This window comes from Halomonas sp. AOP12-B1-6, from assembly GCF_052379225.1.
Classification (GTDB): Bacteria; Pseudomonadota; Gammaproteobacteria; order Pseudomonadales; family Halomonadaceae; genus Vreelandella; species Vreelandella casei.
Map to the genome: position 1 here is coordinate 115,344 of NZ_JBQSYK010000004.1, position 113,417 is coordinate 228,760.

Annotated in this window: 104 protein-coding genes, 7 tRNA genes, 1 other RNA gene and 2 pseudogenes (2 of these 114 cut by a window edge); 59 read left to right on the forward strand and 55 right to left on the reverse strand. The window is 52.4% G+C overall.

Annotated elements, in window-relative coordinates; all coding sequences use genetic code 11:
- From ACT3TR_RS13115 to ACT3TR_RS13130, 4 genes are all read left to right on the forward strand, one after another.
- Positions 1-854: the 3' portion of a choline ABC transporter substrate-binding protein gene (locus ACT3TR_RS13115; protein ID WP_444625502.1), read on the forward strand. It extends 82 nt beyond the left edge of the window; the window shows 854 of its 936 coding nt (coding positions 83-936); its start codon lies off the left edge, out of view; the stop codon is at positions 852-854.
- 87 nt (positions 855-941) lie between these two features.
- Positions 942-1,018: transfer RNA gene (locus ACT3TR_RS13120), tRNA-Met, on the forward strand.
- A gap of 51 nt (positions 1,019-1,069) precedes the next feature.
- Positions 1,070-1,166: signal recognition particle sRNA small type (gene ffs, locus ACT3TR_RS13125), an RNA gene on the forward strand.
- A gap of 137 nt (positions 1,167-1,303) precedes the next feature.
- A complete protein-coding gene (locus tag ACT3TR_RS13130; RefSeq protein WP_096280298.1) occupies positions 1,304-2,068 on the forward strand; it encodes a DUF3750 domain-containing protein in 765 nt (254 codons plus the stop codon).
- Between the two features lie 3 nt (positions 2,069-2,071).
- On the opposite strand, the gene mntR is transcribed toward ACT3TR_RS13130, so the two are convergent.
- Positions 2,072-2,548, reverse strand: a complete 477-nt coding sequence (gene mntR / locus ACT3TR_RS13135) for a manganese-binding transcriptional regulator MntR (protein WP_096280296.1) — start codon at positions 2,546-2,548, stop codon at positions 2,072-2,074.
- 205 nt (positions 2,549-2,753) lie between these two features.
- On the opposite strand from mntR, the gene ACT3TR_RS13140 reads away from it, so the two are divergent.
- Positions 2,754-4,100 (forward strand): Na+/H+ antiporter family protein, encoded by a 1,347-nt coding sequence (locus ACT3TR_RS13140; protein ID WP_096280294.1) that lies wholly within the window; start codon positions 2,754-2,756, stop codon positions 4,098-4,100.
- Positions 4,101-4,163: 63 nt separating this feature from the next.
- Here ACT3TR_RS13140 and ACT3TR_RS13145 read toward each other — a convergent pair whose 3' ends face one another.
- The 4 genes from ACT3TR_RS13145 to ACT3TR_RS13160 all read right to left on the reverse strand — a co-directional run bounded on the left by ACT3TR_RS13145 (position 4,164) and on the right by ACT3TR_RS13160 (position 7,847).
- The gene (locus ACT3TR_RS13145) at positions 4,164-4,898 is read right to left on the reverse strand and encodes an RNA methyltransferase (protein WP_441684434.1); all 735 of its coding nucleotides are present in this window, start codon (positions 4,896-4,898) and stop codon (positions 4,164-4,166) included.
- Between the two features lie 188 nt (positions 4,899-5,086).
- Positions 5,087-6,730, reverse strand: coding sequence for a chaperonin GroEL (groL, locus tag ACT3TR_RS13150; RefSeq protein WP_096280290.1), 1,644 nt, complete (start codon positions 6,728-6,730; stop codon positions 5,087-5,089).
- A gap of 57 nt (positions 6,731-6,787) precedes the next feature.
- Positions 6,788-7,081, reverse strand: coding sequence for a co-chaperone GroES (locus tag ACT3TR_RS13155; RefSeq protein WP_096280288.1), 294 nt, complete (start codon positions 7,079-7,081; stop codon positions 6,788-6,790).
- A gap of 235 nt (positions 7,082-7,316) precedes the next feature.
- Positions 7,317-7,847, reverse strand: a complete 531-nt coding sequence (locus tag ACT3TR_RS13160) for an FxsA family protein (RefSeq protein WP_444625501.1) — start codon at positions 7,845-7,847, stop codon at positions 7,317-7,319.
- Between the two features lie 182 nt (positions 7,848-8,029).
- On the opposite strand from ACT3TR_RS13160, the gene ACT3TR_RS13165 reads away from it, so the two are divergent.
- The gene (locus ACT3TR_RS13165; protein WP_096280284.1) at positions 8,030-8,791 is read left to right on the forward strand and encodes an SDR family oxidoreductase; all 762 of its coding nucleotides are present in this window, start codon (positions 8,030-8,032) and stop codon (positions 8,789-8,791) included.
- Between the two features lie 334 nt (positions 8,792-9,125).
- Here the strand turns inward: ACT3TR_RS13165 and ACT3TR_RS13170 are convergent.
- Positions 9,126-9,210, reverse strand: a tRNA-Leu gene (locus tag ACT3TR_RS13170).
- Between the two features lie 148 nt (positions 9,211-9,358).
- On the opposite strand from ACT3TR_RS13170, the pseudogene ACT3TR_RS13175 reads away from it, so the two are divergent.
- The 5 genes and pseudogenes from ACT3TR_RS13175 to ACT3TR_RS13195 all read left to right on the forward strand — a co-directional run.
- Positions 9,359-9,499 (forward strand): annotated as a pseudogene (locus ACT3TR_RS13175) (double zinc ribbon domain-containing protein); the annotation flags it as partial.
- Positions 9,500-9,640: 141 nt separating this feature from the next.
- Positions 9,641-10,012: a ComF family protein gene (locus ACT3TR_RS13180; protein WP_444625574.1), complete on the forward strand. Its 372-nt coding sequence runs from the start codon at positions 9,641-9,643 to the stop codon at positions 10,010-10,012.
- Positions 10,013-10,047: 35 nt separating this feature from the next.
- On the forward strand, positions 10,048-11,022 hold the full coding sequence (locus ACT3TR_RS13185; RefSeq protein WP_444625499.1) for a serine/threonine protein kinase: 975 nt from the start codon (positions 10,048-10,050) through the stop codon (positions 11,020-11,022).
- Positions 11,023-11,304: 282 nt separating this feature from the next.
- Entirely contained in the window at positions 11,305-11,856 is a 552-nt protein-coding gene (gene folE / locus ACT3TR_RS13190) for a GTP cyclohydrolase I FolE (RefSeq protein ID WP_096280280.1), read from the forward strand.
- Positions 11,857-11,973: 117 nt separating this feature from the next.
- Entirely contained in the window at positions 11,974-13,431 is a 1,458-nt protein-coding gene (locus ACT3TR_RS13195; protein WP_441684430.1) for an NAD-dependent succinate-semialdehyde dehydrogenase, read from the forward strand.
- 115 nt (positions 13,432-13,546) lie between these two features.
- Here the strand turns inward: ACT3TR_RS13195 and purH are convergent, their stop codons facing one another.
- The 8 genes from purH to ppa form a co-directional block, all read right to left on the reverse strand.
- Positions 13,547-15,145 carry a bifunctional phosphoribosylaminoimidazolecarboxamide formyltransferase/IMP cyclohydrolase gene (gene purH, locus ACT3TR_RS13200; RefSeq protein ID WP_176483398.1) on the reverse strand — a complete coding sequence of 533 codons (1,599 nt, stop codon included), beginning with the start codon at positions 15,143-15,145 and terminating at the stop codon, positions 13,547-13,549.
- A gap of 64 nt (positions 15,146-15,209) precedes the next feature.
- Entirely contained in the window at positions 15,210-15,533 is a 324-nt protein-coding gene (gene fis / locus ACT3TR_RS13205) for a DNA-binding transcriptional regulator Fis (protein ID WP_096280275.1), read from the reverse strand.
- On the reverse strand, positions 15,530-16,567 hold the full coding sequence (gene dusB / locus ACT3TR_RS13210) for a tRNA dihydrouridine synthase DusB (RefSeq protein WP_096280273.1): 1,038 nt from the start codon (positions 16,565-16,567) through the stop codon (positions 15,530-15,532). Before dusB ends, fis begins: the two co-directional genes overlap by 4 nt.
- 99 nt (positions 16,568-16,666) lie before the next feature.
- A complete protein-coding gene (prmA, locus tag ACT3TR_RS13215) occupies positions 16,667-17,581 on the reverse strand; it encodes a 50S ribosomal protein L11 methyltransferase (RefSeq protein WP_444625498.1) in 915 nt (304 codons plus the stop codon).
- Between the two features lie 131 nt (positions 17,582-17,712).
- Positions 17,713-19,053: an acetyl-CoA carboxylase biotin carboxylase subunit gene (accC, locus tag ACT3TR_RS13220; protein ID WP_096280268.1), complete on the reverse strand. Its 1,341-nt coding sequence runs from the start codon at positions 19,051-19,053 to the stop codon at positions 17,713-17,715.
- A 31-nt stretch (positions 19,054-19,084) separates the two neighbouring features.
- Positions 19,085-19,537, reverse strand: coding sequence for an acetyl-CoA carboxylase biotin carboxyl carrier protein (gene accB, locus ACT3TR_RS13225; RefSeq protein ID WP_096280266.1), 453 nt, complete (start codon positions 19,535-19,537; stop codon positions 19,085-19,087).
- A 303-nt stretch (positions 19,538-19,840) separates the two neighbouring features.
- Entirely contained in the window at positions 19,841-21,724 is a 1,884-nt protein-coding gene (gene dsbD, locus ACT3TR_RS13230; protein ID WP_226938589.1) for a protein-disulfide reductase DsbD, read from the reverse strand.
- A gap of 199 nt (positions 21,725-21,923) precedes the next feature.
- Complete coding sequence (gene ppa / locus ACT3TR_RS13235; RefSeq protein ID WP_096280264.1) at positions 21,924-22,454, reverse strand: inorganic diphosphatase; 531 nt, start codon at positions 22,452-22,454, stop codon at positions 21,924-21,926.
- 269 nt (positions 22,455-22,723) lie between these two features.
- Here ppa and ACT3TR_RS13240 point away from each other — a divergent pair, with 269 nt between their 5' ends.
- Positions 22,724-24,439, forward strand: a complete 1,716-nt coding sequence (locus ACT3TR_RS13240; protein WP_193063195.1) for a bifunctional protein-serine/threonine kinase/phosphatase — start codon at positions 22,724-22,726, stop codon at positions 24,437-24,439.
- A 112-nt stretch (positions 24,440-24,551) separates the two neighbouring features.
- Here ACT3TR_RS13240 and ACT3TR_RS13245 read toward each other — a convergent pair whose 3' ends face one another.
- Both ACT3TR_RS13245 and rnt read right to left on the reverse strand, forming a co-directional pair.
- Complete coding sequence (locus ACT3TR_RS13245; RefSeq protein WP_096280260.1) at positions 24,552-25,811, reverse strand: 6-phosphofructokinase; 1,260 nt, start codon at positions 25,809-25,811, stop codon at positions 24,552-24,554.
- A gap of 153 nt (positions 25,812-25,964) precedes the next feature.
- Positions 25,965-26,633, reverse strand: coding sequence for a ribonuclease T (gene rnt, locus ACT3TR_RS13250; protein WP_096280258.1), 669 nt, complete (start codon positions 26,631-26,633; stop codon positions 25,965-25,967).
- 226 nt (positions 26,634-26,859) lie between these two features.
- On the opposite strand from rnt, the gene ACT3TR_RS13255 reads away from it, so the two are divergent.
- Together ACT3TR_RS13255 and ACT3TR_RS13260 are read left to right on the forward strand one after the other, a co-directional pair.
- The gene (locus tag ACT3TR_RS13255) at positions 26,860-28,080 is read left to right on the forward strand and encodes an argininosuccinate synthase (RefSeq protein WP_444625497.1); all 1,221 of its coding nucleotides are present in this window, start codon (positions 26,860-26,862) and stop codon (positions 28,078-28,080) included.
- Between the two features lie 78 nt (positions 28,081-28,158).
- Positions 28,159-28,515, forward strand: a complete 357-nt coding sequence (locus tag ACT3TR_RS13260) for an HlyU family transcriptional regulator (protein ID WP_444625496.1) — start codon at positions 28,159-28,161, stop codon at positions 28,513-28,515.
- Between the two features lie 48 nt (positions 28,516-28,563).
- Here ACT3TR_RS13260 and ACT3TR_RS13265 read toward each other — a convergent pair whose 3' ends face one another.
- Genes ACT3TR_RS13265 through ACT3TR_RS13280 form a run of 4 tightly spaced genes read right to left on the reverse strand, consistent with a single transcriptional unit; the run spans position 28,564 to position 33,939 of the window.
- On the reverse strand, positions 28,564-31,296 hold the full coding sequence (locus ACT3TR_RS13265; protein WP_444625495.1) for an ATP-binding protein: 2,733 nt from the start codon (positions 31,294-31,296) through the stop codon (positions 28,564-28,566).
- Positions 31,297-31,298: 2 nt separating this feature from the next.
- Positions 31,299-31,508 carry a hypothetical protein gene (locus ACT3TR_RS13270; protein ID WP_096280249.1) on the reverse strand — a complete coding sequence of 70 codons (210 nt, stop codon included), beginning with the start codon at positions 31,506-31,508 and terminating at the stop codon, positions 31,299-31,301.
- Positions 31,505-33,568: an exonuclease domain-containing protein gene (locus ACT3TR_RS13275; RefSeq protein ID WP_444625494.1), complete on the reverse strand. Its 2,064-nt coding sequence runs from the start codon at positions 33,566-33,568 to the stop codon at positions 31,505-31,507. Before ACT3TR_RS13275 ends, ACT3TR_RS13270 begins: the two co-directional genes overlap by 4 nt.
- Positions 33,565-33,939: a response regulator transcription factor gene (locus tag ACT3TR_RS13280; protein WP_444625493.1), complete on the reverse strand. Its 375-nt coding sequence runs from the start codon at positions 33,937-33,939 to the stop codon at positions 33,565-33,567. Before ACT3TR_RS13280 ends, ACT3TR_RS13275 begins: the two co-directional genes overlap by 4 nt.
- A 349-nt stretch (positions 33,940-34,288) precedes the next feature.
- Here ACT3TR_RS13280 and ACT3TR_RS13285 point away from each other — a divergent pair, with 349 nt between their 5' ends.
- Genes ACT3TR_RS13285 through ACT3TR_RS13300 form a run of 4 tightly spaced genes read left to right on the forward strand, consistent with a single transcriptional unit; the run spans position 34,289 to position 38,421 of the window.
- On the forward strand, positions 34,289-35,965 hold the full coding sequence (locus ACT3TR_RS13285; RefSeq protein ID WP_441684421.1) for a carbon starvation CstA family protein: 1,677 nt from the start codon (positions 34,289-34,291) through the stop codon (positions 35,963-35,965).
- Between the two features lie 30 nt (positions 35,966-35,995).
- On the forward strand, positions 35,996-36,298 hold the full coding sequence (locus ACT3TR_RS13290; protein WP_176483397.1) for a cory-CC-star protein: 303 nt from the start codon (positions 35,996-35,998) through the stop codon (positions 36,296-36,298).
- A 51-nt stretch (positions 36,299-36,349) separates the two neighbouring features.
- Positions 36,350-37,357: an ArsA family ATPase gene (locus ACT3TR_RS13295; protein WP_444625492.1), complete on the forward strand. Its 1,008-nt coding sequence runs from the start codon at positions 36,350-36,352 to the stop codon at positions 37,355-37,357.
- Positions 37,357-38,421: a tRNA-queuosine alpha-mannosyltransferase domain-containing protein gene (locus ACT3TR_RS13300; RefSeq protein ID WP_096280238.1), complete on the forward strand. Its 1,065-nt coding sequence runs from the start codon at positions 37,357-37,359 to the stop codon at positions 38,419-38,421. The genes ACT3TR_RS13295 and ACT3TR_RS13300 overlap by 1 nt, the downstream gene beginning before the upstream one ends.
- A 63-nt stretch (positions 38,422-38,484) precedes the next feature.
- Here the strand turns inward: ACT3TR_RS13300 and nth are convergent, their stop codons facing one another.
- The 11 genes from nth to ACT3TR_RS13355 form a co-directional block, all read right to left on the reverse strand.
- On the reverse strand, positions 38,485-39,123 hold the full coding sequence (gene nth, locus ACT3TR_RS13305; protein WP_096280236.1) for an endonuclease III: 639 nt from the start codon (positions 39,121-39,123) through the stop codon (positions 38,485-38,487).
- A 66-nt stretch (positions 39,124-39,189) separates the two neighbouring features.
- Positions 39,190-39,888, reverse strand: coding sequence for an electron transport complex subunit E (locus tag ACT3TR_RS13310; protein ID WP_444625570.1), 699 nt, complete (start codon positions 39,886-39,888; stop codon positions 39,190-39,192).
- An 11-nt stretch (positions 39,889-39,899) separates the two neighbouring features.
- Positions 39,900-40,535: an electron transport complex subunit RsxG gene (rsxG, locus tag ACT3TR_RS13315; protein WP_441684419.1), complete on the reverse strand. Its 636-nt coding sequence runs from the start codon at positions 40,533-40,535 to the stop codon at positions 39,900-39,902.
- Positions 40,532-41,566: an RnfABCDGE type electron transport complex subunit D gene (locus ACT3TR_RS13320; RefSeq protein WP_444625491.1), complete on the reverse strand. Its 1,035-nt coding sequence runs from the start codon at positions 41,564-41,566 to the stop codon at positions 40,532-40,534. The genes rsxG and ACT3TR_RS13320 overlap by 4 nt, the downstream gene beginning before the upstream one ends.
- A complete protein-coding gene (gene rsxC, locus ACT3TR_RS13325) occupies positions 41,563-43,251 on the reverse strand; it encodes an electron transport complex subunit RsxC (RefSeq protein WP_444625490.1) in 1,689 nt (562 codons plus the stop codon). The genes ACT3TR_RS13320 and rsxC overlap by 4 nt, the downstream gene beginning before the upstream one ends.
- Positions 43,235-43,846, reverse strand: a complete 612-nt coding sequence (rsxB, locus tag ACT3TR_RS13330) for an electron transport complex subunit RsxB (protein ID WP_444625489.1) — start codon at positions 43,844-43,846, stop codon at positions 43,235-43,237. Before rsxB ends, rsxC begins: the two co-directional genes overlap by 17 nt.
- Before the next feature lie 12 nt (positions 43,847-43,858).
- Positions 43,859-44,440: an electron transport complex subunit RsxA gene (gene rsxA / locus ACT3TR_RS13335; RefSeq protein WP_096280226.1), complete on the reverse strand. Its 582-nt coding sequence runs from the start codon at positions 44,438-44,440 to the stop codon at positions 43,859-43,861.
- A 180-nt stretch (positions 44,441-44,620) separates the two neighbouring features.
- Positions 44,621-46,657: a methionine--tRNA ligase gene (gene metG, locus ACT3TR_RS13340; protein ID WP_444625488.1), complete on the reverse strand. Its 2,037-nt coding sequence runs from the start codon at positions 46,655-46,657 to the stop codon at positions 44,621-44,623.
- Between the two features lie 103 nt (positions 46,658-46,760).
- Positions 46,761-47,042 (reverse strand): hypothetical protein, encoded by a 282-nt coding sequence (locus ACT3TR_RS13345; RefSeq protein ID WP_096280222.1) that lies wholly within the window; start codon positions 47,040-47,042, stop codon positions 46,761-46,763.
- Between the two features lie 115 nt (positions 47,043-47,157).
- Entirely contained in the window at positions 47,158-48,339 is a 1,182-nt protein-coding gene (locus ACT3TR_RS13350) for a 1-acyl-sn-glycerol-3-phosphate acyltransferase (RefSeq protein ID WP_441684415.1), read from the reverse strand.
- 105 nt (positions 48,340-48,444) lie between these two features.
- A complete protein-coding gene (locus ACT3TR_RS13355) occupies positions 48,445-49,374 on the reverse strand; it encodes a recombination-associated protein RdgC (protein WP_096280217.1) in 930 nt (309 codons plus the stop codon).
- A 175-nt stretch (positions 49,375-49,549) separates the two neighbouring features.
- On the opposite strand from ACT3TR_RS13355, the gene ACT3TR_RS13360 reads away from it, so the two are divergent.
- The 9 genes from ACT3TR_RS13360 to ACT3TR_RS13400 all read left to right on the forward strand — a co-directional run bounded on the left by ACT3TR_RS13360 (position 49,550) and on the right by ACT3TR_RS13400 (position 61,535).
- Positions 49,550-49,984, forward strand: coding sequence for an acyl-CoA thioesterase (locus ACT3TR_RS13360; RefSeq protein ID WP_096282364.1), 435 nt, complete (start codon positions 49,550-49,552; stop codon positions 49,982-49,984).
- Between the two features lie 141 nt (positions 49,985-50,125).
- The gene (gene gyrA / locus ACT3TR_RS13365) at positions 50,126-52,885 is read left to right on the forward strand and encodes a DNA gyrase subunit A (RefSeq protein WP_444625487.1); all 2,760 of its coding nucleotides are present in this window, start codon (positions 50,126-50,128) and stop codon (positions 52,883-52,885) included.
- Positions 52,869-53,972 (forward strand): 3-phosphoserine/phosphohydroxythreonine transaminase, encoded by a 1,104-nt coding sequence (serC, locus tag ACT3TR_RS13370; RefSeq protein WP_444625486.1) that lies wholly within the window; start codon positions 52,869-52,871, stop codon positions 53,970-53,972. The genes gyrA and serC overlap by 17 nt, the downstream gene beginning before the upstream one ends.
- A gap of 6 nt (positions 53,973-53,978) precedes the next feature.
- Entirely contained in the window at positions 53,979-55,070 is a 1,092-nt protein-coding gene (gene pheA / locus ACT3TR_RS13375; protein WP_096280211.1) for a prephenate dehydratase, read from the forward strand.
- A gap of 5 nt (positions 55,071-55,075) precedes the next feature.
- Positions 55,076-57,355 carry a bifunctional prephenate dehydrogenase/3-phosphoshikimate 1-carboxyvinyltransferase gene (locus ACT3TR_RS13380; RefSeq protein ID WP_444625485.1) on the forward strand — a complete coding sequence of 760 codons (2,280 nt, stop codon included), beginning with the start codon at positions 55,076-55,078 and terminating at the stop codon, positions 57,353-57,355.
- A complete protein-coding gene (gene cmk / locus ACT3TR_RS13385) occupies positions 57,348-58,037 on the forward strand; it encodes a (d)CMP kinase (protein WP_441684412.1) in 690 nt (229 codons plus the stop codon). Before ACT3TR_RS13380 ends, cmk begins: the two co-directional genes overlap by 8 nt.
- Before the next feature lie 183 nt (positions 58,038-58,220).
- Complete coding sequence (gene rpsA, locus ACT3TR_RS13390; RefSeq protein ID WP_235042212.1) at positions 58,221-59,900, forward strand: 30S ribosomal protein S1; 1,680 nt, start codon at positions 58,221-58,223, stop codon at positions 59,898-59,900.
- A 298-nt stretch (positions 59,901-60,198) separates the two neighbouring features.
- A complete protein-coding gene (locus ACT3TR_RS13395) occupies positions 60,199-60,576 on the forward strand; it encodes a histone-like nucleoid-structuring protein, MvaT/MvaU family (RefSeq protein ID WP_235042213.1) in 378 nt (125 codons plus the stop codon).
- A gap of 608 nt (positions 60,577-61,184) precedes the next feature.
- Positions 61,185-61,535 carry a hypothetical protein gene (locus ACT3TR_RS13400; protein WP_441684411.1) on the forward strand — a complete coding sequence of 117 codons (351 nt, stop codon included), beginning with the start codon at positions 61,185-61,187 and terminating at the stop codon, positions 61,533-61,535.
- 25 nt (positions 61,536-61,560) lie between these two features.
- Here ACT3TR_RS13400 and ACT3TR_RS13405 read toward each other — a convergent pair whose 3' ends face one another.
- The 6 genes from ACT3TR_RS13405 to pilB are packed head-to-tail and all read right to left on the reverse strand — an operon-like array spanning position 61,561 to position 67,301.
- Positions 61,561-62,448 (reverse strand): DNA replication terminus site-binding protein, encoded by an 888-nt coding sequence (locus tag ACT3TR_RS13405; protein ID WP_441684410.1) that lies wholly within the window; start codon positions 62,446-62,448, stop codon positions 61,561-61,563.
- A gap of 46 nt (positions 62,449-62,494) precedes the next feature.
- A complete protein-coding gene (gene yacG, locus ACT3TR_RS13410; protein ID WP_096280201.1) occupies positions 62,495-62,728 on the reverse strand; it encodes a DNA gyrase inhibitor YacG in 234 nt (77 codons plus the stop codon).
- Between the two features lie 33 nt (positions 62,729-62,761).
- Positions 62,762-63,367, reverse strand: coding sequence for a dephospho-CoA kinase (coaE, locus tag ACT3TR_RS13415; protein WP_444625484.1), 606 nt, complete (start codon positions 63,365-63,367; stop codon positions 62,762-62,764).
- 52 nt (positions 63,368-63,419) lie between these two features.
- Positions 63,420-64,265, reverse strand: a complete 846-nt coding sequence (locus ACT3TR_RS13420) for a prepilin peptidase (RefSeq protein WP_444625483.1) — start codon at positions 64,263-64,265, stop codon at positions 63,420-63,422.
- Positions 64,266-64,298: 33 nt separating this feature from the next.
- Positions 64,299-65,531, reverse strand: a complete 1,233-nt coding sequence (locus ACT3TR_RS13425) for a type II secretion system F family protein (RefSeq protein ID WP_444625482.1) — start codon at positions 65,529-65,531, stop codon at positions 64,299-64,301.
- 3 nt (positions 65,532-65,534) lie between these two features.
- Positions 65,535-67,301, reverse strand: coding sequence for a type IV-A pilus assembly ATPase PilB (pilB, locus tag ACT3TR_RS13430; RefSeq protein ID WP_444625481.1), 1,767 nt, complete (start codon positions 67,299-67,301; stop codon positions 65,535-65,537).
- A 227-nt stretch (positions 67,302-67,528) separates the two neighbouring features.
- Here pilB and ACT3TR_RS13435 point away from each other — a divergent pair, with 227 nt between their 5' ends.
- The 3 genes from ACT3TR_RS13435 (at position 67,529) to ACT3TR_RS13445 (ending at position 69,205) form a co-directional block, all read left to right on the forward strand.
- A complete protein-coding gene (locus ACT3TR_RS13435; RefSeq protein WP_444625480.1) occupies positions 67,529-68,011 on the forward strand; it encodes a pilin in 483 nt (160 codons plus the stop codon).
- A gap of 165 nt (positions 68,012-68,176) precedes the next feature.
- Complete coding sequence (locus ACT3TR_RS13440; RefSeq protein ID WP_444625479.1) at positions 68,177-68,995, forward strand: inositol monophosphatase family protein; 819 nt, start codon at positions 68,177-68,179, stop codon at positions 68,993-68,995.
- Between the two features lie 133 nt (positions 68,996-69,128).
- Positions 69,129-69,205: transfer RNA gene (locus ACT3TR_RS13445), tRNA-Pro, on the forward strand.
- A gap of 94 nt (positions 69,206-69,299) precedes the next feature.
- Here the strand turns inward: ACT3TR_RS13445 and ACT3TR_RS13450 are convergent.
- On the reverse strand, positions 69,300-69,749 hold the full coding sequence (locus tag ACT3TR_RS13450; protein ID WP_444625478.1) for an RrF2 family transcriptional regulator: 450 nt from the start codon (positions 69,747-69,749) through the stop codon (positions 69,300-69,302).
- A 138-nt stretch (positions 69,750-69,887) separates the two neighbouring features.
- Here ACT3TR_RS13450 and hmpA point away from each other — a divergent pair, with 138 nt between their 5' ends.
- Positions 69,888-71,057, forward strand: coding sequence for an NO-inducible flavohemoprotein (gene hmpA, locus ACT3TR_RS13455; RefSeq protein WP_444625477.1), 1,170 nt, complete (start codon positions 69,888-69,890; stop codon positions 71,055-71,057).
- 290 nt (positions 71,058-71,347) lie between these two features.
- The gene (locus ACT3TR_RS13460; RefSeq protein WP_444625476.1) at positions 71,348-72,181 is read left to right on the forward strand and encodes a DUF6694 family lipoprotein; all 834 of its coding nucleotides are present in this window, start codon (positions 71,348-71,350) and stop codon (positions 72,179-72,181) included.
- 86 nt (positions 72,182-72,267) lie between these two features.
- Here the strand turns inward: ACT3TR_RS13460 and ACT3TR_RS13465 are convergent, their stop codons facing one another.
- The 3 genes from ACT3TR_RS13465 to ppnN all read right to left on the reverse strand — a co-directional run bounded on the left by ACT3TR_RS13465 (position 72,268) and on the right by ppnN (position 74,781).
- Positions 72,268-72,468, reverse strand: coding sequence for a hypothetical protein (locus ACT3TR_RS13465; protein WP_235042223.1), 201 nt, complete (start codon positions 72,466-72,468; stop codon positions 72,268-72,270).
- A gap of 112 nt (positions 72,469-72,580) precedes the next feature.
- Positions 72,581-73,312 carry a sulfite exporter TauE/SafE family protein gene (locus ACT3TR_RS13470; protein ID WP_444625475.1) on the reverse strand — a complete coding sequence of 244 codons (732 nt, stop codon included), beginning with the start codon at positions 73,310-73,312 and terminating at the stop codon, positions 72,581-72,583.
- 86 nt (positions 73,313-73,398) lie between these two features.
- Positions 73,399-74,781 (reverse strand): nucleotide 5'-monophosphate nucleosidase PpnN, encoded by a 1,383-nt coding sequence (gene ppnN, locus ACT3TR_RS13475; protein WP_444625474.1) that lies wholly within the window; start codon positions 74,779-74,781, stop codon positions 73,399-73,401.
- Between the two features lie 267 nt (positions 74,782-75,048).
- Between ppnN and ACT3TR_RS13480 the strand changes: the two genes are divergently transcribed.
- Positions 75,049-75,975 (forward strand): LysR family transcriptional regulator, encoded by a 927-nt coding sequence (locus ACT3TR_RS13480; RefSeq protein WP_441683736.1) that lies wholly within the window; start codon positions 75,049-75,051, stop codon positions 75,973-75,975.
- Between the two features lie 10 nt (positions 75,976-75,985).
- On the opposite strand, the gene gcvP is transcribed toward ACT3TR_RS13480, so the two are convergent.
- Both gcvP and gcvH read right to left on the reverse strand, forming a co-directional pair.
- A complete protein-coding gene (gene gcvP / locus ACT3TR_RS13485) occupies positions 75,986-78,883 on the reverse strand; it encodes an aminomethyl-transferring glycine dehydrogenase (protein WP_444625473.1) in 2,898 nt (965 codons plus the stop codon).
- A gap of 84 nt (positions 78,884-78,967) precedes the next feature.
- Positions 78,968-79,357: a glycine cleavage system protein GcvH gene (gene gcvH / locus ACT3TR_RS13490; protein WP_096280173.1), complete on the reverse strand. Its 390-nt coding sequence runs from the start codon at positions 79,355-79,357 to the stop codon at positions 78,968-78,970.
- A gap of 454 nt (positions 79,358-79,811) precedes the next feature.
- Between gcvH and ACT3TR_RS13495 the strand changes: the two genes are divergently transcribed.
- From ACT3TR_RS13495 to ACT3TR_RS13515, 5 genes are all read left to right on the forward strand, one after another.
- Complete coding sequence (locus ACT3TR_RS13495) at positions 79,812-81,215, forward strand: alanine/glycine:cation symporter family protein (RefSeq protein WP_441683730.1); 1,404 nt, start codon at positions 79,812-79,814, stop codon at positions 81,213-81,215.
- A 119-nt stretch (positions 81,216-81,334) separates the two neighbouring features.
- Positions 81,335-82,447 (forward strand): glycine cleavage system aminomethyltransferase GcvT, encoded by a 1,113-nt coding sequence (gcvT, locus tag ACT3TR_RS13500; protein ID WP_096280169.1) that lies wholly within the window; start codon positions 81,335-81,337, stop codon positions 82,445-82,447.
- Between the two features lie 211 nt (positions 82,448-82,658).
- Positions 82,659-83,375 carry a CDP-alcohol phosphatidyltransferase family protein gene (locus ACT3TR_RS13505; protein ID WP_444625472.1) on the forward strand — a complete coding sequence of 239 codons (717 nt, stop codon included), beginning with the start codon at positions 82,659-82,661 and terminating at the stop codon, positions 83,373-83,375.
- On the forward strand, positions 83,368-84,300 hold the full coding sequence (locus tag ACT3TR_RS13510; RefSeq protein ID WP_096280165.1) for a phosphatidate cytidylyltransferase: 933 nt from the start codon (positions 83,368-83,370) through the stop codon (positions 84,298-84,300). Before ACT3TR_RS13505 ends, ACT3TR_RS13510 begins: the two co-directional genes overlap by 8 nt.
- 10 nt (positions 84,301-84,310) lie before the next feature.
- Positions 84,311-84,964 carry a lysophospholipid acyltransferase family protein gene (locus tag ACT3TR_RS13515; RefSeq protein ID WP_096280163.1) on the forward strand — a complete coding sequence of 218 codons (654 nt, stop codon included), beginning with the start codon at positions 84,311-84,313 and terminating at the stop codon, positions 84,962-84,964.
- A gap of 41 nt (positions 84,965-85,005) precedes the next feature.
- On the opposite strand, the gene ACT3TR_RS13520 is transcribed toward ACT3TR_RS13515, so the two are convergent.
- The 3 genes and pseudogenes from ACT3TR_RS13520 to ACT3TR_RS13530 form a co-directional block, all read right to left on the reverse strand.
- Positions 85,006-85,866, reverse strand: a complete 861-nt coding sequence (locus ACT3TR_RS13520; RefSeq protein ID WP_096280161.1) for a M23 family metallopeptidase — start codon at positions 85,864-85,866, stop codon at positions 85,006-85,008.
- Between the two features lie 32 nt (positions 85,867-85,898).
- Positions 85,899-86,780, reverse strand: a complete 882-nt coding sequence (locus ACT3TR_RS13525; RefSeq protein WP_444625471.1) for an acetyltransferase — start codon at positions 86,778-86,780, stop codon at positions 85,899-85,901.
- A 240-nt stretch (positions 86,781-87,020) separates the two neighbouring features.
- Positions 87,021-87,248: pseudogene (locus tag ACT3TR_RS13530) on the reverse strand (LysR substrate-binding domain-containing protein); the annotation flags it as partial.
- 65 nt (positions 87,249-87,313) lie between these two features.
- Here ACT3TR_RS13530 and ACT3TR_RS13535 point away from each other — a divergent pair.
- On the forward strand, positions 87,314-88,012 hold the full coding sequence (locus ACT3TR_RS13535) for a CoA transferase subunit A (protein WP_444625470.1): 699 nt from the start codon (positions 87,314-87,316) through the stop codon (positions 88,010-88,012).
- An 80-nt stretch (positions 88,013-88,092) separates the two neighbouring features.
- The gene (locus ACT3TR_RS13540) at positions 88,093-88,758 is read left to right on the forward strand and encodes a CoA transferase subunit B (RefSeq protein WP_444625469.1); all 666 of its coding nucleotides are present in this window, start codon (positions 88,093-88,095) and stop codon (positions 88,756-88,758) included.
- Positions 88,759-88,815: 57 nt separating this feature from the next.
- Here ACT3TR_RS13540 and ACT3TR_RS13545 read toward each other — a convergent pair whose 3' ends face one another.
- Together ACT3TR_RS13545 and ACT3TR_RS13550 are read right to left on the reverse strand one after the other, a co-directional pair.
- Positions 88,816-89,583, reverse strand: a complete 768-nt coding sequence (locus tag ACT3TR_RS13545) for a DUF1338 domain-containing protein (RefSeq protein ID WP_444625468.1) — start codon at positions 89,581-89,583, stop codon at positions 88,816-88,818.
- Positions 89,584-89,838: 255 nt separating this feature from the next.
- Positions 89,839-90,102: a GrxA family glutaredoxin gene (locus ACT3TR_RS13550; RefSeq protein WP_096280151.1), complete on the reverse strand. Its 264-nt coding sequence runs from the start codon at positions 90,100-90,102 to the stop codon at positions 89,839-89,841.
- 224 nt (positions 90,103-90,326) lie between these two features.
- On the opposite strand from ACT3TR_RS13550, the gene ACT3TR_RS13555 reads away from it, so the two are divergent.
- Positions 90,327-91,100 (forward strand): 3-hydroxybutyrate dehydrogenase, encoded by a 774-nt coding sequence (locus ACT3TR_RS13555; RefSeq protein WP_441683714.1) that lies wholly within the window; start codon positions 90,327-90,329, stop codon positions 91,098-91,100.
- Between the two features lie 53 nt (positions 91,101-91,153).
- Here the strand turns inward: ACT3TR_RS13555 and ACT3TR_RS13560 are convergent, their stop codons facing one another.
- Genes ACT3TR_RS13560 through ACT3TR_RS13570 form a run of 3 tightly spaced genes read right to left on the reverse strand, consistent with a single transcriptional unit; the run spans position 91,154 to position 93,433 of the window.
- The gene (locus ACT3TR_RS13560; protein WP_444625467.1) at positions 91,154-91,693 is read right to left on the reverse strand and encodes a response regulator transcription factor; all 540 of its coding nucleotides are present in this window, start codon (positions 91,691-91,693) and stop codon (positions 91,154-91,156) included.
- 44 nt (positions 91,694-91,737) lie between these two features.
- The gene (locus tag ACT3TR_RS13565; protein ID WP_444625466.1) at positions 91,738-93,009 is read right to left on the reverse strand and encodes an ATP-binding protein; all 1,272 of its coding nucleotides are present in this window, start codon (positions 93,007-93,009) and stop codon (positions 91,738-91,740) included.
- Between the two features lie 7 nt (positions 93,010-93,016).
- Entirely contained in the window at positions 93,017-93,433 is a 417-nt protein-coding gene (locus tag ACT3TR_RS13570; RefSeq protein WP_096280142.1) for a hypothetical protein, read from the reverse strand.
- Between the two features lie 179 nt (positions 93,434-93,612).
- On the opposite strand from ACT3TR_RS13570, the gene pyrC reads away from it, so the two are divergent.
- Positions 93,613-94,650 (forward strand): dihydroorotase, encoded by a 1,038-nt coding sequence (pyrC, locus tag ACT3TR_RS13575; protein WP_444625465.1) that lies wholly within the window; start codon positions 93,613-93,615, stop codon positions 94,648-94,650.
- A gap of 81 nt (positions 94,651-94,731) precedes the next feature.
- On the opposite strand, the gene mtnN is transcribed toward pyrC, so the two are convergent.
- Together mtnN and folD are read right to left on the reverse strand one after the other, a co-directional pair.
- A complete protein-coding gene (gene mtnN / locus ACT3TR_RS13580; RefSeq protein ID WP_096280138.1) occupies positions 94,732-95,442 on the reverse strand; it encodes a 5'-methylthioadenosine/S-adenosylhomocysteine nucleosidase in 711 nt (236 codons plus the stop codon).
- Positions 95,443-95,490: 48 nt separating this feature from the next.
- On the reverse strand, positions 95,491-96,351 hold the full coding sequence (gene folD, locus ACT3TR_RS13585) for a bifunctional methylenetetrahydrofolate dehydrogenase/methenyltetrahydrofolate cyclohydrolase FolD (RefSeq protein WP_096280136.1): 861 nt from the start codon (positions 96,349-96,351) through the stop codon (positions 95,491-95,493).
- Positions 96,352-96,575: 224 nt separating this feature from the next.
- Between folD and ACT3TR_RS13590 the strand changes: the two genes are divergently transcribed.
- The 7 genes from ACT3TR_RS13590 to ACT3TR_RS13620 all read left to right on the forward strand — a co-directional run bounded on the left by ACT3TR_RS13590 (position 96,576) and on the right by ACT3TR_RS13620 (position 101,254).
- Positions 96,576-96,652 (forward strand) — tRNA-Pro (locus tag ACT3TR_RS13590).
- An 89-nt stretch (positions 96,653-96,741) separates the two neighbouring features.
- Positions 96,742-96,818 (forward strand) — tRNA-Arg (locus tag ACT3TR_RS13595).
- Between the two features lie 71 nt (positions 96,819-96,889).
- Positions 96,890-96,964 (forward strand) — tRNA-His (locus ACT3TR_RS13600).
- Between the two features lie 28 nt (positions 96,965-96,992).
- A tRNA-His gene (locus ACT3TR_RS13605) sits at positions 96,993-97,067 on the forward strand.
- Positions 97,068-97,379: 312 nt separating this feature from the next.
- Positions 97,380-98,621: an NAD(P)/FAD-dependent oxidoreductase gene (locus tag ACT3TR_RS13610; RefSeq protein ID WP_444625464.1), complete on the forward strand. Its 1,242-nt coding sequence runs from the start codon at positions 97,380-97,382 to the stop codon at positions 98,619-98,621.
- Positions 98,622-98,866: 245 nt separating this feature from the next.
- Positions 98,867-100,456 carry a peptide chain release factor 3 gene (locus tag ACT3TR_RS13615; RefSeq protein WP_441683707.1) on the forward strand — a complete coding sequence of 530 codons (1,590 nt, stop codon included), beginning with the start codon at positions 98,867-98,869 and terminating at the stop codon, positions 100,454-100,456.
- Positions 100,457-100,480: 24 nt separating this feature from the next.
- Positions 100,481-101,254: a TatD family hydrolase gene (locus ACT3TR_RS13620; protein ID WP_444625463.1), complete on the forward strand. Its 774-nt coding sequence runs from the start codon at positions 100,481-100,483 to the stop codon at positions 101,252-101,254.
- On the opposite strand, the gene ygfZ is transcribed toward ACT3TR_RS13620, so the two are convergent.
- Positions 101,251-102,222 (reverse strand): CAF17-like 4Fe-4S cluster assembly/insertion protein YgfZ, encoded by a 972-nt coding sequence (gene ygfZ, locus ACT3TR_RS13625; protein ID WP_444625462.1) that lies wholly within the window; start codon positions 102,220-102,222, stop codon positions 101,251-101,253. The two genes, ACT3TR_RS13620 and ygfZ, sit on opposite strands and share 4 nt — an antisense overlap.
- 171 nt (positions 102,223-102,393) lie before the next feature.
- On the opposite strand from ygfZ, the gene ACT3TR_RS13630 reads away from it, so the two are divergent.
- The 8 genes from ACT3TR_RS13630 to ACT3TR_RS13665 all read left to right on the forward strand — a co-directional run bounded on the left by ACT3TR_RS13630 (position 102,394) and on the right by ACT3TR_RS13665 (position 111,111).
- The gene (locus ACT3TR_RS13630) at positions 102,394-102,591 is read left to right on the forward strand and encodes a hypothetical protein (RefSeq protein WP_096280124.1); all 198 of its coding nucleotides are present in this window, start codon (positions 102,394-102,396) and stop codon (positions 102,589-102,591) included.
- Positions 102,591-102,998 (forward strand): OsmC family protein, encoded by a 408-nt coding sequence (locus ACT3TR_RS13635; RefSeq protein ID WP_096280122.1) that lies wholly within the window; start codon positions 102,591-102,593, stop codon positions 102,996-102,998. The genes ACT3TR_RS13630 and ACT3TR_RS13635 overlap by 1 nt, the downstream gene beginning before the upstream one ends.
- Before the next feature lie 38 nt (positions 102,999-103,036).
- Positions 103,037-105,061 (forward strand): excinuclease ABC subunit UvrB, encoded by a 2,025-nt coding sequence (uvrB, locus tag ACT3TR_RS13640; protein ID WP_096280120.1) that lies wholly within the window; start codon positions 103,037-103,039, stop codon positions 105,059-105,061.
- A gap of 7 nt (positions 105,062-105,068) precedes the next feature.
- Positions 105,069-105,890, forward strand: a complete 822-nt coding sequence (nei, locus tag ACT3TR_RS13645) for an endonuclease VIII (protein ID WP_444625461.1) — start codon at positions 105,069-105,071, stop codon at positions 105,888-105,890.
- Positions 105,891-106,083: 193 nt separating this feature from the next.
- Positions 106,084-107,589: a fumarate hydratase gene (locus ACT3TR_RS13650; RefSeq protein ID WP_096280115.1), complete on the forward strand. Its 1,506-nt coding sequence runs from the start codon at positions 106,084-106,086 to the stop codon at positions 107,587-107,589.
- An 81-nt stretch (positions 107,590-107,670) separates the two neighbouring features.
- Positions 107,671-109,089 (forward strand): cardiolipin synthase, encoded by a 1,419-nt coding sequence (cls, locus tag ACT3TR_RS13655; protein WP_096280113.1) that lies wholly within the window; start codon positions 107,671-107,673, stop codon positions 109,087-109,089.
- A 63-nt stretch (positions 109,090-109,152) separates the two neighbouring features.
- Positions 109,153-110,070 (forward strand): LysR substrate-binding domain-containing protein, encoded by a 918-nt coding sequence (locus tag ACT3TR_RS13660; RefSeq protein ID WP_096280111.1) that lies wholly within the window; start codon positions 109,153-109,155, stop codon positions 110,068-110,070.
- A gap of 141 nt (positions 110,071-110,211) precedes the next feature.
- Complete coding sequence (locus ACT3TR_RS13665) at positions 110,212-111,111, forward strand: YihY/virulence factor BrkB family protein (protein ID WP_096280109.1); 900 nt, start codon at positions 110,212-110,214, stop codon at positions 111,109-111,111.
- Between the two features lie 131 nt (positions 111,112-111,242).
- Here the strand turns inward: ACT3TR_RS13665 and ACT3TR_RS13670 are convergent, their stop codons facing one another.
- On the reverse strand, positions 111,243-112,184 hold the full coding sequence (locus tag ACT3TR_RS13670; protein WP_444625460.1) for a D-2-hydroxyacid dehydrogenase: 942 nt from the start codon (positions 112,182-112,184) through the stop codon (positions 111,243-111,245).
- A gap of 218 nt (positions 112,185-112,402) precedes the next feature.
- Between ACT3TR_RS13670 and ACT3TR_RS13675 the strand changes: the two genes are divergently transcribed.
- Both ACT3TR_RS13675 and aspS read left to right on the forward strand, forming a co-directional pair.
- A complete protein-coding gene (locus tag ACT3TR_RS13675) occupies positions 112,403-112,702 on the forward strand; it encodes an FmdB family zinc ribbon protein (RefSeq protein ID WP_096280105.1) in 300 nt (99 codons plus the stop codon).
- A gap of 66 nt (positions 112,703-112,768) precedes the next feature.
- Positions 112,769-113,417: the 5' end (the start) of an aspartate--tRNA ligase gene (gene aspS / locus ACT3TR_RS13680; protein ID WP_444625459.1), read on the forward strand. The gene runs 1,133 nt beyond the window's last position; the window shows 649 of its 1,782 coding nt (coding positions 1-649); it begins with the start codon at positions 112,769-112,771; the stop codon falls past the right edge of the window.

A 113,417-nucleotide genomic window follows, 5' to 3' on the forward strand; every position in this document is an offset into this window, starting at 1 on the left:
GCAGCGTACGCTTTGCTGAAGTCGGCTGGACAGACATTACCGCGACCACCGCGCTGGCCAGTGAAGTGCTTGAAGGGCTCGGCTATGTATCAAGCATAGATACGGTCTCTGTGCCCATTGCCTACGCGGGGATGCGCAACAATGATTTTGATGTATTTCTGGGCAACTGGATGCCTTCAATGGCATCTATTAGCGACCCTTATATAGAGCGAGGGGAGGTCGAGCGCTTGGTAGCTAACCTGGAAGGGGCAAAGTACACACTGGCCGTGCCGCAATACGTTTATGATGCGGGTGTGACATCGGTCAATGACCTGGCGGCGCATGCAGATCAGTTTGACCGCAGCGTGCACGGCATTGAAGCAGGCAACGATGGCAACGAGCTAATCGAGCAAATGATTGATGATAACGCCTATGAGTTAGGCGACTGGCAGGTGGTTAACTCCAGCGAGGCAGGGATGTTGGCGGAGTTGCGTGCGCGCGTCCCGAATGAGCAGTGGATGGTGTTTTTAGGTTGGGAGCCACACCCCATGAACTCTAACTTTGAGATGGCCTATCTCTCAGGCGCCGATGATTATTTTGGCCCTGAGCTAGGGGGCGCGACGGTGCATACAAATACACGCGCGGGGTTTGTGGATGAGTGCCCAAATGTGGGGGTGTTATTACGCAATATGACCTTTACGCTGGAAATGGAGAACCAGCTGATGAGCGCGATTATGGATGATGGTGTCGCGCCCCGTGACGCCGCGCGTGACTACTTAAAAGCCAATGACAGTATCCTGGATGAGTGGTTAAACGGCGTGACAACGCGTAATGGCGAGCCTGGCGCAGAGGCCGTGCGCGCTGCCATTCAATAAGCTAATTTAGGTGGGGAAGGTGAGTCGGAATCCGGCTTGCCTTTCGCATTTAAGATAGGCATAATCTGCACCCGTTGATGAGGAAAAGGCTACGTAGCTCAGCTGGTTAGAGCACATCACTCATAATGATGGGGTCCCCTGTTCAAATCAGGGCGTAGCCACCACATCAGCATTAGCACACTTATTTCATACAGAGTGTGCCGTTATGGTGGCCCCTTAGGTCCTCCCGCAACGCTAAACTGCGAACCCCGCCAGGCCCGGAAGGGAGCAACGGTAGTGGTGGCTGCGTGTGCCGGGATGTGGCTTCTGGGGCTACCACCATTTCTAGCCTGCATTATTTTATTTCCCTCCTTTAAATACTGCTGACGCACAGACTCGTCAAGCAATACGCTTGCGTCTTGTAAGCTAGTGCGGTACTTACATTTAATATTAGCCTTACGGGTATTACGATGAAAACGCTACTGCGATGGCTGCTCAGCCTCGTGGCGCTTTTGGCGCTGCTGTTAGTGGGACCTGCATGGTTATTGGTGACGAATCAGGTGGTCACGGATGTTCATTGGTCATCGTTAGATCGCACCTCGACGGGTATTGCGCCTGACCCTGCAGCCTATTCTGAGGCTGTTGTGCAGGTCTATTCGGCCCGGGCATACAATTGGCGAGGGGCGTTTGGCGAGCATATTTGGATCGCAACCAAAGCGGAAAATGCTGACAGTTATCGGCTACATCAGGTATTGAGCTGGCGCCAGCCCACGGTGGTGTCCTCTATTGATACGCCTGACCGGACTTGGTTTGGAAATGCGCCTACGCTGTTGGCCGATTATCGCGGGGAAGCGGCTGGCCAGATGATTCCGAAAATAGAGGCCGCCGCCACGGATTATCCTCAAGCCGACCTTTACCGCGTGTGGCCCGGGCCTAATAGCAATAGCTTTATTGCCTGGGTAATACGTGAAGTACCAGGGTTTGAGGTAACGCTGCCTGTGACGGCTATCGGTAAGGATTATATTTTTAACGGCGTGTTTGCGCCTGCCCCCAGCGGCACTGGCTACCAGTTTTCACTAGGCGGCATGATCGGCATTATGTTCGCGCTGGAAGAGGGTCTTGAGATTAATTTTTTAGGGCTCAGCGTTGGTTTTGATGTTATGCGGCCTGCGTTAAAGCTGCCGGGTATCGGGAGGCTGGGAATGCCCGCCCGAGTATCAGGCAGTGGTGATTAGCTTTTAATTTTGCTGGTGGTCGGTAAAGCGTTGCATGATCGTGAGTGTTTCATCGCTTACGTGATGCTCCATGCCTTCAGCATCAATGCGGGCGGTGGCATCTTTAACACCCAGTGCACGCAGGAAGTGCAGCACGATGTCGTGGCGAGCACGCGACGTCTCGGCCATTTTTTGGCCAGCCTCGGTGAGGAACAGCGATCGGTAGGGCTTGCTAGTCACTAGCTCCAGCTCATTTAAACGCCGAATCATTTTCGATACAGTCGCTTGGCTAACCGCCATGCGATTGGCTATATCCGCTGCACGGGCTTCGCCACGGTGCATCAGCAAATCACCTATCAGCTCAACATAGTCTTCAATCAATTCGGTTTCGTGAGCGTTGCGCACCGTTGCGTATTGCAGGGCGTGCTGCTCCACGGGGGGCAGCGCATCGCCAGGAATGCTGGCGGCGGGCAATGAGGCGTTCGGATTAGATTCAGTCATCGGCAGATTATATCGGAGGCTGGTGTAACAATCATTGGATAGTCGCGTATTTTTACGCACAAAGCTTTCCAGTTGATAATACACAAAAGAGATCCGCTAAGAATCAGTACTTTTGCTGAGTCCCCCTGCTTAGGTTTGTTGTTTTATTCTGCTAAAATCCGCCACCTTCGCTGTAAATAGCCTTTCAATAGCTTTAGGGATCTTCATGAATGCAGTAATTCTGGCGGTGCTGGTGATGGTTGCGCTATCGCTGGCGCGTGTCTCGGTGGTTTTCGCGCTGGTGCTGGGTGCTTTAGTGGGCGGCTTGGTGGGTGGGTTGAGCCTTGAGCAAACCATGGATGCGTTTAATGCAGGCGTGGGTGGCGGTGCCCAAGTTGCATTGGCCTATGCCACTCTAGGCGCGTTTGCAGTGGCGATTTCCCGCTCTGGTTTGCCGGACATGCTGGCGAATCGTCTGATTACGTTACTGGGCAAACAAACCACGCCAGCACATCAAGCGCGCGTTAAAGTGCTGCTGCTAACGGCGGTTTTGCTGGTTGCCATCTCGTCACAAAACGCTATTCCTGTGCATATCGCTTTTATACCCGTGCTTATTCCGCCGCTCTTAATCGTGATGAATCGCTTGAGGCTAGATCGGCGCGCGGTGGCCTGTGCACTCACGTTTGGATTAACTGCGCCGTACATGCTGCTGCCAGTCGGTTTTGGGGCGATCTTCCTCAACGATATATTGCTCGCTAACTTAAATAGCGCCGGCGGGCCGTTAGGCTTAGAGATTACCCGTGGCATGGTGCCTATGGCCATGGCGATCCCGGTAGGCGGTATGGCGTTAGGGCTAATCGTCGCGCTATTTTGGAGCTATCGGCGCCCGCGTGACTATCAGGCTCAAGACATTGCTAACGCTAACGTGATGGAAGGGCATACGCCCGCCGAGCCTCACATGCTGGGGCTTATAATGTCGGGTGTTGCCATCGTCGCTGCGCTGGGGCTGCAGCTATATAGCGGCTCAATGATTTTAGGTGGCTTGGTAGGAATTGGTTTGCTCTCGCTTGGGGGAATATTCAAGTGGCGAGAAGCTGATGATCTCTTTACCAGCGGCATGCGAATGATGGCGCTGATTGGTTTTATCATGATTTCAGCGGCGGGCTTTGCCGAAGTGATGAAAACCACGGGTGAAATCGACACGCTGGTATCGGGTGCCTTTGCGGTACTGGGTGATAACCGAGGCTTAGCTGCGCTAGTAATGCTGCTGGTCGGGCTGTTTATAACGCTGGGGATTGGCTCTTCGTTCTCAACCATTCCCATTATTGCCGCTATTTTTGTGCCCTTAGCGGTGCAGTTTGGCTTTTCGCCCATGGCCACGGTAGTGCTGGTAGGTACGGCAGCGGCGCTGGGAGATGCGGGCTCACCTGCGTCTGATTCAACCCTGGGGCCGACCTCCGGTCTTAATGTGGATCGTCAGCATGATCACATTTGGGACAGCGTTGTGCCGACGTTTCTGCATTACAATATTCCACTAGTGGGCTTTGGCTGGCTGGCGGCAATGATGCTGTAAGCATGTGGCTTTGATATGCAAAGGGACAACAGGCGTTGTCCCTTTTTTATGAGTAATCATGCCTCACTGCTTAGGCAAATAAGACTCAAAAGCGCTTAGTAGGCCTCGCAGCAGAGAAAGCTCTTTGCGGCTAGGCTGCGCGCGAGCAAAGAGTGCTTGGAGCTGCTCTTCAGTGCGGGCGTGGGGTTGGGTTAAAAAGCCACTTTTTTGCATTAACTCCCCGAGATGCGCTTGGAAGTGTAGAAACTGTTCACGGCTAGGGGGTATCGCTTCCAGCGGCCGTTGATATGCGAAATCGTTATCTGCGCTTTTACGCCATGCACGGTGCACTTCGTACGCTAAAATTTGCACCGCTTGAGATAAATTCAGAATGCCGTAATCGGCATTGGCTGGGATGCTGACCTGGTGGGTGCAGCAGCGAATCTCATCGTTTGTAAGTCCTGAGCGCTCTCGTCCAAATACTAGTGCTACCGGTGCAGTTTGCGCATTCTGAATGACGTCTAAGGCCATATCGTCGGGTTCATCATAGTGGGGCAACGGTAGGCTGCGCAGGCGCGCGCTAGCCCCCACCACTTGAACACAGTCGATAACAGCGGCGTCTAGCGAGCTGACAATGCGGGCATTATCAAGCACATCGTTAGCGCCCGCGGAAAGGCGAGTGGCTTCTTCATCAGGGTATGAGCGTGGGTTAACCAGCACCAGCTCAGTCAAACCCATGGTTTTCATTGCCCGCGCCGCAGCCCCAATATTGCCTGGGTGAAAGGTCTGTACGAGCACGATACGGATATGCTGCAACATGCGTTATCGCTCTATAGCCTTAAAAAATCGGCCTGATAATAGCACGTTGGCTTAGCTGAATGGACGATAAGTTATGATGTAGCGTTAATGCCGTGCAGGTCTTTATAACGCAACAACCCCGCACAAGGCGGGGTTGTTGGTGATGACATTAACAGCTAGTCATCTTGAGCAAAGGGCTCAGGGTTGCGTTACATCATGCCGCCCATACCACCCATTCCACCCATGCCGCCCATATCAGGAGCGCCTTCTTTCTCTTCGGGGTCTTCTGCGATCATGCACTCAGTGGTGATCATCAGACCTGCAACAGAACCAGCGGACTGCAGCGCAGTACGGGTTACTTTAGCGGGGTCCAGAACGCCCATTTCGAACAGATCGCCGTATTCGCCGGTCTGTGCGTTGTAGCCGAAGTTGCCTACTTCATCTTTAACGCGATTAATTACGATGGCAGCTTCTTCACCAGCGTTAGTCACGATTTGACGAAGCGGTGACTGCATAGCGCGCAGCGCCATGTTGATACCGTGGTTTTGGTCTTCGTTTTCGCCAGTCAGGCCTTGTACTTTAGCCATAACGCGAACGAGTGCTGTACCGCCACCAGGTACCACGCCTTCTTCAACGGCTGCACGAGTAGAGTGCAGAGCGTCTTCAACGCGTGCTTTCTTCTCTTTCATTTCCACTTCGGTCGCAGCACCAACGCGGATAACAGCAACACCGCCTGCTAGTTTAGCAACACGCTCTTGCAGCTTCTCTTTGTCGTAATCAGAAGACGTATCTTCGATTTGCGCGCGGATCTGGTTAACGCGAGCTTCAATGTCGTTTTCTGCACCAGCGCCGTCGATGATCGTGGTGTTTTCTTTAGACATCGTCATGCGCTTAGCCGTACCCAGGTGATCCAGGGTAGCTTGCTCAAGCGTCAGGCCAACTTCTTCAGAAATGACCGTGCCGTTGGTCAGGATAGCAATGTCCTGCAGCATGGATTTACGACGGTCGCCGAAGCCAGGTGCTTTAGCAGCAGCGACTTTAACGATACCGCGCATGTTGTTAACCACCAACGTTGCAAGCGCTTCGCCTTCGATATCTTCAGCGATAATAGCTAGCGGCTTGCCTTGCTTAGCAACGGCTTCAAGAACCGGCAGCAGCTCACGGATGTTGGAGATCTTTTTATCCACTAATAGGATGTAAGGATCTTCCAGTTCAACCGTCATGGTGTCCTGGTTGGTAACGAAGTAGGGAGACAGGTAGCCGCGATCAAACTGCATACCTTCAACAACTTCTAGCTCATCTTCAAAGCCACGGCCTTCATCAACGGTGATGACGCCTTCTTTACCTACTTTTTCCATCGCTTCAGCGATGATTTCACCAATACGCTTGTCGCCGTTGGCAGAAATCGTGCCGACCTGAGCAATCGACTTGGTGTCGGTGCAAGGTACAGACATTGCTTTGATTTCTTTAACAGCGGCCGCAACGGCTTGATCGATGCCGCGCTTGAGGTCCATCGGGTTCATGCCGGCAGTCACGCCTTTCAGGCCTTCAGCAATGATTGCTTGGGCGAGAACGGTAGCGGTGGTGGTGCCGTCGCCAGCCGCATCAGAAGTCTGTGAAGCAACTTCTTTAACCATCTGGGCGCCCATGTTCTCGAACTTGTCTTTCAGTTCGATTTCTTTAGCGACAGAGACACCGTCTTTAGTAACGGTGGGGGAGCCGAAGGATTTTTCCAGCACCACGTTACGGCCTTTCGGGCCTAGCGTTACTTTTACTGCGTTGGCAAGAACATCAACGCCGCGCGCCATACGTTTGCGTGCGTCATCAGAAAATTTAACTTGTTTAGCTGACATAGTGGTTACTTCCTAAATTGAATTCAAAAACGTGAAAGTAAATAGCTGAAATGAGGATTAACCTTCAACAACGGCAAGGATATCGGTTTCACTCATAATCAGAACTTCTTCGCCGTCGACTTTTTGTTTCTCAACGCCGTAGCCATCTTTAAAGATCACGTTGTCGCCGACTTTAACGTCTAGCGGACGTACTTCGCCATTTTCAAGAATGCGACCATTGCCGACGGCTAATACTTCACCACGGGTAGGTTTTTCTTGTGCATTACCAGGAAGCACGATGCCACCAGCCGTTTTCTGTTCTTCTTCAACGCGACGGACGATGACACGATCATGTAAAGGACGGATGTTCATTCACGTTCTCCTAAGTAGGTTGAAGCCCTTATTGAGGGCAGCTAGCTAAAAAATGTTCTCGTGGGAGTCCCCGCGAGACGTGAAGACCTTGCGGTCTTCATTGTTAATGGCGGCTGCTACATTAAGCAGTCACCGAAATTATGTGCTGGCTAAAAAGTGGGGGCTGCAGGTGGCCTTTCAAGGGGGGAGAGCAATAAAAAATTGCTTTTGTGCAGATTTTCTTCCAAACGGTGCGTTATCGATGGCGTGACGACTCATCACGGCTAATGAAATCACCTTCAATGGGGCCTTTTTGATCCGATGAGGAAGTTGCGGAGTCTTTAGCTGGCCCATCAAACCATCCGTCATCGTTGTCGGCGCGCGTTGAGCGTGAGTGGGTAGACGATGTATGCGGGCCTTGCTGCTGTCCTGCAATGGTCTTAATGCCTAGCCACGTTAATGCTTTAAGCATTAAATGGCGTGCACTGGGAATCAGGCATGCAAGGCCAAGTGCGTCCGACAAGAAACCCGGTGCCATCAGTAAGGCGCCGCCAAAAATAAGTGCGGCGCCAGTCAGAAGCTCGCTAGAAGGAATTTCACCTGCCTGCATGCGCTGGCGTGCACGGGCGAAGGTTGAGACGCCTTCTTTACGAATAAGATGTAGCCCGGCAAAGCCTGTGCCAAGCACTAATAATAGGGTAGTAATCAAACCTATTTGGCTGCCAATTGAAAAAAGCACAATAAAATCTAGTAAAGTGAACAGCGATATAAAAATCAAAATAGGCATGGTTAACTCCAGAAATAAACGACTCAATAACCGTCGTAGCTGGCTAATATGGTGCCAGAAATACAAATAACAAGCAGCTAAAGATGTGCGTTTTAGCGTTAGTGCCGTGCGATTCGGGCTAGTAAATCCCTTGTTGTGCGGCGCACAATGAGGCGGCGTAAATCTTCTTAAAGGAGTCAGTGATGGTTATTACCGATAAAGTCATTGCTATAACCGGTGGCGCACGAGGATTGGGCTATGCCACGGCCCTGCGTTTGGGCAAGCAGGGCGCGCGCGTGGCGCTGCTGGATATGAGTAGTGAAGCATTGGCTCAGGCGGTATCACAGCTTTCTGCTGAAGGGGTTGATGCGCAGGCCTTTGTGGTAAACGTTGCGGAAGAGGCTTCCGTTATTCAGGCATTTGCCGATATTGCAAAACGCATGGCGCCGGTAAGCGGCTGCGTGAATAACGCAGGCATTACCCAGGACGCACTGCTGGTCAAGGCGAAAGATGGCCACGTTGAGAAGCGTATGTCGCTGGAAAGCTGGCAAAACGTCATCAATGTTAATTTAACCGGCGTTTTTCTGTGCGGGCGTGAAGCGGCTACTCAGATGATTGAGGCAGGGCATGAGGGGGTAATCGTCAATATCTCAAGCATTTCGCGTGCGGGCAATATGGGGCAGAGTAACTATGCGGCGGCCAAGGCGGGAGTGCATGCGTTAACGGTAACCTGGAGTAAGGAGCTGGCGCGCTATAGCATTCGTACAGGTACCGTTGCACCTGGATTTGTGGCCACTGAAATGACTGCTGGTATGCGCCCAGATATGTTGGAGCGCATTACCTCTAGCGTGCCGTTAAAACGTTTGGGGGATCCCGATAATATTGCCCAAAGTGTCGCTTTCATTGTTGAAAATGATTATTTCAGCGGGCGCATCATTGAGTGTGACGGCGGATTGAGGCTATAGTTTTTACTGAGTATAGCTTTTACTGAGTATAGCTTTTACTGAGTATAGTTTTTACACCAGCTCTGCCTGGGCGGCCTGTATGGCCGCTCTGCAAGCATCATTGATACGCCCGCAACATCAATTAGCAATTAAACAGCGCAACGGTTTTGCATTAAAAGTAGTCGCGGCTGATTTTGCCTTGCTCTCGGTTCAGCTTAAGCCGTTCACTTGGTTCTGCTTAAGTAAGTGCAGCTGTGTAACGAGCAGGCACAAAAAAAGCACCTCATGGGTGCCTGATATGCTGACTAATTCAGAGAAAATTTTAAAGCTAACTTCTTGAAAACTAACAAGTAATTGGTGCGGATGGGGAGACTCGAACTCCCACACCTTACGGCACTAGAACCTAAATCTAGCGTGTCTACCAATTCCACCACATCCGCGAAGACGAGGCGTATATTATCATTTTTGTGATACAAGTCAACGCCTAGTTTGATATTTGTTTAAATGGGTGAAGAGCGGTCTATGTTTTCTAAGAAATCGTTTTTGAAGCAAGGCCTGCAAAGAGGGAGTTGTTGGATAAAGCGAAACATGCCGGGCTATTGCGCTTTTTGCCTAGCTCCTACGGCGCAGGGGTGTGGGTGGTGTGATGCGTGTGCCGATGAGCTTCCATGGAATTTATATGCCTGCCGCCAATGCGGTGAGCCGGTAAAGCACGGCCAGCGATTATGCGGGCATTGCTTAACGGAGCCTCCGGCCTTTTTGGCGACTCAGGCGGGGTTGCTGTATCAGGGTGTCATTAAAGAGCTAATACATGATTTTAAATTCAACGCCTCACCGAGGGCTGGGGTATTGCTTTGCGAACTGATGTTAATGACGCAGCCCCAGCTAACTGGGCAAGCGTTCGTGTCAGTACCGATGCACCCTGCAAATGCCCGTGAGCGTGGATTTAACCAATCATATTGGCTGGCAAAACAGCTCAGCCACAGATTGACTGTTCCATTGCACACTGCTCAGCGAGTTAAGAGAAGCCGTTCCCAGCGCACGTTGAATCGCCGCGAGCGGGCATCCAATTTAGCCGATGCTTTTGCATTTCAGATGCCGCCACCGGAGCATTTGGTGATCATTGATGATGTGGTGACTACCGGTGCTACTGGGCATGCAATGGCGTGTGCCGCGCTGGAGGCAGGTGCTAAGCGCATCGATATTTGGGCAGTAGCGCGGACGCCCCTGGGCAAGGGTTGATAGAATAGGTTTTTTGCCGACCCCAGGAGTGACCTATGTCACACCCGTTTAGCTCTCTTTCGCCCGATTTAGTGATGTCTGCAGCCGAGTCGCTTGATATTTGGCCAGCGGGTGAGCCTTTCGCGCTAAATAGCTACGAAAACCGCGTGCTAATGTTTCGCGATGAGGATGGCAAAAACTGGATTATTAAGTTTTATCGGCCTGACCGCTGGTCAGAGGCGGTGATTCAGGAAGAGCATGATTTTTTACAAGAGCTAGCTGACAACGATGTGCCGGTCGTGGCGCCTTGGCGAAACACTCAGGGCCAGTCGCTACATAAGTTTAAAGTATTTAACTTTGTGTTATTTCCTCACTGTCCTGGTCAGGCCCCGGAGCTTGATAACCCTGCTCACTTATTTGCAATGGGCGAGGTGCTGGGGCGCTTACACAAAATCTCCGCTAAACAAGCTTTTCAACACCGCCCGCGATTAGAGATGGCGAGCGGTGTCCTTGATGCTCAGCAGCGTGTGCTGACAAGTGAGCGATTGAGTGGTCATCAGCGTCGAGCGTATGAAAACGTCATTACGAAAGTACATCAGCAGCTTTCAAAGCACTGCGTACCTGCTAGCAGCATGATTCGGTGTCATGGTGACTGTCATTTAGGCAATGTGCTCGGCCGCGATGAGCAGTTTACGCTGATCGATTTTGATGACTGCCTTATGGCGCCCGCGATTCAGGATATCTGGATGATGCTTCCCACCGACGACCCGCAGGGCTGGGGAGCACACTTGAATGAGATTACCGAAGGGTATGAGGAAGCGCTGCCGTTTCCGACGGAGCAGATATCGTTAATTGAACCGTTAAGAAGCTATCGGTTGATTCGTCATACTGCTTGGCTGGTATCGCGCTGGAATGACCCCGCTTTCCCACGGGCGTTTCCGTGGTTGGCGGATAGCGGTTACTGGGATCAGCATATCCGCCAGTTAGAGCAGCAGTGCCTGCAGTTAGAAACCCCGCGTTGGTTGGCATAGCGCGGGGAGGGGAATGGCCGCGTAATGTGTGGAGCTGAGCGGTGTCTTCGCATCGCCTTGTTAGCTACGACGCTGCCATAAATGAGAGGCTTACGTTAAAATAGGTTATTCCAGACAATAATGGTTCAGCAGTCTTTGTAGCTATTTTTTGTACCTTAACTGCTGGCCAATATGCTCGTAAATTTTATATTTAGACGGGTCTAATATTAATTCGCGTAAAGAAAGAATTGACGTAGGTGTCAGTCTTTTTGCATTTGTGCACCGTTTTTGATGAGGCTTAACATGTCCGATGATATTGCTCACCACTATCGCCAGATAATCACTGCTTTGGGAGAAGATCCCGATCGGGAAGGATTGCGGGATACGCCAAAGCGGGCAGCGAAAGCCATGCAGTTTTTGAATGCGGGCTATAATCAGTCGCTGGGAGAAATTATTAACGGTGCCGTGTTTGAGTCGCACACAGACGAAATGGTGCTGGTAAAAGACATTGAGCTTTATTCAATGTGTGAACACCATCTGCTGCCCTTTATTGGCAAGTGCCATATCGCCTATTTACCTAACGGCAAGGTGCTGGGGCTATCTAAATTTGCGCGCATTGTTGATATGTTTGCACGACGTATGCAGATCCAAGAAAATCTCACCCTACAAATCGCCGATGCCGTTCAAGAAGTCACGCAGGCAAAGGGCGTCGCAGTGGTCATTGAGGCTCGCCATCTTTGCATGATGATGCGTGGCGTCGAGAAGCAAAACTCCAGTATGACCTCATCCGTCATGCTAGGCAGGTTTCGCAGCGACCAGGCGACTCGGCAAGAATTCCTAATGCTGATTAATTGAATCTGGTGCCGCTAGCCGATAATCAAGGCACGCTAGAAACTTGGTTTATAGGGGTGTTTCGTCTTAGCATGAAGTGTTAACAAGCCTACACGGCCATCATTTGGTCAGGAGTCTGTCATGGAAGCGCTTAAAGAAACGCAGCTGTATTGTCCTTTTGCCTATATCGACGGCAGTTGGGTTGCAGCCGATAGCGGCGAGCAGATCACGGTCTTGAATCCGGCAACCGGTGAGGCTGTCGGCAATATTCCGCGGTTAGGTAAAGTTGAGACTGAGCGGGCCATCGATGCCGCCGACGCCGCTCTGCCTGCATGGCGTGCATTGACCGCTCAGGAACGCGCCGACTTATTATTAAAGTGGCACGACCTGATGCTTGAGCATCAGCAAGACTTAGCCATGCTGATGACCTACGAACAGGGCAAGCCGCTTAAAGAAGCCGCGGGCGAAATTGCCTATGCCGCAAGCTTTTTGCGCTGGTTTGCTGAAGAGGCCCGGCGCGTTTACGGTGAAACGATTCCCGCGGCAAACGCCAATCAGCGTATCGTCGTGACTAAGCAGCCAGTGGGCGTTGTGGGCGCGATTACCCCGTGGAACTTCCCGGCGGCGATGATCACCCGTAAGGCGGGCGCTGCACTGGCCGCTGGCTGTACGATTGTCGTCAAGCCTGCGAGCCAAACGCCGTTTTCAGCCACGGCATTAGCGCTATTAGCTGAGCGTGCGGGCATTCCGCGTGGGGTTTTTAACGTAGTGCCGGGGAGCGCCAGTGATATTGCGCAAGCGATGACGCACTCGCCGAAGGTGCGCAAAATCACCTTCACCGGTTCTACCGAAGTGGGTAGTAAACTGATGGCGCAGGCGGCTGAGCATATTCAGAAAATCTCGCTAGAGCTGGGTGGCAACGCGCCATTTATTGTCTTTGAAGATGCTGATTTAGATGCCGCAGTAGATGGTGCTATGGCGGCGAAGTTCCGCAATGCTGGGCAGACCTGCGTATGCACCAACCGCTTCTTAGTCCACTCCAGTGTCATCAACGCGTTTTGTGAAAAGCTGGCTGTGGCAATGAACAGTGAGTTGCGCGTTGGCGATGGCACCAAAGCGAATATTAATCTTGGCCCGTTAATCGATGAAAACGCGGTTAAGAAAGTCAGCGAGCACGTGCAGGATGCGATAGATAACGGCGCTGAGCTGCTGCTGGGTGGGCACCCCCATCCATTGGGCGGTAATTTCTTTACGCCGACGCTGATTAGCTTTGCCACCGATAAAATGAAAGTGGCTCACGAAGAGACGTTTGGCCCGCTTGCCGCTGTCTTCCCGTTTGACGATGAGCAAACCGCGATAGCAATGGCCAATGACACTCAGTATGGCCTGGCCGCGTATTTCTACTCGCGTGATCTGGCTCGCGTGTGGCGCGTCGCTGAAGCGCTAGAATATGGCATGGTAGGGATTAATACTGGCGCCATTTCTAACGCAGCGGCACCGTTTGGCGGGGTTAAAGCATCGGGCTTAGGTCGCGAGGGCGGTCATCAAGGGTTGGAAGAATACCTTGAAACAAAGTACCTATGCATTGACCTTGGCTAGCGCTTTGAAGCCTGTCTTTTAATCGGCAGCCACTGTCATTAACAAGCCCCCATTGGCAGAGTGCCAATGGGGGCTTGTTATGTGCTGGGTGGGCCAGCGGTGCTAGTGAAAAGGCTTAGTGGCGGAAGTGGCGCATGCCGGTAAATACCATGGCAATGCCTGCTTCATTGGCGGCGTCGATCACTTCCTGATCGCGCATTGAGCCACCGGGTTGAATGACCGCGGTAATACCCGCTGCTGCCGCGGCATCAATGCCATCACGGAACGGGAAGAAGGCATCAGATGCCATGACCGACCCAGGCACTGAAAGGCCTTCGTCTGCGGCTTTGATGCCCGCAATTTTGGCTGAGTAAACGCGGCTCATTTGTCCTGCGCCCACGCCCACTGTTTGCCCATCTTTGGCATACACAATGGCGTTGGACTTAACGAACTTAGCCACTCGCCAAGCAAAGGCTAGGTCGCGCAGTTCTTGCTCGCTGGGAGCGCGCTGGCTGACAACCGTCAAGTCCTCGCGTGCCACCATTCCCTCATCGCGCTCTTGTACTAATAGCCCACCGTTGACGCGCTTGAGATCAAATGCAGTCTGGTGTTCGCCTGACCAATGATCGCTGACATCCAGTAGGCGAACGTTCTGCTTGCTGGCCACAATGGCGGCAGCGTCATCGCTAATCCCGGGGGCGATAATTACTTCGACAAACTGGCGATCGATAATTGCCTGGGCGGTTTCAGCGTCCAGCGCTGTATTGAAGGCAATGATGCCGCCAAATGCGCTGGTAGGGTCGGTGGCGAAGGCTTTGTCATAAGCCGCTAGCGCTGTTGAACCAACGGCAACGCCGCAGGGGTTGGCATGTTTGACGATCACACAGGCGATCTCTTTAAAAGCCTTGACGCATTCAAACGCCGCATCGGTATCGGCAACGTTGTTATACGATAGCGGTTTGCCTTGCAGCATTTTTGCCGTGGCAACGCTTGGCTCGCTAGCCTGCGGGTCAACGTAGAACGCTGCCTGCTGATGGGGATTTTCGCCGTAACGCATATCCTGCTTTTTATGCAGCTGAAGATTAAAGGTGCGGGGAAATGCTTCGTCTGCAGCGTCAACCTTGCGGCCCAGGTAGTCGGCAATAGCGCCATCATAGCCGGCGGTGTGTTCGAATGCTTTGACCGCTAAATCGAACCGCGTTGCCGTGCTTACTTGACCATTTTGAGCGGCCAGCTCACCAAGCACGCGGGCGTAGTCAGCGGTATTCACGACGATTGTTGTATGCGCGTGGTTTTTAGCGCAGGCGCGTACCATGGTAGGGCCGCCAATATCGATATTCTCGATAGCATCTTCTAACGTGCAATCAGGCTTAGCGACAGTCGCGGCGAAGGGGTAGAGGTTAACGACGACCATATCAATAGGGGTAATGTCGTTTTCGGCCATGACCGCATCATCCTGGCCGCGCCGTGCCAAAATGCCGCCGTGAATTTTGGGATGAAGCGTTTTGACACGACCATCCATAATTTCGGGAAAGCCGGTATGTTCAGACACTTCTTTCACCGCAATGGCATTTTCTTGCAATAGCCGGAAAGTGCCACCGGTTGAAAGCAGTTCAACGCCATGCTCAGTTAGGCCGCGGGCGAATTCTACAATGCCAGTTTTATCAGAAACGCTCAGAAGGGCGCGGCGGACGGGAGTAGCGTTACTGTCAGTCAAAGTAGGGTTATCAGCCATGAGGATGCTCGTGTGCAGCGTTGTGAAGTCAACGTGGGTAAATAAAAACAACAACGCCCCAGTGTTATGGGGCGTCGCCTTCGATAAGACCGTAAAGCTTTAGCTTTTTACGCAGGGTGCCGCGGTTCAGGCCCAGTGCATCAGCGGCCCGGGTCTGGTTGCCGTCAGTGTGCTCCAAGACGCAGGCCAGTAAAGGAGCTTCTACTTCGGCCATCACCATGGCGTATAGGTCAGTTGCCTGGCTGCCATCGAGATGCTCGAAGTAGCGGCGCATCGCTGTTTCCACGGCCTCCCGCAGAGGCTGCGGTGGTGTGCTCACCGTTGGATTAGCCAGCATGCGGGTGAGGTGAGAAACAGTATCGCTAGAGAGAAGATCGCGTTCGGTCATGCAGCATAGCTTCCTTTGGCTAGCAAACGTGTGGCGGCATCGGGAGCCATCGCGTCGTTGATCCAATCAAATTGCGTTTCGGGTGATGCTAACGCATTGAACTGCTGCTTCAGCGCGTGCTGTTGAGGCGGCGTAAAGCGCGGGTCGTCGCTGAGGTACCAGCCGACATGCTTGCGCGCTATGCGTACGCCCATCGTGTCACCATAAAATTCATGCAGCGCGCCAACGTGCCCATTAAGCACCTGCTGGCGCTCGGCTAGGCTGGGTGGCGCCATTCGCGTGCCATGCTGGAAATAGTGGTTAATCTGTTGAAATATCCACGGATTTCCCTGCGCACCACGGCCTACCATGACAGCATCAGCACCGGTGTAAGCGAGCACTTCGGCGGCTTTTTCAGGGCTTGTTATGTCGCCGTTAGCAATCACTGGTATCGAGAGACGAGATTTGATGTCGGCAATCGTGTCGTACTCTGCCTGTCCAGTATAGCGCTGTTCGCGATGTCGGCCATGTACGGCTAGCGCTTGAATGCCTGCGGCCTCGGCCAACTGAGCAATGCGCAGGGCGTTGTTCGATGCCGCGCACCAGCCCGTGCGGATTTTAAGCGTCACGGGAATATCAACGGCGCCCACCACCGCCTGCAAAATGTCAGCGACCAAGGCTTCATCGCGAAGCAGGGCAGACCCTGCCGCTTTATTACACACCTTCTTAGCGGGGCAGCCCATATTAATATCAATAATTTGAGCACCTAGTTCAGCATTCAGGCGGGCTGCCTGGGCAAGCATATCAGCATCACCACCCGCAATTTGCACCACACGCGGGGCTGGCTCGCCCTGGTGGTCCATTCGCAGCTGTGATTTACGCGTATGCCATAGGCTAGGGTCTGACGTGACCATTTCGCCCACCACCCAGCCAGCACCCAGCTGTCGGCATAGCTGACGAAAGGGGCGGTCGGTAACGCCGGCCATTGGTGCCAGGATTACGCGATTTGATAATCGATAACGACCAATGCTGGGTAGGGTGTTCATTAACGTCATGGCGTAGGCTATGTGGATGCTGGTCTGGCGACGAGTAAGCGCTTTCAAGGGTGCGTATGATACGCCTACTCGCCGTTAGGTTGAAGGCCGCAGGGTGCTTTAATCTGGGCGCTGGCCTGAGAGCCTTACCCAGCCTTCACGAATCACCGGCTCTTGCATGATGATGCCCTGGGCCGTGTAGGCTTGCTGAACATCGTCGGCCTGATTGGCTAAAATACCCGATAGCGCAATGCGCCCACCTGGGGCCACGTGCCCCGCAATCATCGGCGCTAGCTCAACCAGTGGGCCCGCCAGTATGTTAGCGGTTACGACAGGATAACGAACGTCATCGCTTAACTGCTCAGGGTAATAAAGCGATAGCTGCTGTTCGGCAATGCTATTACGTTCTGCGTTATCACGACTAGCTTGCAATGCCTGGGGATCAATGTCGGTAGCGTCGGCATGGTGTGCGCCAAGCTTTAGGGCGGCGATAGCGAGAATGCCCGAGCCACAGCCTACATCAAGTACATGCTGCTGCGCTAAGTGCCCAGCCACTGCCAGTTCATCCAGCCACTCTAGGCACAGCGCGGTAGTCGGGTGCGTGCCGGTGCCAAACGCAAGGCCTGGATCTAGAATCAGGTTGACCGCGTCTGCCTCAGGCGGCTCGTGCCAGCTGGGCACAATCCATAGCCGCTGGCCCATGCGTAGAGGGGTGAAATCATCCATCCACTCACGCTCCCAGTCGCGGTCGGCAAGTAGCTCATACTCGATCGTGGGGCAGGGTTCGCTCGCCATGTGCTCCGACCAGGCCGCCTCAATGCGCGTAAGCATGTCGTCAACGCCTTCAAGGTCATCATAAAGCCCCGTCAGAATCGTATCTTGCCAAAGCGGAGTGGTGCCGCGCTCAGGCTCAAATACCGGGTCGTCGTGGGCATCTTGAAGGCCAATGGCAGTCGCGCCTTCTTCGAGCAGCAGCTCTTCCAGAAATTCTGCTTGCTCGGGTGCGACATGAGCTTTGAGTTGAAGCCAGGGCATGCAGGTTCTCCGCAAGGCGAATTTAAAAATAGAGACAGTAAAGACAACTACAGTAAAGACAGTACCGTAAAGACAACTACGGGGTGGACGTGGCCACCCCGTTGGGTATCGAACATAGCGCTGGAGTGGCGTTAGCCGCCGAGTTTCTTTTCCAGGTAGTGGATGTTGACACCGCCTTCGCGGAAGTGGCTGTCACGAACCAAATCTTTCTGCAGATCGATATTGGTTTTGATGCCTTCCACAAGTAGTTCATCAAGCGCATTGCGCATGCGCGTCAGCGCAATTTCGCGGTCTGCACCCCACGTGATCAGCTTGCCGATCAGGGAGTCGTAGTGGGGAGGCACGGTGTATCCCGTGTAAAGATGCGAGTCCATACGCACACCCAGGCCACCCGGCGAGTGAAATAACGTCACTTTCCCGGGCGAAGGCATAAAGGTACGGGCATCTTCGGCATTAATCCGGCACTCGAAAGAGTGGCCAGCGATCTTCACGTCTTCTTGACGAATAGACAGCGGAAGGCCAGAGGCTATACGCAGCTGTTCTTTGACGATATCCACGCCGGTAACCATTTCAGTAACCGGGTGTTCGACTTGAACGCGGGTATTCATCTCAATGAAGAAATACTTGCCGTCTTCGTACAAGAACTCAAAGGTGCCGGCGCCACGGTAATTGATTTTAATGCACGCCTGACGGCAGGCTTCAAGCACCTGCTCACGCGCTTTCTGATCAAGGCCTGGGGCTGGGGCTTCTTCAAGCACTTTTTGATGACGGCGCTGAAGAGAGCAGTCGCGATCATAAAGATGGATAGCGTTACCTTGGCCATCAGCCAGCACCTGCACTTCTACGTGACGCGGTTTCTCAAGGAATTTTTCCATGTAGACCGTGCCGTCACCAAACGCCGCCTGTGCTTCGGTACGCGTAACGGTAATCGCCGACAGCAGGTGGCCTTCAGTATGCACCACACGCATGCCACGCCCGCCGCCGCCAGAGGCTGCTTTGATGATGATCGGATAGCCGATACGCATAGCCGTCGCTAGATTGACAGCATCGTCATCGCCGAGTGGCCCATCGGAGCCTGGAACCGTAGGAACACCGGCTTCCTTCATCGATTGAATCGCGCTGACTTTATCACCCATCAGGCGAATCGTTTCTGCGCGGGGCCCTATGAAAGTAAAGCCTGAACGCTCTACCTGCTCGGCAAAGTTGGCGTTTTCCGACAGAAAGCCATAGCCCGGGTGAATGGCCGTTGAGTCAGTCACTTCGGCCGCGCTGATAAGGGCCGGTATATTCAGGTAAGACTGCGCTGACGATGCCGGTCCGATACAAACGGCTTCATCTGCCAAACGAACGTGCATGAGTTCACGATCAGCTTTGGAGTGTACCGCGACGGTTTTAATGCCCAGTTCTTTACAGGCCCGTAGGATACGAAGGGCAATCTCGCCGCGATTCGCGATTAATACCTTGTCCAGCATGGGAGAGTCCACCCGTGTTGAAAATGAAAGATTAAGCGATAACGATCATAGGCTGATCGAATTCCACCGGCTCGCCATCTTCCACCAGAATAGCTTCCACCACGCCGTCACGGTCAGCTTCAATCTGGTTCATCATCTTCATGGCTTCAATGATACATATGGTATCGCCTTGCTTAACGGTGTCGCCTACTTCCACAAAGGATTTAGCGCCCGGTGCTGGGCTGCGATAAAAGGTGCCAACCATCGGTGAGTTAACTGCTTCACCACGGTAGCTTACACCGGCAGATTCAATATCCGCAGGCGGTGCGCTTGCGACCGGCGCATAGGTTGGCTGCGCATACTGGGGCATTGGCTGCTGCTGCCAAGTCGCACCGTTCGGATGGCGGCTTATGCGGACTGATTCTTCGCCTTCTTGAATTTCAATCTCACTAATATTGGATTCTTCGAGAAGCTCAATCAGTTTCTTAACTTTGCGGATATCCATGGCATAGCCCCATCAATGTCATAAAAGGTAGTCACAGAGCAAACTCAGCCTCTAAGCGGAGGTGCTATGCGGCGCTGAACTAGCGCAGTAAACCAGATTTTAAAATGAAGAGAACGCGGCATGTTAGTGAACGTTACCTCGTTCTCACCCCTAAAAAGGAAGTTTTTAGCTAATATGGGAGCGGAGTTTGCCGAAAAAGTGCCACGATGTCCAGCAGCCGGCCCGGCAAGCGTTGACGTAGCCTTAGAGGATGCTGGGCAGTATCTGGCCGGCGATATCCACGATACGAGCCCTTTATGCATGTCACTGGGCCGCTATCCACTGGCTGACAGATTCAAGATGTTGCTGAAGCTGGTCGGCGGTTACTTCGCCCTGAATGCGGGCATCGCGCAGTTCCTGGCCTTGATTAAAAAATAGCAGGCTGGGCGGACCAAATAAATTGAACTGGTCTAGTAGCTCTCGGCTGTTGCTATCGGTGTGCGTGACATCGGCGGCAATCAGCTTATAGCCACTTAACGCTGCGGTAACGCGTGCATCTGGGTATACATCGCGTTCCATTAATTTGCATGAAATGCACCAGTCGGCAGTAAAGTGCACAAACACCGGCTGATGATTGCTTTTTGCGTTAGCAATTTCATCCTCAAGAGCGCTCAATGTGTCGACTTCAGTGAAGCTGAGTGCCTGTGCCTGTACAGCGTTTGCTGGATTGGGGGTTGCCGCGAGTGGGCGCAGCGGATTGTTGCCCCCTTGGGCGGCTCCGATCACCAGCAGTACGCCCCAAGTCAGTAGCATAAGCGCAAGCGTTTGGCGCGCGCGCGGCCAGCCCAGCGGCTGATTGACGTTTAAAGCGCCTAAAGCGAGCGCGCTTCCAATCGCTAGCGCAGCCCATAGCAGCAGCGCGACGGGCGCGGCGACCAAGCGCTCTACCATCCAAATAGCCACCCCCAGCAGCAGCAGGCCAAAGCCAATTTTTACGCCGTTCATCCAGGCACCGCTGCGTGGTAGCAAGGTGGCGCCGAACGTGCCGACTAAAAGAAGGGGCACACCCATTCCCAAGCCCAGCGCAAACAGCACTGCGCCGCCAAGTGCGGCATCCCCGGTAGACGAAATAAATACCAACGCGCCTGCTAACGGCGCCGTGACGCAGGGTGATACCACTAGCACTGAAAGGGCGCCCGCTACCGCTAAACCCGCAGGGCCGCTGCGCTGAGCGCGTGCCTGCCAAGCATCAATGCGGTTGGTTAAGCGCGGCGATAGATTGAGGTTAAACGCGCCAAACATTGCTAAAGCAAAGAGCGAGAAGAGTATCGCGAAGATGATTAAGACCGGTGCCGACTGCAAGCGCGCCTGAAGATTAAGTCCGGCGCCAAACAGCCCCATCAATACGCCCACAAGCGCATAAGTCACTGACATGCCTAATACATAGCTGGCAGAAAGCACAAATGCCCGAGAGCGAGTAGGGTTCTGGCCGACCACAATCGATGACAGAATAGGAATCATCGGCAGCACGCAGGGCGTAAAGGTAAGCCCTAAGCCAGCGATAAAAAATAGCCCCAGCGCCAATGGCAGGCTTGCGCTGCTAATCAAGCTGCTGAAGCGGCTGTCTTCACTTTGGGGGGCTGAAAAGTCACTCTGCGTTGCGGTGTCAGCTGTATCTTGTCCTGAGGCGTTGGCCGCTGCGTCGGAGCTGCTGTTATCGGCCTGCCAGTCAGCGAATTGGCTGGGTGGCTGTGTCTCACTGGCCTGAAGGTTAGCTTGTTCCGGGGGGTAGCAGAGCCCTGCGTCCGCGCAGCCTTGAAAGGTTAGGGTGATATCAAGCGGGCCTGAGTAGGGGGTGCTTAAGGGGACCTCAAAGACTAATTGATCCCTGAATACGTACACATCTCCCATGAATTCATCGTTAATAAACGTGCCCTGGGGGATGTTAGGCTCGCCTAGGTCGACGCTCTCGATTTGGCTGCTAACCGCAAACTGGTGGCGATAAAGGTAATATTCATCAGCAATGTCCACGCCGATATAAAGGGTGTCGTCATCATGCCAAGCAGTGGGTTCAAATGCCTCCATAACGGGCAAAAATGCGTCTTGATTACTGGAGGAAGAGAACCACTGGGCGTGAGCCATCAGCGGTAGTCCGATAAGTAGAAGGGTGAATAAAGCAAATCGGCTTAGGCGCTTAAAAGGTAACAAGGTATATCCTTAATTAATGGCATCGCAATGCAGGTAAACAGCATACCGCAAGCTTAAGCGTCTGACTTACTCGCTGCGGTGACATGACGCGGCCGCTCGTGCGCTAGCCCTTATCGCTAGGCTGATAACGCAAAAAACCGCCCGAAGGCGGCCTTTAGATGCATTAAGCGGGTATGAATTCCCGCTTAGGTGCTAATTATTACGCTTTTTGATAGGCGCTAACGGATTTTTCAATCGCTTTACGCGCCGCGTCGGCACCTTCCCAAGACTCTACTTTTACCCACTTGCCTTTTTCTAGATCTTTGTAATTCTCGAAAAAGTGAGCGATTTGCTGGCGCAGCAGTTCAGGTAGATCAGTGACTTCCTGAATGTTGTCGTACAGTGAGCTCAGCTTGGCATGGGGCACACATATCAGTTTGGCATCTTCACCGGCTTCATCGGTCATGTTCAGAATACCAACCGGGCGTGCACGGATAATGCTGCCAGGCTGAACGGGATGCGGTGTGACGACTAAGGCGTCAAGGGCATCGCCATCGTCGGCTAGGGTGTGGGGAATGAAGCCATAGTTGGCTGGGTAAAACATGGGGGTGGCCATGAAGCGGTCAACGACCAGCGCGCCCATATCCTTGTCAATTTCATATTTGATCGGGTCATGGTTAGCTGGAATTTCGATCACCACGTAAACGTCGTTGGGGAGATCCTTTCCGGCAGGGATATTATCGAAGTTCATCGTTGATTCCTTGATAGTACAGTGGCTGAGTCTTGCTGCGGCTAAGCAATCGATTCAGAGGCTTTGATAGCCGGAATTATACGAATATGGTTACACGATTGCCAATGTGACATAGCAGGAGGCCGAGAAAGGTTGGCGATTTTATAACATTTCAGCGCTTAAATAGGCGAGAGACACTTTGAATCGGCCGATAGAGACGTTTGGTGAGCATCGCTCCTGGTTCACAGTGTGTATCATAAGTGCTCGAGTCGACAGCCTAGGAGGATGCCTTGTCGCACGCCCAGTTGCTCATCAGTTATGGTCAAGCGTTTGTCGCCCCCGATCGATGCCTACATCGCAGTTCAATGTCAGTACGCTTTCCTGAGGCACCGCTACTGCGCGCCAAAGGCGGCTGTGCGGTGATTAGCGACTCGATTTCACGCAACACCATGGCCAAACAGGCCGGTGACCTAAGCGTACGCGGTTTTCTGGCTGACTATTTTTCAACGCCTGATCACTGGGATGTCAAAACATCTGCCACCCGCGTCCTGCGCGCACTGAATAGCTGGTGCTATAGCCAAAGCCAGCATGTTAAAGAGGGCAGCTTCGTTTCCTCTATGTCCGCCATGGTCTTTCGCGGCCGTGAAGCTCATCTATTTCATATGGGCGATACGCTGGTCTTTCGCTTGCGCGGCGCAGAGTTTGAGCAGCTAAGCCGCGACCACGTAACGGACGTGGGCGGCTACCGCTATCCTTCGCGGGCACTGGGCATGGACGGCAGTGTCGACATTGATTACACCCATATAGCGTTGAAACAGGGCGATTTATTTCTTTTCACTACCCAGGGTGTGCGCGGCACGTTACTGCCTTCAGACTACGTGCGCTTGATTCGCCAAGACGCGAGCGATTTAGACGCTGCCTGTGAGCGTTTAGCGGATGAGGCGAAGCAGCGCGCTCAGGAGCGTGGCTATGGAGGCGATCAATTTTGCTTCCAGCTAGTTCGCATAGATGAATTGCCGGAGGAAACAACCGAGCGCCCTGGGCAGCTTTATGGCGATTTGCCCATTCCGCCTGAGCTGGCGCCGGGCGATCGCTTAGATGGCCTTGAGGTGCTCGCGGTGCTGTCACGAACCGCGCAGTCTCGCGTTTATCGCGTTCGCGATGTGCACACCGAGCGTGAAATGGTGATGAAAGCACCAAGCCCCGAGCTTTCGTTGCGTAATGCCTACCTTGAGCATTTTCTGCTGCAGCAATGGGTCGTAGAGCGCGTTAATTCCCCCTTTGTCGTCAAAGTAATGGAGCGGTCTCGTTCGCGTCGCTACCTCTACTACCTTATGCAGCATATCGAGGGAGAAACGCTTCGCCAGTGGGCAGAACGCCATCCGCAGGCGAGCTTGGTGCAGCGGCTTGATATCGCCAATCAGCTCGGCAAGGCGGTGCAGGCTCTGCATCACCGAGATATTATTCATCAGCAAATTAGCCCTGATAATATTCTAATCGATCTACACGGTAAGCTGGTATTGACAGACTTTAGCGCTTGCCACATGCGGGATGGCGAAGGACATCGACATTCTGGCGAGCTGCTCAGTCAAGTTGGCCTCAACGAGCACACTGCGCCAGAGTATGCCCTAGGAGATGCCATCGGCCGTCGCAGCGATCAATATTCGTTAGCATCAACTGTCTATTGGCTGTTGACCGGGGCTCTGCCCTATACATTGACGCCAAATCGGCTGCGCAGCCATACCGACCTTGAAGAGCTGTCGTTTCGCAGCGCACGCACCACGAACCCTGAAATCTCCCCCGACTTAGACGATGCACTGCGCCGTGCGCTGGATCCACAGCGAGCGCTGCGCTTTAGGCGCATGTCAGAGTTTATGCATGCGATACGCGTGCCGCTTGGCCGTCGCTCTGCTCAAGATGAAAGCCGTCAGGAGCCACGACGTTTCTGGCAGGGCGTCGCGGGGATTTTACTGCTGCTGCTGGTGCTTTCCTGGCTATTGCGCTAAACGCAAAGCATAAAAAAACGGGGGATGATTGATGTCATCCCCCGTTTTTGATGGTGCGTTTTACCGCTAGGCTTTTTACTGCCGGGCTGTTTTACAGAACTAGGTTACTTGTTTACAGCGTAAAGACCGGCAGTTTGCGCTCGGCTTTGGCTAGCTTCAGCTTGGCTACTTTAGGCAGGCCGTTTTCAAACGGTGGGAAATCTTCACCTTGGATGAGCGGTGAAAGATAGTCGCGGCACGCCTGCGTAATGCCAAGTCCGTTTGCGCTAATAAAGTCGCGGGGCATGAACTTCTCTTGGTTAGCCACCTGAGACAGTGGGGCAGAAATCACATCCCACTGGTAAGGGTTCTGAGAAATGCGGCGAATGGCCGGCATCATGGCATTTTTGCCAGCAAGCGCCAGCGTTACCGCTTCGTAGCCGACCGCGTAGGCTTGCTCAACGTCGGTTTTAGACGCCAAGTGGCGCGCGGCACGCTGAAGGTAGTCTGCTACCGCCCAGTGATATTTGTAACCCAGGTCTTGTTTGATCATGCCGGCAAGCGTCGGTGCTACGCCGCCTAACTGGCGATGGCCAAAGGCATCGGTATTGCCCGCATCGGCTAAGAACGTGCCGTCTTCGTAACGGGCACCTTCTGACACCACTATCACGCAGTAACCGTACTGCTTAACGCATTCTTCAACCCGTGCCATTGCCACTCTACGGTTGAAGGGGATTTCCGGGAAGATGATTAGGTGCGGCGGCTCGCCTTCCTCTTGGCCTGCTAGCCCACCCGCGGCGGCAATCCAGCCGGCATGGCGACCCATCACTTCAAGCACGAACACCTTAGTGGACGTCGCGCACATAGAGGCGATGTCCAGCGACGCTTCAAGCGTTGAGGTAGCAATATACTTAGCAACGCTGCCAAAGCCAGGGCTGTTATCGGTGATCGGCAGATCGTTATCCACGGTTTTGGGCACATGGATGGCCGTGAGCGGATAGCCCAACTTTTCGGAAAGCTGCGAGACTTTTAAGCAGGTATCGGCGCTGTCGCCACCGCCGTTGTAGAAAAAGTAGCGAATATCGTGAGCTTTAAAGACTTCAATCAGGCGCTCGTACTGAGCACGATGCGTATCGATATCTTTCAGCTTATAGCGGCAGGAGCCGAAAGCGCCACCGGGCGTGTGGCGCAGTGCGGCAATCGCTTCGTCAGACTCTTGGGTGACATCGATGAGGTCTTCGGTTAGAGCGCCGATAATGCCGTTATGACCGGCGTACACCTTGCCAATTTTATCGGGCGCTTGGCGGCAGGCTTCAATAACGCCGCAGGCGCTGGCGTTAATTACGGCGGTGACGCCACCGGACTGGGCGTAAAAGGCATTATGCTGGGCCATGGAACGTCTCATCTCTTGAAAACGGATAGGGTAAATCGAAGTCATATACCATCGCTAGGAAAAATCGCTAGTGGTGGCAGGTTAAGCTTAGGTTATGCAGTGCGGCAAAGTTTAGTGCAAAGCTATGATGGCTGCATCAGCGGCTATCGCTGGTTAATCGGGGCCATCCATCTCTTGCTCGCGCTGGGCTAACTCCCAACCGCCAAGGTCTTTATAGCGGTTAACCATGGCGCAAAATAGCTCGGCGGTGCGCTCGGTGTCGTAGCGAGCGGAATGCGCGGCCTTATTGTCAAACTCAATGCCGGCAGCCCTGCAGGCACGCGCCAGAACCGTTTGGCCATATACCAAACCTGCCAGCGTTGCCGTGTCAAAGCTTGAAAACGGATGGAAAGGGTTACGCTTAATGCCGCAGCGATTAACCGCTGCATTCAAAAAACCTTGGTCAAATGCCGCGTTATGACCCACCAAAATAGCTCGCGTGCAGTCATGCGCTTTGAGCGACTTACGGATTGGGCGAAAAATCTCTCCCAACGCGTCAGCTTCGCTCAGCGCCACTTGGCGACGCAGCGGATCGTCCAGATTGATACCGGTAAAATCGAGCGCCGACTGCTCCACATTGGACCCTTCAAAGGGCTCAATATGGTAAGCATAGGTAGCATCAGGAAGCAGGTTGCCTTCCGGATCCATGGTTAGCGTGACGGCGGCTATCTCAAGCACAGCGTCGCCTTGGGCATTAAATCCCCCGGTTTCTAAGTCAATGACCACGGGTAGGTAACTACGAAAACGTTGGGCCATTAATTCGCGGGCAATTGCCTCGCTCATGCAGCTCTCCTTAGTAAAGCGAGTAATCAGTCAAGATAAGCGGTATGCCACCGCTTTGAATGGATTGATTCTAGCAGCTTTACCCCCCAAGCGTCGTTGGCGGTATTCGCTGGGCATTGAGAACGCTATACTCAAGGTCTGTTGCAAAGATATATCGCTTAGCCGTGTGCTAAATGATAGTGCCTTTTTCGCTAATGAATTTCGTATAGTCAATGAGGAGCAAAGAATGTCCGATGTCAAAAAGGTTGTACTGGCATATTCAGGCGGCCTGGACACATCCGTTATCGTTAAGTGGTTGCAAGAAACTTACAACTGCGAGGTAGTTACGTTTACTGCCGACATCGGTCAGGGCGAAGAGGTCGAGCCCGCCCGCACTAAGGCGCAAGCCCTTGGTGTAAAGGAAATCTACATCGAAGACCTGCGCGAAGAGTTTGTCCGCGACTACGTTTATCCCATGTTTCGCGCCAACACTGTTTATGAAGGCGAGTACTTGCTAGGCACGTCTATTGCTCGTCCGCTGATCGCTAAACGCTTGATTGAGATCGCTAACGAAACCGGTGCCGATGCCATTTCTCATGGCGCTACCGGTAAAGGCAACGATCAGGTTCGGTTTGAGCTTGGCGGCTATGCATTAAAGCCGGGCGTTAAAGTCATCGCCCCTTGGCGTGAGTGGGATTTGACCTCGCGTGAAAAATTGATGGCTTATTGTGAAGAACACAATATCCCCGTCGATTTTGCCAATAAGAAGAAAAAATCGCCTTACTCCATGGATGCCAACCTGCTGCATATTTCTTATGAAGGCGGCATTTTGGAAGACCCGTGGGCCGAAGCAGAAGACGATATGTGGCGCTGGAGCGTTTCTCCTGAAGCCGCGCCCGATCAGGCAACCTACGTTGAGCTAACGTTTGACAAGGGCGATATCGTAGCCATCGACGGTGAGCCGTTGAAAGCCCACGAAGTGCTGGAGAAGCTCAATAAAATGGGCGGCGATAACGGCATTGGCCGTTTAGATATTGTAGAAAACCGCTATGTGGGCATGAAGTCTCGCGGCTGTTACGAAACGCCAGGGGGCACCATTATGCTGCGTGCCCACCGCGCTATTGAGTCACTGACGCTAGACCGCGAAGAAGCTCACCTGAAAGATCAGCTGATGCCGAAATATGCAGAAGTGATCTATAACGGCTACTGGTGGAGCCCTGAGCGTCGCATGCTGCAAGCGGCTATCGACGAAACGCAGAAAAACGTCGCTGGCGTTGTGCGCATGAAGCTTTATAAAGGCAATGCAATCGTTGTTGGCCGTAAGTCTGACGAATCGCTCTTTGATGAGTCGATTGCGACCTTTGAAGATGACGCGGGCACCTACAATCAGAAAGATGCGGAAGGCTTTATTAAGCTTAACGCGCTACGTCTGCGTATTGCCGCTGGCAAAGGACGTAAACAAAGCTAATGAAGCGCTGATACAACGCTGCGTTTATCTTGTAGGGCGGCAGGCACGAACCGCCGTCCTACAAGCAAAGGAATAATGATGCTTAAAAAAATCTTATCCGGACTCTTTGGTAGTCATTCCCAAGCTGCCTCAGGTGCTACCACTGATGCCGCTGAGCCGGTGGAATACAAGGGCTACTGGATTGTGCCCCAGCCCGATAATAAGAGTGGCCAATACCGCGTGAGCGGTTGGATTCGCAAGCCCGGTACGTCAGAGGAAATGCTCGAACATCGCTTTGAACGTTCCGATCTGCTGCCTAGCCGTGAAGCGTGTGACGCCATGATGCTTACTAAAGCACAGCGCTATATTGATGAAGTGGGTGAGGCCATGTTCGAGCCAGACCCGCGTCGTGATACAGAAATGAATAGCACGGATATGAACAGCGCAGACCGCTAGTCATTGTGTAAAACGGCCGATGTGCCTCTCAACGTGATAAACCGCGCGTTAGCTGTTCGGCGCGGCGGGTAGCTCTAGTGTCAAGCAAGCGCCGCCTAAGTGTTTAGCATCCTCCACCCAGAGTCTCCCCCCCAGATGAACGATGATGCCCCGGCTGATCGGCAGACCTAGACCGCTGCCTCTTGGCCTGCCGCGGGGGATATCGCCGTCCTGCTGTAGTTGATGGAATTTTTCAAATACCCGCTCGCGCTCATCCATGCTGATACCCGCACCGTTATCTTCAACGCTCAAGCGATAATGGTCACGATGTCGATACAGCGCCAGGCGTACTGTTGGCTGTAGTCGATCAGAAAATTTACCTGCGTTATCAAGTAGATTGATGATGACTTGCTCTAGACGATCCTGATCGCCAACGATCATTGCAGGATCGACCTCTAAGCTGATGTCTAGAGCAACGCCACGTTCTTCATGCAGATGCGCAATAGCGTTAATGCTGTGCCGTGCTAGCGCTGTCAGGTCGAGTGGCACCGGGTTTAGCGTTAAACGGCCGCTTTCTAAGCGAGCAAGATCCAGTATCTCTTCAATTAGGCGTGATAGCCGCTGGCTTTCATGCACGATTACGCCAAGAAAATGCTGGCGCTTCTCGCTGGGTAGTTGCTTGCTATCTCTCAAGATTTCAGCAAAGGCGCGGATGGACGTTAGCGGTGTGCGCAGTTCGTGGCTGACCATGGCCACAAACTCATCTTTTAAGCGGTCTAACTCACGCAGACGCTCGTTGGCACTACGTAGCTCTTCGCCAATCTGCAGCAGCTCCTGAGATTTTTGCTCTAACCGGCGGTTGTACTCTAGCGTTTGTGAGGTGGTGTCAAGAATGCTAAGAATCGACTCAATATCCAGCGCTTCACCGCGCACCACTGAGTTGATCAGCACCCGTGCAGAGGCGCTGCCCAATGACCCAGCAAGGGCCTGCTCTGCGCGGGTGATGAGCTCAGTGGTGGCCGGTTGATCCGCCTCAAACGCGTTTTTGTTATTGCTATAGCTGAAGATGCGTCGAGTGGTTTGAAGGCCTAGGTAGCGAGCAAGCAATTCATTTAGTGCGCCTTGAGTGGTTTGCCCACGCCATAGCGGGGCAGTGGTCAGGTTAGGGTGCATAGCCTCAGTGAAGAGCGCGGCTTGGGTTTGCTCAAGGGGCGTAGGGCGAGTAAACAGCGACACGCACACTAAAAGCCCGACGTTTACCAGCATACTCCACAGCAGTGAGTGACTATAAATGTCCCAGTTTTCGAGCCCAAACAGGGCGTAGGGAGTGAGCCAAGTGATCCCCCAAGGCCCTTCGGTAAGCAGCGCAGCGTTCAACCAGCCTGACTGAGCAAAGCCCGGAAGAAGCAGTGTATAGCACCACACTAAAAAGCCGGCGATCAATCCACACGTGGCCCCTTGGCGAGTGGCGCCGCGCCAATAAAGGCCAATCAACAGCGCTGGGGCAAACTGGGCGGCCCCCGCGAAGGACACAAGCCCGATGGTGACGAGGCTGTAGGAATCACCAATCAGGGCGTGGTAGAGATAACCGAGCAATAGAATAAGCACAATGGCTACGCGGCGAATACCCAGCAGCCAGCCGGCCAGCTCCCCTTTAGTGCTCAGGTGTAACCGTCGTGAGCGAAGCAGTAGCGGCATCACCAGTTGATTGCTGACCATGGTGGAAAGGGCAATGGTTTCAACAATCACCATGCCGGTGGCCGCCGATAGGCCACCGATAAACACTAACAGCGGTAAGCCTTCCACGCCTGCTGAGAGCGGCAGCGTCAGCACAAAGCTGTCAGGGTCACCTGCGCTAGCGCCTAGCAGCATGCCCGCCAGAGCAATCGGTATGACGAAGAGATTAATCAGCAGCATATAAAGCGGAAATAGCCAGCTCGCCCGCGTTAAATGCTGCTCATCAACGTTTTCGACCACTAACACTTGGAATTGGCGAGGCAGCGTTAAAAATGCAAGAAAGGCCAGCACTAGCATGCCAACCCAGCCGGTAACGCCACCCGGCACGCGATCGAGCCGCATGCTGTCTACTAGCTCGGGCGTGGCCGCCACCTGCGAAAATAGCGCGCCGGGCCCTTCAAACATCACAAAAACCACGAAGATACCGACCGCCATAAAGGCCACCAGCTTGACCAGCGATTCTAAAGCGATAGCGGCAACCATGCCTTCGTGGCGTTCGCTGGCATCCAGGTGGCGGGTGCCAAAGAGAATTATAAACACGGCCAATACCAGCGCGACCCAAAGCGATTTGTCCATCCAAAAGCGTTCATCGATCAGCGTGGTATCGGGCGTGTAGGGATAGTTGATCAGCACCGCATGGCTGACGGTAATCGCTTTTAACTGCAGCGCAATATAGGGCGTGATACTGATCAGCGCCATTAGCGCTACCAGCGCGCCTAAGCTGGCACTTTTGCCATAGCGGGCACTAATAAAGTCGGCAATAGAAGTGATACGCTGGCGTGCAGCGATGCGCACCATTTTGCGAATAACGGAGGGCGCCAGCAGCATGGCCAGCGTAGGGCCTAAGTAGATAAGCAAAAAACTAGGACCATGCGCTGCGGCTCGGCCCACGCTGCCATAAAATGTCCATGCGGTGCAGTAAACGGCAATAGAAAGGGCATAGACAGTGGGTGATCCGATCAACGAGCGGCCCTGCTCAGCCCGCCGGTCACCCCAGGCAGCGACTAAAAAAAGTAGCGCAAGGTAGCCAAAGGCTGTGCCAAGAATAATCGGCTCAGTGCGCATAGTCAGCGATCCGCATGATGTTCCATTAGCCACGCAGTTAAGCCGATCACGACGGCCCAAGCGCTAAATAAATACAGCGGCAGCCAGCCTACGTGAAGCGTGGTTAAGCGGTCTACGACTATAATCAGCGGTGGGCAGAACAGCAGCAAGGCAACGGCCACTAAGGCCATTAAGCGTTCTGCTTTACGTGATTTTTCGCCGCTGGGTTTCATAAGGCGCTGGCATCCTGTCGATCAAAGGCATTCGCTTGCAGCGCTAGCAGTTGTTCAAGCGTATCAATGCTACGCGCTTCTAGGCGTGGCAGCAGTGCAAGCCACAGCTTGGCCGTTACGCGCGCATCTCCCAGGGCGGTATGGCGAGTGTCAGGAGGGAATGTCAGGCCATAGCGCTGAGCAAGGCTGTCGAGGTCGTGGCCGACTAGCGCTTCATCCAGCGCTCTAGAAATCAGCAGTGTGTCGATTACCGGTATATCAAAGGCGACGCCCTGCTGGCTAATCGCAAGCAGATCAAATGCGGCATTGTGGGCCAGAAGCACGGCTTCACCCACGTAGTCGCGAAAGCGAGTGAGCACGACATCCAGCAGCGGCGCGCCCGCCACATCAGCATCAACAAGGCCATGGATGGCGGTACTCGACGGCGGTATCGGGCGCTGTGGGTCGACCTTTTGATCGAAGGTCTCACTTGCCAGCAGGCGCGCATTGACGACGCGGCAGGCACCCAGGCTAATGACTGTGTCTCCCCGGCGCAGCTCAAGCCCAGTGGTTTCAGTATCAAACGCGACCACTTCGAGGCTGCGCAGTGAGCGGCTGGCGAGCGCATCGCTGGGGGGTGGAAGGTCGGCAATGCCAAAATCGTGAAACTCAGGGCGGGGAGGCGCAATTTCACGCGGGGCGCCCACGCGCTCCATGGCGGGCAGCGGCAGGCGCAAGCGTGCATATACGCCGTTGTCGTCGGCAAGGCTCCAAATATCGCTAGCGTGCTGATGCAGCACATCCGCAACGCTTGGGTTTAGCGGTAGCGAGGTCAAAGGCTGCTGGCGCCATCCGGCCAGCTCATGCTCCGGTATCGCTTTGCCGCGCCAAATAAGATCTAAATAGACGCGTTTATTGCCCAAGCATATTTCACCTTCAAAACCACTGTCAGGTAAGTAGTTACTGAGGTGCTTTACCAAAGAGTTAAACAGGGCGATCAGCGCGGGCGCATCGCCTTTAAACCAGGCGGGCATTCCCACAGGAGTAATTAAGCGCCGCTCAGGATCAAGACGTTCATCCAGTGCTTGCCAGAAGTCGTTGGACCACATGGGCGTTAAGCGCTCACCTTGATGCTGCATATCGTCGAGCAATTGGCCTATTCTTGCGACGTGCTCGCCAAGCGTAGCTCCTTCCTCTTGAATAACGCGCTCGAAACGTTGGCGTAATAACGATGTGCTGGGGTCATTTTGGTCACGTAGTTGAATCAGCGCATCGGCAGCGCTGGTCAAGCTCGCGGTATGCTGACGGAGTGGCGTAAGTATATGGGCAAGCTCTGCTCTCACGCCCATTTCATTCGACCAGGACGCTGTTGCATCGCTAAAGGTGAGCAGCGTTTCGCCGTCACTGCCCGGTACGCGGCGCAGTATCACTTTTAGCCAGCGATTATCGCAGGGCACCAAAAGTTCGCGCGGGGAGCCATCGCAAGGTAGCTGGCTAAGCGCTTGCTGCAGGCTGCTAACGGGGAGTAGAGCGTCCAGGCGTTTGCCTAAACCCAGTCCCGAATTGTCGATAAAAAAATCTTCAGCGGCTTGATTGAATAGCATCACGCGGCGATGGTGATCGCACAGCAACAGAGGCGTTTCGAGGACTTGCAGCAGCGTTTCAAGCTCCTGGCGAATACGTGCAGCGCTGCGTGCGCCTTCCGCATGGGCGGTCGACAAACGGCTGCGATCTGCTCGCCAGTTTTCGCTGACACGGCGTAAGTCTGGACCAAGCCCTTTTAGCCAACCTTCAGGCAACTGTTCATCGTAGGCATCGGGATTGCCGACCAAGCGTACAAGCTGGGCTTGGAGGTGTCGCAGCGGGGTAAACAGCATGCGTTCAAGAATCAATCCCGCTACAAAAATCGTGGCGCCACCAGAGACGCTGCCGACCCATAGGGCTGCTCTTGCCCAACCGGCAGGAGCCAGCTGAGTATCCAGCCAAACGGCAAACACCGTACCGCCAAACAGGCTAATACCGCTAAGCAGAAGCCATAAACCAACAAGATGCTGGCGCTTGGGCAGCCCATCTAGCGTCATAGCTGCTTTCCAGCCAGCAGCGCTTTAACTTTTTCCACCAATGATTGGGTTGAAAACGGTTTAGTGATGTAGTCATCGGCGCCCAGAGCCATGCCTTTTTCACGCTCTACGTCGCGGCCATGCGCGGTTAGCATAATAATCGCCAGATGCGCGGTGGCAGCATCGCCACGCAGGCGTTCTAACACGTCAAAACCGCTCATACCCGGCAGGCTTATGTCGAGTAATAGCAAATCGGGCCGGCTATCGTTAACGCATGCCATTGCCTGCTCGCCGTCTTCAGCCGTCATTACTTCGAAACCTGCCTGCTCCATCAAAAATTCCAGCGATAGCACGATATTGGGTTCATCATCGACCACAAGCACTTTGGCCATGAAAATCTCCTGTCTTTATCAGTGGTAGTGCCGGGCGCACCGTGTGCATAGCTCTGAGTGCATGCGTGATCAATCGTTAATATGCAGTGTAGTGAGCTAGAGGAGTGCGGCCAAGACGACCTTGGCCGAATGCTGGTAAATGAGTATTGCTAAATAAATAGGCGGGCTAATAAGGCTTATATCGAGATTTACGCTGCTTTAAGTACAACTTTAGAATCAACTCCCGCGATTAGCGCCGTATTGTTATGGACGTAAGCGTTTCCTCATACCACTCTGTAAGGTGATAAGAGCAGCAATTCCCAGGTTTATTAAATAAACAATAACAATCAAACCCAAAGGAGCGGCGCCCATGAGTGCTATTTTCCTTCTAGTGGTAGGTCTTGGCGCAATGGCCGTGGGGTACTTCGTGTACTCCAAGTTTATTGCGGAGAAGATTTATCAACTGGATCCTGATTTTAAAACCCCTGCCCATGAGTTTGAGGACGGCATTGACTATGTGCCGACCAATCGATTCGTCTTATGGGGCCATCACTTTACCTCCGTTGCGGGAGCTGCGCCGATTGTGGGGCCTGCGATCGCCGTTATATGGGGCTGGGCGCCGGCTTTTTTATGGGTAGTGTTCGGCACTATTTTCTTTGCCGGTATTCATGACTTCGGTGCTATTTGGGCCAGCGTACGCAATCGGGCTAAATCGGTCGGGGCATTAACTGGTGACGTGGTTGGTAAGCGTGCTCGTAGTATCTTTATGATCGTTATCTTTCTAGTGCTACTGATGGTTAATGCGGTCTTCGCCGTGGTGATTGCCGGATTAATGATGAACTTCCCAAGCGCAGTCGTTCCGGTTTGGGGCGCTATTATTGTGGCGCTAATTATCGGGCAAATGATTTATCGCCGGATTATGAGCCTGGCGGTGGTATCGGTTATCGGCGTCATTGCGCTCTACGCGCTGATTGGTATTGGGCCTTCTGTGCCTATTCAAATGCCTGCTGAAGTGGCCGGTATATCAGGCAATGCTATTTGGATTGTTATTCTGTTCGGTTACGCGGCGATTGCGTCATTGTTGCCGGTGTGGATGCTGCTGCAGCCACGGGATTATATTAACGGGCTGCAGCTCTTCATTGGCTTGCTCATTCTTTATGGGGCCCTGGTGCTGTTGAACCCGGTGCTAGTAGCGCCCGCATTTAATAGCGATGTTCCTGAAGGCACGCCGTCGTTAATACCGCTGCTGTTTGTCACTATTGCCTGCGGGGCCATCTCGGGCTTTCACGGGCTTGTTTCATCAGGCACTACGTCTAAGCAGCTGAATAAAGAAACCGATGCTCGTTTTGTGGGTTATTTCGGCGCGGTGGGCGAAGGCATGTTGGCGCTAGCGGCTATTTTGGCAGCGACCGCCGGTTTTGCCACCTTTGGCGATTGGCAGGCGATGTATAGCTCCTTCGGGCAGGGCGGCGTCAATGCCTTCGTACAAGGTGGCGCCTTTATTATTCATAACGGTCTTGGGTTGCCTGAGGTGACCGCGGCGACGCTACTCACTGTGATGGCGGCGCTTTTCGCGGGCACTACCATGGACACGGGCCTTCGCCTACAGCGCTACATTTTTCAAGAGTGGGGCGATATTTACGACCAGCCGTGGATGAAAAAACCATCGATTGCCACGGGGCTAGCGGTAGGCACTTGCTTGCTGCTAGCGTTTGGCGCAGGCGGTGCCGATGGTTCGGGTGGTCTGATTATCTGGCCCCTGTTCGGCACCACCAACCAGCTACTGGCAGGCCTAACGCTACTCGTGATTACTGTCATGCTTGTGCGCCTGAAGCGCCCTATGTGGTATACGCTGGCGCCGCTATGCTTTTTATTGGTCATGACGATCCTGGCGCTACTGATACAGCTGCGCACGTTCTGGAACCAGGGCAACATGTTCTTACTGGTGATGGATATTGTGGTGCTGGTGGCGGCTATTATGGTGGCGATGGAATGTGCCTCCGCGCTCAAGCGTTCGCGCGCTGAAATGGCTGCCCAAGGTGATTAACGCAAGTATGACTGAAAGGGAGTAATCGCTATGCATGATGACCCGATGCACGGGTCATCGCCGCGTCGTGACAAGTTACGGGCCTGGCTGAACCAGGCCCGTTTCTTTTCTGAAGAGGTATATAACTCGCGCTATCGAGGCGCTATTGCGCGAGCGCGACGCGACGAAGACGACCTGTTTATGCTGTTGGTGTTCTCTGAAATGATGGGCTTACAGAATCCGGCCTCGTACTACACCCTTGAGCTTCAGCCGCTGTTACTGGAGCGTTTCCATGATTGGCACACGCGAATGGGCATGGAGCGTTCGCCGCTGGACCATTTCCGTTGCTGCTGATGGCTATTGTCTTGCCTTAGAGAGCGCTACGTCGAACAAGTGAGGAATGCCATGCAAGCAGTACTCAATCGTCGCCTGCTGTGGGTAGGCGGCAAAGGTGGTGTTGGGAAAACCACGGTAGCGGCTTCTTTAGCCGTGCTCGCGGCCAGTCGGGGAAAGCGTGTGCTGGTGGTGTCGACCGACCCGGCGCACAGCTTAGGTGATGTCTTCGATCGCTCGTTAGGTGATGCTCCGCGGCGACTGCTGCCCAACCTGGATGCGATGGAAATTGATCCTGATATCGAGGTGGAAGCCCACCTTCAGCGCGTGACCCAGCAGATGCGTCGCTACGCGGCTCCTGAAATGATGCAGGAGCTGGAGCGTCAGATGCGTCTAACCCGCCAGTCTCCCGGCACCCAGGAGGCCGCGTTACTGGAACGGTTAGCGCGATTAATGATCGACGACACCGCGCCCTACGATCTGATTATTTTCGATACGGCGCCGACTGGCCATACGTTAAGGCTGTTAACATTGCCTGAAGCGATGGCCGCCTGGACCGACGGGTTACTGGCCCACAATCGCAAGTCCGCAGAGCTTGGCAAGGTGCTGGACCACCTCACTCCAAAGCGGGGCCGTGATGTGGCAACACCGTTTGATGATCCTAGTGAAGACCCTTTGAATGATTTAGACGAGCGTACCCGGGAAGTGGCCACGACATTGATCAATCGACGGCGGCTGTTTCATCAGGCGCGACGACGCATTGAAGACACCACAGCCTGTAGCTTTCTGTTTGTGATGACGCCCGAGCGGCTGCCCATCCTAGAAACAGATCGCGCCGTTCGAACGCTCGAAGAGGCGCATATTCCCGTCGCAGGGACGCTGGTTAATCGAGTGATCCCAACGGATGCGGACGGTGCTTTTTTACAGGCGCGGCGCGAGCAGGAAGCCAGCTATCTTGCGCGCATAGATACGTTATTTGCGCGATTTCCGCGGCCAAGTTTGCCGTGGCTACCTACCGATGTTCAAGGTATTGAGGTATTAGAAATGCTGGCGGGTAAGCTTGATCAACAGGGGTTTTAATGCGGGTATTACTGTTATCAGCCTATGAAGCTGTTAGCCATCGATACTGGGCGCAGAGCTTGATGGCACAGCTGGATGATGTGTCATGGACACTATTAAGCCTTCCACCGCGTCACTTCGCTTGGCGAATTCGCGGTAACCCGCTGAGCTGGATGTTAAAAGAGCATGCCACTCTCAGCCAGTCGTTTGACGTGGTGCTGGCGACTTCAATGGTCGATCTCGCAACGTTAATTGGTCTGTTTCCGCACCTTGGTCAAGCGCAAAAGATCGTCTACTTTCATGAGAATCAGTTCGCCTATCCGGAATCCAGCGACCAGATGCCGCAAGTAGAGGCCAAAATGGTCAATCTCTACACCGCTTTGGCAGCCGATAGCGTTGTATTTAACAGCGCCTATAATCGCGATTCTTTTATTGATGGCGCACGGGCATTTCTGAAAAAAATGCCGGAAAATTTGCCTGCCGCCAATCCGCTTGAAGCGCTGCGTAAACGCGCTCATGTGCTGCCAGTGCCTCTATCAATAAGGTCAACTTCTTTGCATGATACGCCTAGACGCCCTCAGCTTATTGTATGGAACCACCGCTGGGAGTATGACAAGAACCCGAATGATTTTTTTGAGGTGCTGTTTAGGCTAAGTGCTGAAGGCGTAGCGTTTGAGCTTGCCGTGCTGGGGCAGCGTTTTCGTCAATCCCCCGACATTTTTGAGCAAGCGGAACAGCGTCTAGCTAAGCATGTTGTTGCCTGGGGCCCGCAGCCAGAGGCTGAATACCGCGCGCTGCTAGAAGGCGCGGGTATTGTCGTCTCAACTACCTGGCATGAGTTTCAGGGGCTGGCCATTATGGAAGCGGCCCAGCGCGGGGCGCTTCCGCTGGTGCCTGACAGGCTTTGCTTCCCGGCGCTTTATCCGCCGGCCTATCGCTATGACGGCACGCGGGAAGGGCTTTATCAACGGCTTTACGACTGGTTGACAGACTCGACGACGCGCCCGGCACCCCTGGCGACCACTGCATGGGAATGGCCCGCCTGGCGCGATGCGTATCGCCAGCTATTAGCTGTTAGCGCGTAAGCCGTGCGCTGGCGTTAGGTGTTGGGTGTTGGGTGTTGGGTGTTGGGTGTTGGGTGTTAGGCATTAGGCAAGCTCAGTTTTGTCTTTAAAGTCGCATAGATCTTCAATGATACAGCTGCCACAGCGGGGTTTTCGCGCAATACAGGTGTAGCGTCCGTGCAGTATCAGCCAGTGATGCGCATCATGCAGAAACGCTTTGGGTACATGGCGCAGCAGCTTTTGCTCTACCTCGACAACGTTTTTACCTGGTGCGATGCCGGTACGATTAGAGACTCTGAAGATATGCGTATCGACCGCCATGGTGGGCTGGCCAAACGCCGTATTAAGAATCACATTCGCCGTTTTACGGCCGACGCCGGGCAGTGCTTCTAGCGCTTCGCGAGTATTAGGCACATTGCCTGCGTGCTGATTGACGAGCATATGACAGGTTTTCATCAGATTTTCGGCTTTAGTGTTATATAAACCGATCGTTTTGATGTGGCCTTTAAGCGCATCGACCCCTAAATCAATGATCCCCTGGGGCGTGTTGGCCACCGGGTAAAGTCGCGCAGTGGCTTTGTTGACACCGACATCTGTGGATTGAGCTGATAGCAGTACGGCGGCCAGCAGCTCAAACGGTGTATGCCAATTAAGCTCAGTGGTCGGGTGTGGGTTTTCTGCCTGCAGGCGGGAAAAAATTTCATGGCGCTTTAGGGCATTCATGGATGTTCTCTTAAATGATAAAACCAAACTGCGTATTAAACCGACGCGTTGAATAATACGTGTCGATTATTTAATCGTACCGGTCACGCGTACGCGCCGCTCTGTGCGAGGAGCCACTACCGGGCTGGCTCGGGAGCGTTGGCGCTGGTCGAGAACATTTTTTAGCGCGATTAGCATCCCAGCCACGAAAAAAGCCCCCGGCGGTAGCACAAAGAATAGAAACTGATAGTCATCGGCGATAGTGAGTTGCCAGCCGCTTGCCGCCGAGCCAAATAGCAGCGCCATATCGCTAAACAGCGTTCCTTGGCCCAGCAATTCACGCAGTGCGCCCAGCAGTATCAATACGGCGCCAAAACCTAAGCCCATCATAAAGCCATCTATGGCCGCGGGCAGCACGGGTTGGCGCGAGGCAAACGCATCCGCGCGACCCAGAATGGCGCAGTTGGTGACAATCAAGGGAATAAATATCCCCAGCACTTGGTAAAGCGGGTAGGCATACGCGGCCATCAGTAGCTCTGCGCAGGTAACAAAGGCCGCAATCACCATCACGAAGGCGGGCAGGCGTACTGCGCTGGGTACCTGGTGGCGAATCAGCGAAATGGTGGTACTGGCAGCGACCATCACCATTAGTGTGGCAAGGGCTAACCCCAGGGCGTTGACGACGCTAGTGCTAACGGCAAGCAGCGGGCAAAGCCCTAGCAGCTGCACAAGTGCAGGGTTATTGGACCACAGGCCCTCGCGAGCAAGCTGATGCCATTGGCTCATGGCGCTGGATTTCATGTGCCTGGCTCCTCATTTGGAATAGCTAGCGGCGTGTCGGCGGCGTATTGCAATGCGTTGTGCACGGCATTAACCACGGCGCGAGGCGTAATGGTGGCCCCCGTAAAGGCATCAAAATGACCGCCGTCTTTATCAACCGCCCAGTCGTCGGGTCGCAGGCTGTCTAAATCCAGACCGTCAAAATCGGTAATCCAGTCACTGCGGCGACGCTCAATGTCATCGCCTAAACCCGGCGTTTCCTGGTGCTGGGTAACGCGTACGCCAGTAATTCGCTGTTGTCCATCAATGCCAATTAAAAGATGAATTTCGCCATTATAACCTTGGCGTGTCACTACCGGGAAAACCAGCGCGCTGCGGCCTTGATCGCTAATCCGCCAGCCCTGAGCACCAGAAGCTAGCCCAAGGCGTTCGGCGTTGGGGAGCGTGAAGCTACTCTCTAATACGCGCTTCATGGGCGTATTAGCCAGCGCGCTGGGCAGCACTTGTTGAAGCTGACGGTGCTGATAAGCTAACTGATGCGTTGCTATGCGGTCGACGGTGAGTGTGCGCGTGAAAGCAACGCTACCGGCGGTTACCAGTGCAAAGGTGCCCAGTGCGATTGCGCCACGCTGCATAGCTTGGCGTGGCGTCATCGCCGACCTCCGCGCGCTGCGTGGCCCATTGGGCGAGGCACGCTATACAGATCCAGCAGAGGTACGCAGAGATTCATTAACAGCACTGCAAAAGCAACCGCGTCGGGATAGCCACCCACGCTGCGGATTATCATGATCAGTGCGCCAATACCGGCGCCATAGATGAGTTTTCCACGCCGGCTGGTGGCCGCAGAAACGGGGTCGGTGGCGATAAAAAATGCCCCGAATAGCGTTGCACCCGTCACCAGATGCAGTAGCGGAGAGCCAGCGTGGCTTGGATTGTTAAGGTAGAACAGCGTAGCCAGCAACATCATGCTGCTCAGCATCGCTACTGGAATGTGCCAGCTGATAATGCGCTTCACCAATAAAAGTAGGCCCCCCGCTAGCCAGGCGATAGCGATTAAACGCCAGGCGGCTAGCGTTCCTGAGGGCAGTGGCTGAGCTGCCCAGAATTCGCTGGCAAGCATCGCCTCGCTTTTATGTTTAAACGCATCCAGCGGCGTGGCGCCGCTCAAGCTATCAAGCTGGGCTGTCGGTAGCGATCCGCTAATTTGAGCCCATAAGTCGCTGGGTACAGCGCCTTGAGGGGGTGCCCACAGCGTCATATAAGTGGGAAATGACACTAGCAGCAGCGCATAGCCGACCATCGCTGGGTTAAAAGGATTGTGCCCTAATCCACCGTATAGCTGTTTGGCTACGATGATGGCTGCCACCATGCCCACGCCGATTAGCCACCAGGGGCTGGCAGGCGGCAGTGATACGCCGAGAAGAATACCTGTCAGCAGGGCGCTTGAGTCATTCAGCGTGACGCGTATCGGTCGTTTACGTAGCCGCAGTATGGCCGCTTCAAACGCCATACCGAACGCTGCAGCTAGCAGCATGTTGCTCAGTACGCCAAGGCCAAAAAAATAGCTCATCGTGACGATGCCCGGTAGGGTGGCAATGATCACCCAGCGCATGATGTTCGCAGTTGATGGCCTTTTGGCTGCGGTGTTCCCACTGCCTGTCTGAGAGGCCTGCATCATGCTCATAATGATTCCTTATTCTGAGCGGGCGCGGGCGCGGGCGCTTCAGCGGCCTGCTGCTTGCGTGCCTGGGCCAGCTGTAAATCGGCAGCGCGAAAGTTTTCCTGCGCGGTCGCAAGCTGTATTTCGAGATCTTCAAGCGACTGTTTTGGGTCTTCCTGGGCTACCCGAGCCAAGGTTTTTTCGGCTTTTTTGACCGACGCTTTGGCTGCAGCATGAGCAATCCGCAAACCGCGTAGGTCAACTTCTCCGCTGTTAGCGGGTGCAGTCGCAGGCGGCGTTCGGCGGTTTTGTGACTGGCGGGCCTCGCGCCGGGCCTGTTTCTCAGCCTCTTCCCTAGCGATCCGCGCTTGGCGGAACTCAAAGCGGTGCTTGGCATGCTCGGCTTTCAGCGTTTCTATACGCTGATGGCGTAGGCGGTTTTTGGCATCGCGATAATCATCGACCAGCGGAATGTGGCTCGGGCAGACATAGCTACAGGCTCCGCATTCAATGCAGTCAAACAGATGATAGCGCTCCATCCTGGCATCGTCTTTGGCACGTGCGTACCAGTGCAACTGCTGTGGCAATAGCGCCACCGGGCACACGCTTTCGCACTCGCCGCAGCGAATGCAGGGCGATTCAGCCGGAGCCTGCGGCAACTCATCTAACGTTGCGGCGATTAAGCAGTTGGTGAGCTTCGTGACTGGTGTCGCTAGCGTTAGCAGCGGAGAGCCCATCATGGGGCCGCCTTGGATGACATGGCTCAGCTGTGCGCGGTTAAGGCCTACCTGCTCCAGCAGTTCCTGAATAGAGGTGCCTAGGCGCACCCAGCGATTGCCAGGGTATGTAATGGCGTCGCCTGTCAGCGTCACCACTCTGGAGACCAGTGGCTGCCCGTCACGTACAGCCTGCAGACAGGCCAGTAGGGTGCCGGGGTTATGGCACACCACGCCTACGTCTGCGGGCAGGCCACCGCTTGGCACGTTAAGATTGAGCAGCTTTTTAATCAGCTGTCGCTCACCGCCGCTGGGGTAGCGCGTAGGAATGACGTTGAGTTGAACGGTCAGAGGTTGGCTAAGTGGCAGCGCTTGGCGAAGCGCTTCAATGGCCTCAGGCTTGTTGTCTTCAATGCCAATAACGATGTGCCTTGCACCGCATAGCTTGGCTATTAGCTGCGCGCCTTCGAACACATCACCGGCATGGTGGCGCAGCGTGAGGTCATCGGCTGTGATGTAAGGCTCACATTCGGCGGCGTTAATCACCAGCGTATGAATCGAATGCTGTTCCATCACCCGTGCCTTGATGTGGGTGGGAAAGCCTGCGCCGCCTAATCCAACAATACCGCTGTCGTTTAAGCGCTCTAAAAGGGCAGGTGGCTCGCTAAGCTGCCAGTTCATCGCAGGCAAGCGCTGCCAGTCATCACGTCCATCGCTGTCGATGGTTATCTGGGTCGCGCTAATCTTGGCAACGACGCCGCTAATGCTGGCGTGTAGATGGCTTGAAATCATGCCTTCTTGGCGGGCGATAATGCTGCCGACCTTCACCGCATCACCTTCGTTAACGCAGGGCGTGGAGGGCTGGCCGCTATGCTGGTGAAGGGGCAGTATCACCTGGCGAGGAAGCGGTGCTTCAAGCAGTGCCGATTGCTGAGAGCGACGCTTGCGCTCGGGCGGGTAAATACCGCCTGGAAAATCAAACGCGGTCGGCATGAGCATCCTCAGGCAGCGCTGATCGGTCGCTGGCAATGACGTTAGATGACTGCGCCCTGAGTGGCTGCCAATCGTTGAGAGGCTTGCTGCGCGTTAGCATATCGATACAGTCAACGGGGCAAGGGTCCAGACACAGGTCGCAGCCGGTACATTCATCTTCAATCACGGTATGCATGAGCTTGGCGGCACCAATAATGGCGTCGACGGGGCAGGCTTGAATACATTTTGTGCAGCCAATGCACTCCGCTTCGCGAATAAACGCTACCTTAACTTCGCTTTGCACTTCGCCATCCAACGGCGCTGACTCGCGACCTAACAAATCAGCCAGCGCGTGAATCGTTGCTTCGCCACCCGGGGGGCATTTGTTGAGCGCATCGCCCTGGTTTATCGCCTCGGCATAGGGGCGGCACCCAGGATAGCCGCATTGGCCGCACTGGGTCTGGGGCAAGAGCGCATCAATTTGCTCAACTAACGGGTTATCTTCACGTTTGAAGCGCTCACTGGCGAGGCCTAAAAGGGCGCCAAAACCAATGCCTAGGCCCGTAAGCACCGCCACTGCGCTAACAATACTGATGACATCCAGTGTGTTAATCATTATGCGCGGCCTTCATCCCTGCACTAATCCAGAAAAGCCCATAAATGCTAATGACATAAGGCTTGCGGTAATCATCGCAATGGCGGCACCTTTAAACGGTGCCGGGATGTCTGCACCCGCTAAACGTTCGCGCATCGCGGCAAACAAAACCAAAATCAATGAGAACCCTAGCGCCGCCCCTAGCCCGTATAGCGTGGTATGAAAAAAGCTAAGGTCGCGGTTTAGCGATAGCAGCGCGACGCCTAATACCGCGCAATTAGTCGTGATAAGGGGCAGAAAAATACCCAGCACTTGATGCAAAAGCGGGCTCAGCTGGCGCACCATAATTTCGGTGAATTGAACCACCGCGGCAATGACCACAATGAAGCTGATGGTGCGCAGGTACGTTACGTCCAGCGGCACTAGTAGGCCGTGATAAACCACAAAGCTTGCTGCCGATGCCAAGGTCAATACAAACGTGGTGGCAAGCGACATTCCCATGGCCGACTCCAGCTTATTGGAGACGCCCATGAAGGGGCACAGCCCCAAAAACTGGACTAATACAAAGTTGTTAACCAGCGCAGTGCTGATCAAAATAATAAATAGCTCACTCATGATGGCGTATTGTGCGAACAAAGCTCGGCAGTTGCTAGGGGGGCGATTGAATGATTGATGAGGGGCTAGCCTATAGGTTGCTCGGCACTAACGTCGTACGAAGTGGCAGTATGAATGTTTAAAAACGTAAAAGGGCAGAGCGCACTGTCTCTGCCTTTAACATAGCGTGTTTTATATACGTTACGTGACGCGCTGGCCTGGTTCGGCTCCGTTGTCAGGCGTTAGTAAATAAATGCCTTCTTCATTAGCACTGGCGAGCACCATGCCTTCTGATAGGCCAAAGCGCATTTTGCGCGGGGCTAGGTTAGCTACCATTACCGTTAAGCGCCCTTCAAGTGCTTCTGGTGCATAGGCTGAGCGAATGCCGGAGAACACGTTGCGCGTTTCGCCGCCTAAGTCGAGCGTCAGCTGCAGCAGTTTATCAGCGCCTTCGACATACTGAGCTTTAACGATGCGCGCGATGCGCAGGTCAACCTTGGCAAAGGTTTCAAAGTCAATTTCGGCAGCGATTGGGTCTTTTGCCAACGGACCTTTCGGCGCTTCTTTGAGTTTTTGCTCTTCCACAAGATCTTCCTTCGACGCTTCAATCATCGCATCGATTTTGTCGCGCTCAACGCGGGTCATTAGGGGTTTAAACTTATTGATCGAATGGCTGGTCAGTATGCGTTGACGGCTGTGCCAGTCTAACGAGTCAACGTTAAGGAATGCGCGCGCTTGTTCAGCCATAGCTGGGATGACCGGGGCAAGGTAAACCATTAGCTGGCGGAACAGGTTAATGCCTACCGAGCAAATCTCAAGCACGTCGGCTTCGCGACCCTCTTGCTTAGCCAGTGCCCAGGGCTCTTTTTCAGCGATATAAGTGTTCGCTTCATCCGCCAATTCCATAATGTGGCGCATGGCCCGGCTAAATTCACGCGCTTCAAAGTCTTGGGCGATCTCGTCACCGGCCGCAATAAAACGGGCGACCATTTGAGGTTCGGCGCAGTGCTCCGCTAGCTGCCCGCCGCCGAGCTTTTTCACAAAACCGGCGCAGCGACTGGCGATATTGACCACCTTGCCAACTAGGTCTGAATTTACCCGTGCGGCAAAATCATCCAAGTTTAAATCCAGGTCATCCACTTTGGACGTCAGCTTGGCAGCAAAGTAATAGCGTAGGTATTCAGGGTTTAGATGATCCGCGTAAGTGGCTGCCTTGATAAAGGTGCCGCGAGATTTTGACATCTTGGCACCATCAACGGTTAGGAAACCGTGGCAGTTGACGGCAGTGGGCGTGCGCAGGTCTGCACCATGCAGCATGGCCGGCCAGAATAGAGCGTGAAAGTAGACAATATCTTTGCCGATAAAATGATAGACCTCGGCCTCAGAGCCTTTCTTCCAGTAGCTGTCGAAATCAATGCCTTCTCGGTCGCACAGATTCTTAAAGCTCGCCAGGTAGCCAATCGGCGCATCTAGCCACACATAGAAGTATTTGCCCGGCGCGTCGGGAATCTCAAAACCGAAATAGGGAGCGTCGCGGGAAATATCCCACTCGTTAAAGCCAGACTCAAACCATTCCATGAGCTTATTGCGAATTTGCGGCTGCACGTGGCCATCATCAATCCAGAGCTGTAAGAAATCCGCAAAGTCGGGCAGCTTAAAGAAATAGTGTGTCGAGGTGCGTACTTCGGGCGTTGCGCCGGAAATAGCCGAGACCGGGTTAATCAAGTCCGCGGGAGTGTACGTTGCGCCACACTTCTCACAATTGTCGCCGTACTGGTCGTCAGAAGCGCATTTAGGGCAGGTGCCTTTGATAAAGCGGTCGGCGAGAAACAGTCCTTTTTGCGGGTCAAACATCTGCTCTATATCGCGCGTAGCAATATGGCCTTTATCGCGCAGGCGCTTATAAATCATTTCGCTGAAGTGACGGTTTTCAGAGGAGTGTGTGGAATGATAGTTGTCGAACCCAACCCCAAAGCGCGCGAAGTCCGTTTGATGATCCTGTGAAACGCGCTCGATCAGCGCTTCAGGCGAAATGCCTTCCTGCTCAGCACGTAGCATAATGGCGGTGCCATGAGCATCATCTGCACACACGTAGTAGCACTGTTGGCCACGGCTTTTCTGGAAACGTACCCAGATATCAGTCTGGATATACTCAAGTAAGTGACCGAGGTGAATGGCTCCATTGGCATAAGGGAGCGCGCTAGTCACCAAAATATTGCGCGTGGCGGTGTTAGACATGGTGAAGATTAGTTCCGAGTGGATAAGAGTGCGGGTGAGGCGGGAACAAACAAGGCGGCGAAGTCGCTAAACACTTCGCCGATGGCGCTGCCGTGAGTAGCGCTTAATACAGCGCCTGCTCTTCTTGGACCACTTCGCGCAGTAGCTCTAAAAAGAGTTTGTCGGCGTCAGAGTGCTCAGCGGGATCTTCTGGAATATGCACGCTGGTGGTGTCAGAGATTTCGTTGGCGATACGCACCATCGCCGCAGGGCTGTTGCCCTCGGTTAGCTGCTGACGCGCAATGGCCAATGATTGCTCGAGAATTTTTGGGTCTTCCAGCAACTTGCGAATGAAACCACGTAGCTCGTTGATGACACGTGTTTTCTGAATTTCTGAACCGGACATGGGTGTCTCCTTAAGATCGCGATCAGCATTAACACCAAGCGAGACCAATCAATATTCTGACCATAGCATTTTTTCAGCTAACGGGCATGACTTGTCTGCTATAAGCGGCTTTACCTTAAAGTGTCAAACGGCCCGCTTTATGCTTAACAGGGTTTGCGTACTGAGCAAGCCAGTAAGGGCGCAGCGGCGCCGGAACCTCGGCTAGTCGAGCATTAAAGCGTTCCCTATCTTGTCGAGTGATGGCCTTGCGTGCCACTAGCTCAGGCGCTTCACCAAGTGCTTCTAAGGCTAGGTAATGGCTTGGGAAAAGCCTATACCCGCCGATAACTTGGCGATCAATTTCGGCGGCTACTTCATCCGGCGTTGCCATGTCCGAGCCAACCGGGCTGCCAAAATGCAGCCTTACGCGGCCTTTAGAGCCTGTGATGCCGGCCACAATAGAGCGAATATCTTCAAATTCACCCTTAGCGTAGCTGCCCTGAGTGTCCACATCATGCAGCTCCTGGGCCTTTTGCACATCGCAAGGATCATACTCATAGCTAATCGATACGGGTACCAATTTTAGCTCGGCGATGGCTTCACCAAAGACCATGTCGCGTTCTGAAAGGCGCTTGGCCATGATGAGCATTTTGATTATGGCCGGCTCGGTGTGGTCGATGCCGTTCTTGGCGCGGCCTTCACGCTGAGCCATCCAAATGGAGTGCTGGTCTTCGGTAATGGTGTGACGAATATAGGCTGAAAGCTGCTGATAGGCCGCCAGCATTGCTCGCTTGCCCCGCGCGCTGCGCGGAACAATGAAGCTTTTGTTGAGCCGCATCAGATCGGTGACATAGGGCTTTTTAAGCAAATTGTCGCCAATCGCAATACGCACCGTGTCGCGATTGGCCTGGTACAGCGCGTAGTTAACGAAAGCAGGGTCCAGGGAGATATCGCGGTGATTACCAATAAAGAGGTAAGCGCCGTTAGGATCGAGTTTGTCAAGCCCGGTGACTTCAAACGCATCCGTCGTGGTGCGAATCATGCGTTCCATATAATGCGCAATGCGCATTTGAAACTCATAAACGCTCGATACATCTTTGACTTCACGGCGCACTGCACGGCTAGCAAGCGTACGTGCAATCGAAGGGGCCCAGCGCGCTAGGCGAGGCAGCCGAAAACGCGTCAGCGCATCCAGCAGCTCGTTATCGCGGGAGAGCCTGGCAAGCACATCGGCCACTTCATTATCCATAAAGGGCCGAATATCGGCCCATGGATCTGCCGTGGTAGAGACGTTGGTAGCGTTATTGTATTGAGTCATGCGAACCGTTGGCTGATAAATAAAAAGTGTCGACGAATAGTATCGAGGCGAAGGAATGCGCTATCCCTGCGGAGAACTGAATCCCTATGGAGAACTGAGAGCCCATTACTGAGCCGCAGGTTCCCGCTGCGTCTCGCCGCCTAACCATTCTATTAAGCGAGGAATGTCTTCAGACAATGCTTGCGCCATCAAAATAAAGTCCGTTTCCAGGCGAGCAAGGGCGTCATCGCCGTCGTCAGCATGGTCGGCTTCTTCAATGAGTGCATCGCCAAACCGCAATGATTTCAACGCAAGATCGTCATGCAGCACAAAGCTTAAGCGTCCTTCCAGGCTAATGGCGAGCTTGCTAGCTTGGCGGCCGCTTTCAAGCAGTTGCTGAATTTCATCGCTATCAAGATCGACTTGCCGGGCCCGTAGCACGCCATCATCGCCTTTTGCTTTGAGCTCTACCTGATCGCCTAGCTGCAGGTCGGCAGGGCGGCTGGCAGCGTCGCCTAGCCACGTCGTCATCGCACGGATAGGGAGCGTTTGCGAACTGAGCGGCGTGACCTTCAAACTGCCTAGCGTTTCACGCAGTAAATCCAGGATATCCTCGGCGCGGGTGCGCGAGCTGGCATTGATGCCAATCAGCTGGCCGCGGGTATCCCACCAGAGATCAATTTTCTGGCTACGAACAAACGCGCGGGGCAGCAGGTCTTCGGTTACTTGCTCTTTGAAGGCGGTCTTTTCTTTGCGAGTCACTTTGCGGCCTTCACTGGCCTCGATGTCTGCTACCAACTCGTCAACTTCTTCTTTTACGACAGATGCAGGCAGTAGGCGCTCTTGGCGCAGAGCTGAAAGCAGGCGATGCCCTTGGATTTCATGTACAAGCTGCCCGCTACCCAGACGTCCTGCTGGCGCTGTCCAGCCAAGTCGGCGCGCATCGGCGTTGCCCAGTGGTTTGGCGGAATGCTCATCTAAAGCGCTAGCGAGCGCATCGATGCTCAATTCAGGCGCGTCGTGCAGGCGGTATATATGCAAGTGCTTAAACCACATGAGGCCAATCCTGTTCAAAAGGTGGCACATTATGGCGAAAGAGTGGCATTCCTACCAGTACGCTACCGGCAATCCACATTGTTGCATCTGTTTCAAACTTGTGTTTGATTGACTTTTTGCATATCTAGCTTTCTTAACAGCTAGTTTTTGAACAGCTAAAGAGAGAGAAATGGCTATGACAGCATCGTTGTCGCGAGTTCAGCTGCGCGTGCGGGGATATCATCTGGATGGCTATGGCCATGTTAACAACGCCCGCTACCTAGAGTTTATGGAGGAGGGGCGCTGGGATTTTTTTGATCAATATCCCGAAATGATTCAAACGCTTCATAAGGCAGGGAGGGCGTTTGTTGTCGTCAATTTGAATATTGATTATCTCGCCGCGGCACGCCATGGTGATGACTTGGAAATTCTTACCGGTATTGTCCACGTTGGGGAGCGTAGTGGGCTATGCCACCACCGTATTATCCGTAAGGACGGTACGCTGATCGCCCAAGCGGATTTAACGTTTGTGCTATTGGAGCTAAAGGCTAATAAAGCCGCCGCTATTGAGGGTGATGTGCGTGAAACGCTGAGCGCATTAACGATCACAAAAGAGGCATTTAGCCTCTAAAAGGCTTTGCTGGGCTCTCTGGCTGCCCTTGGTGCTTTTGCGGTGGTATGATGGGGAATATTTGCGCGCCCAGATGCTGCGCCTTCATGGGCGGTATTTTTAAGCGCTTTCAACTCTCGCAGTGCCAAGGATCTGACTTTCATGGGTGACATCGCCAGAGAAATCTTGCCCGTCAATATTGAAGACGAGCTCAAACAGTCGTATCTCGACTATGCGATGAGTGTCATTATCGGTCGCGCGTTACCCGACGTACGTGACGGCCTGAAACCGGTTCACCGGCGTGTGCTGTTTGCCATGCATGAGCTAGGTAATGAGTGGAATAAACCGTATAAGAAGTCGGCGCGTGTCGTTGGCGATGTTATCGGTAAATACCACCCGCACGGTGATAGCGCGGTTTATGACACCATCGTTCGTATGGCTCAGCACTTTTCAATGCGTCATGTGCTGGTCGACGGTCAGGGTAACTTCGGTTCTATTGATGGGGATAACGCGGCTGCAATGCGTTATACCGAAGTGCGTATGTCGCGCCTTGCCCATGAACTGCTGGCTGATCTTGAAAAAGATACCGTTGATTGGGTAGATAACTACGATGGCACCGAGCGTATCCCCGCCGTGCTGCCCACCAAAGTACCTAATCTGCTGATCAACGGCTCGTCTGGTATCGCTGTAGGCATGGCGACCAATATTCCACCGCATAACATGCGTGAAGTGATCGCCGGCTGTTTGGCGCTCATTGATGACTACACGCTGTCGGTGGATGACCTGATGGAGTACATCCCTGGTCCTGATTTCCCCACCGGCGCGATTATCAATGGCCGTGCGGGCATTTTGTCTGCGTACCGTACTGGCCGCGGGCGCATTTACGTGCGCGCCTGCCATACGATTGAGCATCACGATAAAACCGGTCGCGACCACATTATCATCACCGAGTTGCCGTATCAGGTGAACAAGGCGCGGTTGATTGAAAAAATCGCCGAGCTGGTGAAAGAGAAAAAAATTGAAGGCATCGCTGAGCTGCGCGATGAATCGGATAAAGACGGCCTGCGCGTGGTGATTGAAATCAAGCGCGGCGAGTCCGGCGAAGTAGTGGTCAATAACCTGTTCGCCCAGACGCAGTTACAAAACGTGTTCGGGATTAACATGGTGGCGCTTGAAAACGGCCAGCCGCGCACGCTGAATCTCAAAGAGATGCTTGAAGCCTTTATTCGCCACCGCCGCGAAGTGGTGACTCGGCGTACGCTTTATGAATTGAAAAAAGCGCGTGAGCGTGGCCATCTGCTTGAAGGTTTGGCTGTCGCTATCTCTAATATTGATGAAGTAATTGAGCTGATTAAGGCCTCGACCAACGCTGCAGAAGCGCGTGAAAAGCTGCTGGCTAAAACCTGGCCGCCTGGCCAGGTAACCGCGATGCTTGAGCGGGCGGGCGCTACGTCATGCAAGCCAGAAGAGCTAGACGAAGGGTTCGGCTTAAACACGGCAGCCACGTCGTATCGTCTGTCGCCTGCCCAGGCCCAGGCCATCCTTGAGCTGCGCCTGCATCGTTTGACGGGTCTTGAGACAGAGAAACTCCTTGATGAGTACCTGTCTATTCTGTCGAAAATTGCTGAGCTGACCGAGATTTTGGCCTCGGCAGATCGCTTGATGGAAGTTATTCGTGAAGAGCTGCACGCCGTACGTGATCAGTTTGCTGACGACCGTCGGACTGAAATTCAGGCCAGTCATCTAGATCTTTCGATTGAAGATTTGATTGCCGAAGAGGACATGGTTGTCACCGTGTCGCGCTCTGGCTATGCCAAGACGCAGCCGCTGTCTGATTATCAGGCGCAGCGTCGTGGTGGTCGCGGTAAGTCCGCAACGGCGATGAAAGATGAAGATGTCATCGAGCACCTGCTGGTGGCATCGACGCACGATACCGTGCTGCTGTTCTCTAACCGCGGCAAAGTGTATTGGCTGAAAGTGTACGAAATGCCGAATGCTAGCCGTGGTTCACGCGGTAAACCGCTGGTGAACATGCTGCCGCTAGAAGAAGGCGAGGCGGTAAACGCTATTCTGCCGGTGCGTGACTACGATCCCGAGCACTATATTTTCTTCGCGACGGCCAAAGGCACCGTGAAGCGCACGAGCCTTGAACAGTTCTCACGTCCGCGCAGCGTCGGTCTTATTGCGATTGATCTGGAAGAAGGTGACCGCCTCGTCGGTGCGGCAATTACCACGGGTGATGATCATGCCATGCTGTTGTCGTCTAATGGCAAGGCTATTCGCTTTGAAGAGGGCAATGCCCGCGCTATGGGTCGTACCGCACGTGGTGTACGCGGCATGCGCTTGGCGGGTGATGCGGAAGTCATCAGCCTGATTATTCCGAAGAGTCAGCAGATTGATGCTGAAGCCGATGCCGAAGGCGAAACGCAAGATGCCTCAGTTGAGAGCGCTGCGGCCGAAACCGCCGACGGTCAGATCTATATCATGACCGCCAGTGAAAACGGCTACGGCAAGCGTACGCGCCTTGAAGAGTTTCCGCTGCGTGGCCGCGGTGGCCAGGGTGTTATCGCCATGCAAACTAGCGAGCGTAATGGAGCGCTGGTGGCGGCGATGCAGGTTTATGACAGCGATGAAATGATGCTGATCACAGACCGTGGAACGCTAGTGCGTACCCGCGTAGAAGAAGTTTCTACCACGTCGCGTAATACCCAGGGCGTGATGCTGATTCGCCTGGGTAAAGAAGAGAAGCTGGTCAAGACAGTCCGCGTTGATGAGCCGGAAGAAATCGGTGAGCCGGAAGAAGCTGATGAGCTTGGTGCTCTTGTCGAGGACGGTCTTGAACAAAACAGCCTTGAGCGTGCCGAGGCAGGCGAATCATCCGATGATGCACAGGAAACGGGGACTGATGACACGTCATTATAATTTCTGCGCAGGGCCCGCGGCCCTGCCAGTAGCCGTGCTTGAACGGGCGCGTGAAGAGCTGCTGGATTACCAAGGTCGTGGCCTTTCTGTTATGGAAATGAGCCACCGCAGCGATGAGTTTATTGCCATTGCAGAGCGTGCTGAGGCCGATTTTCGTCAGCTGCTGAATGTGCCTGAGAACTATAAAGTACTGTTTTTGCAAGGTGGCGCTAGCATGCAGTTTGCCATGCTGCCAATGAACTTGTTGGGCCAGGGCGGTAGCGCCAACTTTATTCAGACGGGTATCTGGGGCAAAAAAGCACTCTCTGAGGCTAAGCGCCTTGGTTTCGACTGCCATGTGTCGGCCAGCAGTGAGCTCAATGGACATACGGCGGTGCCCGCACGCGATAGCATCAAGCTGAGTGACGACGTAGGCTATCTGCATTACACCTCTAACGAAACAATTGGTGGCCTGGAGTTTGACTATACGCCTGACACGCAGCGGGCTGATGGCCGTCATGTGCCGTTGGTCTGCGATATGTCATCGAATATTCTCTCGGGGCCCATCGACGTTAGCGAGTTTGGCGTTATCTACGCCGGGGCACAGAAAAATATTGGTCCTGCCGGATTAACGCTCGCGGTCGTTCGTGACGATCTGTTAGGCCAGGCGCAGGCGAATATTCCCTCTCTGTTTGACTATAAAATGCTGGCTGAAGCAGGGTCGATGGTGAATACCCCGCCGACCTACGCATGGTACTTGGCCGGTTTGGTCTTTCAGTGGCTTAAAGATGACGTTGGCGGTTTGGCCGCTATGGACGCTATTAACCAGCGTAAAGCCGACAAACTGTATGCTGCGATTGACGCCAGCGATTTTTATAGCAATCCCATTGCTAAGGCCAATCGCTCGCGGATGAATGTGCCTTTTGTATTGGCCGATGCAGCGCTGGATAAGGCGTTCTTACAACAAGCCGACACCGCAGGTTTGCTGAATTTAAAAGGCCACCGTAGCGTCGGTGGTATGCGTGCCAGCCTGTATAACGCGGTGCCTGAGTCTGCAGTAGATGCATTAATTGCATTTATGGCTGATTTCGAACAAACAAGGGGCTAAATCACCATGTCCAATTCGTCGATCAACTTAGACGAGTTTCGCCAGCGTATCGATCAGCTTGATAGCGAGATTCTAACGCTGATCAGCGAGCGCGCTAGCTGCGCTCAGCAGGTAGCCAACGTTAAGCTGGCTGAAGACAAGGACGCGGTGTTTTATCGCCCTGAGCGAGAGGCTCAGGTGCTGCGCCGCATTATGGCTTTGAACAAAGGGCCGCTCGATTCCGAAGAAATGGCGCGTCTGTTTCGCGAAATTATGTCGGCCTGCTTGGCATTAGAGCAGCCGGTTAAAGTGGCGTATTTAGGTCCTGAGGGTACGTTTACACAGCAGGCGGCACTTAAGCACTTTGGTGAAAGCGCCGTTAGTCTGCCAATGGCGGCTATCGATGAGGTGTTTCGCGAGGTAGAGGCGGGCGCCGTTCATTATGGCGTTGTGCCCGTGGAGAATTCCACTGAAGGTGTGGTCAACCACACCCTTGATACTTTTATGGACTCCTCGATCAAAATTTGTGGTGAGGTGGTGCTGCGTATTCATCATCACCTGCTGGTCAGTGAAACGACCCGCCGTGACAAAGTCTCGCGCATCTATTCACACCCCCAGTCATTCGGCCAGTGCCGTAAATGGCTGGATGCCCACTATCCTCATGCTGAGCGTGTGCCGGTGTCTTCTAATGCTGAAGCGGCAAAGCTGGTGAAAACCGAGTGGCACAGCGCGGCGATTGCTGGCGATATGGCGGCTAAACTTTATGGCCTAGAGCATATCGCCGAGAAGATTGAAGACCGCCCTGATAACTCCACGCGGTTTTTGATTATTGGTAATCAGGATGTGCCGATGGCTGGCGAGGACAAAACCTCTATTGTGGTTGCTATGCGCAACCAGCCGGGTACGTTGCACGCGCTGCTAGAGCCGTTCCATCGCCATCAAATTGACTTAACCCGCCTTGAAACGCGTCCTTCGCGTACTGGTGTTTGGAATTACGTCTTTTTCATTGATTTTAAAGGCCATCGTGATGAGCCACGCGTTGCCGCGGTGCTTGAAGAAGTACGGCTGCGTGCGGCTGACTTGCGGGTGCTAGGTTCTTATCCCATAGGCGTGCTGTGACATTGATGGCATCGGAACATCTCTGTCAGTCTGCATCTCATGAGTCGCGGTTGTTAATTGTTGGCTTAGGGTTAATTGGCGGTTCATTGGCATCCGCGCTTCGCGTGGCGGGTTTTCAGGGGCAGATAGTTGCCTGCGATCCTGATGAGCATGAGATCGCTCGCGGGATTGAAATGGGCTTGATCGATTCAGGTGGCACTTGTCTTGCTGAACAGGTGGAAGGGGCCTCTATGATCGTGCTGGCAGTGCCGGTGCTGGCCATGGAGAGCGTTATGGCTAACCTAGCCGATGCGCTGCCAAGGGCTGCCCCGAATGTCGTTATGACGGATGTCGGCAGTACTAAGGCAACCATTCGGGCCTGCGCGCTGCGTGTGTTTGGCAGAGTGCCGACTAACTTGGTGTTAGGCCACCCGATTGCAGGTTCAGAAAAAAGCGGTGTAGCAGCCGCAAACCCACAATTATATGTGGATCATAAAGTAATTCTGACACCAGAGCCTGACGTTGACCGCGATGCTTTGGATCGAGTCCGCAGGCTATGGCAAGACTGCGGTGCCGAGGTGTTGGAGATGGACGTTGAGCGCCATGACCAGGTATTGGCACGGACCAGCCACTTGCCGCATTTATTGGCATTTTCGCTAGTTGATACGCTTGCTCGTCAGGATGAGCGACTCGATATTTTTCGCTATGCGGCGGGTGGTTTTCGTGATTTTACGCGGATTGCGGGTAGCGATCCGGTCATGTGGCGAGATATTTTTATCGCCAATAAACACGCGGTATTGGCATCGCTAGATGATTTTGAAGCAGGGCTTGGGCGCCTTCGTCATGCGGTAGAGTCCGGTGATAGCGATGCGCTGATTGCCACCTTTGATCGCGCCAGCCATGCCCGGCACTATTTCGACTCTTTATTGAATAAAACCAGCTATCAGGCGGAATATCATATGCAACCACAAGGTAAGGTGACCTACCGTGTGCGGCCAGGCGGCCAAGCAAAAGGGCATTTGCGCGTGCCGGGCGATAAGTCTATGTCTCATCGCTCTATAATGCTGGGTGCGCTGGCGGAAGGTGTGACTGAAGTTAAAGGCTTTTTAGAGGGCGAAGATAGCTTAGCGACGCTGCAGGCATTTCGTGAAATGGGCGTGGCGATTGAAGGGCCGCAGCAGGGGAGAGTTACTATTCATGGCGTAGGCCTGCACGGTCTAAAGGCGCCTGCTGGGCCGCTCTACGTGGGTAATTCCGGCACCGCTATGCGACTTTTTTCTGGTCTGCTGGCCGGTCAGGCATTCGACAGCGAGCTAACCGGCGATGAATCGCTAACTAAGCGGCCGATGGGGCGCGTAGCCGATCCGCTGCGCCAAATGGGAGCGACGATCGATACCGCTGAGGGCGGACGTCCGCCGCTCAAAATTCGCGGTGCCGCTGCGCTGAAAGGCATTCATTACGATATGCCTATGGCCAGTGCGCAGGTGAAGTCTTGCCTATTGTTAGCCGGATTGTACGCACAGGGCGAAACGCGAGTGCGTGAGCCTGCCCCCACGCGTGATCACACTGAGCGCATGCTTAACGGTTTCGGCTATGCGGTTTCTCGTGATGGCGATACGTGCTGGCTTCAGGGCGGCGGCAAGCTGTCCGCAGCTCCTATCGACGTGCCATCGGATATTTCTTCAGCGACGTTTTTCTTAGTCGCGGCGGCGATTACCCCAGAGGCTGATATTACCCTTAAGCACGTGGGCATTAACCCAACGCGCATAGGTGTGATTAATATCCTTACCTTGATGGGCGCTAATTTGCTGCTAGAGAATGAGCGCGAAGTGGGCGGCGAGCCGGTGGCGGATATACGCATTCGCTACGCACCGCTAAAGGGAATCGATATCCCCGTTGATCAAGTGCCGCTGGCGATTGACGAATTTCCTGCGCTGTTTATTGCCGCTGCAAATGCAGAGGGCATAACGCGGCTTAGAGGGGCAGAAGAGCTGCGCGTGAAAGAATCAGATCGTATTCAGGCAATGGCGGATGGTCTTGCTACTCTAGGCGTTCAGCACACCGTGGTAGAAGACGGCATCGATATTACCGGTAATGGTAATGCGCAGGTCGCCAGCTATGGCGGTGGGCGCATTGATAGCCTGGGTGACCATCGTATTGCTATGGCCTTTGCGATCGCTTCGCTGCGCGCTGGTGATGACATTGTCATTGAAGACTGTGCCAACGTGGCCACCTCTTTCCCGGATTTTGTTGAGTTAGCCACGCGTATAGGCATGGGCATCAGCGTGGAGGGCGCGCATGAATGAACGTGTCCCCGTTCTGACGATTGATGGCCCCGGCGGTGCCGGTAAAGGCACTATCAGCTGTTTAGTAGCAGAGAGGTTGGGCTGGCATCTGCTAGATAGCGGTGCGCTTTATCGGTTAACGGCGCAGGCGGCCATTAATCATGATGTGGCCGCAGACGATGAAATTGCTTTAGCGCGTTTAGCTGAGCAGTTGGATGTTGCGTTCCCGATTGAGGATGGCCGGCCGCGAACAATGCTTGAAGGTGATGATGTCGGCCAAGTCATTCGCACCGAAGACGCCGGTGAGCGTGCTTCGCGGGTGGCCGCTTTGCCATTAGTGCGCCAAGCTCTCTTGCAACGCCAGCGTGATTTTTGTCAAGCGCCGGGGCTTGTGGCGGACGGTCGCGATATGGGAACGGTGGTCTTTCCTGATGCCCCGCTGAAGATTTTTTTAACGGCGAGCGCCGACGAACGCGCTCGCCGGCGCTATCTGCAGTTGCAGGAAGCCGGGGTGGATGCTAGTCTTCCGAGTCTTTTAAAGGAGATTCAGGCACGCGATGCACGTGATATGCAGCGCAGCGTGGCACCTCTCAAGCCGGCAGATGATGCCATAACGCTTGATACCACGCGTCTGAGCATACCGGAAGTGGTTGATCGACTGACCGAACTGCTAGCCCAACGTGGGCTTGTAAGCGGCGTGTGATTCTCCCTTGCGGCGCTTTTGGATAGGTGTCACGACGTGGCAGGGCACTAAACTCACATCGGTGAGCCCGGTCAGGTCTAACCAGCGTTAACACCCCCGAAGGCTGAGTGACATTAGGCCCGCACTTGCTGGTGGTGCGGAGAAGGCATTTATGCCTCAACAACGTAATTACGTAGGAACACCATGAGCGAAAGCTTTGCTGAGCTGTTTGAACAGTCTCTTAACGACATCAACATGGAGCCAGGCGCTATTGTCGCCGCTCAAGTTGTCGACATTGACGGTGACTGGGTTACTGTCAACGCTGGTCTGAAATCTGAAGGTCAGATCCCTGCATCACAGTTCCGCGATGAACACGGTAATCTGAACATCGCTATCGGTGACGACGTACATGTTGCACTTGAAGCCGTTGAAGATGGTTTCGGTGAAACGCGTCTGTCCCGTGAAAAAGCCAAGCGTGCAGAAGCTTGGAAGATTCTGGAAGCAGCCTTCGAGAAAGACGAAATCATCAAGGGCGTTATTAACGGTAAGGTTAAAGGCGGCTTTACGGTCGAAGTTGACTCTATCCGTGCCTTCTTGCCGGGTTCGTTGGTTGACGTTCGTCCAGTTCGCGATACTGCGCACCTGGAAAATAAAGAGCTAGACTTTAAAGTCATCAAGCTCGATCCGAAACGTAACAACGTTGTTGTATCTCGTCGTGCGGTTCTGGAAGCAGAGAACAGTGCTGAGCGCGAAGCGCTTCTGGCCACTCTGCAAGAAGGTCAGCAGATTAAAGGTATCGTTAAAAACCTGACAGACTACGGCGCTTTCGTAGACCTAGGTGGTGTTGACGGCCTGCTGCACATTACTGACATGGCGTGGAAGCGTATTAAGCACCCGTCTGAGATCGTTGCTGTTGGTGACGAGATTAACGTCAAAGTTCTGAAGTTTGACCGTGAGCGTAATCGCGTTTCACTGGGTCTGAAGCAGTTGGGCGAAGATCCGTGGGTCAATATCAAAGAGCGTTATCCGGAAAGCATGAAAGTGCACGCGGTCGTCACTAATCTGACTGACTACGGCTGCTTTGCTGAGCTGGAAGAGGGCGTTGAAGGTTTAGTTCACGTTTCTGAAATGGACTGGACTAACAAAAACATCCATCCGTCTAAAGTCGTTCAAGTGGGCGATGATGTTGACGTCATGGTGTTGGATATCGACGAAGAGCGTCGTCGTATTTCTCTGGGTATCAAGCAGTGTACTGCTAACCCGTGGGAAACTTTCAACACTGATTACAACAAGGGCGACCGTGTTTCAGGTACCATCAAGTCAATCACTGACTTCGGTATCTTCATCGGCCTTGAAGGTGGTATCGACGGTCTAGTTCACCTGTCTGATATTTCTTGGACTGATACTGGCGAAGAAGCCGTACGCAGCTTTAAGAAAGGCGACGAAGCTGAAGCCGTTATTTTGTCTATTGATCCAGAGCGTGAGCGTATCTCGCTGGGTATCAAGCAGATGGATTCAGACCCCGTTGCTGAGTATCTGTCAGTTAACGATAAGGGCAGCATCGTAACCGGTCGCGTCATTGAAGTTGATGCTAAAGAAGCTCAGGTTGAGCTGGCGACTGACGTTATTGCTGTGCTGAAGGCTTCTGAAATCAGTGCTGATCGCGTTGAAGATGCGCGTAATGTATTGAATGAAGGTGACAGCGTCGAAGCACGTATTGTTAGCGTTGATCGTAAGAGCCGTCAGATTAATCTGTCGGTTAAAGCGAAGGACCAAGACGATACGCGTCAGAACCTTAAAAAACTGCGTGATCAAGAGCCGGAAACTGCAGGTGGTCCGACCACTATCGGTGATCTAATCAAGCAGCAAATGGGCCAAGACTAATAGTATATTAGTTATTGGTTTGTAAAAGCGCCGCCCTTATGGGCGGCGCTTTTGTTTGTAATATATGAATTGTCGGGCTTTCATATTGATTGAAACTGGTTAGGGTTCAAGCTGATTAAAATGCTATAAGTTTTAAAAACGAATAGTAATTGAGTAAAAATCAACTAGACTGTTGTCAGTTAGCTATTTTACAGGAATAATGTCCTAGCATTCTGAACTAGTGGGTGCCAGTGTTGTAAAGTCTGCACCTAAGCCAGTTGGACCCTGTTCAGTTGGATATGATACTAAAGGAACCCCGATGTCATTACTTAACGAATATATTCAAAAAGAACAACAGCTAAAACAGCTGCAGGAAGACCTTCAGCGTCTAGAGGGCGATCAGCGGCTAAAAAGCGAATTAGAGTTCAAAGCTAAACTTGAAGCTCTGATGACAGAATTTGGAAAGCGCCCGAGTGACGTTATTGCATTGTTAGATCCTGCTGCTGAGCAACGTGGTGGTGCTAAAGTCACCGCAAGTGGCAATGCGCGTCGTAAGCGTCGTCTTAAAATTTATAAAAATCCTAAGACGGGCGAAGTGATCGAAACGCGTGGCGGCAATCACAAAGGCCTGCGTAGCTGGAAAGATGAGCATGGCGATGAAGCCGTTGAATCTTGGCTGGTACGCATGGAAGACTAAGCTATTTAGTCACCGGCATTTCTTTATAGAAATGCCGGTTTTTTATTGGCAACATACATGTTTATGCTTCAACCTCGTAAGAGTTATTCTAATCGCGCGTTAACTGTTTGCATCCAGCATGTATAGCTCAGTGCCAGCTGTGCCTCAATAGCTGTTTGTCAGTCTCTATGTAGAATGTTCTCCCGTGAAGGCTTTTTTGGGGGAGGGGGCGAAGGCTTTGTTACTGTGTGCGACGAGTGATCTATGGCGCGGTAAGGCATACAGCCGTTGTGAGTAGTGACTGGGTCTGAACTGTTTTTGACACCGCTTGAACTATGCAAAATAAGCATGGTCTTTGTCCCTACGACGTAACTCATTTACGCTATATTAATGAGGTAAATGGCAGCAATATGGCGGTATGCGATAGCTGTATTTATCTTTTCTGTAAAGTACTTTGCTAGTGGTCGTTCTTATCGCTTTGGAAAATATGGCGATCATATCGTCATCCAGGCAAGTAGATGGTAATTAAATATTGCCTAATCGTTTCATGTGTTTGATATCTGCTTTAAAGAAAATGCTGCGTTGGTAGTCATATCAATCATTTCAAGCAAGGTGTAAATGAAACATCGATGAAATATCAAAAGGTTCAAAAGCAGTTAGATGAGCGCGATAAGCTGCGTAAATTTCGTGAGTTAGACGATGCTTTTGCGCAAGCATTGCGCCAGTTAGATGACCCCGATAGTGATTTCGATATTCCTACAGGGCCACCGGTACGATCGCTTGCAACGCTTGAACAAGATGATTTGGACGCGAAGCAGGAAGAGCAACAGCATGAGCAGGGGCGTATTTTTCAGCAGCGCTTTGAAGCATTGTTAAGCGAATATGATTTTACGCATTATGATTTAGCAGAACTGTCTGAGACGCTACTTTCCCATGGATTATGGCAACGAGACACGGTGCCTAGCGGTGAGCAGTCTTAAGTAAGGCGTGGGGAGTTACCCTGCGCTACCTGTAGCGATAAACGCGTATGCTCGGTAGAAATATTTCCTGTTCTATTTTCTCATCACGACGTCGAGCGCGAGTACGGGTTGTGGGGGGGTGTAGCGCAGGTAGATTAATGTGTGGCAGCCGCTGATTGTTATCGGGTACAAATATGGGCATAGCGGCATTTAATGCTTGTCTTGAATGTCCGTCTGCAAGCGGTTCGGTAAAAAATAAGTTTGCACGCATCAGCGGTGCCTGTGTTTGTACCTGAGCAAGGATCTCACTGCTTGGGATGCCCGCTAGTTGACGCAACTGGATGCGGATATGAGAGGCATCGGTATCTAGCTGTAATAGCTTATGTTCTGCTTCTTGTACCGTTAGTCGCTTAATGGAACGGCCGCTGCTATACCACGCAAAACGAACGCGTGAAACAGGTGCCTGTGCGATAGGTAGCTGCCGCCAACTTTGCTTAAGATGCAAGCGTGCTAGCCCGTTGCGTTGAAGCACCGCATCAACATGCGGGTGGCGCTTAGGTAGGCGGTTTTTAGCATCGCTGAGAGACTGTGGGTGAGCTTCTTTCGTGCGCTGTAGCAGTTCGCTAAATATTTTTTTAGCTTGATTGATAGCGCCTATCGCGGCAAGCAGTTCATCGTTCGCTGCCACTATAGAAATGTAATTGCGTGTTTCACGACCATCTTGATCCTGCCCATGCCACATATCGAACAGTGCTTCCCGCAGCCAGTGATGCGAAGGCGTCGTTTGATGAAAGACCCAAGTCGCCGGTGATTGTTGCTCGTATAGCGAGGCAGCGGTATCTATGGTGGCGAGTAAATAGTCAAACTGCTGCTCTAGTTTGAGCAGCAGTTGATAGGCGGCGGGTGACGCTGATCCTGGTTTATTGGTAGTCATGGTTAGTTACGTGGCTCGCTAAGGCCGCTTTGATTGACGTTTTTGTCTAAGAAAGGGGCGCATCTTTATCCGCTTGCGCTAACAGTGTTTCGATATCAGCTTCATCCATCGCCGATTCACCTGATATACGGTGTGATTCGTCGGCCCAGGCGCCTAAATCTAACAGCTGACAGCGTTTGCTGCAGAAAGGGCGATACGTACTTTCTGGTAGCCACTGAACGGGCTTGGCGCACTGTGGGCAGTTAACCTCGAGTGGGGAATCATTTGCAGGGCTAGCCATAAAAACTCCGTTTGCGGTAACAAATGCGATGGATCAGCAGTTAAGTAGCTGCCGGTAGGATGCATCAAGTCGTGCCACTTGCTTTCTCATGCTCGCGTGGTCACCACTGTTATCAATCACATCATCTGCCTTTGCTAGCCGTTGGTCGCGTGTAAGTTGGGCCGCGAGAATAGCACGCACCTGGCTTTCACTCACCCCATCTCGCATTAGCGTCCTGGATAGTTGCAGCGCTTGGGGCACATCAACAACGATGCAGCGGCTGACCAGCTCGCTTTGACCCGATTCAAACAGTAGCGGCGACACTAGCAGAACATACGGCGCGCCCTGGGATTTAAGCCGCTTCAAGTGCTCTAGAATACGCTCGCGTATTTTGGGGTGCGTGACTGATTCTAGCCACAGCCGTTGTTCTGGATCTTTAAATACAATGTCACGTAAAACGGCGCGATTGAGCGTGCCATCATCTTGGCAAATGATATGAGCACCAAAGCGATTTTTAATCGCGATCAGCGCGGGCTCCCCGGCGGCAACTACGTCTCTAGCAACATCGTCGGCATCAATCCAGGCGGCGCCAAACGTTTCAAAGGCACGAGCAACGGTAGACTTACCTGATCCAATCCCCCCGGTTAATCCGATAATCATTAGCGCCTCATATAGTGAAGTGTCAAATGGCTAAGTTTTAAATGGCTAAGTGTTAAATAATCATACTGACATATAGCGACATAAGCTCATCACCGACTAATAATGCTACCCAGCCCGCGAGCGCTAGGAATGGGCCGAAGGGTAGTGGCTTCCCACGCAAATGTGGCAAACAGGCTTGTGCGATGAGCCCTACCATAGCTCCAAGCCCTGCGGAAAGGATTAGCAACAGTGGTAAAAAGCTCCATCCCAGCCAAGCGCCAAGTGCTGCGAGTAGCTTGAAGTCGCCAAAGCCCATACCTTCTTTACCAGTGAGCAGTTTGAATAGCCAATAAAAACTCCACAGGATTAAGTAACCTGCCATTGCGCCAATGACGGCATCCGATAGCATAAACGGTTGGAAGATAAGCTGGAACAGCAACCCTGCCCATAGCAAGGGGATGGTGATTACGTCGGGTAGCAGCTGAGTGCGAAAGTCGATCACGGCGAGCGCCAGCAGCATCAGGCAGGCGGCATAAATAAACGCTGATTGTGCGTTTAGTCCGTGAAGCGATAACACCGCTAGGGCTAGTAGGCCGCCGGCTATTTCCACTAGGGGATATTGTAAGCTAATGCCGATTTTACACTCTGCGCAGCGCCCACGACGCTTTACCCAGCCGATAACAGGCAGATTGTCGTGCCAAGCAATAGGGGTTTCGCAGCGTGGACACATAGAGCCAGGTGTTGCTAAGTTAAAGTGCGTTGATTGTTCTTCATCTAGTTCAAGAGCTGCGCGAGCCTCGCTGCGCCAATGATGCATTAACATCACAGGCAGGCGTGTAATCACGATGTTGAGAAAACTACCCAGGCACAGCCCAACTATTAAAGTCAGTAGCCATACGATAAGCGAAGGGTGGTACATATCGCTCCTTAGCATTTTGAAATGATAGAAACCTTAGAGAGCAGAACCTAACTCGAAGATAGGTAAATACATCGAGACCACAACGCCACCTACCACAGCACCTAATATAACAATGATAATGGGTTCCATGAGCGACGTTAGCGCATCGACTTTATTATCGACGTCTTCCTCATAATAATCGGCGATACGACTAAGCATGGCGTCTAATGAGCCAGCCTCTTCCCCGACCCCTATCATTTGAATAGCAATAGGTGGAAAGCAGTTTGTCATACGCATAGAAAAATGTAACGGATGCCCGGTGGCGACATCCCGACGTGTTTGTAGCACCGCACGCTCATACACCTTATTACCTGTGGCTCCGGCGCTTATATCTAGACCCTCGACCAGGGGGATGCCAGAAGCGAACGTCGTTGCTAAAGTGCGTGAAAAGCGCGCCAGGGCGGATTTGTGTGCAATATCGCCTATCACGGGTAAGTGAAGCAGCACTGCATGCATGCGGTAGGCAGCTCTTGGGGAACGCTGAATACTTATTTTGAGTAGCAGCACAGCGATACCCATCACGGCCAGCACTGCGAGCCAGTAGCGCTGAGCAAGCTCGGACAAATTCACTGTCATCTGCGTTAGTGCCGGTAGCTCCGCGCCAAAATTATGAAACATAGCCTCGAACTCGGGCACAACTTTGATTAACAGCAGCATGGTCACTGCAGTGCCAATCGCCAAAACGGTGCAGGGATACCACAGCGCTTTTTTAACACGCGCTTTCAACGACGCCACTTTTTCCTTGTAGGTGGCAACACGATCGAGCATTTGATCCAGCGCACCAGATTGTTCACCTGCATTTATTAAGTTAACAAACAGCCGATCAAAGTATTTTGGATGATGGGCTAAGGCGTCAGAAAAGCTAGAGCCTGACGAAATATCACTCATCAGCCGTTGCATGACGGCCACCATGGTAGGTTTCTTCAAGCTTTCAGTGACCACTTGAAGCGCTTGCAGTAAGGGAATGCCCGCTCGAATCATTGTTGCCATCTGGCGGGCAAATAGCGTGATGTCACTAGCGTTAATGCGGCTACTGCCAACTACGTTACTTTTCTTGCTGATGCGCCGGATCACAACATCTTGCTTGCGCAATGCTGCGGCTATTTCAGCCTTATTGCGTCCTATCATTTCACCACTTAACGGCCTGCCTTGAGGCCCTTTGCCGATCCATTTCCAGCGCGAAAGCTTATTGGCACGAGTTGGTCGCAGGCGTGTAGGTTGGGCCATGGCTTACTCCTTGCTCACTCGGTGGATCTCTTCAAGGCTGGTAACACCCTGCATTACTTTTAATAAGCCGTTGCGATGAAGGCTGAGAAAGCCTTCTCGACGGGCCTGTTGATCGATATCCAACGCGTTAGCATCACGCAGTATTAGCTGGCGAATGGCATCGGTGATAGGCACCACTTCATAAAGGCCGATACGACCTCTATAGCCTTGCGTGCAGAGGCTGCAGCTGGCAGCTTTGTAGATAGTCGAGTCAAGAATTTCGTCATCACAGAAGCCTTGTTTACGTAATATCTCATGAGGAATTTCCGCAGGCTCTTTGCAATGTGGGCAAAGCTTGCGCGCCAAGCGTTGTGCAATGATGAGCGTAACCGCGCTAGCGATGTTAAATGATGAAATACCCATTTGAGCAAGCCGTGTGAGCGTTTCAGCAGCTGAGTTAGTGTGCACAGTCGATAGCACCAAGTGGCCTGTCTGCGCTGCTTTAACGGTAATATCAGCTGTTTCAAGATCTCGAATTTCACCGACCATGATTACGTCCGGATCTTGGCGCAAAAATGCCCGTAGGGAGCTTGCAAAATCAAGGCCTATTTTTGGTAGCACGCTTACCTGGTTGATGCCGGGCACCTTGATTTCAACAGGGTCTTCTGCAGTACATATATTGCGCTCAACTTTATTGAGAATGTTAATACCGGTATAGAGCGAAACGGTTTTACCACTACCGGTAGGCCCTGTTACTAGGATCATGCCTTGAGGCTGGCTTAACGCTTGCTGATAGTGGTCACGCTGTTCATCGGTAAAGCCTAGCTGTTCGATGCTTAGCTGGGCGGTGTTGGGATCTAGAATTCGAAGCGCTATCTTTTCACCATAAACCGTGGGCAGCGAATTAATCCTGAAATCGAGAGCGCGCGTGCGCGACATATTGAGTTTTAGTGAGCCATCCTGAGGTAGACGTCGTTCTGAGATATCCAAGCGCGCCATGACTTTTAAACGAGCAGCAATCCTTTTGCACAATGCTAGCGGAGGCTGTGCAACTTCAACGAGGATTCCGTCTATGCGAAAGCGTACGCGATAAAGTGTTTCATAGGGCTCAAAATGAATGTCGGACGCGCCACGACGAACCGCATCCGACACGATGTTATTAACAAATCTTACAACGGGCGCATCATCACTGTCTTGAAAGGACTTTTCTAGGGGCCTTTCGTGATCCATGTGCTGCCTAGCCACAGTGTTTAAGTCGTTAATAGCTGCATCAATAGTATCCAGTTCATTTAGCGTGTCATCTTCATGCTCATCTAAACAAAGATAGCGATTAAGAGATGCAGAGATTTGATCTGCAGGTGCGAGTATGCATTCAATATTAAGTCCCGTGGCTATTTGCAGTTCATCCAGCGTTGTCAATGTCGATGGATAAGCGACCGCCACGATTAAATGCTGGCCATGGCGCGACAATGGAAAAGCTTGAAGGCGCTGCAGTAGCTTAGCTGGGTATTCAGATGCTGGTGGTAAGCTATTAATATTAACGTCATCAAGATTGATGATGGGAAGCCTATGCTCATAGCCCGCTATTACCGCTGCTTCGACAGTTTTAATCAGTCCGCTATCAATAACATACTGAAAATAAGATATTTTTAGATTGTTTGCCTCTATTTCCACCGCGTCTGCTTGTGACTCCGTCAATAGCCCATGATGGACAAGGCGGCGTTTAGTATTAAAAGCGTCAGCGTTAGGCATAGGATGGCTTACCGTAGGCTTAATATATGACTGACTCATCTGAAAACCTATGTTAGATAGGCGTAAACGAATGCTTGTATCTTTCTTGGGCAGCTTAATCTGCCAGCTTAGCGCGATTTTTGATGATAATAATAGAGTGGTTTTAAATTAATTATCAGTTGTTTCTAGCTTGTAATATTAAATAAAATGAGCTATTTTTTAATTTTTATAGCTCATTATAATTAGTTTTATATTTAATTTTATTGAAAAATATCAGGAGCTTAACTGTGCCATTATCATTAAGAGAAATGCGGGTAATCCGATGCAGTAATCAGCGCGGCTTCACGCTGATCGAACTGATGATCGTTGTGGCTATTATTGGGGTTTTGGCGTCCTTCGCGGTGCCCCAGTATCAGAACTATGTAGGGCGTGCGCAGGTGGGTGAGGCCTTGAGTTTAATGTCGCCTGTCAAAGCAGCTCTTTCTGAGTACCGTATAACGCACGGTGAATTTCCTGATGATAATGAGCAAGCAGGGCTCTCTGCGCCAGACCAGCTCTCGGGCAGATATGTTGCAAGTATTGATGTTTCTCCAGGTGAGTCAGGCGTAACAGTAATCACAATGCAAGATAATTCGGTTGTTAGTGACTTAGCAGGTGGCACGCTAGTTTTTGATCCTAATGGGGAAGGTGGTGAGGGTATTAATTGGGAGTGCAGAGTGGGTGGTGACAACGAGATCGATCCTAAATTTTTGCCTTCTGAATGTCGTTGAATTCTTGAATTAAGGGTTAACACGATGGGTATAACGTTACGCTCAGATAAGAGGGGCTAGTCCGCGCTAAATATATTCATTAAAAGCTGATGCGACTCGAAAATTATCCCTTGTCAGCTTATGGTGTGTAGTTATATCCATTAGTCATCCTAAATAGGAGATTCAATGACTGACCACACGCTATCGTCGCGGCTCAAAATCGCCATTTCCATTGCTGAAGAAGCCGGCCAGATGATTGTTCGCGCTCGTGAGCAACAAGGTTTTTCACGGCGGATGAAAAAAGACAATGAACTGGTAACGGATGTTGATGTTGCCGTTGATCAACTTATTAGTAAGCGGTTAGAAGAGCACTTTTCAAGCGAAGCACGAATGAGTGAAGAACTCGCCCCAGAAAGCGCTGTGCATGTGGAAGCATCACATCTTTGGGTCGTAGATCCCATCGATGGCACGGTCAATTTTGCCCAGGGATTGCGTCACGTAGCAGTCTCAATAGGGTGGATGGAAGAGGGTATTGCCAAAGTGGGCGTTGTTCATGCGCCATTTTTAGGCGAAACCTTTAGTGCTGTAGAAGGTGGAGGCGCTTTTTGCAATGGTCAACCCATTCAGCCGAGCAATGCAGACTCGCTGATGCATACCTTGGTCGGTACAGGCTTTCCTTATCGTCATGAGTCGCGTAAACAGCTGCTAAAGCGTTTAGAAGCAGTGCTAATGCACTGCCAAGATCTTCGTCGCAATGGTGCGGCCGCGCTAGATTTATGCGATGTTGCCTGTGGACGCTTAGATGCCTATTACGAAAGTGTTTCGCCCTGGGATTTTGTTGCAGGATGGGTAATAGCACGAGAAGCGGGCGCACGAGTAGGGCACTTATACGAAGTGCCGTCAGCGGTGCCAGCTGATCTCTACTCAGAGCATTTGCTCGTGGCCGCGCCTGGCGTGTATGACGCCATGGCGTATCTTCTGCTTGAAGCTGATCAACGCGAGTGAAGAGGGTATGAAAGGTAACAGTGGGGTGTGACAAATACTTGAAAAGAAACGCTATAAGGGCTTTTCATTTGTTCACGAACCGGCTAGTATACGCACCGTCTTGAGGCAAAGATGTAAAGTCCAATAAAGACAGCGGAGCGTGGCGCAGCTTGGTAGCGCGTTGCAATGGGGTTGCAAAGGTCGCAGGTTCGAATCCTGTCGCTCCGACCAAATATTTTGAAAAACGCCGCTTAGGTTAAAACCGAGCGGCGTTTTTTTGTGTGTTTCGTATGGTCCGGAGCGAGTGCATTAGACCAGCCATTAGCTATTCATTAATGGTGAATACAGGAATCCGCATCAACGTTGCAAGCTGAGAGCGGTCTTGCAATAAGTCGGCAAGGGTATATTGATCTAATACGCTAAGAAATGCCGATAGCGCATCCGCCAATATGGGCCTCAATCGGCATGAGGGCGTTATCACACAGCTGTTATCGTCACGAAAACACTCGACCAACGCCATCTCGCTCTCAGTGTCACGAATCAACGCCCCTAAAGAAATTGTTTCTGGCTGTCGGCAAAGCAGCAACCCGCCATTTTTACCGCGTATTGCGGTGAGATACCCTTTTTGATTGAGCTCCTGGACGATTTTCATTAGATGATTGCTTGAGATGGAAAATGCCTCAGCAATTTCTTTGATCGTCGACCGTTCTTCTCCCTTAACCGCGAGATATAGCAGTACGCGAATTGAGTAATCGGTATAGCGAGTTAGGTGCATATACAAGCCATCAGCGCAAGAAAGAACTCATTGTACGGCGTGCCAAGGCATGCTGAAACGATATTCACGATATGTTTACGCCTTGAGGAAAACTTGGTACCTTAAAGATGTATTTAAAATATATCTTATGAGGTGCTTATGTTGACTCCTGCGCAAGAAGGCATTATTCAAATGACTGCTCCTGTAGTGGCTGAGCATCTGAACGCCATTGCTCAGCGTTTTTATCCGCTTATGTTTGAACGCTACCCTCAGGTAAAACCATTATTTAACTCGACGCATCAAAAAAATGGCGGCCAGCCGCGCGCGCTAGCAGGCATGATCTTGGCCTATGTTCAACTGCGCCAGTCGCCGCAGAAAGCGCGTGAAACGTTAGAGATAGTGGTCAATAAACATGTAGCCTTGGATATTCAACCGGGTCAGTATCCAATTGTCGGTGAGTGTTTAATGGCGGCCATTGGCGAAGTACTCGGGGATGCCATTACGCCCGAAATAGCCGATGCGTGGAGTGGGTTGTATCAGGAGTTGGCGAGTATCTTGATAGACATGGAAAAACAGCGCTATAACAGCTTTGAGCAACAGCCCGGTGGCTGGCGTGGCACGCGTCGTTTTCGTATTGCGCAAACCAAGCAGGAAAGCAGCGTTATTCGTTCGTTTATTCTAGAACCTGAAGACGGTCAGGAAGTCGCCGCCCATCTACCTGGGCAGTATATTGGTGTGAAGCTGTCTATCGACGGGGAGCCGGTTTATCGGCACTACAGCCTCTCAGATGTACCCAATGGCCGCTCTTATCGGCTTTCCATAAAGCGCGAAGATTATGGTGTTGCTAGTCGACACTTTCACGATCAGCTGAGCGTCGGTGACATTATTGAGCTGCTGCCTCCCGCCGGTGAGTTGATCTTGGCCGGTGAGAACGAGCCGCTGCTTTTGATTAGCGGCGGCGTTGGTCAAACGCCCTTGCTGCCAATGGTTAAACAGGCACTTAAGCAAGGAAGAAACGTCACCTACCTACATGCCGCATTAGATATTGAACATCACGCGTTTGCCGATGCTCTGGTTGAGCTGCGCACGTCCTACCCTGAGCAGCTAAATACGGTCATTATTTACGAAAACCAGGCGGGCGGTGATCATCAAGGTCGAATCAACAACGCGCTGCTAGCTAACTATTTGTCACCACAGGCTCGCTGCTATTTCGTTGGGCCGCATGCCTTTATGGCGCTGGTAAACCAAGAGTTAGAGCGGCTAGGTGTGCCGGCAACAATGCGCCACTTTGAACACTTTGGACCGGCTGAAGCGTTAAATGCGGCTTAAGTAACAAATGTTATGCCGCTGAGGTTAGTCAAATTAAGCCCTTTCTAGATAAGAAGTGATGCTTGCAGTGGCCATATTGCCGCTGCCTTTTGTCAGCACGTCCCAATAAATGTCCACGAAATGCCGCACTGAAGAAGGACTGGCAAACCCATGGAGGATGGCTTGTGTCGAAGAGACATTATATTGTTTAAAGTATGCAAACGGTTCACTAAAAAAACCAAGGGGTAGTGGTGAGTAGCGCTTTCCGTTAAGCTCCTCAGCAATTTTATCTGATGTTTTGAGGTGATTGTATGTGGAGCCTTGTCAGGCTGTCTGCCATATCACTATCGTTGTTGATGATAGCTGGTTGCTCAGATCCAAAAATTGATACTAGCTCCATGCCTGCGTCAGTCGTTTCTGTCGAAAACGTGCGTGAATCACTGCCTGTTTATAAACGAAACGATTTTGATAAAGCGCTGATCATCATTGCTACCGCGACCTTTGGTGGCATCGATATTCTTAATCCGCAGCGTATGAATGCCGCTGAGATTGCCGAGTTGGCTAATGCTCAAATGCATGGGCTAACGGGAGACGAAGTCATTAAGCGTGCTGATGAGATACTGCGAGAGCGGCGCTCAAGAGAGCGCGAGCAAGCCATTCGAACATTGTCCCGCCTTCAAGAAAAGCAGGCGAAAGCAGCAAGCGATAAAGAGCAGCTAGCGCGTTTTAGCATTGATGAAGCTCGATTTTATATCAGCGAGAGTCCTTATGGCGCTCCCGAACCTGTTATTGAGCTTAAAATGACCAATGATACCGGCCAGGCCTTATCGCAGCTTTTCCTGAGGGGGGTGGTGATGAGTCCTGGCCGGGAAACGCCCTGGGTTGATGAAACCTTCTATTACATCATTGCCGGTGGCATTGAGGCGGGGGAGACCCAGTCGCTGAGCCTTGCGCCCAACCGGTTTGGGCCATGGGGAAACGTGGAGATTCCTGAAAGCGCGACGCTAACGATTAGCGTGGAAGGCGTGCGCGGCAAAGACGATCAGGCACTGTGGGATTCATCCGATTTGACGGCTAGTGAAATAGACAGACTAGAGCGTTTGCGCGATCAATATGGAGATGCCATGGCATCCTCAGCAAAGTAGCGACTGAAAAAAATGCCAAAACGTTCAAAGCGCTATCGGTTGCCCGGTAGCGCTTTTTTTGATTGGTTAGAGCCTACACGCCGCCGTTACTTTCCTTCCATTTGATCTGCTAAAGCTGCGGCCATTGCCTCTTTCCATTCACCTTCGCTAAGACCCCAATGGGCCATTTCTGCTTGGTCTGCCTGCCCTTCAACAGCATTACGAAGTTTGTCGGTAGAGCTGCTTTCATAGCAATGTTTTGCGAAGTCTTTCGTTTTGCCACTATTAAGTTGATCAATCATCGGCATCGTGAATTCCTTTCAGCAGTGAATGAGTGAGTCGTACGCTCTTTAAGTCATTACGTTAGGGCTGATTTTTATAAATTGGTTCCCCTGCATGCCTGAACGCCCCGCGTTGGCACTATCGGATGACCAAGGTATCTACAAAAATTTTGCATGCGATGGTGGCAAGAAGCAGCATGATAAGGTTGTCAAACCAACGGTGAGGCAGACGTTTACCTAAGCTGGCGCCAAACGGCATAGTGATTAGCAGCACCATCAAGGCGATCATGCTGAGCATGAAACGTTCCCATGTGAGAATGCCAGTGGCAATGAGTGCCGGCAGTTGAACGCTGGTAATCGCGACAAAGAAAACCGATATTGAGCCAATAAACACGCGTCGTTCAAGCTGCATCGCATTAAGAAAAGTCACCGAAGCCGGTGCCGACATGCCTGCTGCCCCTTGAAGAATGCCTGCCATTAGCCCTGCAGGAATAACCACGCGTTTAGCTGTTTCAAAAGAGAGCGTGAAGTGGCGCCTGGTCAATTTAATGACCAGATACATGACAATCGCACAAGCCACGCCGAGTGACAGCATGTCGGGCGATAATATTACGAGCCCCCAGGTTCCCAATAGGATGCCCAGGCCGCCAGCGATAGAAAAAACGGCTAAAAAGCGAAGTGGCAATAAATCATGACGGTACTGCCATATCTGTAAGGCGTTACTAAACAGGTTTGGTGCAATCAGAATCGCGATAGCGAGCTGCACGTCGTACAGCATCGTGAGAATAGGTACGACAATAACCGGGACACCTGACCCTATCGCGCCTTTGACGATTCCAGCAATTAACAACGTAATAAACGCAATTAGCATGGGCGGGTCCGGTGATAGCTAAAAAATCAGCCGCCTTACCTACGCGGCTGAATGGTGAGTAGGCGGCAATTTGATTACACGCCCGGCTATTTCAACACATAGCAGGGCGTGTAGGGCTGCCCATCAAGCTTCATACGACCCTGAGCGACGAAGGAGGTCAATAGCTCATCTAGGCGGTGCATCAACTCAGGTTCAGCCGTCAGCTCGAAGGGGCCGTGGGCTTTAATTGCACGAATACCGGGTTCTTTTACGTTGCCGGCGACAATCCCTGAAAAAGCACGGCGTAGATTAGCCGCCAGCTCGTGAGTTGGCTGTTGGCGATGCAGTGCCAGGGCGCGCATTGCTTCATGGGTAGGTTCGAAGGGCGCTTGAAAGTCACGTGCAATCGTCAGGCGCCAGTTGTAGTAGAAAGCGTCCTGATGCGCGCGCCGGAATTCAGCAATCTCATCGATACCTTGACGCATGCTACGTGCAACGGCTACCGGATCACCGGTAATAATGGTGTAGTAGCGACGAATATCCTCGCCAAGGGTATAAACTAAAAACTCGTCTATTTTTTGGAAGTAGGCTGCCGAATCAGCCGGGCCGCTAAAAATTAGCGGGAAAGGAATATCTTTGTTGCTAGGATGCAGCAAAATGCCCAGCAAATAGAGAATCTCCTCTGCGGTACCCACGCCGCCAGGAAAAACGATTATGCCATGCCCTAAACGCACAAAGGCCTCTAAGCGCTTTTCAATATCCGGCATAACGACTAGTTCATTGACGATAGGATTAGGCGCTTCGGCCGCGATTATGCCGGGCTCTGAAATGCCTAAATAACGCCCTTCTTTACGTCGCTGTTTAGCATGAGCAACGTTCGCGCCTTTCATCGGCCCTTTCATGGCGCCAGGTCCGCAGCCGGTACAAATATCTAAATCGCGTAGGCCCAGGTGGTAACCGACATCTTTAGTGTATTCGTACTCTTCCCGCGAAATGGAGTGGCCGCCCCAGCAGACGACTAAACTTGGGTCGCGACCGGGCTTTAACGTGCCCGCTTTGCGTAGAATATGAAAAACCGCATTAGTGGTACCTTCCCCAGTGCTCAGGTCGAAGCGGTTATGGTGGTGAATCTCATTATAAACGTACACAATATCGCGAATGATCGACGACAGATGCTCACGAATGCCACGAATCATTCGGCCGTCGACAAATGCTTCTGCTGGTGCGTTAGTCAGCTTTAGGCGAATGCCGCGATCTTGTTGCAATACCTCAATATCGAAATCTTTGTAGGCTTCTAAAATAGCGAGGCTATCGTCGGTGGGATTGCCGCAATTCAGCACTGCCAGTGCACAGCGTCTTAGCAGGTCATGCAGACCGTTTTGAGACGTGATATGGAGTCGGTTTACTTCATGTTGAGAAAGTACTTCGAGGCTTCCCTCAGGGGAAATGATACTCGAAAGGGTGGCGCGAGGTTGAACGTTTGCGGTCATTAGTGAGGCTGTCCATGATCGTTTGATAACTGCTTTATGCATACTATCACGCTCAAGCAGTGGGTACAGCGCAACGGGAGCGTATCGCAGCTGTGCTATTATAAGCGTTATAAAGTGATGGCGACTAAAGAGCCTTTTGCTTAGTAAGACTGTTTCGTAGAGGCCGTTTTATAGGTTTTTTTAAACACTGCCTTGTAGAAATTGTCTCAAAAAAGCTGTTCCCAAAACTGCTCCAAAAGACTGTTCCCAAGGCCATGGCGATTAACTATGTTTAATGCCCAGTATTTTCGTACCTTTATCACGCTTGTAGAAACAGGGAGTTTTACACGCACCGCGCACCGCTTAGAGATGACTCAGCCTGGCGTAAGCCAGCATGTTCGCAAGTTGGAGCGATACTTAAATAAAGAGCTGCTGGAACGTAAGGGGCGTAGCTTTACGCTCACCGAAACGGGCCGCCGAGCCTACGACTATGCCTTGAAGCTGTTTGCCGATCACGAGCAGTTCCGCCATGGTCTGGACGATGACTCTTTAGACAGCGGCGATTGCCGGATAGCATCCCCTGGAAGTGTCGGTCTGATGTTTTACCCGTTTATTTTAGGGCAGCAGCAAATGCATCCTAACTTAACGGTCAATTACAGCTTTGCCTTTAACCATGAAATTGTGAATGACCTTCTTGAAGGGCGTTACGACATAGGGATTGTGACTGAGGCAATGAGTCATTCTGAGCTTGATTGCTCGCTTTGGCACCAGGAGCCCCTGTGCTTAGTCGTACCCGCTGATTTTGCTGGCAGTACCTTGTCAGATTTAATGGGTATTGGCTTTCTGAATTATTACGATGGCATCAACCATGCTAACGCGCTGCTGCGCGCGAATTATCCGGATGAGTTTCGTTCGATGACGCATTTCCGGCATCAGGGTTTTACCAATGAAGTGAGCATGGTGTTAGACGCGGTCGCCAGGGGGCTGGGATTTACGGTGGTATCGCGGCTGGTGCTAGAAACCTCGCCCTGGCAGCGTCAGGTTAAAGAGCTTAATTTGCCAAATGCGGTCAATGAAGTGCTGTATCTATTACGTCGGCGTGACTCCGTTTTGCCAAAGCGCTATGAGAAGCTGTTGAACGGATTTCATGCTCAACGTCTGCAAGAAAAAACGCCCCTGTTGCCGTTGAATATCTCGGCATCAGAGGCGTTGTGATTAATCGACGTTACGACTCGCGGTATTCGTCGATACTTGGGCAAGAGCAAATCAACTGGCGATCGCCAAAGACATTGTCGACGCGGTTAACGGCAGGCCAGTATTTAGCCGCCTGAACAGCAGGTGTCGGAAACGCTGCTAACTGGCGGTCATAAGGCCGCTGCCAGTCGTTATCCATAAGGTCCGCCTGCGTATGCGGTGCATTCACGAGCGGGTTATTATCCAGCGGCCACTCGCCACGCTCGACACGCGCAATCTCTTCCCGAATAGCAATCATCGCATCGCAGAAACGGTCGATTTCATACAGCGACTCAGACTCAGTCGGCTCAATCATCAGCGTGCCAGGCACAGGGAAAGACATAGTCGGTGCGTGGAAGCCATAGTCCATTAAGCGCTTAGCGATATCTTCTTCGCTAATTCCAGAAGCGCCTTTAAGCGGACGAATATCAATGATGCATTCGTGTGCTACTGTGCCATTCTTTCCGCGATAAAGAATAGGAAAGGATGTTTCTAAGCGCTTGGCAATGTAGTTGGCGTTGAGGATGGCAAGCTCGGTTGCTTCACGCAGCCCGCGAGCGCCCATCATCTTAATATAAGCCCAGGAAATGGGCAGAATAGACGCGCTGCCGAAGGCTGCCGCGGAGACGGCGCCGCTATCCGCATTAACGCCGCTGATGGGCGTTACGACGTGGTTAGAGACATAGGGAGCAAGGTGCGCTTTAACGCCAATAGGCCCCATGCCCGGGCCGCCGCCGCCGTGAGGAATACAGAAGGTTTTATGCAGGTTGAGGTGGGAAACATCGCCACCAAAATCACCGGGTCGCGTTAAACCTACTTGGGCATTCATGTTGGCGCCATCGATATAAACCTGGCCACCGTTGTCATGAACAACGTTGCACGCTTCCCGCACGCTTGTTTCAAACACGCCGTGCGTAGAAGGGTAGGTCAACATAATGGCTGATAGCTGGTCGCGGTGTTGCTCGGCTTTAGCGCGCAGGTCCACCATATCAATGTTGCCGTTTTGGTCGCATTCAACCACCACCACCTTCATCTGCACCATGGCCGCTGAGGCAGGGTTGGTGCCGTGGGCAGAGCTAGGAATTAAGCAGACATCGCGATGGCTTTCACCCTGTGCGGCCTGGTAGCGGCGAATGGCTACTAACCCTGCATATTCGCCCTGTGCACCGGAGTTTGGCTGCATCGAAAGATGGTCGTAGCCTGTCACTTCTACCAGGAAAGCCGAGAGTTCGTCGATCATCTGGTGGTAGCCCGCCACTTGGTCGCGAGGCGCAAACGGGTGCAGGTGCGCAAACGATGGCCAGGAGACGGGGATCATTTCGCTGGTGGCGTTAAGCTTCATGGTGCAAGAGCCGAGCGGGATCATCGCGTGTGCTAGCGATAGATCCTTATTCTCAAGGCGCTTTAAGTAGCGCAGCATTTCAGTTTCACTGCGGTAGCGGCTAAACGTCGGGTGGCTCAAAAAGTCACTTTCACGCTGGCAGCTAGAGGGAATGCCCGATAGGCCGCTTGCAATGACCTGCTCGTCTAGCACTGCGATAGAAAGGCCGTGCTCATCACCTAGCAAAACATCAAACAGCGTTGCTATATCGTGGGCCGTGGTTGTTTCATCCAGGCTGATGCCCACATCGCCATTGGCAAAGTAGTGTAGGTTAATGTCATGGGTCATGGCGCGGCCATGAATCTTGCCTGCATCAACGCCCGTTAAGCACAGCGTATCAAACCAGCTGCCATGGGCGAGCGACACACCGGCATGCTTAAGACCTTCGGCAAGTAACGTTGCCAAGCGGTGAACGCGACCGGCAATTTTACGTAGGCCTTCAGCACCGTGATAAGTGGCGTAGAAACCGGCGATATTGGCCAGCAGCGCCTGGGCAGTACAAATATTAGACGTTGCCTTTTCGCGACGAATATGCTGCTCGCGCGTTTGCATGGCCATGCGCAGTGCCGTATTACCACGGCTATCTTTAGACACTCCGATAATGCGTCCAGGAATGGAGCGTTTAAGTTTGTCGGAGGTGGCGAAGAACGCTGCGTGTGGGCCGCCAAAACCCATCGGCACGCCAAAGCGCTGTGAGTTGCCAACGACGATGTCGGCACCCAGCTGGCCGGGCTCTTTCAGCACCACAAGACTCAATAGATCGGTGGCAACGCAGGTCATAATATTGCGTTCAGCGGCCTGACTTATCAGCGGCGCAAGATCACGCACCTGACCACTTGCTGAGGGGTATTGAACCAATGCGCCGAACACATCATGCTGGGCTAAGTCTTCAGCGGCACCAACAATGAGTTCAAAGCCAAAAAACTCGGCGCGTGTTTTGACGACATCAAGCGTTTGTGGGAAAACGTCGTCGGCCACGAAAAAAGCGTTGGACTTGCTTTTTTTATTGCCACGTTTGCAAAGCGCCATGGCTTCGGCAGCGGCGGTTGCTTCGTCTAGTAGTGAAGCATTGGCAAGCTCCATGCCGGTTAAATCCATCACGACCTGCTGGAAATTTAGCAAGCCTTCAAGGCGGCCTTGGGAGATCTCTGGCTGATAGGGCGTGTAAGCCGTATACCAGCCGGGATTTTCTAGCACGTTGCGCTGGATAACCGCGGGCATATGAGTGCCGTAATAGCCTTGGCCAATATAGCTTTTAACCACGCGATTTTGCCGCGCAAGCTGCGCTAAGTAATCGAGTGCTTCTGCTTCGCTGCGCGGATCGTCAAGCGCTAGCTCGCGCCCAAGGCGAATGTCACTTGGCACCGTTTGCTCAATTAAATCGTCCATGTCCTTCATGTTGAGCGCGTTTAGCATGCTAGATACGTCGTCGGCATTGGGGCCGTTATGACGTTTAATAAAAGCATCGTGATCGGCCAGCTCGGCCAGGCGGCGTGTTTCAAAAGACATGAGGTAGATTCCGGACGTTAGAAGAGAACCGTGCAGCGGCAAAAAGCGAAGAGCCCGCCAGAAACGGCAGGCTCTACTATCGTATTAGTCGTCAGCGCCAAGCGTTGCTTGATACGCATCTGCGTCTAGCAGGTCTTCGAGAGCCGCGTCATCAATGCGTACTTTCATGATCCAGCCGCCGTCATAAGGAGAGTCATTGACTGTTTCTGGAGAGTCTTCAAGCGCTTCATTGACATCGATGACCTCACCATTCACGGGTGAGTAAAGATCAGATGCCGCTTTGACAGACTCAATAACACCGAACTCCTGACCTTTCGTAAGCACTGCACCTACTTCAGGTAATTCGACAAAAACCACATCACCTAACGCTTGCTGAGCGTGATCGGTAATACCTATTGTGAGGGTGCCGTCTTGATGATCAAGCACCCACTCGTGACTTGCAGCATAACGAAGATTTGCGGGAAGGTTGCTCATGATAATTTCCTATATGAAGCGGTTTTCTGTATCTAAGCATACTAGCGCTTGTGGCTCGCCTTGGCGACTGTCAGTGGGTAGCCGGCAAACGAATAATGCTGCATGTTAACGTGTTTCCAATCGGAAACAAGTTTCTTGATCACTCCTTTGCGAGCTTGATCAGGACATGGTTTCGTTAGGAGCCCAGCATTGCACGCAGTTATAAAAAAAGCAGCATACGCTATGAGCAAGCGACATCACCCTATGAGCTGACTAAGTATATAGTGTAAAACATGCGTGATAACTCCGTGACAGCGTCATGTTTGATCGCCAAAGTGTTCTTACAGACAGTGCTTAGGAATAGTTCTTAGAAGCAGTTCTTAGAAACAGTTCTTAGAAGCAGTTCTTAGGATCGGCATTCCGTCTGTCATGTATAGCCAATAAATGCAACAAATCTAAGGGTGAGGAGAAGCGCGTGGAAATGTTAACAAACCTGTTAGGGGCCATTAATGGCGTGGTCTGGGGGCCGCTCATGCTGGTTCTGCTGCTGGGCGTGGGTATATACCTGCAGCTTGGCTTGAAACTGATACCGATCAGAAAACTCGGCATGGGCTTCAAACTAATGTGGGCTGGTCGTGAGTCCAAGGCAAGCGCTGATAAAGTCGCATCAAAAGGCGATGATGGAGAGATATCGCCTTTTGATGCGTTGATGACAGCGCTTTCTGCCACGATCGGGACCGGTAATATTGCCGGTGTGGCTACCGCCATTGCGCTAGGTGGCCCCGGCGCGGTTTTTTGGATGTGGATTACTGCATTAGTGGGTATGGCGACCAAGTTTGCTGAAGCAGTCTTGGCCGTTCGCTACCGTGAAACCGATAGCACAGGTTTCCACGTCGGCGGACCGATGTTTTATATCAAAAATGGCCTAGGCAAAAAGTGGCTGTGGTTAGGTGGCGTATTTGCTTTTTTTGGCGCTGTGGCAGCGTTTGGAATTGGTAATACTGTCCAGTCCAACTCCGTGGCAGATGCTATGGACATCACTTTCGGCGTACCTCACTGGCTGACGGGCGTCGTTATTATGGTATTGGCCGGTGCAGTGATTCTGGGTGGTATCAAACGTATTGCTAAAGTCGCCGGTAAACTGGTGCCGATTATGGGGATTGCCTACGTGGTGGCTGGCCTGCTGGTGTTGATTATCAACGCTGGTCAGATTGGCGAAGCATTTGGCTTGATCTTTTACTACGCCTTTAACCCGATGGCGGCGGCCGGTGGCTTTGCTGGCGCTGCTGTCATGGCAGCCATTCGTTTTGGTGTAGCCCGAGGCATCTTCTCTAATGAAGCAGGCCTGGGTAGTGCACCTATTGCGCACGCAGCGGCAAAAACTAAAAACCCGGTACGCCAAGGGTTGATTGCCATGCTGGGTACCTTTATCGATACGATTATAGTGTGCACGATTACCGCATTGGTGATTTTGACCTCTACCGTGTGGATGGAGGGAGAGGCTGGCGCATCGCTGACCGCACTCTCATTTGATGCAGCGCTACCCGGGTATGGTAATCAGATCGTAGCGGTGGCGTTGGCTATTTTTGCCTTCACCACCATTCTTGGCTGGTCATTCTACGGGGAAAAATGTTGCCAATTCCTATTCGGAACCGGTTCTATCATGATCTATCGGGTGCTGTTTGTATTAGCGATCCCGCTAGGGGCTATTGCGCAGTTGACCTTTATCTGGCTAATGGCTGATACCTTTAATGCAATGATGGCGATCCCCAACTTGATTGCTCTAGCACTACTTTCACCAGTAGTCTTTAAACTGACCAAGGACTATTTTGACGGCAAAGACGTGTTGCCGGGTGAAGAGCTAGACCACGATCAATAATGCGCTAAGCGCTTGATGCGCTATTGAGTGCATGGTGTCAGTCATTACAGAGGCGGGAAGACACTTAGTCGGTGGCTTCCCGTTCTCTTTTAAGTGATCCATTTAAGTGAGGAAGTCTCATGACAACGTTAAAGCAAACGCCGCTTCATGCATTACATTGTCGGCTAGGTGCAAAAATGGTGCCTTTTGCTGGTTACGATATGCCGGTGCAATATCCGCTGGGTGTTAAAAAAGAGCATGAACATACGCGCCATCAGTGCGGTCTGTTTGATGTTTCGCACATGGGGCAAATTCTGGTCTCAGGCGACAACGTAGCGCAGGCTCTTGAAACGCTGATACCCGCTGATCTCGTCGGACTGGAAAAGGGCGCTCAGCGCTATGGGATTTTCACCAGCGCTGAAGGCGGAATCATTGATGATTTGATGCTGGTGAATGCCGGTGATCATTTTTATCTTGTCGTTAACGCCGCCTGCAAAGATCAAGATTTGGCGCATTTGCGGTTGAGTTTGTCAGCGACCCATACTATCGAGCCCTTAGAGCGCGGATTACTGGCGCTGCAGGGCCCGCTGGCACGTGATGTGATGCAGCGGCTTTGCCCCGAAGCTTGCGAGCTGGTGTTTATGCAGCACGGCCGCTTTATCATTGCAGGCCAGGAAGTGTGGGTTAGCCGTAGCGGCTACACCGGCGAGGATGGCTTTGAAATATCCGTCGCCGCCGATTTCTGCGAAGAGTTTGCTGAACGACTGCTTGCCGAGCCCGAGGTCGAGGCGATTGGGCTGGGCGCGCGTGACTCGCTGCGGTTAGAGGCGGGGCTGTGCCTCTATGGCCATGATATGGATATGCAAACCACGCCGATAGAGGCTGGGCTCATTTGGGCAATTGGCAAGCCGCGTCGTCATGGCGGTGAGCGTCCGGGTGGCTTCCCAGGTGCCGATGTGATTTTGCATCAAGTCGATACCAAAGATCATACCCGCAAGCGTGTAGGACTTTTGGCTGAAGGCCGGGCGCCGGTGCGCGAAGGTGCCCCATTGGTAGATGCGGCAGGCAATGACGTAGGAATAGTTACATCGGGTGGTTTTGGTCCCAGTATCGGTACGCCGGTTGCTATGGGCTATGTGAACCGCGAGCAGGAAGCCCCGCAAAGCGTTGTGTATGCGGTCGTGCGCGGTAAACAGCTGCCGATGGTGGTGACGCCCATGCCCTTTGTAAAAGCGGGCTATTATCGCGGTTAATAACAGCACGCCGCGCAAGGCGCTAGCATGTTTCTAGCGTCTTGCGCCTCGGATTAAAAGATAAGCTGGGCATAGCGACATTGAAACGTGTTCGCCGTCGCTTGGGAGTACGACGAATAAGCGCAGGCGCGAATACAGCTCAAAGGCGTTGCTTCGTTGTTAACCGCTGAATTAGTATGGCTGCATCTGTGATGCTTAGGAGTATCGACTTGTGTCCACCTCTCAGGGGACGCGTCGTCCCATCAAAACCCGTGACCATCGTTTCGCTCAACGTATTACTGTCTGGCTGAGTAAACGGCAGATCTCTCCCAATCAGATTTCCCTTGCGAGTATCGGCTTTGCAGCGTTCGCTGCTCTGATGTTGGTGTTTTGGCGCCATGCGGAAGGGGGTGCCGATTGGCTGCTGCCGATAATGGCTATTGCCGGTATTCAGGGGCGGCTGCTGTGCAATCTTTTCGATGGCATGGTCGCCATGGAAGGTGGCAAGTCAACGCCTTCTGGTGAGTTGTACAATGACATGCCTGACCGGCTTGCAGATACCTTGCTGCTTGTCGCCGCGGGCTATGCCGCCGCAAGCTGGCAGCCAGCCGGTATTTGGATGGGCTGGCTGGCGGCTATGCTAGCGGTGGCAACGGCCTACGTTCGTGTGTTGGGTGCTTCGATGGGTGCGCCTATGCGCTTTCTCGGGCCTATGGCTAAGCAACACCGTATGGCGCTATTGACCGCCGCCTGCTTAGTTAGCGTATTGGAATCTTTTTGGTGGCCGAAGGGTGTCGCTATGTTTGTGGTGACGCTAGTGTTTGTTGTTGGCTGTACCTGGACGATTGCGCGCCGTACCCGCGCTATTCATTGCTATCTTGTGGATCAATCGCATGTTATCAGCAGCGATCCTGAGCGGGCGACAGAGCAGGGTGCGGATCATGTTTGAGATTGCACCCCATGCACGAACGGTCGTGCTTGCTGTGCTGGGGTTGCTGTGCGTGGCCAGTTTGTCTCGACTGTGGTTGGCGCAGCAGAACCCGACCCGGGATTATCAGGAGCTAAAGCTGCGTATTCGCTCCTGGTGGTGGATGATTGGTCTGCTATTTGTTGTGCTGATGCTCAATCGCCAAGCGGGAATTGTGTTCTTTGCATTTCTTAGCTATTTAGCACTTAAGGAATTCTTTTCGATTGTGCCGACCCGGCTCACCGATCGTCGCGTGTTGTTTTGGGCTTACCTGGCCATTCCGCTGCAGTATTTCTGGATATGGCATGACTGGTACGGCATGTTCAACGTGTTCGTACCTGTTTATGTATTTTTATTCCTGCCTGTACGGATGCTGCTGCTGGGTGACAATAATGGCTTTATCCGCTCAGCCGGTGTTATTCATTGGATGGTGATGCTAGCTGTTTACTGTATTAGCCACCTGGCCGCGCTATTAACACTGCCGGTGATAAATCATGCTGCAGGATATCTTGGCCCCGTTCTTTTTGTGATCTTTCTGACTCAGTTCAATGACGTATGCCAGTACATTTGGGGCAAACAGGTGGGTCGACGCAAGATTATTCCCTTAGTGAGCCCGAATAAGACCTGGGGAGGTTTTATTGGTGGCTGTGTCACGGTGACGCTTTGCTCGGGCATGATTGGTCCTTATCTAACGGGACTTTCCTGGCAACTGAGTTTGGTGGTTGGGGCGATGATTGCGGTGGCAGGCTTTTTTGGCGATGTCGTCATTTCTTCTGTCAAACGCGATCTAGGTATCAAGGACACGGGGCAGTTAATACCTGGTCACGGCGGCATTCTGGATCGACTCGATAGCATTATTTATACCGCGCCTATCTTCTTCCACTTCTATCGCTATTTTGCTTATTAAGGGAACCGCCATGAAACGCTGGCTGAAGATACTGTCTTTCATGCTTGTGGTTAGGCCTCTCATTATCATTGTTATTGGGCTTAATGTTTATCAACGCGAGCGGCTGCCTAAGCAAGGGCCGCATGTCATTATCGCCAATCACAATAGCCATCTTGATACGCTGGTGCTGATGAGCCTGTTTCCGTGGTCGCAGTTACACCGGGTTCGTCCTGTCGCGGCAGCGGATTACTTTCTCTCCAATCGCTGGCTGGCTTGGTTTTCGACGAACGTGCTCGATATTATCCCAGTGCATCGTGATGGCAGCGCTGAGCGCAAGGATTTACTGGCAGATTGCCAAACGGCACTGAAAGCTGGCGATATACTTATCCTATTCCCTGAAGGCAGCCGCGGTAAGCCTGAGTCGATGCAGCCAATGAAAAAAGGCGTTTATCACATGCTCAAGGAAACCCCGGAGATTGGTGTAACCCCGGTGCTACTAAGAGGCTTAGGGCGTGCGCTGCCCAAAGGCGAAGCATTACTTGTGCCACGTAATTGTGATGTGGCGGTGGGAGACAGCATCTATGCAGACCAGACGGCTGAGGGCTTCATGGGAGCAGTGGATGAGGCTTTTGTAGAGCTTAAAGCGCAGTGTCAGGGCAGTGCCTGGCTCGATGAAGGTTTATGAGCCACCGGCCAGGCTGTGTGTTTATACTCCGCTTGACTCGTCTATCTAAGTACCTGCCTAGGGTCGATAGGCTTGCCGCCTTGGCGTAAATCAAACAATAGGTCATAGCGCTGAGTCGAATCGCTTTGGCCTATTTCGCACAGTGCGTCACCGGCGCTGACCTGCTGTCCTACCTTAACCAAGATACGCTCACACAGGGCGTACACGCTTTGCAGATTATCGGCATGGTGCACGATGACCACCTCGCCTAGCTGGCGCATCCCGTTGGCAAAGCGAACCTCTCCTGGTGCCACGGACTGGGCGCGGGCACCGGCTTGAGTAGCCAACAACATGGGCTGTAGCGTGCCTCGGCTATCAGGGCCGAACCGGCGAACCACGCGATAATCTTCAAGCGGCCAGGGCCAGCGTCGTGCTGATGCGGGCAACGGCTGGCTGGGTGCACTGACGGCTGTCGGCGGGCTAGCGTTTGACGATCCGCCGCTTGAACTCGCTGAGCTTCTCGTCGCCGTACTGCTTAGCGGTAGGCTAATGACTTGGCCTACTCGTAAGCTGGTAGCTGATGTGCCCGCGTTGGCACCCTGAATACGTCCACTGGTGGTGCCAAAATGCCGCGCGATGCTTGAAAAAGTATCACCGGGTCGAATTTGATAACGATAAGGCCCGCCGGAAGGCGCACGCTCTTGCTGAGTGGGAATCAATAGCCGCTGGCCGACTTCAAGGCGGCGTGCATCGACGCTTGGATTAAAGCGCTGCAGACGCTCTAGCGGTACGCTAGCTCTTGCGGCCAATTCCCCCAGGGTATCGCCACGGCGTACTTGCACCCAGTCGCCGCTGAGCTGGCTGGCGCTAGGTGCTGCTCCTTGAGACGACGATTGCGGGCCGCTGGCACAGCCGGTTAGCATCCCCGCAAACAGACAGCAGCCCAGTAGGGCTGTCAGTCGTGCGCGGTTCGGTCGTCCAGCAGGCCATCTTTTTCCAGCCAGAGTGCATTGATCCATGTGTGGAAGCGTTCCTTATGCTGCTTTTCGTCGTGGTGGTCTGGTGTGTTAACCCACAAAGGAATGTCTAGTTGCCGTGCGTATAGCGCAATGGGGGCTTCTTTACCGCACAAAAATCCCCAAAAAGTGGGCGACGAGTTGGTGTAGCTTATCGTCACATCTAGGATACCATCCAATTGGTTTCCTAGCAGGCTAAGTACCTGTGCCACGCCGCCTGCCTTAGGGCGCAATAAGTGGCGATAAGCACTCTGCTGCGCTTCGCGTTTGGCGACGCTAAAGCGCGTACCCTCAACAAAGTTAAAAATGGCAATCGGAGTATTGCGGGCCTGTTGGCACATACGCTCGGTCGCTGCACGATCAATGACGGCTAATTTAGGATTTTTGGCTATCTGCTCTCGACTAAATCGACGCATAAAAGGAAATTCTAGCGCCCAGAAAGCCATCCCGACGATAGGAATCCAAATTAATTGGCGCTTTAGAAAAAAGCGAGGCATTGGAATACGCCGGTGCAACGCCATAAGTAGCATGAAAATATCAGTCCAGCTGCGATGATTGGATATCACTAACCAGCTTTGTTGAGGGCTAAGGTGCTCGGGGATGCTGAAGTTTACGTCAGGTTGAAGCCAGTGACGCATCCACCATAAGTTACAGCCAATCCAGTTAAGCGCGACCGCATTTAAGCCACGCAACACGCGCTGCTTGAGCCGTTGCCCCGGCGTTATGATTTTCAGCAAGGTCAGTAGAATAAGAGGTACACCCCAAACCAGCGTGTTGAGCACCAGCAGCAGTGTGCTAACCAGCCCTTTTACAATAGGCATACCACGTTTCCTTAACGTCAGATCAATCGCTTATTAATCCTGAATGCTAAAGGATCAAAGCCACGCTGCCCAGCATTAACAGCAAGGTTAGCTTCTAGGAAACGGTTCTTTAGCCATGAGGCGTCGATGGTGCCTGAACAGTTTCAAGTAATACGTTGCGCAGCGCATGGGCGGCGACTGATAGTTCTTGTTGAGTCAGTATGCCTACTTGGCAAGAAATGCCGGGCGCTGTGAATGGTATCGGGAGCACACCATTTCCATTACTTCTTCGTTGATGACATCGTGCACGGTAATATTGATTTTATAATATTGCTGGCGAAATCTAACCAGCGCAGCGGGTAGTAAATTATAGGCAAAGGCAGGCATTGCCGCGATGCTTAGACGGCCAAGCTGCAGCGTAAAGCGCTGACCCAGCCGCTCTTCGGTATTGTCCCGCTGGGCAAGAAGGTGTTTGGATAGCGGTAGCAGCACTACGCAGTTTGCGCACTAGCGGCAATGTTGATTACTCAACGACAACAATGTGAGGCATAACAATGGCAGGTTTCGATAAGCGCGTATCTTCATATGAAGAGGCAATGGAAGGTATCGAAAACGGTATGACGGTGATCGCTGGCGGCTTTGGCCTATGCGGTATTCCAGAAAACCTCATTGCTGAAATTAAGCGACGTGGCGTTAATGACCTTACCGTGGTTTCCAATAACTGCGGTGTTGATGGCTTTGGCCTGGGGCTGCTCCTTGAAGAACGTCAAATCAGTAAAATTCTGGCTTCTTATGTCGGCGAGAATGCTCTATTTGAGCAACAAATGCTCAACGATGAGATTGAAGTGGTATTAACCCCTCAGGGCACCCTGGCAGAGAAAATGCGTGCAGGCGGGGCGGGTATTCCGGCGTTCTATACCGCGACGGGCTACGGCACGCCCATTGGAGATGGCAAGGAAGTACGTGAATTTAACGGTCGACACTATATTTTAGAAGAAGCGATTATTGGTGACTTCGCCATTGTGAAGGGCTGGAAGGCCGACCGCTATGGCAACGTTATGTATCGTCATACGGCGCAAAATTTTAATCCCATGGCCGCCACCGCAGGAAAAATCACCGTGGTGGAAGTTGAAGAAATCGTTGAGCCAGGTGAGCTTGAGCCTAGCCAGATCCATACGCCGGGCATTTATGTGGATCGGATTATCCAGGGCACGTTTGAAAAACGCATTGAAAAACGCACGGTGCGCAGCTAATCCGTTGGTTCTTTTAAAATATTTATTTTTCAAATGTCCTTTAGCTGCTCACTTATCGATTCAATAAAGAGGAAGTCACCATGGCGTTAACAAGAGAACAAATGGCTCAGCGTGTCGCACGTGAACTGGAAGATGGCTTTTACGTCAACTTGGGCATCGGTATTCCTACGCTAGTAGCCAACTATATTCCAGACGGTATCGACGTCATGCTGCAGTCTGAAAATGGTCTGTTGGGGATGGGCCGTTATCCCACCGAAGACGAGCTTGATTCGGACATGATCAATGCGGGTAAAGAAACGGTAACGGCGCGCCCCGGCGCAGCGATTTTTTCTTCGGCAGAATCTTTTGCCATGATTCGCGGCGGTCACGTGGATCTGACCGTACTCGGCGCTTTTGAGGTTGATCAGGAGGGAAATATTGCGTCTTGGATGATTCCGGGCAAGCTGATCAAAGGCATGGGCGGTGCTATGGATCTGGTTGCTGGCGCGGATAATATTATTTGCACCATGACCCATGCATCTAAGCATGGCGAATCCAAACTGCTGACAAAATGTGAGCTACCCTTGACCGGTGCTGGGTGTATTAGCCGTGTTTTAACCGATCTGGCCTATCTTGAAATTAAAGACGGCGCTTTTATTCTCAAAGAGCGCGCCCCAGGTGTCAGCGTCGAAGAGATTATTGAGAAAACGGCGGGCAAGTTGATCGTTCCAGACCACGTGCCCGAAATGACCTTTGACACCGAATAATAAGCGGGTAGCTTACATTACTTGAATGGCGTAAGGCGGGCTCACTAAGGGCGACGTCTACGCCATTTCGCAGCGGGTGTGATCAGGCAGAAGTACCTCAGCAATGCGGCCATGAGCGCTTTCAGCGTGCGTTTGAACCAGCGACAAGCCGCCTAGGCAAACCCGATGCTCATCGCCCTCGCCAAACACTACTTTTTGCGATGTTGTGGGGTAGAAGCGGTGGTCAAGCAGTGGCGAAATAGCAAAGACACCATTTTGATGCTCGTTTAAACCTGGCATGCCTAGCTCGTGGAGTTTTTGATCCAGAGCTATTAATGGCTCGCCCAGCTGCGTGCAATCAAAGCCTGCATGATGCAAGCGCGGGCCCATAACAGCCAGCCAAGCGGCAAGCGGATGAGCCGATAGCAACTGTTGATAAAGCTCCCACGATGGCATGGGCCAGGGCCTGCCACGGCACAGCAAATTGTGGCCTTTGCAGTCCTGTGGATGCGATTGCTGTACCAGCGCTTCGATCGCTTTGCGTGGAGCCTTTGATAGCGTGCCCATTTGTAGTTCGGCCAGTACCAGCCAACTGCCGCCATCGCTCGGCGCTAAAAGGCTAACCAGGAGGCCTTTGTCAGCCATTGCATAGCGGCCGATTGGTCGATACCCCATACGAGCCAAGCTTCCCGTTAGGGCAGTGGCGGCAAAAGGGCCATGATTAAGGGTCACTAACGTTAGGTAGTCGGCGGTGGTCGAGAGAGGCCAAAGCCTCAGCGCTCCGATGTCGGAATGCGTATGTATATAGTCAAGCCACAGCTGCTGAACAAACTCATTACGCTGCATGGTGAACTCCTTGCCCAAAAGCGGCGCACCCTAGCGTGAGCCGTTGAGTCACTGCTCATTATAGGCAAGTGCGAGAGGCAAGAGTTCAACGGGTATTAACGAACGTTTTAACGCTAAGCTTTTAAGACGGAGAACAAACTAGGTTAATGTCAATAATGTTAATATCAACAATGTTCCTGACAACAATGTTCATGGCAACAATGTTCATGGCAACAATGTTCATGGCAACAATGTTCATGGCAACAATGACCAGCGTTAACCAGCTAGCAGCTGTTTGTCGCGCACAAACTGGTCAAACTCCGTAAAGCCGCCAACATGTACCTGATCGACGAACACCTGAGGTACTGTATGGATAGGCTTACCCGCAGTTTTGGCAATATCTTCTTTTGTCACGCCTTCGGACGGCATGTCGACATAGCGGTAACCTTCAATTTTACCGGCCTTTTCTAAGTGTTCCGCGAGATGCTTTGCACGCACGCAGAAAGGGCATGACATTCGACCAAAAATAACCACAAACATAGATGGCACTCCTTTACGATAGGCTGGACAGGCTGCTAACAGGCAATAATTGCGTGAATAAGTTGCCGTTAGTTACGCGATAAATGAGCGCCTATTGTGACTGAGCCCAACGCTTTTCGCCAATAGACGCTCACTACGCTAGCTATAATTGACGGTTATCGGCCCGTAAGTACTCTGTAGTGATAAATGTCATCGCAATCAACCCTGACGAAAGGAAAATGCCTATGCCTTCTCAAGCGACTACCGCGCCGCGTGTTGCGTTGGTAACCGGTACTAGCAGTGGTATCGGTGCTGCTGTGGTGGAACATTTTTGCAAGCTAGGGCACCAGGTGCTCGCGGTAGATTTTAATCCAGCGGGAAAGGCTGTTGCGGAAAAAGCGGGCGCTGTGTTTTATGAAGCCGACCTGAGCGATCCGGATGCGTGCCGTGGGGCCGTAACTGAGGCGGTCAAGCGTTTTGGTAGTGTCGATATACTGGTCAATAATGCGGGTATTCAACATGTTGCCTCCATCGAGACGTTTCCCGAAGAGAAGTGGCACCAGATCATTGATTTAATGCTGACCGCACCATTTTTACTGACCCAGGCAGCATGGCCGCACATGCGAAAAAAGGGCTGGGGTCGAATTGTTAACGTAGCGTCAATCCATGCGCAGGTGGCATCGCCGGGAAAAGCGGCTTACACCAGTGCTAAGCACGGGATGATTGGTTTGACTAAGACGGCTGCGCTTGAAGGCGGGGAGCAAGGTATTACCGCAAATGCAGTTTGCCCAGCCTATGTGAAAACGCCGCTAGTGGATAATCAGATTGCCGACCAGGCCAAGCTGAATAACATGGATGAGCAGGATGTTGTCGAAAAAATAATGCTAAAACAGGCTGCGATAAAGCGCTTAATCGAGCCTGAAGAGGTTGCCCAGTTAATCGCTTATCTGGCCTCTGATGCGGCGGGCGCCGTCACCGGCTCCAGTTTTAATATTGATCTAGGCTGGACGGCGCACTAATCGCGCATAGCTTTCAGTCCGCTGCCAATCTTGCACGGTCGTCGGTGGTTAATCTAACGACGTACCGGGCGTTTTTGAAGCTTACGCTGAAGAGTGCGACGGTGCATGCCTAATGCCCGAGCGGTGGCAGATATATTGCCGTCGTGCTCTTGCAGCACTTTTTGAATATGTTCCCAAGTAATGCGGTTAATTGATGGAGGGTTGTCCGCCAGTTCAATGTCGGGATCACCGCTTTGGCGCTCAAAAGTAATCAATACATCGTCTGCATCCACCGGTTTACATAGGTAGTTTGCAGCGCCGAGCTTAATGGCTTCCACCGCCGTGGCAATGCTGGAATAACCGGTCAGCACGACGATGCGGCAATGGGGCGAGATAGCCAACAGTTCAGGCAGCAGCTTTAGGCCAGAACTATTTTCAAGCTTCAGGTCAAGAGTCGCCATGGTGGGCAAGTGCTGTGCGGCCATCGTAATCGCCTGCTCCGCATCGTGAGCAACAGTAACGCTATAGCCGCGCCGCGTGAGTGCGCGATTTAAGACATGACAAAACATTTCGTCGTCATCAATGATCAGCAGGCGTTGCTCTTGAGTTGGCATGATGTCCTTAATCCATTGCTGGAGATGCTTTAAGCGTGCGTCGATTAATTAGGCGCCGCGCAGCGAGGTAGCGTTACTTCTGTCAGCGTACCTCCTTCGGGGTGATTGTACAGGCTCACACCGCCGCCAAAACGGTTGATGGTGGCATGCGTTAAAAATAAGCCGATCCCCATCCCTTTGCTTTTAGTAGAAACGAAGGTTTCGCCTAACTGGTCGGCAATCGACATGGCAACGCCGGGGCCATGGTCGCGAATATCAATCACCACATTATCGCCCTGCCAGTCTAGGCGGATCGCAACTTGGTCCGGGTTTGCATCAGCGGCGTTGTTGAGTAAGTTCATGAGCGCTTGGTCAAGAGTGGCATCGACCGCTAACCAGGGGCGCCCACGCTTCTCGGTCACGCTAAACTGGTGGTTCACGTCTGGCCGCAGCACTAGCCAGCGCTGTACCACTCCTGCTAGCCATGTTTCAGCATCAAGCACTTCAGGTTCAGCCATCCGCCGACGATCAGCATTTAGCACTAAATTTTGTAAGCGTGATTTGCATACGTCCACCTGCTGGCGTAGTAGCACGATGTCTTCATGTAGCACTGAGTTGGTAGGGGCGTCACCCTGCATTTCTTTGAGTAGAATGGCCATAGTAGACAGCGGTGTTCCCAGTTCATGCGCAGTGCCCGCGGCTTGAGTGGCCACCGCCAGAACCTGTTCGTTTCGCAGCGCGGCTTCACGCGTGCGCGACAGCGCTTGGTCACGGCTGCGCAGGGCGTGGGCCATTTTATAAATAAAGAAAGTCACGAGTCCTGCAGACAGGCCGAAATTAAGCCACATGCCAAGCACGTGCAGGTTAAGCAGATCGTCGCTATTAATATGCCCCAGTTGATGAATCGGATGATACAAAAACATTAAAAACGTATAGCCGGCCATCGAGCACGCGGCAATGATCCATGCATGGCGCCAAGGTAGGGTGGCTGCCGCAATGGTAATAGGCACTAAGTAATAATTAATAAAGGGGTTGGTAGAGCCACCCGAAAAGTAAAACAGCAGCGTCAAACCGGTGATGTCAGCGAGTAAGTGCAGTAGGTACTCAATATGCGTCACCGCTCGAGGGCGTCCCAGGCGCCACCAGGTGGCAATGTTGAGCGCGCCCATGGCAATGACTACGCCGACAACAGGAGTGACCGGTAAGTCGAAGGCCAGCAGTTCAACGCCGACAATGATGGCGATTAAAAAGCCTGTCCAGGTGATGCCACGTACCATGGTGAGTCTCACCAAGTTACGGTTGGGTGTGGACAGCGGAAGAGGAAGGGCGGTTTGCATGATACGTTTACTTCGTTTTGGCTTTTAAACCGTGAATGACAAACTTGATAAACAGCGTCATCACATAGGTTGCCCAGCCGGCAGAGGCCAGTATATTAAACAGCAGCATTTTAGGTGGCAGCCAGGCACTACTCAGCAAAGCAGCGAGCATAATGTGGAAGAACATCGCGAGTAAGAGCGGTAGTGCTAAAATATGTATCCACATATCGGTGCGCCGTTTGCGAATATGATAGCGGTGCAGTAAGTAGCGCAGTGGCCGGTGAGCCCAGCTAAAAACCACCAGAGCGCCGATCACCAACAGTATGGCAAGCGTGGGTTCAGTGCTGCCGATATGGACAGACAGCGAAATAGACCAGGCGAGACTAAGCCACATTAATCCTTCTAGGCTGGCAATAATGTCTGCATAGCGACGCACGTTCTGCATAAACAATCCGATCCTTGCCGATAAACCTGCTTGTGAAAACAGTCAGTGTAAAAGTGTGGTCATGATACGACACTTGAGCAAGGCTGTGGGGGCTTGAAGAGTGGATTTATCCACACGGCTAATTGCGTATACTGTGCGTACCCTTGTTTTAGCGACTTTACTTCAGCACAGGACTTGCCATGGACACTGTAACTCTGACTCGCCCAGATGATTGGCATCTTCATTTACGTGACGATGGCGCATTAAAAGCCGTTGTAGGACATACCGCCGCTCAGATGGGGCGCGCGATCATTATGCCAAATCTAACGCCGCCGGTGACTACTACTATTCAAGCGCTTGAATACCGCCAGCGTATTTTAGAAGCCTTGCCAGTGGGTAGCACTTTCGAGCCTTTGATGGTGCTGTATCTCACCGATACCACGCCCCCCGAGGAGATCGAGCGTGCTGCACAAAGCGGTATTGTCAAAGCAGTGAAGCTTTATCCGGCTGGCGCAACAACCAATTCCGACTCTGGTGTCACCGATTTGGCGCACTGCGACGCAGCGATTGCGATGATGGTGAAGGTCGGTATGCCTTTGCTAGTGCATGGTGAAGTGACCGATGCGCAAATTGATATTTTTGACCGTGAAGCAGTGTTCATTGAGAAGGTTATGAAGCCGCTGCTGGAACGCCATCCGGCACTGAAAGTGGTGTTTGAGCATATTACTACCCAGCAGGCGGCCGAGTTTGTCGCTCAAGCGCCGGATAATGTGGCCGCCACTATTACGGTGCATCACCTGCTGTTTAATCGTAATAAAATGCTGGTGGGCGGTATTCGTCCGCATTATTACTGCCTGCCCATTTTGAAGCGTGAGCAGCATCGTCAGGCGCTGTTAAAAGCGGCCACGAGCGGTAGTCATAAGTTCTTTCTCGGCACCGATAGCGCACCGCATTCGCAGGATGCTAAAGAGTCAAGCTGTGGCTGTGCTGGTGCTTACACAGCGCCTGCAGCCATTGAGCTTTACGCAACGGCTTTTGACGAGATGAATGCGCTGGACAAGCTGGAAGGCTTTGCAAGCCTTAATGGCCCGCGTTTTTACGGCCTTTCACCCAATGCTGACCGCATCACGCTGGAGCGGCGTGAGTGGCGTTTGCCTGAAAGCTACCCTTATGCGCAGGGCGAGCAAATTGTTCCGCTTTTAGCGGGCGAGACGCTTAGCTGGGCAGTCAAGGCGTAGGCTTAACCTTAACCGTTATACCGTCGGCCACGCTGCCGACGGTAGAAGTGGCTTTAATCAGCGAGCGCTATATTTTTGCCGTTAATCGGCGTTGCCCAGCTGTTGAAGCATTTGATCGACCATGCGTGATGAGTGATCGGCAGCCACTTCTAAGAACTGATCAAATGAAAGATGGTTGTCACCGCTGCCAGGAATATCAGAAAGGGCACGAATCACCACAAACGGGCATTGATAAAGATGGCACGTTTGCCCAATGGCGGCGCCCTCCATCTCGACGGCCAGCATCGTAGGAAACTGAGCCCGAGTAGCTTCGACGCGCGCAGGGTCAGCCATAAAGGCGTCACCGGTAGCAATCAAACCTTCACGTACCTGAACCTCGCCTAGCGAGGCGATAGCGTTACGAGCAATACCGCGAAGCTGCGTATCAGCGAGGTAGGCGGCGGGCATGCCCGGCACCTGGCCTATTTCGTAGCCAAATACCACGGCATCAACGTCGTGATGGCGTACTTCTTCTGAAATGATGACATCGCCAATGGCTAAATCAGCAGCAAATCCGCCTGCTGAACCGGTGTTAATGACGGCATCGGGCTGATGGCGTTCTAGCAAAATTGCCGTACCTACCGCGGCGTTTACTTTGCCAATGCCCGATAGCAGTACGATGACCTCAAGGCCATAGCGTTTGCCCGTATGAAATACAAAGCCTGCGTGTTCATAGCGTTGAGCGTCTTCTAGCTGGCTGACTAAGGCGTCAACCTCTTGCGCCATCGCGCCAATAATACCAATGCGCTTCACTGCACAATGCTCCTGAGTAAAAGGGGAATGCCGTCCTGGACGTCGTGATTACTGCGTTAGGTCGTGTTGCTCTGCCGCCTCTAGCGTGTTTTCAAGCAGCGTCGCTACCGTCATCGGGCCAACGCCGCCAGGCACCGGCGTGATGAAGCTTGCTCGTTCGGCTGCCACTGCGAAATCGATATCACCGATTAGCGTGCCGTTTTCTTGGCGGTTAATGCCTACATCAATGACGACAGCGCCAGGCTTTATCCATTCACCCTTAACCAGGCCCGGTTTGCCGACAGCCACAACTAATATGTCGGCGCGGCTGACGTGCTCGGCAAGGTTTTGCGTAAAGCGATGGCATACGGTCGTGGTGCAGCCCGCTAACATAAGTTCTAACGCCATTGGGCGACCAACGATATTAGATGCGCCCACCACGGTGGCATCTAGGCCGCGTAAGGCTATATCGCTTTGAGCGAGCAGCGTCATAATGCCTTTAGGGGTGCAGGGGCGTAGCGCAGGCATACGCTGCGCTAAACGACCGATGTTATACGGGTGAAAGCCATCAATATCTTTATCGGGTCGAATGCGCTCTAAGATAGGCCCAGCATCAAGATGCTTAGGCAGCGGTAGCTGCACCAATATGCCATCTATGTTCGGATCGCTATTGAGCTGGTCGACAAGCGCTTCTAACTCATGCTGTGACGTGTTGGTTGGCAGGGCGTGCTGAAGCGAGACAATACCGGCTTGCTCGCAGGCGCGATGCTTATTATTGACATAGACTTGAGAGGCGGGATCATCTCCAACCACAACAACGGCTAGTCCCGGTGCCCGTAAACCTGCTTGTCGGCGTGCGGCGACTTTTTCGGCAACCTGTTGGCGGACAGTAGCAGCGATGGATTTGCCATCGATTAGTTGGGCGGTCATGTTCTGGAATCCCTGTGGACGTTGATAAGGGTGACGTTAATAAGGGCTATGCATCGTCATGCTGATGTAACGGCACGCTTTTAAAGGCGGCAATTTTCGCATGCTAGGGCATCCAGGCAAAGCGACTTAACGAATAACCCGTTTAGTTGTTGACTTTAAATTTAAAAATAGTAATATATGCCTCGCTTGGACGGGCAAAGCGGTAGCGTCTAGGGTGATAGAATCGGGATGTAGCGCAGTCTGGTAGCGCGCCTGCTTTGGGAGCAGGATGTCGGGGGTTCGAATCCCTCCATCCCGACCACACCTAACGTGAAAGCTGATAGCTTGTTTTCTAAAGCATTGGTTGTGGTCTAGTGCTCATCAGTATTCTTATTTTTGGATGCTCTTTGTGCGCCCATAGCTCAACCGGATAGAGCAACGGCCTTCTAAGCCGTAGGTTGCGGGTTCGATTCCTGCTGGGCGTGCCACCGTATTCAGTGGTATTAACCTGTCAGAATCCTATCTTCAATCACGCTTGTTTTACGTAAGATTGTCTTTGGTGGGTGTAGCTCAGGGGTAGAGCCCCGGATTGTGATTCCGGTGGTCGTGGGTTCAAATCCCATCATCCACCCCAGTGACAATATTTGCGTTTTTAGGTTGTGGTGGGTGTAGCTCAGTGGTAGAGCCCCGGATTGTGATTCCGGTGGTCGTGGGTTCAAGCCCCATCATCCACCCCATTTCTATATTTTCCTTTCTTACTCTTATTTTATCTTGATGCCCTTAATTGGGTTTTTTGCGTTTCTGTTTTTCGATTTCTCGTCTTTTCCATCAAGAGCAAAAATGCGCCGAGAAAAAATGATGTTGGCTAGCTTGTCTACAGTAGCAATAGCGATTCCCCATGCTTTGGTAGCATTAATTGCTAATTATGCGGGTTAAAAGAGAGTTTTAAGCTCTGTCAAAACCCTTTGTTTAGTGATATTTTTCAATAAGTTATTTTTTAACCTCTGCTGGTAATAGTAATTCCTAATTCGCAAAGGGAGTGGATCACGATGGCGCGTCAAAAGGTTGTTTTGGGGGCAGGCATGGTGGGTGTCTGTATTGCCTGGCATCTGCGTCAGCGCGGGCATGATGTCACCCTGGTGGATCGCCTTGAGCCGGGTCGAGAAACTTCCTTTGGCAATGCCGGTATTATTCAGCGTGAAGCCGTCAGGCCTTATCCTTTCCCGCGTGATATTAAAACGCTGCTAAGCGTCTTGCCCAACCGCAGAGTAGATATTCGCTATCGCCTAGCGGGTATGATAAATGCCGCCTCTCCACTGTTGCGCTACTGGATGAACTCAGCTCCTAAGGCTTACCAAAAAATCGTGCCGGAGTACGCATCGTTGATCCAGTTGGCGCTCAAAACTCATGGGCCTATGATTGAGGCCGCTGGGGCAGAGCACCTAGTGCGCAGGGATGGGTGGCTTGAGCTCTACCGTACTCCTGAAAAGCTGGTGGCTCGATTAAAAGATGCCGAAGAGGCGAGACGCCTTTATGGCGTTCAATTTGAAGAATTGGATCGAGCAGCACTTATAGTCAAAGAGCCTGCGCTGAGCGGTAACATTGTGGGTGCAATTCACTGGCTTGACTCATGGACCGTGGCTGACCCTGGCGCTTTGGTGGCAGCGTACGCACAAGCGTTTAACCGCGACGGTGGGCGTATTGTGCAGGCGGATATTCAGTCGGTGCAGCAAATTGGTGATCGATGGCAGGTAAAAACGCCATCTGAAACGATTGAAGCAGATAATGTCGTCGTCGCGTTAGGCCCTTGGGCGGGTAATTGGCTAAAAGAACTGGGTTATCGCTTCCCCACCTTCGTGAAGCGTGGTTATCACATGCATTACGCCACGCAGACACCGGCTAAGCTCAATTACTGGTTAATGGATGCAGAGGTTGGCTACTTGCTTGCGCCAATGAATGCGGGTGTGCGGCTAACAACGGGGGCACAGCTGGATCGTTTAGAGGCGCTAGCCGATGCTAAGCAGCTCGATGCTGCAGAAAAAGTAGCCCGCAGCGTATTTCCGTTAGGCGAGCGGCGTGATGAAGCTCCTTGGAAAGGCGCGCGGCCTTGTCTTCCCGACATGAAGCCGATTATTGGTCCTGCGCCGCGTCACCCCGGCCTATGGCTCGCTTTTGGCCATGGGCATCAAGGGTTTACCCTAGGTCCAGCCACGGGCCAGCTGCTGGCGGATATGATGGAAGGCAAAGAGACGGCTGTCGATATGGCGCCGTTTCGTGCAGACCGCTTCTAAACACCGGCGTTCAAGCATTGATTAGTGCCATGTAGGGTATTTATCGGTAAGTACTTCAAATAAGTATTTTAAAAACGCTGACTCTGTCAGCGTTTTTTTTGACCATCTATTAGGTGATGCGACCTTGACGCCACCCGCGACAACAGCAGCCTCCAGGCGGTACAATTAGCGCAATAGACATTGCTCAACGCGCGGTGATCGTTAAATAGAAGGCTGCGCTGAGACTACATATTTAAAGAGGCACAATGAAAGACACTCATTTAGCCCGTGAAGCTGAGCTTCGCAGGACATTCGCTATTATCTCGCACCCCGACGCCGGTAAAACCACGATCACCGAAAAAATGCTGCTGTTTGGAAACGCCATCCAGCTAGCCGGCTCGGTTAAGAGTAAGCGTAATGACCGCCACGCCACCTCGGACTGGATGAAAATGGAGCAGGAGCGGGGTATTTCAGTAACGACCTCGGTGATGCAGTTTCCTTACGGGGGGCGCATCGTCAATCTATTGGATACGCCCGGACACGAAGACTTCTCTGAAGATACCTACCGCACGCTAACGGCGGTCGACTCTGCGTTAATGATAATTGATGGTGCTAAAGGCGTTGAAGATCGCACCATCAAGCTGATGGAGGTATGTCGGCTACGTACCACACCGATCTTAACGTTTATCAATAAGATGGACCGCGATACCCGTGACCCTATTGAAGTCATGGATGAAGTAGAAACGGTTCTGAATATCCAGTGTGCGCCAATGACCTGGCCAATTGGTATGGGGCGTCACTTCAAGGGCGTTTATCACCTTTATAACGACGTCATCCATCTCTACACTCAGGGCCAGGGTAGCCGAATTCCTGATGATAAGCGCATTGAAGGCCTGCATAGCCCCGAGGTAGATGCGGCGCTGGGAGAAGAGCAGGCCGAAGAGCTGCGCATGGAAGTTGAGCTGGTTCGTGGCGCTTCTCATGAGTTTGATCTTGAGGCTTATCGCCGTGGCGATTTATCGCCCGTTTATTTCGGCACTGCTATGGGCAACTTTGGCGTGCGCGAAATGCTTGACGGTTTTGTTGAGTACGCACCGCCGCCCCAAGCGCATCAAACCGACACGCGTGACGTCATTGCGGATGATGATCGATTTACCGGCTTTGTGTTTAAGATCCAGGCCAACATGGATCCCAATCACCGGGACCGTATTGCCTTCTTGCGGGTATGTTCTGGCAAGTACGAAAAGAACATGAAGATGCGCCACGTGCGTACTGGTAAAGACGTTAAGATTGCCGATGCGCTGACGTTCATGGCTTCTGATCGCTCACACGTGGAAGAAGCTTGGCCCGGCGATATTATCGGTCTGCACAACCACGGGACTATTCAGATAGGCGATACGTTTACCGTTGGCGAAGATATGCGCTTTACCGGCATTCCTCACTTTGCTCCTGAACTCTTTAAGCGCGTGCGGTTAAAAGACCCCCTGAAGATGAAAGCACTTCAAAAAGGCTTGCAGCAGCTTTCTGAAGAAGGCGCAACGCAGGTCTTTATGCCGATGGATAATAACGATCTGATTCTCGGCGCCGTAGGTACTCTGCAGTTTGATGTTGTTGCCCATCGTCTGAAGGAAGAATACAAGGTCGACTGTCTGTACGAAGGGGTTAATGTACAGACGGCGCGCTGGATCTACTGTGAAGACGCCAAGAAGCTAGAAGAATTCAAGCGTAAGGCCAGCACCAACTTGGCGATCGATGGGGGGGGCTATCTGACCTACATTGCACCGACCCGGGTAAACCTTCAAATGACCCAAGAGCGTTGGCCAGACATCCGCTTTCAGCCTACGCGCGAACACTAGTTTTTTATATGTCTAGGCTGCTCTATGCTGATTGATGCTCACTGCCATCTCGACTTCCCTCAGTTCGATCATGACCGAGCAGAGGTGTTTGAGGCCGCGAAGGCGGTGGGCGTTTCGCACTTTGTCATTCCTGGTACGACCCGAGAGCGCTGGCAGCATGTGCTGGCGCTGGCCGAGCGCGATGATACGTCGGCATGCGTGGGCTTGCATCCTTACTTTGTGGCGCAGCATCAGGAAGCGGACCTTGCCGCGCTTGATCAACTATTCATTAAGCATCCAGAAATCGTGGCGGTGGGCGAGTGCGGTATTGATGCTCGCTTTGAAGCGACTATTGATGCCCAATGGCACTACTTTGATGCTCAGTTAAGGCTGGCTCAGAAGCACTCTTTGCCTGTCGTGGTGCACTGTGTGCATGCTAATGACACCGTTGCTAAGCGCCTTGGTCAGTTTTCGCTGCCTAAAGCAGGTCTGATTCACGCCTTTTCAGGTTCAATTGAGCAAGCTCAGAAGTTTTTAGCGCTTGGTTTCAAGCTAGGCTTAGGTGGGGCAGTGACCTATGGGCGCGCCAAGCGATTACAGCGCATGGTAAAAGCACTACCCGATGACGCCTTTATGCTCGAAACCGATAGCCCCGATATGCCATTAAATGGCTGCCAGGGCATGCGCAATGAGCCAAGTAGGCTAGTCGATGTGTGCCGTGCGGTGGCTAGGCTGCGCGAGCAAACAGCCGAGCAGGTCGCGGGACAGACCAGTGCTGTCGCCGCAACGCTATTTGGGTTGCCGTGCATGCAGCCTTAGCTGTTAAGGCTGACCGCTAGCTGCTCGGGATCTACGCGTTCAATCGGGTAGGGCAGCGGTAAAAGGGTGGCGGGTAGTCCGGACAAAAAGATGGGTGTCATTTCTTCGGCGATTTTAGTGCTCATTACCGCCAGCAGCTCAATGCCACCTAGCGAGTCCGACGCACTGATCACCACTTCGCCTACCGATTTGTCGTCACTATTAACCAGGCTGGCGCCCGCTTCTGGCAGCGCTTTTGTCTCGACGCTGACGCGCATCAGGCGCTTTTTAACCTGGCCCCGGAAGTGTGCTCTCGCGACGACTTCTTGGCCGGTGTAGCAACCCTTTTTAAAGCTAATCCCGCCAAGCGCTTCCCAATTTATCATCTGGGGCAGGAAGTGATCCTGCTGAGCATCGGTTAGCCACGCTAAGCCACTGCGAATATCTTCAAGCTGCCAAGCATTGCGGCCCGCATCGTCATCTTGTAAGACCACGGTAGCGTCATTGTTGGCGTTGTCGAAACAGAATATAAAGCGCGGTGTCTCACCTAGGCACTGCAAACTTAGAGCCTGCTCGCTGTTAAAGTGGGTGCAGACGTTGTCGGGAAGCTGCAGCCCGAGCTGATCCGCCAGTGCCTGAGCACCCTCGCTGGCACCGATGAAGGTTAGATGAGGCTGCATAATCAGTTCCGCACGATAAAAAGCAGCGAATTTTTTAAGATGACTGGCTAAGCTATCGACTAATGTTGTGCTCAGCAGCAGGCGGAAATGCTCATTGCTCAACCGCAGTAGTTGGGCATTAGCTAGCATTCGCCCTTTTGGCGTACAGAAACAGGTGAGTGGCGCAAAGCGTCCATCAGCCAGGCTGACCTGAGCGCTGGTTTGTCCTTGAAGGAATTTTTCTGCATCGACGCCTTTTACATCCAGTGCCGCTAAATGGGTTAGGCGGACGCAGCCAAGGGCGGGGGTTCTAGAGGGAACGGTCGCCATAAAAACTCCTAAAGAAAATGGTAAGGTGCCAGCGTATAAAATACGTACTGATATGCCGTTTAATGCGGGCGCAGGGCATCAATTGCAAGGCACTATTAGCGTGCTAAACTCTTCATTTGATATCAGCTTTACACAGTTTATCAGGTGTTGACCAACAGGTAAGGAAACGGTATGGCGCAACAATCATTAACATTTCAGCAAGTTAAAACGGTCGAACAAGTTAATAAAATCACCACGGCGCTTATGATGCTTGAAGGCGTTGACAGTGCTGAGGTGGGAAGGCACGGCGCCGACGTGGATGGCCGGGCAACGCGTCAAACGCTTATTAACGCGATTGAAAAACTTAAGCTGGGCGTAAAGGTTTCTTAATGCATATACCGATTACCATTATCAGTGAACGCAACAACGTTTTTAGGCAGCGCATTGAGGTCAATGGCTTAGAAGATATGTTTGCCGATGTGCCGGCCATTGTTGGCGGTGATGGTAGTGCACCGGATCCCCATGACTATTTTGATATTGCCTTAGGCACTTGCAAGGCGATCACAGTGTCGATGTACGCCAAGCGTAAAGAGTGGTCGCTTGAGGGAATTACCGTCACCGTGCAGCGAGATGATAGCCAGGAAAAAAAAGGTATCTATAAGTTAGATGTCGCATTAATGCTGCAGGGTATTGATGATCCTGATCAGCGCGCCAGGCTGGAAGATATAAGCCACCGTTGCCCCATCCAGCGCTTGATGACTGAGTCCACCGTCGAGATCGCCACGCGGCTTGTTTAGTTTGTTTTTAGCTAATTCCCCCTTGTTTTGGAGTCACGATGAGCAAAGCCTTTCGATTGCAGTCTAAATTTCAGCCTGCTGGCGATCAGCCCGCCGCTATTAAAGGGCTGATTAGTGGCCTGGAATCAGGGCTTGCCCATCAGACACTGCTCGGGGTTACGGGGTCGGGTAAAACCTTCACTATGGCGAATGTGGTTGAGCAGCAGCAGCGCCCAACGATTGTCATGGCGCCAAATAAGACGCTCGCTGCCCAGCTTTACGGTGAGTTTAAGTCTTTTTTTCCTGATAACGCGGTTGAGTATTTCGTCTCCTACTACGATTATTATCAGCCTGAAGCCTATGTGGCGGCATCCGATACGTTTATCGAGAAAGATGCGTCGATTAATGACCATATTGAGCAGATGCGTCTTTCAGCCACCAAGGCGCTGCTTGAGCGCCGTGATGCGCTAATTGTGGTGTCCGTGTCGGCTATTTACGGCCTGGGTGATCCCGAGCAATACCTGAAAATGCGCCTTCATTTCTCCCGCGGTGAACTGATTGACCAGCGCGCCTTTTTACGCCGCTTGGCCGAGCTACAGTACACCCGCAATGATATGGATTTCCGGCGCGGCACTTACCGAGTTCGTGGCGACGTCATCGATGTCTTCCCCGCTGATTCTGAAGAAGAGGCGGTGCGAATCGAGCTGTTCGACAATGAAATCGACACGATTCGCATGTTTGATCCGCTAACCGGTGCCGTCCATGGCGAGGTGGCGCGAATGACCATCTACCCAAAATCGCACTACGTTACGCCACGGGAAACGATTTTAGGCGCCATCGATGACATTAAAGAGGAGCTCAAAGAGCGTTTAGAGTGGATGCGCAAACACGAGCGGTTGGTGGAGGCCCAGCGTTTGGAGCAGCGCACGCTTTACGATATAGAAATGATGCTTGAACTTGGTTATTGCAACGGTATTGAAAACTACTCGCGCTACCTTTCCGGGCGTGCATCGGGCGAGCCGCCGCCGACCTTCTTCGACTATTTACCAGACGACGCACTGCTGTTTATCGATGAATCTCACGTCAGCGTGCCGCAGGTCGGTGGGATGTATAAAGGCGATCGTTCGCGTAAAGAAACACTGGTCGAGTACGGTTTTCGACTGCCCTCAGCGCTGGATAATCGGCCCATGAAGTTTGAAGAGTGGGAGGCGATTTCACCGCAGACTATTTTTGTCTCCGCCACCCCAGGCCGTTATGAAGCCGAGCACACCGGTCAGACGGTTGAGCAAGTGGTACGTCCCACCGGACTGCTAGACCCTGAAATTGAGGTGCGCCCAGCCAGCACTCAGGTAGATGATCTGCTCTCGGAGATTGGACTGCGCACCGCCGTGGGTGAGCGCGTTTTGGTCACCACTCTTACCAAGCGTATGTCAGAAGATCTCACGGATTACTTTGATGAGCACGGCATTCGAGTGCGTTACTTACACTCTGACATCGACACTGTGGAGCGGGTAGAGATTATCCGCGATTTGCGCTTAGGTAAGTTTGACGTGCTAGTAGGTATAAACCTGTTACGCGAAGGTCTCGATATTCCGGAAGTATCGCTCGTGGCAATTTTGGATGCCGATAAAGAGGGCTTCTTGCGCTCTGAGCGCTCGTTGATACAGACTATCGGCCGCGCTGCCCGTAATGCTAATGGTAAAGCTATTTTGTACGGGGACCGTATTACGGACTCAATGCGCAAGGCCATTGATGAAACGGATAGGCGGCGCGCTAAGCAAACAGAGCATAACGAAGAGCATGGTATTACGCCGACAACGGTGACTCGTTCGGTCGCCGATATTCTTGAAGCGGCGCAAGCGCCTGGTAAGAAAAGCAGCCGCCGCCGCGGTAATGAGCGCAAAGTAGCTGAGTCAGCCGCTGACTATGATATCGCCAGTATGAGTAAGCAAGATCTCTTGGGTGCGATTAACAAGCTCGAAGATGCAATGTTTGAAGCAGCGCAAAATCTGGAGTTTGAAGAGGCGGCGCGTCTTCGCGACCAGCTGCATCAAATGAAGGAAAAACAGCTGGTATTGGGATAGGAGACGTATGCCGGAAGGGCCCGAAATTCGCCGTGCGGCAGACCGTGTACAGCAGCAGATAGGCGAGCGTGAGATAGACGCTGCTTGGTTTGCTTTCCCAGAGCTTGCTGAGCAGGCCGCGTCTCTTGTTGGTGCGCGTGTTACGCGGGTTGATACGTGGGGCAAGGCGATGTTGATCCGGTTTAGTGATCGGCGCGTGCTGTATTCGCACAACCAGCTGTACGGTGTTTGGAAGCAGCATGATGCCGATCAACCGCCTGACACAAAGCGCACGCTGCGCGTTAGATTGACGGCGCAAGGGCGTAGCGCAAGCCTTTACAGTGCCTCTGATATTTCCCTTTGGCACGAGGATAATCTCGCGCAGCATCCGTTTTTATCTCGGCTGGGGCCTGATTTGCTCAGCCAGGAAGTCACGGCTGGCGACGTCCTGCAACGTCTAAATCTTAAGCAGTTCCACAAACGTAGCCTAGGGGCGCTGTTGCTTGATCAGGGGTTGGTGGCAGGGTTGGGCAACTATCTGCGCTCGGAAATTTTGTTTTTTGCGCAGCTTTCTCCGAAAACGCGTCCGATAGATTTGTCGCCAGGGCAGCAGCAGATGTTGGCGAAGTGCATTATTGAAACCACGCTTCAAACGTACCAAACGGCAGGCATCACCAATTGTGATGCTTGGATTAAGCAGGCTAAGGTCGCCGGTGAGCCACGCAGTCAGTGGCGCTTTGCAGTATTTGATCGTGCCGGGCTGCAATGTCACCGCTGTGGCGAGGTCATCCAGCGAATCATGGTGGGTTCAAGACGGCTGTATCTATGCCCGCGCTGCCAGCCGAGTTAGTTTTTTTAGGGTTTATACCGTTATCTTGAATGTTTGAATCTCTTTTTACAAACTGAACTACGTTGTCACTGGTATCGCTAGGGATGCTGCCGCGTGAGGGGCAATACGGTATACTTGGCTCACGCTAAGACGGCACTTTCGCAGTTGCGAAAGAAAGCCGCTGACTAGACGATAACCTAGGAGCTGTTAGTCCATGACCGTGATTCGCCAGGACGACGTTATTCAAAGCGTTGCCGATGCTCTGCAGTACATCTCTTACTATCATCCTAAAGATTTTATTGACGCCATGGCTGCCGCCTATGAGCGTGAAGAGAACCCCGCTGCGAAAGATGCCATTGCGCAAATTCTGATTAATTCACGCATGTGCGCCACAGGCCACCGTCCTATTTGTCAGGATACCGGTATTGTCACCGTGTTCGTTCATGTGGGTATGAACGTAACGTGGGAGGCGGACATGAGCTTGGACGACATGATCAACGAAGGTGTTCGTCGTGCTTACCTGTTGCCGGATAATATTCTGCGCGCCTCGGTACTGGCTGATCCAGACGGTAAGCGGGCCAACACCAAAGACAACACCCCGGCCATTATTCATCATTCGATTGTGCCTGGTGACAGCGTCGATATTCATGTGGCCGCGAAGGGTGGTGGCAGTGAGGCAAAATCCAAGTTTGCCATGCTGAATCCTTCAGATAGCGTGGTGGACTGGGTTATGGAGCAGCTGCCGAAGATGGGCGCCGGCTGGTGCCCGCCCGGTATGCTGGGCATTGGTATTGGCGGTACTGCTGAAAAAGCCATGCTAATTGCTAAAGAAGCGTTGCTTGATCCTATCGATATACAAGATTTACAGGCCCGTGGGCCGAGTAATCGTGCTGAGGAGCTGCGCCTAGAGTTGTTTGATAAGGTCAATAAGAGTGGTATTGGCGCGCAGGGTTTAGGTGGTTTAACCACGGTCTTGGATATTAAAGTGAGAGACTACCCAACTCACGCCGCTAACAAGCCGGTCGCGATTATTCCTAACTGTGCGGCTACTCGCCACGCTCACTTTACTCTGGACGGTTCAGGCCCTGCGGTGCTTGAAGCGCCGAAGCTGGAAGATTGGCCAGAAATTACTCGTGAAGCAGGCGAGAACGTCAAGCGTGTTAATCTTGACACCGTCACCCCAGCCGACGTCAAAACGTGGCAGCCGGGCGATACGCTATTGTTAAACGGAAAGCTGTTGACTGGCCGAGACGCCGCTCATAAGCGCATGATAGATATGTTGGCAAAAGGTGAGCCCTTGCCAGTGGATATGAAAGGGCGGTTTATCTACTACGTCGGGCCGGTTGATCCGATTGGCGACGAGGTGGTTGGACCAGCAGGACCCACCACGGCAACACGGATGGATAAATTTACTCGTACAATGCTGGAAGAAACAGGCTTGCTCGGCATGGTCGGTAAGGCAGAGCGTGGTCAAACAGCCATTGATGCCATCCGCGACAACGAAGCGGTTTATCTGATGGCCGTTGGCGGTTCGGCTTATCTCGTCGCACAGGCGATTAAAAAATCGCGGGTAGTTGGTTTCGAAGATCTGGGCATGGAGGCTATTTACGAATTTGAAGTTGAAGATATGCCTGTGACCGTTGCTGTGGATAGCCAGGGTACATCGGTGCATCAAACAGGACCGGCTAAGTGGAAAGAAATTATTGCTCAGTCTGCGTAGTAAAGAAGTATGGTTGATTAGGCTTTAAAACGAAAAGGGCCTCGCTTGTGGCGAGGCCCTTGCCTATATAAGGACGTAGCTATGGCCTCTTGGTTATTAGGGACCAGCATTTTATTGATACATCTGTTAGGCATCGTGTCGGCCATCATGGCGCTGATGTCTAGCCGCACCTCTCAAGGAGCGGTAGCGTGGATTATATCGCTGCTTACTTTTCCGTATGTTGCACTTCCAGCCTATTGGTTTTTTGGTCGACCGCGGTTCTACGGCTACGTATCGGCTCGCGGCCAGCGTGACACCGTACTGCGCCGGGTATTAGTTCGTTATCGAGCCAATGTGCAGCCCTACGTGGCGCCTTCAAGCAGTGCCGATATCCAGGCCGTTGAACAGCTGGCCATGATGCCATTGACGCGCGGTAATCAAGCGACGCTATTGGTCAACGGTCACGCCGCGTTTGAGAGCCTTTTTGACGGCATTGATCGCGCTGAAAACTATGTGTTGATACAGTTTTTTATCGTGCGCAACGACGCGCTGGGCCAGCGTTTGTTGAGTCATCTGCAGCGTGCGGCTAAGCGTGGCGTACGGGTTTATTTTCTTTATGATGAAGTGGGTAGCCGCAAATTAAACGAAGGCTATCTGGGCGATTTAACGCGTGAAGGCGCGTCAGTCAGTGCCTTTCGGTCATCGCGAGGGTTTAAACATCGATTTCAGCTCAACTTCCGTAACCACCGTAAAGTCACGGTAGTTGACGGGAAAGAGGGTTGGGTAGGTGGTTTAAACGTGGGTATCGAATACCTAGGTGAGGACCCGCGACACGGTGCCTGGCGCGACACGCATTTAAAGCTGCAAGGGCCCAGTGTGTTGGGCTTGCAGGAGGCCTTTTGGGAAGACTGGCACTGGGCAACGGACGAAGTGATTAGCCTGAACTGGATAGCCGATACGTCTACAGCAACCGACCATCATGTCGTCATAGTGCCTTCTGGTCCCGCTGACCGCCAGGACACTGCCAGCCTGTTAGTGCAGCAGGTTATTCATAGTGCGAAACATCGCCTGTGGGTCACTAGTCCTTATTTTGTACCCGATCAAGGCGTTCAGGATGCGTTGCGCTTAGCGGCGATGCGCGGTGTAGACGTACGCGTGATGATTCCTGAGCGACCAGACCATTTATTAGTATTCTTGTCAGCATTTTCATTCCTGCCTGACATGTTAAGAGCGGGTGTTAAAATATACCGTTATCTTCCGGGGTTTCTACATCAAAAAGTAATGCTTGTAGACGGTGAAGCAGCCACGGTAGGCACTATCAATTTAGATAATCGCTCGTTTCGATTAAATTTTGAAATCACCGCGTTTATACCTAGCCCAGAGTTTGCTGCCAGCGTCGCGGTGATGTTAGAAAATGATTTTGAACAATGCCGCCGTGTAACAATGGATGAAATTAATCAGCGTTCAATGTGGATGAAAGTAGTTTCTCGGGCAGCTTACTTAACGGCTCCTGTCCAATAATGCAGGTACCTCTGATAATAAAAGCAGCTCTGCGTGGATGACGAGTAAAACAAGGAGTCATGGGTGAATCTTGAAACAAAATGGCTGGAGGATTTCGTGGCGCTTGCCGGCACACGCAGCTTCTCGGCCTCAGCACGCCAGCGACACGTTACACAGCCGGCTTTTAGTCGGCGTATTCGCGCGCTAGAGCAAGCTGTTGATGTAACTTTGGTAGATCGTTCCACAACGCCCGTTGGGTTAACGCCCGAAGGCCAACTTTTTTTAGTCACAGCGCGAAACCTTGTCGAACAGCTGAACGAATCGCTGAGCCATTTACGTGGTTTGTCTATTGCTAATGAAGCGTTAGATATCGTCGCGGCGCACTCTTTAGCGTTGAGTTTTTATCCACCGTGGATTTCTCGGTTACAAAAAGGCCTGGGGGAGCTGCCCACTCGTTTAGTGGCTATGAACGTAGGAGAGGCTATTCACGTATTGCGCGAGGGTAACTGCGATTTAATGCTCGCGTATTACGATCCTTTTGCCACTATGCAGCTAGATGCCGAAGTATTTCCCTCGTTCTCAATCGGCAAGGTCAATATGCTGCCCGTTTCGCTGCCAGACGAGCAGGGTAAGCCGCTATTTTCATTGCAGCATGACGCCTCCATCCCCTATCTCTCCTATACCCAAGCCGCATTTTTAGGCCGAACGGTACGCATGCTGCTCAAAAATGATCCGCTACGGATGAAGTTACGCACCGTTTATGAAACCGCCATGGCCGAAGGCCTGAAAGGAATGGTGTTACAGGGTGCTGGCGTGGCATGGATACCTGATTTTTGTATTCGCGAAGAGTTGAAAAGTGGGCGCTTGGTCAGAGCCGGTGAGCAACATTGGGATATACCGCTTGAGATCCGCCTATATCGCTGCTCGATGGTGCACAAGCCTGGTGTAGAGCGTTTATGGCGGCAGATGGTGAAGCTACCGCGGGACTTTCTGCAAGCATGAGCTTGGCCGTTACGGATGGCAGCAACGATGACATGTCACGTGTCAGAAAACTGCGTTAAACGTTGTGGTTCGGTATGCTATATACGTAGCATACCGATAAGCCTTACAAAACGCGTCTAAACGATTACATGGGAAGTGAATATGATTAAAAAAACGGCAACCTTCTGGTGGAATGTAATGCAAGATGCCGTTTCCTTATGGCTAGAACGAAATGCGTTTAGCTATGCAGGCTCGCTCGCTTTTTATACGCTGTTCTCATTGGCACCTACTATTATCATTGCGGTGACGGTAATCGGCGTTGTATTGGGCGAAGAAGCTGCCCAAGGTCAAATAGTCGCGCAGCTGCAGGGTACGTTAGGAACCGATGCCGCGACGGCGATCGAACAAGCGGTCGCGCAGTCGCGCATTGAAGAGTCGGGGCTGTTGCCGACGGTGTTGGGGTTCATCGCGCTGATCGTGGGGGCCACGACCGTATTCGCGCAAATGCAATTTTCGCTTAACACGATATGGGGAGTGACGGCAAAGCCAACGTCTAATAGCGCCTTCGTGTTTATTAAAAACCGTCTGCTATCGCTTACGGTTGTCCTATCCATCGGGTTTATCCTGCTGGTGTCATTAGTTTTAGGAGTCGTGCTGCGTGGAGTGCTGCTAGCGACAGACAACTTACTGCCGTTTGCCAGTTTATTTACGACGTCTTTAGAATCGCTTATTTCAGTGGCCATGGTGACATTGCTATTTGCGACTATTTTTAAAGTACTGCCCGATGTCGTGCTGCGGTGGAAAGATGTATTTTTGGGGGCTGTTGTCACCGCGGTACTATTTACTATAGGTCGTAGCGTTATCGCTATTTACTTAGCGCATACCGCTACCGCTTCAACCTATGGCGCAGCAGGGTCTGTTGTGATGATTTTACTTTGGGTTTACTACAGCTCATTGATTTTACTGTTTGGTGCTGCCTTTACGCGGTCCTTGCTGTTGCGCCGCGGTCGAGCTCTGGTGCCAAGAAATAGCGCGGTGCTTATCAAACAAGAGTACGTTTAAATAGCCCGCAGTACAGCGCATTCACCTCAGGAGTGTGGCTCATCCAGGTTTTGTAATGACACCCTGGATGATCGCCACGCCCCTAGCGCCGTTAAGGCATCTCAGCCTCGTAAATGATTTTCAGGTGTTTTTCACTGAGATGTTTTCCATTCGCTAATATTGTTTGCCGTTAAACTCACGATGTTCTGTCTGGCTTCGGGTGTGACCCAGGCATTGTGTGGAGTGACAATCAAATTGAGCGGTTCGGCGAGCGCGTCAAGCAGTGGATGCCCGTCTCTGGGGGGTTCTGCCGGCAGTACGTCAACCGCCAGTCCGCCTAGTTTGCCGCTGCGTAGCGCGTCTAATGCAGCAACCTCGTCAATCATGCCGCCTCGGGCGCAGTTAATCAGTAGCAGCGATGGTTTGGCCTTAGCCAGGCGCTCCCGATTAATCAAATGCTTAGTAGCGTCGCTAAGCGGGCAATGCAAACTAATAACGTCAGCATCATCAAGCAGATCATCAAGGGACGGGCGTTTGTCGTTGGTCTCATTGCCTGGGCGGGCGGTAAAAGAGACGTTCATTCCGAACGCTTCCGCTAAACGAGCAACTTCAGAGCCCAGCTCTCCTTGCCCAACCATGACTAAATGTTTGCCTGAAAGCTGTAGCGTAGGATAGTCCTGCAGGCAGAAAAAATCGCTGCGCTGCCACTTACCTGCGGCCACGTCGCGCTGATAAAGGGGGAGGCGATTGGCTAGTGAGAGCATGAGCATTAAAGTGTGCTGCGAAACGCTGGCAGTGCCGTAAGCCGCTACGTTTTTGACCTCAATGTTATTAGCTTTAGCCGTCTCAAGGTCAATATTATTAAGCCCCGTTGCTAGTACACATATCAACCGCAGTTTGGGCAGCTGTTGCAACGTTTTTGCGTCTAGAACGACCTTGTTTACAATCGCAATATCTGCGTTAGCAAGGCGTTCAGCCGCCTGTTGTGTCGAACTTTGCTCAAACACCTCAAGGTGAGAAACCGACTCACGAATGGCGGCTAAGTCAATCTGGGGGCCTAAGCTCTTAGCATCCAATATCACTGCGTGGGGCATTTTCTTATCTCCATAAACTGCCTTGGTCTGCATAACCTTGCTTGGCAGGGGTCACAAAAGGGTATAATGGCGGCGCTTGATCAACCGCAGCCTTGGAATTTATCCCGACTGGCCACATATTGGCAGCCCGGCAGCGTTTATTTTTGCTATTTTTCTGTCAGAAACACGTCTGTCAGAACTGAACCTGTCAGCGTTGAGCTTTATAAGGAGTCATCAACATGCCGATCTATGAATATGAGTGCAAGGCCTGCGGCCATCGTATGGAAAAACTGCAGAAGATTAGTGCTGATCCTTTAAAGGATTGTCCAGCGTGTCATAGCGATGGTTTGGCTCGCTTGGTATCCGCTGCAGGGTTTCGCTTGGCCGGCGGCGGTTGGTATGAAACTGATTTTAAAACGGGTAGCAAAAAGAATTTAGTCGCTGATGGCAAAACGGCATCGACAGATGCTGGCAAAACCAGTGATACCAGTGCTACCTCTAAGAGCGCTACTCCTACAGACAAGGGCGCCGCGGCATAGCCGAGGCTGCCAGGGTTGGGACGACCCGCGACACATTAATTGCCACGTAACAGAACAGGATTTGACATGCGCAGCCATTATTGCGGCCAGCTGAATGAAACTTTGGTGGATCAAACGGTTACGGTATGCGGATGGGTTCATCGCCGCCGTGACCACGGTGGAGTAATTTTCCTCGACATGCGCGACCGCGATGGTATCGCTCAGATCGTGGTCGACCCCGATACCGCCGATGCGTTCGCTCATGCGGACCGCGCTCGCAGCGAGTACGTCCTGCGCATTACAGGCCGTGTGCGGTTGCGTCCAGAAGGCACCCAAAATGCCAACATGCCGACGGGCATGATTGAAGTGTTAGCAAAAGATGTTGAAGTGCTCAACGCGGCAATTACGCCGCCTTTCATGCTTGATGAGCATGGGAAAGTGGGCGAAGAAGTGCGTTTAAAGTATCGCTATATCGATCTGCGTCGCCCTGACATGATTGAAAAACTGCGTCTGCGTTCACGTATTTCTCACAACGTTCGTGCCTACCTTGAAGGTCAGGGGTTTTTAGATATCGAAACCCCTGTGCTGACACGCGCCACACCAGAAGGGGCGCGTGACTATCTAGTGCCTAGCCGTACGCATGCCGGTAGCTTCTTTGCGTTGCCGCAGTCGCCTCAGCTGTTTAAGCAACTTTTGATGGTGGCCGGCTTTGATCGCTACTATCAAATTGCCAAAT

Excerpts from the sequence above, each read along its gene's own strand:
- ACT3TR_RS13130 (WP_096280298.1), top strand. The coding sequence starts at position 1,304 with ATGAAAACGCTACTGCGATGGCTGCTCAGCCTCGTGGCGCTTTTGGCG.
- mntR (WP_096280296.1), bottom strand. The coding sequence starts at position 2,548 with ATGACTGAATCTAATCCGAACGCCTCATTGCCCGCCGCCAGCATTCCT.
- ACT3TR_RS13140 (WP_096280294.1), top strand. The coding sequence starts at position 2,754 with ATGAATGCAGTAATTCTGGCGGTGCTGGTGATGGTTGCGCTATCGCTG.
- ACT3TR_RS13145 (WP_441684434.1), bottom strand. The coding sequence starts at position 4,898 with ATGTTGCAGCATATCCGTATCGTGCTCGTACAGACCTTTCACCCAGGC.
- groL (WP_096280290.1), bottom strand. The coding sequence starts at position 6,730 with ATGTCAGCTAAACAAGTTAAATTTTCTGATGACGCACGCAAACGTATG.
- ACT3TR_RS13155 (WP_096280288.1), bottom strand. The coding sequence starts at position 7,081 with ATGAACATCCGTCCTTTACATGATCGTGTCATCGTCCGTCGCGTTGAA.
- ACT3TR_RS13160 (WP_444625501.1), bottom strand. The coding sequence starts at position 7,847 with ATGCCTATTTTGATTTTTATATCGCTGTTCACTTTACTAGATTTTATT.
- ACT3TR_RS13165 (WP_096280284.1), top strand. The coding sequence starts at position 8,030 with ATGGTTATTACCGATAAAGTCATTGCTATAACCGGTGGCGCACGAGGA.
- ACT3TR_RS13180 (WP_444625574.1), top strand. The coding sequence starts at position 9,641 with ATGACGCAGCCCCAGCTAACTGGGCAAGCGTTCGTGTCAGTACCGATG.
- ACT3TR_RS13185 (WP_444625499.1), top strand. The coding sequence starts at position 10,048 with ATGTCACACCCGTTTAGCTCTCTTTCGCCCGATTTAGTGATGTCTGCA.
- folE (WP_096280280.1), top strand. The coding sequence starts at position 11,305 with ATGTCCGATGATATTGCTCACCACTATCGCCAGATAATCACTGCTTTG.
- ACT3TR_RS13195 (WP_441684430.1), top strand. The coding sequence starts at position 11,974 with ATGGAAGCGCTTAAAGAAACGCAGCTGTATTGTCCTTTTGCCTATATC.
- purH (WP_176483398.1), bottom strand. The coding sequence starts at position 15,145 with ATGGCTGATAACCCTACTTTGACTGACAGTAACGCTACTCCCGTCCGC.
- fis (WP_096280275.1), bottom strand. The coding sequence starts at position 15,533 with ATGACCGAACGCGATCTTCTCTCTAGCGATACTGTTTCTCACCTCACC.
- dusB (WP_096280273.1), bottom strand. The coding sequence starts at position 16,567 with ATGACGTTAATGAACACCCTACCCAGCATTGGTCGTTATCGATTATCA.
- prmA (WP_444625498.1), bottom strand. The coding sequence starts at position 17,581 with ATGCCCTGGCTTCAACTCAAAGCTCATGTCGCACCCGAGCAAGCAGAA.
- accC (WP_096280268.1), bottom strand. The coding sequence starts at position 19,053 with ATGCTGGACAAGGTATTAATCGCGAATCGCGGCGAGATTGCCCTTCGT.
- accB (WP_096280266.1), bottom strand. The coding sequence starts at position 19,537 with ATGGATATCCGCAAAGTTAAGAAACTGATTGAGCTTCTCGAAGAATCC.
- ppa (WP_096280264.1), bottom strand. The coding sequence starts at position 22,454 with ATGAACTTCGATAATATCCCTGCCGGAAAGGATCTCCCCAACGACGTT.
- ACT3TR_RS13245 (WP_096280260.1), bottom strand. The coding sequence starts at position 25,811 with ATGGCCCAGCATAATGCCTTTTACGCCCAGTCCGGTGGCGTCACCGCC.
- rnt (WP_096280258.1), bottom strand. The coding sequence starts at position 26,633 with ATGAGCGAGGCAATTGCCCGCGAATTAATGGCCCAACGTTTTCGTAGT.
- ACT3TR_RS13255 (WP_444625497.1), top strand. The coding sequence starts at position 26,860 with ATGTCCGATGTCAAAAAGGTTGTACTGGCATATTCAGGCGGCCTGGAC.
- ACT3TR_RS13260 (WP_444625496.1), top strand. The coding sequence starts at position 28,159 with ATGCTTAAAAAAATCTTATCCGGACTCTTTGGTAGTCATTCCCAAGCT.
- ACT3TR_RS13265 (WP_444625495.1), bottom strand. The coding sequence starts at position 31,296 with ATGCGCACTGAGCCGATTATTCTTGGCACAGCCTTTGGCTACCTTGCG.
- ACT3TR_RS13270 (WP_096280249.1), bottom strand. The coding sequence starts at position 31,508 with ATGAAACCCAGCGGCGAAAAATCACGTAAAGCAGAACGCTTAATGGCC.
- ACT3TR_RS13275 (WP_444625494.1), bottom strand. The coding sequence starts at position 33,568 with ATGACGCTAGATGGGCTGCCCAAGCGCCAGCATCTTGTTGGTTTATGG.
- ACT3TR_RS13280 (WP_444625493.1), bottom strand. The coding sequence starts at position 33,939 with ATGGCCAAAGTGCTTGTGGTCGATGATGAACCCAATATCGTGCTATCG.
- ACT3TR_RS13285 (WP_441684421.1), top strand. The coding sequence starts at position 34,289 with ATGAGTGCTATTTTCCTTCTAGTGGTAGGTCTTGGCGCAATGGCCGTG.
- ACT3TR_RS13290 (WP_176483397.1), top strand. The coding sequence starts at position 35,996 with ATGCATGATGACCCGATGCACGGGTCATCGCCGCGTCGTGACAAGTTA.
- ACT3TR_RS13295 (WP_444625492.1), top strand. The coding sequence starts at position 36,350 with ATGCAAGCAGTACTCAATCGTCGCCTGCTGTGGGTAGGCGGCAAAGGT.
- ACT3TR_RS13300 (WP_096280238.1), top strand. The coding sequence starts at position 37,357 with ATGCGGGTATTACTGTTATCAGCCTATGAAGCTGTTAGCCATCGATAC.
- nth (WP_096280236.1), bottom strand. The coding sequence starts at position 39,123 with ATGAATGCCCTAAAGCGCCATGAAATTTTTTCCCGCCTGCAGGCAGAA.
- ACT3TR_RS13310 (WP_444625570.1), bottom strand. The coding sequence starts at position 39,888 with ATGAGCCAATGGCATCAGCTTGCTCGCGAGGGCCTGTGGTCCAATAAC.
- rsxG (WP_441684419.1), bottom strand. The coding sequence starts at position 40,535 with ATGACGCCACGCCAAGCTATGCAGCGTGGCGCAATCGCACTGGGCACC.
- ACT3TR_RS13320 (WP_444625491.1), bottom strand. The coding sequence starts at position 41,566 with ATGAGCATGATGCAGGCCTCTCAGACAGGCAGTGGGAACACCGCAGCC.
- rsxC (WP_444625490.1), bottom strand. The coding sequence starts at position 43,251 with ATGCCGACCGCGTTTGATTTTCCAGGCGGTATTTACCCGCCCGAGCGC.
- rsxB (WP_444625489.1), bottom strand. The coding sequence starts at position 43,846 with ATGATTAACACACTGGATGTCATCAGTATTGTTAGCGCAGTGGCGGTG.
- rsxA (WP_096280226.1), bottom strand. The coding sequence starts at position 44,440 with ATGAGTGAGCTATTTATTATTTTGATCAGCACTGCGCTGGTTAACAAC.
- metG (WP_444625488.1), bottom strand. The coding sequence starts at position 46,657 with ATGTCTAACACCGCCACGCGCAATATTTTGGTGACTAGCGCGCTCCCT.
- ACT3TR_RS13345 (WP_096280222.1), bottom strand. The coding sequence starts at position 47,042 with ATGTCCGGTTCAGAAATTCAGAAAACACGTGTCATCAACGAGCTACGT.
- ACT3TR_RS13350 (WP_441684415.1), bottom strand. The coding sequence starts at position 48,339 with ATGACTCAATACAATAACGCTACCAACGTCTCTACCACGGCAGATCCA.
- ACT3TR_RS13355 (WP_096280217.1), bottom strand. The coding sequence starts at position 49,374 with ATGTGGTTTAAGCACTTGCATATATACCGCCTGCACGACGCGCCTGAA.
- ACT3TR_RS13360 (WP_096282364.1), top strand. The coding sequence starts at position 49,550 with ATGACAGCATCGTTGTCGCGAGTTCAGCTGCGCGTGCGGGGATATCAT.
- gyrA (WP_444625487.1), top strand. The coding sequence starts at position 50,126 with ATGGGTGACATCGCCAGAGAAATCTTGCCCGTCAATATTGAAGACGAG.
- serC (WP_444625486.1), top strand. The coding sequence starts at position 52,869 with ATGACACGTCATTATAATTTCTGCGCAGGGCCCGCGGCCCTGCCAGTA.
- pheA (WP_096280211.1), top strand. The coding sequence starts at position 53,979 with ATGTCCAATTCGTCGATCAACTTAGACGAGTTTCGCCAGCGTATCGAT.
- ACT3TR_RS13380 (WP_444625485.1), top strand. The coding sequence starts at position 55,076 with ATGGCATCGGAACATCTCTGTCAGTCTGCATCTCATGAGTCGCGGTTG.
- cmk (WP_441684412.1), top strand. The coding sequence starts at position 57,348 with ATGAATGAACGTGTCCCCGTTCTGACGATTGATGGCCCCGGCGGTGCC.
- rpsA (WP_235042212.1), top strand. The coding sequence starts at position 58,221 with ATGAGCGAAAGCTTTGCTGAGCTGTTTGAACAGTCTCTTAACGACATC.
- ACT3TR_RS13395 (WP_235042213.1), top strand. The coding sequence starts at position 60,199 with ATGTCATTACTTAACGAATATATTCAAAAAGAACAACAGCTAAAACAG.
- ACT3TR_RS13400 (WP_441684411.1), top strand. The coding sequence starts at position 61,185 with ATGAAATATCAAAAGGTTCAAAAGCAGTTAGATGAGCGCGATAAGCTG.
- ACT3TR_RS13405 (WP_441684410.1), bottom strand. The coding sequence starts at position 62,448 with ATGACTACCAATAAACCAGGATCAGCGTCACCCGCCGCCTATCAACTG.
- yacG (WP_096280201.1), bottom strand. The coding sequence starts at position 62,728 with ATGGCTAGCCCTGCAAATGATTCCCCACTCGAGGTTAACTGCCCACAG.
- coaE (WP_444625484.1), bottom strand. The coding sequence starts at position 63,367 with ATGATTATCGGATTAACCGGGGGGATTGGATCAGGTAAGTCTACCGTT.
- ACT3TR_RS13420 (WP_444625483.1), bottom strand. The coding sequence starts at position 64,265 with ATGTACCACCCTTCGCTTATCGTATGGCTACTGACTTTAATAGTTGGG.
- ACT3TR_RS13425 (WP_444625482.1), bottom strand. The coding sequence starts at position 65,531 with ATGGCCCAACCTACACGCCTGCGACCAACTCGTGCCAATAAGCTTTCG.
- pilB (WP_444625481.1), bottom strand. The coding sequence starts at position 67,301 with ATGAGTCAGTCATATATTAAGCCTACGGTAAGCCATCCTATGCCTAAC.
- ACT3TR_RS13440 (WP_444625479.1), top strand. The coding sequence starts at position 68,177 with ATGACTGACCACACGCTATCGTCGCGGCTCAAAATCGCCATTTCCATT.
- ACT3TR_RS13450 (WP_444625478.1), bottom strand. The coding sequence starts at position 69,749 with ATGCACCTAACTCGCTATACCGATTACTCAATTCGCGTACTGCTATAT.
- hmpA (WP_444625477.1), top strand. The coding sequence starts at position 69,888 with ATGTTGACTCCTGCGCAAGAAGGCATTATTCAAATGACTGCTCCTGTA.
- ACT3TR_RS13460 (WP_444625476.1), top strand. The coding sequence starts at position 71,348 with ATGTGGAGCCTTGTCAGGCTGTCTGCCATATCACTATCGTTGTTGATG.
- ACT3TR_RS13465 (WP_235042223.1), bottom strand. The coding sequence starts at position 72,468 with ATGCCGATGATTGATCAACTTAATAGTGGCAAAACGAAAGACTTCGCA.
- ACT3TR_RS13470 (WP_444625475.1), bottom strand. The coding sequence starts at position 73,312 with ATGCTAATTGCGTTTATTACGTTGTTAATTGCTGGAATCGTCAAAGGC.
- ppnN (WP_444625474.1), bottom strand. The coding sequence starts at position 74,781 with ATGACCGCAAACGTTCAACCTCGCGCCACCCTTTCGAGTATCATTTCC.
- ACT3TR_RS13480 (WP_441683736.1), top strand. The coding sequence starts at position 75,049 with ATGTTTAATGCCCAGTATTTTCGTACCTTTATCACGCTTGTAGAAACA.
- gcvP (WP_444625473.1), bottom strand. The coding sequence starts at position 78,883 with ATGTCTTTTGAAACACGCCGCCTGGCCGAGCTGGCCGATCACGATGCT.
- gcvH (WP_096280173.1), bottom strand. The coding sequence starts at position 79,357 with ATGAGCAACCTTCCCGCAAATCTTCGTTATGCTGCAAGTCACGAGTGG.
- gcvT (WP_096280169.1), top strand. The coding sequence starts at position 81,335 with ATGACAACGTTAAAGCAAACGCCGCTTCATGCATTACATTGTCGGCTA.
- ACT3TR_RS13510 (WP_096280165.1), top strand. The coding sequence starts at position 83,368 with ATGTTTGAGATTGCACCCCATGCACGAACGGTCGTGCTTGCTGTGCTG.
- ACT3TR_RS13515 (WP_096280163.1), top strand. The coding sequence starts at position 84,311 with ATGAAACGCTGGCTGAAGATACTGTCTTTCATGCTTGTGGTTAGGCCT.
- ACT3TR_RS13520 (WP_096280161.1), bottom strand. The coding sequence starts at position 85,866 with ATGCTAACCGGCTGTGCCAGCGGCCCGCAATCGTCGTCTCAAGGAGCA.
- ACT3TR_RS13525 (WP_444625471.1), bottom strand. The coding sequence starts at position 86,780 with ATGCCTATTGTAAAAGGGCTGGTTAGCACACTGCTGCTGGTGCTCAAC.
- ACT3TR_RS13535 (WP_444625470.1), top strand. The coding sequence starts at position 87,314 with ATGGCAGGTTTCGATAAGCGCGTATCTTCATATGAAGAGGCAATGGAA.
- ACT3TR_RS13540 (WP_444625469.1), top strand. The coding sequence starts at position 88,093 with ATGGCGTTAACAAGAGAACAAATGGCTCAGCGTGTCGCACGTGAACTG.
- ACT3TR_RS13545 (WP_444625468.1), bottom strand. The coding sequence starts at position 89,583 with ATGCAGCGTAATGAGTTTGTTCAGCAGCTGTGGCTTGACTATATACAT.
- ACT3TR_RS13550 (WP_096280151.1), bottom strand. The coding sequence starts at position 90,102 with ATGTTTGTGGTTATTTTTGGTCGAATGTCATGCCCTTTCTGCGTGCGT.
- ACT3TR_RS13555 (WP_441683714.1), top strand. The coding sequence starts at position 90,327 with ATGCCTTCTCAAGCGACTACCGCGCCGCGTGTTGCGTTGGTAACCGGT.
- ACT3TR_RS13560 (WP_444625467.1), bottom strand. The coding sequence starts at position 91,693 with ATGCCAACTCAAGAGCAACGCCTGCTGATCATTGATGACGACGAAATG.
- ACT3TR_RS13565 (WP_444625466.1), bottom strand. The coding sequence starts at position 93,009 with ATGCAAACCGCCCTTCCTCTTCCGCTGTCCACACCCAACCGTAACTTG.
- ACT3TR_RS13570 (WP_096280142.1), bottom strand. The coding sequence starts at position 93,433 with ATGCAGAACGTGCGTCGCTATGCAGACATTATTGCCAGCCTAGAAGGA.
- pyrC (WP_444625465.1), top strand. The coding sequence starts at position 93,613 with ATGGACACTGTAACTCTGACTCGCCCAGATGATTGGCATCTTCATTTA.
- folD (WP_096280136.1), bottom strand. The coding sequence starts at position 96,351 with ATGACCGCCCAACTAATCGATGGCAAATCCATCGCTGCTACTGTCCGC.
- ACT3TR_RS13610 (WP_444625464.1), top strand. The coding sequence starts at position 97,380 with ATGGCGCGTCAAAAGGTTGTTTTGGGGGCAGGCATGGTGGGTGTCTGT.
- ACT3TR_RS13615 (WP_441683707.1), top strand. The coding sequence starts at position 98,867 with ATGAAAGACACTCATTTAGCCCGTGAAGCTGAGCTTCGCAGGACATTC.
- ACT3TR_RS13620 (WP_444625463.1), top strand. The coding sequence starts at position 100,481 with ATGCTGATTGATGCTCACTGCCATCTCGACTTCCCTCAGTTCGATCAT.
- ygfZ (WP_444625462.1), bottom strand. The coding sequence starts at position 102,222 with ATGGCGACCGTTCCCTCTAGAACCCCCGCCCTTGGCTGCGTCCGCCTA.
- ACT3TR_RS13630 (WP_096280124.1), top strand. The coding sequence starts at position 102,394 with ATGGCGCAACAATCATTAACATTTCAGCAAGTTAAAACGGTCGAACAA.
- ACT3TR_RS13635 (WP_096280122.1), top strand. The coding sequence starts at position 102,591 with ATGCATATACCGATTACCATTATCAGTGAACGCAACAACGTTTTTAGG.
- uvrB (WP_096280120.1), top strand. The coding sequence starts at position 103,037 with ATGAGCAAAGCCTTTCGATTGCAGTCTAAATTTCAGCCTGCTGGCGAT.
- nei (WP_444625461.1), top strand. The coding sequence starts at position 105,069 with ATGCCGGAAGGGCCCGAAATTCGCCGTGCGGCAGACCGTGTACAGCAG.
- ACT3TR_RS13650 (WP_096280115.1), top strand. The coding sequence starts at position 106,084 with ATGACCGTGATTCGCCAGGACGACGTTATTCAAAGCGTTGCCGATGCT.
- cls (WP_096280113.1), top strand. The coding sequence starts at position 107,671 with ATGGCCTCTTGGTTATTAGGGACCAGCATTTTATTGATACATCTGTTA.
- ACT3TR_RS13665 (WP_096280109.1), top strand. The coding sequence starts at position 110,212 with ATGATTAAAAAAACGGCAACCTTCTGGTGGAATGTAATGCAAGATGCC.
- ACT3TR_RS13670 (WP_444625460.1), bottom strand. The coding sequence starts at position 112,184 with ATGCCCCACGCAGTGATATTGGATGCTAAGAGCTTAGGCCCCCAGATT.
- ACT3TR_RS13675 (WP_096280105.1), top strand. The coding sequence starts at position 112,403 with ATGCCGATCTATGAATATGAGTGCAAGGCCTGCGGCCATCGTATGGAA.